Origin of the sequence: Escherichia sp. E2586 (assembly GCF_005781105.1) — a bacterium.
In the GTDB taxonomy this organism is placed as follows: Bacteria; Pseudomonadota; Gammaproteobacteria; order Enterobacterales; family Enterobacteriaceae; genus Escherichia.
On sequence record NZ_VATN01000004.1, the window covers coordinates 1 to 115,343 of the forward strand.

General features: G+C 50.8%; 110 protein-coding genes, 1 tRNA gene and 4 pseudogenes (1 of these 115 running past the window's edge). 67 read left to right on the top strand and 48 right to left on the bottom strand.

All coding sequences use genetic code 11. The features are described 5' to 3' along the window. The first annotated feature begins 252 nt into the window (after positions 1-252). The gene (locus FEK50_RS03135) at positions 253-306 is read left to right on the top strand and encodes a hypothetical protein (protein ID WP_100699686.1); all 54 of its coding nucleotides are present in this window, start codon (positions 253-255) and stop codon (positions 304-306) included. On the opposite strand, the gene queG is transcribed toward FEK50_RS03135, so the two are convergent. Further along, complete coding sequence (gene queG / locus FEK50_RS03140) at positions 289-1,428, bottom strand: tRNA epoxyqueuosine(34) reductase QueG (protein ID WP_130205981.1); 1,140 nt, start codon at positions 1,426-1,428, stop codon at positions 289-291. The two genes, FEK50_RS03135 and queG, sit on opposite strands and share 18 nt — an antisense overlap. Between queG and nnr the strand changes: the two genes are divergently transcribed. The 21 genes from nnr (at position 1,427) to FEK50_RS03245 (ending at position 23,282) form a co-directional block, all read left to right on the top strand. Then, positions 1,427-2,974: a bifunctional ADP-dependent NAD(P)H-hydrate dehydratase/NAD(P)H-hydrate epimerase gene (gene nnr / locus FEK50_RS03145; protein WP_130205983.1), complete on the top strand. Its 1,548-nt coding sequence runs from the start codon at positions 1,427-1,429 to the stop codon at positions 2,972-2,974. The two genes, queG and nnr, sit on opposite strands and share 2 nt — an antisense overlap. Next, positions 2,946-3,407, top strand: a complete 462-nt coding sequence (gene tsaE / locus FEK50_RS03150) for a tRNA (adenosine(37)-N6)-threonylcarbamoyltransferase complex ATPase subunit type 1 TsaE (protein ID WP_000981977.1) — start codon at positions 2,946-2,948, stop codon at positions 3,405-3,407. The genes nnr and tsaE overlap by 29 nt, the downstream gene beginning before the upstream one ends. An 18-nt stretch (positions 3,408-3,425) precedes the next feature. Then, entirely contained in the window at positions 3,426-4,763 is a 1,338-nt protein-coding gene (amiB, locus tag FEK50_RS03155) for an N-acetylmuramoyl-L-alanine amidase AmiB (RefSeq protein ID WP_130205985.1), read from the top strand. Positions 4,764-4,772: 9 nt separating this feature from the next. Continuing rightward, on the top strand, positions 4,773-6,638 hold the full coding sequence (gene mutL / locus FEK50_RS03160) for a DNA mismatch repair endonuclease MutL (RefSeq protein ID WP_130205987.1): 1,866 nt from the start codon (positions 4,773-4,775) through the stop codon (positions 6,636-6,638). Further along, positions 6,631-7,581 carry a tRNA (adenosine(37)-N6)-dimethylallyltransferase MiaA gene (gene miaA / locus FEK50_RS03165; RefSeq protein ID WP_001280339.1) on the top strand — a complete coding sequence of 317 codons (951 nt, stop codon included), beginning with the start codon at positions 6,631-6,633 and terminating at the stop codon, positions 7,579-7,581. The genes mutL and miaA overlap by 8 nt, the downstream gene beginning before the upstream one ends. Before the next feature lie 85 nt (positions 7,582-7,666). Then, the gene (gene hfq, locus FEK50_RS03170; RefSeq protein ID WP_001051883.1) at positions 7,667-7,975 is read left to right on the top strand and encodes an RNA chaperone Hfq; all 309 of its coding nucleotides are present in this window, start codon (positions 7,667-7,669) and stop codon (positions 7,973-7,975) included. A 76-nt stretch (positions 7,976-8,051) separates the two neighbouring features. After that, positions 8,052-9,332: a ribosome rescue GTPase HflX gene (hflX, locus tag FEK50_RS03175; RefSeq protein WP_000460360.1), complete on the top strand. Its 1,281-nt coding sequence runs from the start codon at positions 8,052-8,054 to the stop codon at positions 9,330-9,332. Positions 9,333-9,417: 85 nt separating this feature from the next. Then, positions 9,418-10,677, top strand: coding sequence for an FtsH protease activity modulator HflK (gene hflK, locus FEK50_RS03180; RefSeq protein ID WP_130205989.1), 1,260 nt, complete (start codon positions 9,418-9,420; stop codon positions 10,675-10,677). Positions 10,678-10,679: 2 nt separating this feature from the next. After that, a complete protein-coding gene (gene hflC / locus FEK50_RS03185; RefSeq protein ID WP_064525789.1) occupies positions 10,680-11,684 on the top strand; it encodes a protease modulator HflC in 1,005 nt (334 codons plus the stop codon). An 81-nt stretch (positions 11,685-11,765) separates the two neighbouring features. Next, positions 11,766-11,963: a DUF2065 domain-containing protein gene (locus FEK50_RS03190; RefSeq protein ID WP_001089295.1), complete on the top strand. Its 198-nt coding sequence runs from the start codon at positions 11,766-11,768 to the stop codon at positions 11,961-11,963. A 103-nt stretch (positions 11,964-12,066) separates the two neighbouring features. After that, a complete protein-coding gene (gene purA, locus FEK50_RS03195) occupies positions 12,067-13,365 on the top strand; it encodes an adenylosuccinate synthase (protein ID WP_000527955.1) in 1,299 nt (432 codons plus the stop codon). Positions 13,366-13,571: 206 nt separating this feature from the next. Beyond that, on the top strand, positions 13,572-13,997 hold the full coding sequence (gene nsrR, locus FEK50_RS03200; RefSeq protein WP_001177639.1) for a nitric oxide-sensing transcriptional repressor NsrR: 426 nt from the start codon (positions 13,572-13,574) through the stop codon (positions 13,995-13,997). Positions 13,998-14,035: 38 nt separating this feature from the next. Further along, positions 14,036-16,477, top strand: coding sequence for a ribonuclease R (gene rnr, locus FEK50_RS03205; RefSeq protein WP_131161342.1), 2,442 nt, complete (start codon positions 14,036-14,038; stop codon positions 16,475-16,477). 180 nt (positions 16,478-16,657) lie between these two features. Then, entirely contained in the window at positions 16,658-17,389 is a 732-nt protein-coding gene (gene rlmB, locus FEK50_RS03210) for a 23S rRNA (guanosine(2251)-2'-O)-methyltransferase RlmB (protein ID WP_001293284.1), read from the top strand. 126 nt (positions 17,390-17,515) lie between these two features. Next, complete coding sequence (locus tag FEK50_RS03215) at positions 17,516-17,917, top strand: DUF2170 family protein (protein WP_130205993.1); 402 nt, start codon at positions 17,516-17,518, stop codon at positions 17,915-17,917. 18 nt (positions 17,918-17,935) lie between these two features. Then, positions 17,936-18,634, top strand: a complete 699-nt coding sequence (locus tag FEK50_RS03220) for a PspA/IM30 family protein (RefSeq protein ID WP_130259517.1) — start codon at positions 17,936-17,938, stop codon at positions 18,632-18,634. 49 nt (positions 18,635-18,683) lie between these two features. Next, entirely contained in the window at positions 18,684-19,343 is a 660-nt protein-coding gene (locus tag FEK50_RS03225) for a YjfK family protein (RefSeq protein WP_130205997.1), read from the top strand. Positions 19,344-19,360: 17 nt separating this feature from the next. Continuing rightward, entirely contained in the window at positions 19,361-19,759 is a 399-nt protein-coding gene (locus tag FEK50_RS03230) for a DUF350 domain-containing protein (RefSeq protein ID WP_000547760.1), read from the top strand. A 9-nt stretch (positions 19,760-19,768) separates the two neighbouring features. Then, entirely contained in the window at positions 19,769-20,407 is a 639-nt protein-coding gene (locus FEK50_RS03235) for a DUF1190 domain-containing protein (protein WP_131161341.1), read from the top strand. 2 nt (positions 20,408-20,409) lie between these two features. Next, the gene (locus FEK50_RS03240) at positions 20,410-21,573 is read left to right on the top strand and encodes a glutathionylspermidine synthase family protein (protein WP_130206001.1); all 1,164 of its coding nucleotides are present in this window, start codon (positions 20,410-20,412) and stop codon (positions 21,571-21,573) included. Positions 21,574-21,656: 83 nt separating this feature from the next. Then, positions 21,657-23,282, top strand: coding sequence for an isovaleryl-CoA dehydrogenase (locus FEK50_RS03245; RefSeq protein ID WP_131161340.1), 1,626 nt, complete (start codon positions 21,657-21,659; stop codon positions 23,280-23,282). A 116-nt stretch (positions 23,283-23,398) separates the two neighbouring features. On the opposite strand, the gene yjfN is transcribed toward FEK50_RS03245, so the two are convergent. Together yjfN and bsmA are read right to left on the bottom strand one after the other, a co-directional pair. After that, entirely contained in the window at positions 23,399-23,674 is a 276-nt protein-coding gene (gene yjfN / locus FEK50_RS03250; RefSeq protein ID WP_001517630.1) for a DUF1471 family protease activator YjfN, read from the bottom strand. Between the two features lie 148 nt (positions 23,675-23,822). Then, positions 23,823-24,152 carry a biofilm peroxide resistance protein BsmA gene (gene bsmA, locus FEK50_RS03255; RefSeq protein ID WP_000254636.1) on the bottom strand — a complete coding sequence of 110 codons (330 nt, stop codon included), beginning with the start codon at positions 24,150-24,152 and terminating at the stop codon, positions 23,823-23,825. Between the two features lie 181 nt (positions 24,153-24,333). Here bsmA and yjfP point away from each other — a divergent pair, with 181 nt between their 5' ends. Continuing rightward, positions 24,334-25,083 carry an esterase gene (gene yjfP, locus FEK50_RS03260; protein WP_131161339.1) on the top strand — a complete coding sequence of 250 codons (750 nt, stop codon included), beginning with the start codon at positions 24,334-24,336 and terminating at the stop codon, positions 25,081-25,083. Here the strand turns inward: yjfP and ulaR are convergent. Further along, the gene (gene ulaR, locus FEK50_RS03265) at positions 25,080-25,835 is read right to left on the bottom strand and encodes an HTH-type transcriptional regulator UlaR (RefSeq protein ID WP_000133631.1); all 756 of its coding nucleotides are present in this window, start codon (positions 25,833-25,835) and stop codon (positions 25,080-25,082) included. The two genes, yjfP and ulaR, sit on opposite strands and share 4 nt — an antisense overlap. Before the next feature lie 107 nt (positions 25,836-25,942). Further along, a complete protein-coding gene (gene ulaG / locus FEK50_RS03270) occupies positions 25,943-27,007 on the bottom strand; it encodes an L-ascorbate 6-phosphate lactonase (RefSeq protein WP_001295191.1) in 1,065 nt (354 codons plus the stop codon). 353 nt (positions 27,008-27,360) lie between these two features. Between ulaG and ulaA the strand changes: the two genes are divergently transcribed. Genes ulaA through ulaF form a run of 6 tightly spaced genes read left to right on the top strand, consistent with a single transcriptional unit; the run spans position 27,361 to position 31,767 of the window. After that, complete coding sequence (ulaA, locus tag FEK50_RS03275; RefSeq protein ID WP_131161338.1) at positions 27,361-28,758, top strand: PTS ascorbate transporter subunit IIC; 1,398 nt, start codon at positions 27,361-27,363, stop codon at positions 28,756-28,758. A 15-nt stretch (positions 28,759-28,773) separates the two neighbouring features. Then, positions 28,774-29,079, top strand: a complete 306-nt coding sequence (gene ulaB, locus FEK50_RS03280; RefSeq protein WP_000218362.1) for a PTS ascorbate transporter subunit IIB — start codon at positions 28,774-28,776, stop codon at positions 29,077-29,079. 9 nt (positions 29,080-29,088) lie between these two features. After that, positions 29,089-29,553 carry a PTS ascorbate transporter subunit IIA gene (gene ulaC, locus FEK50_RS03285; RefSeq protein WP_000776505.1) on the top strand — a complete coding sequence of 155 codons (465 nt, stop codon included), beginning with the start codon at positions 29,089-29,091 and terminating at the stop codon, positions 29,551-29,553. Between the two features lie 13 nt (positions 29,554-29,566). Further along, the gene (gene ulaD, locus FEK50_RS03290) at positions 29,567-30,217 is read left to right on the top strand and encodes a 3-keto-L-gulonate-6-phosphate decarboxylase UlaD (protein WP_023216462.1); all 651 of its coding nucleotides are present in this window, start codon (positions 29,567-29,569) and stop codon (positions 30,215-30,217) included. A gap of 9 nt (positions 30,218-30,226) precedes the next feature. Further along, positions 30,227-31,081 (top strand): L-ribulose-5-phosphate 3-epimerase UlaE, encoded by an 855-nt coding sequence (gene ulaE / locus FEK50_RS03295; protein ID WP_044697638.1) that lies wholly within the window; start codon positions 30,227-30,229, stop codon positions 31,079-31,081. Continuing rightward, positions 31,081-31,767, top strand: coding sequence for an L-ribulose-5-phosphate 4-epimerase UlaF (gene ulaF, locus FEK50_RS03300; RefSeq protein WP_131161337.1), 687 nt, complete (start codon positions 31,081-31,083; stop codon positions 31,765-31,767). The genes ulaE and ulaF overlap by 1 nt, the downstream gene beginning before the upstream one ends. A 129-nt stretch (positions 31,768-31,896) precedes the next feature. Here the strand turns inward: ulaF and yjfY are convergent, their stop codons facing one another. Further along, positions 31,897-32,172 (bottom strand): DUF1471 family protein YjfY, encoded by a 276-nt coding sequence (gene yjfY / locus FEK50_RS03305; protein WP_000492914.1) that lies wholly within the window; start codon positions 32,170-32,172, stop codon positions 31,897-31,899. A 326-nt stretch (positions 32,173-32,498) separates the two neighbouring features. Here yjfY and rpsF point away from each other — a divergent pair, with 326 nt between their 5' ends. From rpsF to FEK50_RS24295, 6 genes are all read left to right on the top strand, one after another. Beyond that, complete coding sequence (gene rpsF, locus FEK50_RS03310) at positions 32,499-32,894, top strand: 30S ribosomal protein S6 (protein ID WP_001216676.1); 396 nt, start codon at positions 32,499-32,501, stop codon at positions 32,892-32,894. Positions 32,895-32,900: 6 nt separating this feature from the next. Beyond that, positions 32,901-33,215: a primosomal replication protein N gene (gene priB, locus FEK50_RS03315; protein WP_001296681.1), complete on the top strand. Its 315-nt coding sequence runs from the start codon at positions 32,901-32,903 to the stop codon at positions 33,213-33,215. Between the two features lie 4 nt (positions 33,216-33,219). Further along, positions 33,220-33,447, top strand: coding sequence for a 30S ribosomal protein S18 (gene rpsR, locus FEK50_RS03320; RefSeq protein ID WP_000135199.1), 228 nt, complete (start codon positions 33,220-33,222; stop codon positions 33,445-33,447). Positions 33,448-33,488: 41 nt separating this feature from the next. Beyond that, positions 33,489-33,938 carry a 50S ribosomal protein L9 gene (rplI, locus tag FEK50_RS03325; RefSeq protein ID WP_001196062.1) on the top strand — a complete coding sequence of 150 codons (450 nt, stop codon included), beginning with the start codon at positions 33,489-33,491 and terminating at the stop codon, positions 33,936-33,938. Between the two features lie 410 nt (positions 33,939-34,348). Continuing rightward, complete coding sequence (locus tag FEK50_RS03335) at positions 34,349-34,840, top strand: helix-turn-helix transcriptional regulator (RefSeq protein WP_130206011.1); 492 nt, start codon at positions 34,349-34,351, stop codon at positions 34,838-34,840. Between the two features lie 21 nt (positions 34,841-34,861). Beyond that, positions 34,862-35,608 (top strand): HipA domain-containing protein, encoded by a 747-nt coding sequence (locus FEK50_RS24295; RefSeq protein ID WP_240780249.1) that lies wholly within the window; start codon positions 34,862-34,864, stop codon positions 35,606-35,608. A 56-nt stretch (positions 35,609-35,664) separates the two neighbouring features. Here the strand turns inward: FEK50_RS24295 and FEK50_RS03350 are convergent, their stop codons facing one another. From FEK50_RS03350 to FEK50_RS03385, 8 genes are read right to left on the bottom strand one after another with little or no spacing between them, the layout of a single operon-like run. Continuing rightward, positions 35,665-36,636 (bottom strand): TRAP transporter substrate-binding protein, encoded by a 972-nt coding sequence (locus FEK50_RS03350; RefSeq protein ID WP_130206015.1) that lies wholly within the window; start codon positions 36,634-36,636, stop codon positions 35,665-35,667. A gap of 52 nt (positions 36,637-36,688) precedes the next feature. After that, the gene (locus tag FEK50_RS03355) at positions 36,689-37,990 is read right to left on the bottom strand and encodes a TRAP transporter large permease (RefSeq protein ID WP_130206017.1); all 1,302 of its coding nucleotides are present in this window, start codon (positions 37,988-37,990) and stop codon (positions 36,689-36,691) included. Positions 37,991-38,032: 42 nt separating this feature from the next. Then, positions 38,033-38,509, bottom strand: a complete 477-nt coding sequence (locus FEK50_RS03360; RefSeq protein ID WP_130259525.1) for a TRAP transporter small permease — start codon at positions 38,507-38,509, stop codon at positions 38,033-38,035. A gap of 20 nt (positions 38,510-38,529) precedes the next feature. Further along, positions 38,530-40,611: an FAD-binding protein gene (locus FEK50_RS03365; RefSeq protein WP_131161335.1), complete on the bottom strand. Its 2,082-nt coding sequence runs from the start codon at positions 40,609-40,611 to the stop codon at positions 38,530-38,532. After that, entirely contained in the window at positions 40,608-42,149 is a 1,542-nt protein-coding gene (locus FEK50_RS03370) for a CoA-transferase (protein WP_131161334.1), read from the bottom strand. The genes FEK50_RS03365 and FEK50_RS03370 overlap by 4 nt, the downstream gene beginning before the upstream one ends. A gap of 9 nt (positions 42,150-42,158) precedes the next feature. Next, the gene (locus FEK50_RS03375) at positions 42,159-42,935 is read right to left on the bottom strand and encodes an enoyl-CoA hydratase/isomerase family protein (RefSeq protein WP_131161333.1); all 777 of its coding nucleotides are present in this window, start codon (positions 42,933-42,935) and stop codon (positions 42,159-42,161) included. A gap of 9 nt (positions 42,936-42,944) precedes the next feature. Then, a complete protein-coding gene (locus FEK50_RS03380) occupies positions 42,945-43,787 on the bottom strand; it encodes a sugar phosphate isomerase/epimerase family protein (RefSeq protein ID WP_130206027.1) in 843 nt (280 codons plus the stop codon). Positions 43,788-43,796: 9 nt separating this feature from the next. After that, positions 43,797-44,588, bottom strand: a complete 792-nt coding sequence (locus tag FEK50_RS03385; RefSeq protein WP_130216695.1) for a 3-ketoacyl-ACP reductase — start codon at positions 44,586-44,588, stop codon at positions 43,797-43,799. Positions 44,589-44,799: 211 nt separating this feature from the next. Between FEK50_RS03385 and FEK50_RS03390 the strand changes: the two genes are divergently transcribed. Next, positions 44,800-45,447 carry a TetR/AcrR family transcriptional regulator gene (locus tag FEK50_RS03390; protein ID WP_130206029.1) on the top strand — a complete coding sequence of 216 codons (648 nt, stop codon included), beginning with the start codon at positions 44,800-44,802 and terminating at the stop codon, positions 45,445-45,447. Here FEK50_RS03390 and ytfB read toward each other — a convergent pair. Beyond that, the gene (ytfB, locus tag FEK50_RS03395) at positions 45,431-46,066 is read right to left on the bottom strand and encodes a cell division protein YtfB (protein WP_130259529.1); all 636 of its coding nucleotides are present in this window, start codon (positions 46,064-46,066) and stop codon (positions 45,431-45,433) included. The two genes, FEK50_RS03390 and ytfB, sit on opposite strands and share 17 nt — an antisense overlap. Positions 46,067-46,283: 217 nt before the next feature. Here ytfB and fklB point away from each other — a divergent pair, with 217 nt between their 5' ends. Together fklB and cycA are read left to right on the top strand one after the other, a co-directional pair. Further along, positions 46,284-46,904 carry an FKBP-type peptidyl-prolyl cis-trans isomerase gene (fklB, locus tag FEK50_RS03400; RefSeq protein WP_064525832.1) on the top strand — a complete coding sequence of 207 codons (621 nt, stop codon included), beginning with the start codon at positions 46,284-46,286 and terminating at the stop codon, positions 46,902-46,904. A 301-nt stretch (positions 46,905-47,205) separates the two neighbouring features. Continuing rightward, complete coding sequence (gene cycA, locus FEK50_RS03405; RefSeq protein ID WP_130206033.1) at positions 47,206-48,609, top strand: D-serine/D-alanine/glycine transporter; 1,404 nt, start codon at positions 47,206-47,208, stop codon at positions 48,607-48,609. 41 nt (positions 48,610-48,650) lie between these two features. On the opposite strand, the pseudogene FEK50_RS24690 reads toward cycA, so the two are convergent. Continuing rightward, positions 48,651-48,749 (bottom strand): annotated as a pseudogene (locus FEK50_RS24690) (hypothetical protein); the annotation flags it as partial. 126 nt (positions 48,750-48,875) lie between these two features. Here FEK50_RS24690 and FEK50_RS03410 point away from each other — a divergent pair. Next, positions 48,876-50,033, top strand: a complete 1,158-nt coding sequence (locus tag FEK50_RS03410) for a hypothetical protein (RefSeq protein ID WP_130206102.1) — start codon at positions 48,876-48,878, stop codon at positions 50,031-50,033. A 32-nt stretch (positions 50,034-50,065) separates the two neighbouring features. Next, positions 50,066-51,559: a hypothetical protein gene (locus FEK50_RS03415; protein WP_131161332.1), complete on the top strand. Its 1,494-nt coding sequence runs from the start codon at positions 50,066-50,068 to the stop codon at positions 51,557-51,559. Between the two features lie 52 nt (positions 51,560-51,611). On the opposite strand, the gene ytfE is transcribed toward FEK50_RS03415, so the two are convergent. The 3 genes from ytfE to qorB form a co-directional block, all read right to left on the bottom strand. Next, complete coding sequence (ytfE, locus tag FEK50_RS03420; RefSeq protein WP_130206037.1) at positions 51,612-52,274, bottom strand: iron-sulfur cluster repair protein YtfE; 663 nt, start codon at positions 52,272-52,274, stop codon at positions 51,612-51,614. A gap of 107 nt (positions 52,275-52,381) precedes the next feature. Continuing rightward, positions 52,382-53,347 (bottom strand): DMT family transporter, encoded by a 966-nt coding sequence (locus FEK50_RS03425; RefSeq protein ID WP_131161393.1) that lies wholly within the window; start codon positions 53,345-53,347, stop codon positions 52,382-52,384. A 108-nt stretch (positions 53,348-53,455) separates the two neighbouring features. Further along, positions 53,456-54,316: an NAD(P)H:quinone oxidoreductase gene (qorB, locus tag FEK50_RS03430; protein WP_131161331.1), complete on the bottom strand. Its 861-nt coding sequence runs from the start codon at positions 54,314-54,316 to the stop codon at positions 53,456-53,458. An 88-nt stretch (positions 54,317-54,404) separates the two neighbouring features. Between qorB and FEK50_RS03435 the strand changes: the two genes are divergently transcribed. Next, on the top strand, positions 54,405-54,785 hold the full coding sequence (locus FEK50_RS03435) for a helix-turn-helix domain-containing protein (protein WP_000084622.1): 381 nt from the start codon (positions 54,405-54,407) through the stop codon (positions 54,783-54,785). 212 nt (positions 54,786-54,997) lie between these two features. On the opposite strand, the gene cpdB is transcribed toward FEK50_RS03435, so the two are convergent. Next, positions 54,998-56,941: a 2',3'-cyclic-nucleotide 2'-phosphodiesterase gene (gene cpdB / locus FEK50_RS03440; RefSeq protein ID WP_131161330.1), complete on the bottom strand. Its 1,944-nt coding sequence runs from the start codon at positions 56,939-56,941 to the stop codon at positions 54,998-55,000. 171 nt (positions 56,942-57,112) lie between these two features. On the opposite strand from cpdB, the gene cysQ reads away from it, so the two are divergent. Beyond that, the gene (cysQ, locus tag FEK50_RS03445; protein ID WP_130206045.1) at positions 57,113-57,853 is read left to right on the top strand and encodes a 3'(2'),5'-bisphosphate nucleotidase CysQ; all 741 of its coding nucleotides are present in this window, start codon (positions 57,113-57,115) and stop codon (positions 57,851-57,853) included. On the opposite strand, the gene FEK50_RS03450 is transcribed toward cysQ, so the two are convergent. Beyond that, positions 57,843-58,400: a YtfJ family protein gene (locus FEK50_RS03450; protein ID WP_064525852.1), complete on the bottom strand. Its 558-nt coding sequence runs from the start codon at positions 58,398-58,400 to the stop codon at positions 57,843-57,845. The two genes, cysQ and FEK50_RS03450, sit on opposite strands and share 11 nt — an antisense overlap. Positions 58,401-58,724: 324 nt before the next feature. Between FEK50_RS03450 and FEK50_RS03455 the strand changes: the two genes are divergently transcribed. Next, positions 58,725-58,931, top strand: a complete 207-nt coding sequence (locus FEK50_RS03455; protein WP_000689228.1) for a DUF1107 domain-containing protein — start codon at positions 58,725-58,727, stop codon at positions 58,929-58,931. A gap of 60 nt (positions 58,932-58,991) precedes the next feature. Here the strand turns inward: FEK50_RS03455 and FEK50_RS03460 are convergent, their stop codons facing one another. Beyond that, a complete protein-coding gene (locus FEK50_RS03460; RefSeq protein WP_130206047.1) occupies positions 58,992-60,347 on the bottom strand; it encodes a hemolysin family protein in 1,356 nt (451 codons plus the stop codon). Between the two features lie 187 nt (positions 60,348-60,534). Next, positions 60,535-61,173, bottom strand: a complete 639-nt coding sequence (gene msrA / locus FEK50_RS03465) for a peptide-methionine (S)-S-oxide reductase MsrA (protein WP_131161328.1) — start codon at positions 61,171-61,173, stop codon at positions 60,535-60,537. Between the two features lie 205 nt (positions 61,174-61,378). Here msrA and tamA point away from each other — a divergent pair, with 205 nt between their 5' ends. Genes tamA through FEK50_RS03480 form a run of 3 tightly spaced genes read left to right on the top strand, consistent with a single transcriptional unit; the run spans position 61,379 to position 67,235 of the window. Further along, entirely contained in the window at positions 61,379-63,112 is a 1,734-nt protein-coding gene (tamA, locus tag FEK50_RS03470) for an autotransporter assembly complex protein TamA (RefSeq protein ID WP_131161327.1), read from the top strand. Next, entirely contained in the window at positions 63,109-66,888 is a 3,780-nt protein-coding gene (gene tamB / locus FEK50_RS03475; protein ID WP_131161326.1) for an autotransporter assembly complex protein TamB, read from the top strand. The genes tamA and tamB overlap by 4 nt, the downstream gene beginning before the upstream one ends. A 2-nt stretch (positions 66,889-66,890) precedes the next feature. Further along, positions 66,891-67,235, top strand: coding sequence for a gamma-glutamylcyclotransferase (locus FEK50_RS03480; RefSeq protein ID WP_130206055.1), 345 nt, complete (start codon positions 66,891-66,893; stop codon positions 67,233-67,235). A gap of 568 nt (positions 67,236-67,803) precedes the next feature. Here the strand turns inward: FEK50_RS03480 and ppa are convergent. Further along, positions 67,804-68,334: an inorganic diphosphatase gene (gene ppa / locus FEK50_RS03485; protein WP_000055075.1), complete on the bottom strand. Its 531-nt coding sequence runs from the start codon at positions 68,332-68,334 to the stop codon at positions 67,804-67,806. Between the two features lie 308 nt (positions 68,335-68,642). On the opposite strand from ppa, the gene ytfQ reads away from it, so the two are divergent. The 4 genes from ytfQ (at position 68,643) to yjfF (ending at position 73,266) form a co-directional block, all read left to right on the top strand. Continuing rightward, on the top strand, positions 68,643-69,599 hold the full coding sequence (ytfQ, locus tag FEK50_RS03490; protein WP_064525873.1) for a galactofuranose ABC transporter substrate-binding protein YtfQ: 957 nt from the start codon (positions 68,643-68,645) through the stop codon (positions 69,597-69,599). Positions 69,600-69,745: 146 nt separating this feature from the next. Then, positions 69,746-71,248: a galactofuranose ABC transporter, ATP-binding protein YtfR gene (ytfR, locus tag FEK50_RS03495; protein ID WP_131161325.1), complete on the top strand. Its 1,503-nt coding sequence runs from the start codon at positions 69,746-69,748 to the stop codon at positions 71,246-71,248. Between the two features lie 13 nt (positions 71,249-71,261). Continuing rightward, positions 71,262-72,284 (top strand): galactofuranose ABC transporter, ATP-binding protein YtfT, encoded by a 1,023-nt coding sequence (gene ytfT / locus FEK50_RS03500; protein WP_130206106.1) that lies wholly within the window; start codon positions 71,262-71,264, stop codon positions 72,282-72,284. After that, on the top strand, positions 72,271-73,266 hold the full coding sequence (gene yjfF, locus FEK50_RS03505) for a galactofuranose ABC transporter, permease protein YjfF (RefSeq protein WP_000596015.1): 996 nt from the start codon (positions 72,271-72,273) through the stop codon (positions 73,264-73,266). The genes ytfT and yjfF overlap by 14 nt, the downstream gene beginning before the upstream one ends. A 32-nt stretch (positions 73,267-73,298) precedes the next feature. Here yjfF and fbp read toward each other — a convergent pair whose 3' ends face one another. Then, a complete protein-coding gene (gene fbp, locus FEK50_RS03510; RefSeq protein WP_000853753.1) occupies positions 73,299-74,297 on the bottom strand; it encodes a class 1 fructose-bisphosphatase in 999 nt (332 codons plus the stop codon). Between the two features lie 175 nt (positions 74,298-74,472). On the opposite strand from fbp, the gene mpl reads away from it, so the two are divergent. Continuing rightward, a complete protein-coding gene (mpl, locus tag FEK50_RS03515) occupies positions 74,473-75,846 on the top strand; it encodes a UDP-N-acetylmuramate:L-alanyl-gamma-D-glutamyl-meso-diaminopimelate ligase (RefSeq protein ID WP_130259536.1) in 1,374 nt (457 codons plus the stop codon). Between the two features lie 179 nt (positions 75,847-76,025). Here the strand turns inward: mpl and yjgA are convergent, their stop codons facing one another. Beyond that, positions 76,026-76,577, bottom strand: a complete 552-nt coding sequence (gene yjgA, locus FEK50_RS03520) for a ribosome biogenesis factor YjgA (protein ID WP_131161324.1) — start codon at positions 76,575-76,577, stop codon at positions 76,026-76,028. A 94-nt stretch (positions 76,578-76,671) separates the two neighbouring features. Between yjgA and pmbA the strand changes: the two genes are divergently transcribed. The 4 genes from pmbA to FEK50_RS03545 all read left to right on the top strand — a co-directional run bounded on the left by pmbA (position 76,672) and on the right by FEK50_RS03545 (position 79,308). Next, positions 76,672-78,024, top strand: a complete 1,353-nt coding sequence (gene pmbA / locus FEK50_RS03525) for a metalloprotease PmbA (protein ID WP_032230414.1) — start codon at positions 76,672-76,674, stop codon at positions 78,022-78,024. A gap of 183 nt (positions 78,025-78,207) precedes the next feature. After that, positions 78,208-78,594 carry a cytochrome b562 gene (gene cybC, locus FEK50_RS03530; RefSeq protein ID WP_130206066.1) on the top strand — a complete coding sequence of 129 codons (387 nt, stop codon included), beginning with the start codon at positions 78,208-78,210 and terminating at the stop codon, positions 78,592-78,594. A gap of 191 nt (positions 78,595-78,785) precedes the next feature. After that, positions 78,786-79,028: a type II toxin-antitoxin system RelB/DinJ family antitoxin gene (locus FEK50_RS03540; protein WP_131161323.1), complete on the top strand. Its 243-nt coding sequence runs from the start codon at positions 78,786-78,788 to the stop codon at positions 79,026-79,028. Then, a complete protein-coding gene (locus tag FEK50_RS03545) occupies positions 79,018-79,308 on the top strand; it encodes a type II toxin-antitoxin system RelE/ParE family toxin (RefSeq protein WP_131161322.1) in 291 nt (96 codons plus the stop codon). The genes FEK50_RS03540 and FEK50_RS03545 overlap by 11 nt, the downstream gene beginning before the upstream one ends. On the opposite strand, the gene nrdG is transcribed toward FEK50_RS03545, so the two are convergent. The 4 genes and pseudogenes from nrdG to treR form a co-directional block, all read right to left on the bottom strand. After that, positions 79,309-79,773, bottom strand: a complete 465-nt coding sequence (gene nrdG / locus FEK50_RS03550; protein WP_064530204.1) for an anaerobic ribonucleoside-triphosphate reductase-activating protein — start codon at positions 79,771-79,773, stop codon at positions 79,309-79,311. It abuts the gene before it with no gap. Positions 79,774-79,895: 122 nt separating this feature from the next. Continuing rightward, positions 79,896-82,034, bottom strand: coding sequence for an anaerobic ribonucleoside-triphosphate reductase (nrdD, locus tag FEK50_RS03555; protein WP_130206068.1), 2,139 nt, complete (start codon positions 82,032-82,034; stop codon positions 79,896-79,898). Between the two features lie 393 nt (positions 82,035-82,427). Then, a pseudogene (locus FEK50_RS24400) lies at positions 82,428-82,523 on the bottom strand (hypothetical protein); the annotation flags it as partial. Between the two features lie 46 nt (positions 82,524-82,569). Continuing rightward, a complete protein-coding gene (gene treR, locus FEK50_RS03560; RefSeq protein ID WP_276320292.1) occupies positions 82,570-83,544 on the bottom strand; it encodes a trehalose operon repressor TreR in 975 nt (324 codons plus the stop codon). Between the two features lie 156 nt (positions 83,545-83,700). Between treR and mgtL the strand changes: the two genes are divergently transcribed. Together mgtL and mgtA are read left to right on the top strand one after the other, a co-directional pair. After that, complete coding sequence (mgtL, locus tag FEK50_RS03565) at positions 83,701-83,754, top strand: mgtA regulatory leader peptide MgtL (protein ID WP_001387276.1); 54 nt, start codon at positions 83,701-83,703, stop codon at positions 83,752-83,754. A 142-nt stretch (positions 83,755-83,896) separates the two neighbouring features. Continuing rightward, complete coding sequence (gene mgtA, locus FEK50_RS03570; RefSeq protein ID WP_131161321.1) at positions 83,897-86,593, top strand: magnesium-translocating P-type ATPase; 2,697 nt, start codon at positions 83,897-83,899, stop codon at positions 86,591-86,593. A gap of 205 nt (positions 86,594-86,798) precedes the next feature. On the opposite strand, the gene FEK50_RS03575 is transcribed toward mgtA, so the two are convergent. The 4 genes from FEK50_RS03575 to pyrL all read right to left on the bottom strand — a co-directional run bounded on the left by FEK50_RS03575 (position 86,799) and on the right by pyrL (position 88,805). Then, entirely contained in the window at positions 86,799-87,185 is a 387-nt protein-coding gene (locus tag FEK50_RS03575) for an enamine/imine deaminase (RefSeq protein WP_000047542.1), read from the bottom strand. A gap of 72 nt (positions 87,186-87,257) precedes the next feature. Next, positions 87,258-87,719, bottom strand: a complete 462-nt coding sequence (pyrI, locus tag FEK50_RS03580) for an aspartate carbamoyltransferase regulatory subunit (RefSeq protein WP_000148581.1) — start codon at positions 87,717-87,719, stop codon at positions 87,258-87,260. A 12-nt stretch (positions 87,720-87,731) separates the two neighbouring features. Continuing rightward, positions 87,732-88,667, bottom strand: a complete 936-nt coding sequence (gene pyrB, locus FEK50_RS03585; RefSeq protein WP_000013052.1) for an aspartate carbamoyltransferase — start codon at positions 88,665-88,667, stop codon at positions 87,732-87,734. Between the two features lie 3 nt (positions 88,668-88,670). Continuing rightward, positions 88,671-88,805 (bottom strand): pyr operon leader peptide, encoded by a 135-nt coding sequence (gene pyrL, locus FEK50_RS03590; RefSeq protein WP_032341226.1) that lies wholly within the window; start codon positions 88,803-88,805, stop codon positions 88,671-88,673. A 259-nt stretch (positions 88,806-89,064) separates the two neighbouring features. Between pyrL and tabA the strand changes: the two genes are divergently transcribed. Then, positions 89,065-89,517, top strand: a complete 453-nt coding sequence (gene tabA / locus FEK50_RS03595; protein WP_130216649.1) for a toxin-antitoxin biofilm protein TabA — start codon at positions 89,065-89,067, stop codon at positions 89,515-89,517. A 46-nt stretch (positions 89,518-89,563) separates the two neighbouring features. Here tabA and argF read toward each other — a convergent pair whose 3' ends face one another. Continuing rightward, positions 89,564-90,568, bottom strand: coding sequence for an ornithine carbamoyltransferase (gene argF, locus FEK50_RS03600; protein WP_130257925.1), 1,005 nt, complete (start codon positions 90,566-90,568; stop codon positions 89,564-89,566). Positions 90,569-90,729: 161 nt separating this feature from the next. On the opposite strand from argF, the gene rraB reads away from it, so the two are divergent. Beyond that, positions 90,730-91,146: a ribonuclease E inhibitor RraB gene (rraB, locus tag FEK50_RS03605; protein WP_130206080.1), complete on the top strand. Its 417-nt coding sequence runs from the start codon at positions 90,730-90,732 to the stop codon at positions 91,144-91,146. A gap of 46 nt (positions 91,147-91,192) precedes the next feature. Here rraB and FEK50_RS03610 read toward each other — a convergent pair whose 3' ends face one another. Beyond that, positions 91,193-91,696 (bottom strand): GNAT family N-acetyltransferase, encoded by a 504-nt coding sequence (locus FEK50_RS03610; protein ID WP_130206082.1) that lies wholly within the window; start codon positions 91,694-91,696, stop codon positions 91,193-91,195. Between the two features lie 192 nt (positions 91,697-91,888). On the opposite strand from FEK50_RS03610, the gene FEK50_RS03615 reads away from it, so the two are divergent. Further along, on the top strand, positions 91,889-93,076 hold the full coding sequence (locus FEK50_RS03615) for a DUF898 family protein (RefSeq protein ID WP_131161392.1): 1,188 nt from the start codon (positions 91,889-91,891) through the stop codon (positions 93,074-93,076). 49 nt (positions 93,077-93,125) lie between these two features. Here FEK50_RS03615 and valS read toward each other — a convergent pair whose 3' ends face one another. The 3 genes from valS to pepA all read right to left on the bottom strand — a co-directional run bounded on the left by valS (position 93,126) and on the right by pepA (position 98,196). Further along, entirely contained in the window at positions 93,126-95,981 is a 2,856-nt protein-coding gene (gene valS / locus FEK50_RS03620; RefSeq protein ID WP_130206086.1) for a valine--tRNA ligase, read from the bottom strand. Next, entirely contained in the window at positions 95,981-96,424 is a 444-nt protein-coding gene (holC, locus tag FEK50_RS03625) for a DNA polymerase III subunit chi (protein ID WP_000786399.1), read from the bottom strand. The genes valS and holC overlap by 1 nt, the downstream gene beginning before the upstream one ends. Before the next feature lie 260 nt (positions 96,425-96,684). After that, positions 96,685-98,196 (bottom strand): leucyl aminopeptidase, encoded by a 1,512-nt coding sequence (pepA, locus tag FEK50_RS03630; protein WP_000397144.1) that lies wholly within the window; start codon positions 98,194-98,196, stop codon positions 96,685-96,687. Positions 98,197-98,349: 153 nt separating this feature from the next. Between pepA and ytgA the strand changes: the two genes are divergently transcribed. From ytgA to lptG, 3 genes are all read left to right on the top strand, one after another. Then, positions 98,350-98,400, top strand: coding sequence for a protein YtgA (gene ytgA, locus FEK50_RS24405; protein WP_211180521.1), 51 nt, complete (start codon positions 98,350-98,352; stop codon positions 98,398-98,400). A 62-nt stretch (positions 98,401-98,462) separates the two neighbouring features. Continuing rightward, complete coding sequence (gene lptF / locus FEK50_RS03635) at positions 98,463-99,563, top strand: LPS export ABC transporter permease LptF (RefSeq protein ID WP_105290081.1); 1,101 nt, start codon at positions 98,463-98,465, stop codon at positions 99,561-99,563. Next, positions 99,563-100,645, top strand: a complete 1,083-nt coding sequence (gene lptG, locus FEK50_RS03640; protein WP_105290080.1) for an LPS export ABC transporter permease LptG — start codon at positions 99,563-99,565, stop codon at positions 100,643-100,645. Before lptF ends, lptG begins: the two co-directional genes overlap by 1 nt. 125 nt (positions 100,646-100,770) lie before the next feature. On the opposite strand, the gene FEK50_RS03645 is transcribed toward lptG, so the two are convergent. Together FEK50_RS03645 and FEK50_RS03650 are read right to left on the bottom strand one after the other, a co-directional pair. Continuing rightward, positions 100,771-102,273, bottom strand: coding sequence for a helicase HerA-like C-terminal domain-containing protein (locus FEK50_RS03645; RefSeq protein WP_130206088.1), 1,503 nt, complete (start codon positions 102,271-102,273; stop codon positions 100,771-100,773). A gap of 109 nt (positions 102,274-102,382) precedes the next feature. Continuing rightward, a pseudogene (locus FEK50_RS03650) lies at positions 102,383-102,569 on the bottom strand (alcohol dehydrogenase); the annotation flags it as partial. 193 nt (positions 102,570-102,762) lie between these two features. Here FEK50_RS03650 and FEK50_RS03655 point away from each other — a divergent pair. The 4 genes and pseudogenes from FEK50_RS03655 to FEK50_RS03670 all read left to right on the top strand — a co-directional run bounded on the left by FEK50_RS03655 (position 102,763) and on the right by FEK50_RS03670 (position 104,578). Further along, positions 102,763-102,847: transfer RNA gene (locus FEK50_RS03655), tRNA-Leu, on the top strand. A 189-nt stretch (positions 102,848-103,036) separates the two neighbouring features. Beyond that, positions 103,037-103,147: pseudogene (locus FEK50_RS03660) on the top strand (Arm DNA-binding domain-containing protein); the annotation flags it as partial. 103 nt (positions 103,148-103,250) lie between these two features. After that, complete coding sequence (locus tag FEK50_RS03665; RefSeq protein WP_131161319.1) at positions 103,251-104,030, top strand: HNH endonuclease; 780 nt, start codon at positions 103,251-103,253, stop codon at positions 104,028-104,030. Positions 104,031-104,098: 68 nt separating this feature from the next. Next, complete coding sequence (locus tag FEK50_RS03670; protein ID WP_240780247.1) at positions 104,099-104,578, top strand: hypothetical protein; 480 nt, start codon at positions 104,099-104,101, stop codon at positions 104,576-104,578. Here FEK50_RS03670 and FEK50_RS03675 read toward each other — a convergent pair. The 7 genes from FEK50_RS03675 to FEK50_RS03705 form a co-directional block, all read right to left on the bottom strand. After that, positions 104,541-105,749, bottom strand: coding sequence for an IS256 family transposase (locus tag FEK50_RS03675; RefSeq protein ID WP_131161318.1), 1,209 nt, complete (start codon positions 105,747-105,749; stop codon positions 104,541-104,543). The genes FEK50_RS03670 and FEK50_RS03675 overlap by 38 nt on opposite strands. Positions 105,750-105,855: 106 nt before the next feature. Continuing rightward, the gene (locus tag FEK50_RS03680; protein WP_131161317.1) at positions 105,856-107,325 is read right to left on the bottom strand and encodes a serine/threonine-protein kinase; all 1,470 of its coding nucleotides are present in this window, start codon (positions 107,323-107,325) and stop codon (positions 105,856-105,858) included. Further along, complete coding sequence (locus FEK50_RS03685; protein ID WP_240780246.1) at positions 107,322-107,864, bottom strand: hypothetical protein; 543 nt, start codon at positions 107,862-107,864, stop codon at positions 107,322-107,324. The genes FEK50_RS03680 and FEK50_RS03685 overlap by 4 nt, the downstream gene beginning before the upstream one ends. A gap of 7 nt (positions 107,865-107,871) precedes the next feature. Then, the gene (locus FEK50_RS03690) at positions 107,872-109,557 is read right to left on the bottom strand and encodes an ATP-binding protein (RefSeq protein WP_131161316.1); all 1,686 of its coding nucleotides are present in this window, start codon (positions 109,555-109,557) and stop codon (positions 107,872-107,874) included. Beyond that, the gene (locus FEK50_RS03695) at positions 109,547-110,704 is read right to left on the bottom strand and encodes a hypothetical protein (protein WP_024223197.1); all 1,158 of its coding nucleotides are present in this window, start codon (positions 110,702-110,704) and stop codon (positions 109,547-109,549) included. The genes FEK50_RS03690 and FEK50_RS03695 overlap by 11 nt, the downstream gene beginning before the upstream one ends. Positions 110,705-110,706: 2 nt before the next feature. Then, on the bottom strand, positions 110,707-111,555 hold the full coding sequence (locus tag FEK50_RS03700) for a hypothetical protein (protein ID WP_131161315.1): 849 nt from the start codon (positions 111,553-111,555) through the stop codon (positions 110,707-110,709). A 10-nt stretch (positions 111,556-111,565) separates the two neighbouring features. Next, positions 111,566-115,343, bottom strand: the 3' portion of a protein-coding gene (locus FEK50_RS03705) for a hypothetical protein (RefSeq protein ID WP_131161314.1). It continues 509 nt past the right edge of the window; only the last 3,778 of its 4,287 coding nucleotides appear in the window; its start codon lies off the right edge, out of view — the gene reads right to left on this strand; its stop codon occupies positions 111,566-111,568.

The window sequence follows — 115,343 nt, forward strand, 5'->3', positions numbered from 1 at the left end:
AGTCTCGTTTCCCGCTCCAAATTCTTCCCCCAATAAAATATCCACAGCGACGCGATGCGTTATTGCTGGTTTTTGTTGCCTCTGACAAACTCTTGTAAACAGAGTTATCCACAGGTCCGGGCTGTAATCTTAATTTCAGAAAAACTTCGCACGGTGAATAGTAATTTTTTAACTTGTTGATATATAAGTTGAAAATTAAGATTGCATTTTGTCGTATCGATCACTTGACGATGATATTCGTCTTGAATTGCAATGCGTTTTTATTTTTATTCACAAGCTGTGGATGAATCAGGCGTCACGTGGTAGTCCCTTTTCAATTACACGAACCAGACGCTGTTTTTTTGGTAATTGCACTTCGACCACGCACGCATTTCGTCTCTCAATTTGCTGCGCAATCGCCCACGCTATATGCTCATCAAGAAGTGGGTGCTCACCTTTACGACTTTCCAGCGCCGTCAGAATCGCTTCATCCCAGGGCGCATTGCCTAATGCTACGGCGATATTACGCAGCCAACGCAGGTGACCTATACGGCGAATCGCCGATCCTTCCGTGACTTTTAAGAATTTCTCTTCGCTCCATGCAAAAAGCTCAATGAGTTCCGGTGCGTGTAGTGGTTTGCGCGGGCTGAAATCGTCTTCAGTTGTCAGTTGTGAATAGCGATTCCACGGGCAGATAAGCTGACAGTCATCACAGCCGTAAATACGGTTTCCCATTAACGGTCGCAACTCTTCCGGGATAGCCCCTTCCAGCTCAATCGTCAGATAAGAAATACAACGGCGAGCATCGACGGTATATGGCTCGACGATGGCGCCGGTCGGGCAAATCGTCATACAGGCCACGCATTTACCGCATCCTTCCTCGACCGGTTGATCCACGGGCAGAGGAATATCGACCAGCAATTCACCTAAAAAGAAGAACGAACCGGCCTCGCGATTGAGGATAAGTGAGTGCTTACCTGTCCAGCCAAGTCCAGCTTTTTCAGCTAACGGGCGCTCGAGAATAGGCGCAGAATCGACAAACGGTCTAAAATTCAGCGAAACACAATGTTGCTGAATCATCTCGCCCAGCTTTTTGAGTCGGTTGCGCAGAAGCTTGTGATAGTCACGGCCCAGCGCATAACGGCTAACATAGCCGAGTTTGGGATTTTTCAGCGTGCTGGCAAATGCGGCGTTGGCAGGAAGATAATTCATCCGCACGCTGATCACGCGCAGCGTACCGGGCAATAACTCGTGGGGGCGGGCGCGCAGCATACCGTGACGCGCCATCCAGTCCATTTCGCCGTGGTACTGTTTGTCCAGCCATGCTTGCAGTTTGGGCTCGGACTCGCTGAGATCGGTATCGGTAATACCCACCTGCTGAAAGCCCAGTTCCAGCCCCCACTGTTTAATTTTTTGCGCTAACTGATTGAGATCGAGGGGCTCTGACATGACGGACCATACAATGAAGAAAAACCCCGTAAGTATACCACACACCGTCTGGCACGCCGACGATATCCGCCGCGGCGAACGTGAGGCGGCAGATGCGCTGGGGCTAACGCTCTATGAGCTGATGCTTCGCGCTGGCGAAGCCGCATTTCAGGTGTGTCGTGCTGCTTATCCTGACGCCCGCCACTGGCTGGTGCTGTGCGGTCACGGCAATAACGGCGGTGATGGTTACGTGGTCGCGCGGCTGGCAAAAGCGGTCGGCATTGATGTCACGCTGCTGGCCCAGGAAAGTGACAAACCGTTGCCGGAAGAGGCCGCGCTGGCACGCGAGGCATGGTTAAACGCGGGAGGCGAAATCCATGCGACGAATATTGTCTGGCCCGAGTCGGTGGATCTGATCGTCGATGCGCTGCTCGGCACTGGATTGCAGCAAGCGCCTCGTGAATCTATTAGCCAATTAATCGACCATGCTAATACCCATCCCGCGCCGATTGTGGCGGTTGATATCCCTTCCGGCCTGTTGGCGGAAACCGGCGCCACGCCAGGTGCGGTGATCAACGCCGATCACACCATCACCTTTATTGCGCTGAAACCTGGCTTGCTCACCGGGAAAGCGCGGGATGTTACCGGACAACTGCATTTTGACTCTCTGGGGCTGGATAGCTGGCTGGCAGGTCAGGAGACGAAAATTCAACGGTTTTCTGCTGAACAACTTTCTCACTGGCTGAAACCGCGTCGCCCGACTTCGCATAAAGGTGATCACGGGCGGCTGGTGATTATCGGTGGCGATCACGGCACGGCAGGAGCTATTCGTATGACAGGAGAAGCGGCGCTGCGTGCTGGCGCTGGTTTGGTCAGAGTGCTGACCCGCAGTGAAAACATTGCGCCGCTGCTGACCGCACGACCGGAATTGATGGTGCATGAACTGACTATGGACTCTCTTACAGACAGCCTGGAATGGGCCGATGTGGTGGTGATTGGCCCAGGTTTGGGCCAGCAAGAATGGGGAAAAAAAGCCCTGCAAAAAGTTGAGAATTTTCGTAAACCGATGTTGTGGGATGCCGATGCATTGAACCTGCTGGCAATCAATCCCGATAAGCGTCACAATCGCGTGATCACGCCGCATCCTGGCGAGGCTGCGCGGTTGTTAGGCTGTTCCGTCGCTGAAATTGAAAGTGACCGCTTACATTACGCACAACGTCTGGTACAACGTTATGGCGGCGTAGCGGTGCTGAAAGGTGCCGGAACCGTGGTCGCCGCACATCCTGACGCTTTAGGTATTATTGACGCCGGAAATGCAGGCATGGCGAGCGGCGGCATGGGCGATGTGCTCTCTGGTATTATTGGCGCATTGCTTGGGCAAAAATTATCGCCGTATGATGCAGCGTGCGCGGGCTGTGTCGCACACGGTGCGGCAGCTGACGTACTGGCAGCGCGTTTTGGTACGCGCGGGATGCTGGCAACCGATCTCTTTTCCACGCTACAGCGTATTGTTAACCCGGAAGTGACTGATAAAAACCATGATGAATCGAGTAATTCCGCTCCCTGATGAGCAGGCAACATTAGACCTGGGCGAGCGGGTAGCGAAAGCCTGCGATGGCGCAACCGTAATCTATCTGTATGGCGATTTAGGCGCAGGTAAAACCACCTTCAGCCGGGGCTTTTTACAAGCTCTGGGTCATCAGGGTAATGTCAAAAGCCCCACTTATACGCTGGTCGAACCCTATACGCTCGACAATTTAATGGTTTATCACTTTGATTTGTACCGCCTTGCCGATCCCGAGGAGTTGGAGTTTATGGGGATCCGCGACTATTTTGCCAACGATGCCATCTGCCTGGTGGAGTGGCCACAACAAGGTACAGGTGTTCTTCCTGACCCGGATGTCGAAATACACATTGATTATCAGGCACAAGGCCGTGAGGCGCGCGTGAGTGCGGTTTCCTCTGCGGGTGAATTGTTGCTGGCGCGTTTAGCCGGTTAACCTTTAAAAGGTGGCGGGATGATGTATCGCATCAGAAATTGGTTGGTGGCGGCGTTGGTGCTGCTGTGCGCGCAGGCTGGCGCCGCGACGCTCTCTGATATTCAGGTTTCTAACGGTAATCAACAGGCGCGGATAACGTTAAGTTTTAATGGCGATCCTGATTATGCGTTTAGCCATCAAAGCAAACGCACCGTGGCGCTCGATATCAAACAAACGGGCGTGATTCAGGGGCTGCCGTTGTTGTTCAGCGGTAATAATCTGGTGAAGGCGATTCGCTCTGGAACGCCTAAAGATGCACAAACGTTGCGGCTGGTGGTCGATCTTACCGAAAACGGTAAAACCGAAGCGGTGAAGCGGCAGAATGGCAGCAATTACACCGTTGTCTTTACGATTAATGCCGATGCGCCGCCACCGCCCCCTCCACCGCCTGTGGTTGCTAAACGCGTTGAGGCTCCGCCAGTGGTTGCCCCGCGTGTCAGCGAACCGGCGCGCAATCCGTTTAAAACAGAAAGCAACCGTACCACGGGTGTTATCAGCAGCAATACGGTAACGCGTCCGGCAGCGCGCGCGACGGCTAACACTGGCGATAAAATTGTCATCGCTATTGATGCTGGACACGGCGGTCAGGACCCTGGCGCTATCGGCCCTGGTGGTACGCGGGAGAAAAATGTCACCATCGCCATTGCGCGTAAATTACGTACCTTGCTCAATAACGATCCGATGTTTAAGGGCGTTTTAACCCGTGACGGGGATTACTTTATCTCGGTGATGGGGCGCAGTGATGTGGCACGTAAGCAAAACGCCAATTTCCTTGTGTCGATTCATGCCGATGCCGCACCAAACCGTAGTGCCACCGGTGCCTCCGTATGGGTGCTCTCAAACCGTCGCGCCAACAGCGAAATGGCAAGCTGGCTGGAACAGCATGAGAAGCAGTCGGAGCTGCTGGGCGGGGCGGGCGATGTGCTGGCGAACAGTCAGGCCGACCCGTACCTAAGCCAGGCGGTGCTGGATTTACAATTCGGTCATTCCCAGCGGGTAGGGTATGATGTGGCGACCAATATGATCAGTCAGTTGCAACGCATTGGCGAAATTCATAAACGCCGACCAGAACACGCCAGTCTCGGCGTTCTGCGTTCGCCGGATATCCCGTCAGTACTGGTCGAAACTGGTTTTATCAGCAATAACAGCGAAGAACGTTTGCTGGCGAGCGACGATTACCAACAACAACTGGCAGAAGCCATTTACAACGGCCTGCGCAATTACTTCCTTGCGCATCCAATGCAGTCTGCGCCGCAGGGTGCAACGGCACAAACTGCCAGTACGGTGACGACGCCAGATCGCACGCTGCCAAACTAAGGATTATTGATGCCAATTCAGGTCTTACCGCCACAACTGGCGAACCAGATTGCCGCAGGTGAGGTGGTCGAGCGACCTGCGTCGGTAGTCAAAGAACTGGTGGAAAACAGCCTCGATGCCGGCGCGACACGTATCGATATTGATATCGAACGCGGTGGGGCGAAACTTATCCGCATTCGTGATAACGGCTGCGGTATCAAAAAAGATGAGCTGGCGCTGGCGCTCGCGCGTCATGCCACCAGTAAAATCGCCTCTCTGGACGATCTCGAAGCCATTATCAGCCTGGGCTTTCGCGGTGAGGCGCTGGCGAGTATCAGTTCGGTTTCCCGTCTGACGCTCACTTCGCGTACCGCGGAGCAGCAGGAGGCCTGGCAGGCTTATGCCGAAGGCCGCGATATGGACGTGACGGTAAAACCGGCGGCCCATCCGGTGGGAACGACGCTGGAAGTGCTGGACCTGTTCTACAATACGCCGGCGCGGCGCAAATTCCTGCGCACCGAGAAAACCGAATTTAACCATATCGATGAAATCATCCGCCGCATTGCGCTGGCGCGTTTCGACGTCACTATCAACCTGTCGCATAACGGCAAAATCGTACGCCAGTACCGCGCAGTGCCGGAAGGCGGGCAAAAAGAACGCCGTTTAGGGGCGATTTGCGGCACCGCTTTTCTCGAACATGCGCTGGCGATTGAATGGCAACACGGCGATCTCACGCTGCGCGGCTGGGTGGCCGATCCGAATCACATCACGCCCGCACTGGCGGAAATTCAGTATTGCTACGTGAATGGTCGCATGATGCGCGATCGCCTGATCAATCACGCGATCCGCCAGGCCTGCGAAGACAAACTGGGGGCCGATCAGCAACCGGCATTTGTGCTATATCTGGAGATCGACCCGCATCAGGTGGACGTCAACGTACACCCCGCCAAACACGAAGTGCGTTTCCATCAGTCGCGTCTGGTGCATGACTTTATCTATCAGGGCGTGCTGAGCGTGCTGCAACAGCAGCTGGAAACGCCTTTGCCGTTGGAAGATAACGCCCAGTCAGCACCGCGCCATATACCCGAAAACCGCGTGGCAGCAGGGCGTAATCACTTTGCTGAACCGGCAGTTCGTGAGCCAGTGGCTCCGCGTTACTCTCCGTCTTCATCTCCTGCGCCTGCTGCAAGTAGCGGTAGCCGTCAGGCCGCCCCGTGGCCGAACGCGCAACCGGGCTACCAGAAACAGCAAGGCGATGTGTATCGCCAGCTTTTGCAAACGCCTGCAGCGATGCACAAACCAAAAGTGCAAGAATCGCAGGAACTTACGCTGGCTGCGAATGGTCAAAGCTTTGGTCGGGTGTTGACTATCGTCCATTCGGACTGTGCGCTACTAGAACGTGACGGCAATATTTCACTTTTAGCCCTGCCGGTGGCGGAGCGCTGGTTACGTCAGGCGCAGTTAACGCCGGGAGATGCGCCGGTCTGCGCTCAGCCGCTGCTTATTCCGCTGCGGCTAAAAGTCTCTGGTGAAGAAAGATCGGCCTTAGAAAAAGCGCAGTCTGCACTGGCGGAATTGGGTATTGAATTTCAGTCCGATGCGCAGCATGTGACCATCAGGGCCGTGCCTTTACCCTTACGCCAACAAAATTTACAAATCTTGATTCCTGAACTGATAGGCTACCTGGCGAAGCAGTCCGTATTCGAACCTGGCAATATTGCACAGTGGATTGCACGAAATCTGATGAGCGAACATGCGCAGTGGTCAATGGCACAGGCCATTACCCTGCTGACGGACGTAGAACGGTTATGTCCGCAGCTTGTGAAAACGCCGCCGGGTGGTCTGTTACAATCTGTTGATTTACATCCGGCGATAAAAGCCCTGAAAGATGAGTGATATCAGTAAGGCGAGCCTGCCTAAGGCGATTTTTTTGATGGGGCCGACGGCCTCCGGTAAAACGGCGTTAGCTATTGAGCTGCGTAAAATTTTACCAGTAGAGTTGATAAGCGTTGATTCTGCCCTTATTTACAAAGGGATGGATATCGGGACGGCGAAGCCGAACGCTGAAGAATTACTCGCCGCGCCGCACCGATTGCTGGATATTCGCGATCCGTCGCAGGCTTATTCGGCCGCTGATTTTCGCCGCGATGCGCTGGCGGAAATGGCCGATATCACGGCGGCGGGGCGGATCCCGCTGTTAGTGGGCGGTACGATGTTGTATTTCAAGGCGTTGCTGGAAGGGTTGTCGCCACTACCGTCGGCGGACCCGGAAGTACGGGCCAGAATTGAGCAACAGGCGGCAGAGCAAGGTTGGGAGTCATTGCATCGTCAACTTCAGGAGATCGATCCGGTTGCGGCAGCAAGGATTCATCCAAATGATCCACAAAGGCTTTCCCGAGCACTGGAAGTTTTTTTCATTTCGGGTAAAACTTTAACGGAACTGACGCAAACGTCAGGAGACGCTCTACCGTATCAGGTGCATCAGTTCGCCATCGCCCCGGCGAGCCGTGAACTGCTCCATCAACGAATTGAGCAGCGTTTTCATCAGATGTTGGCTTCAGGTTTTGAAGCAGAAGTCCGGGCGCTTTTTGCCCGAGGAGATTTGCATACGGATTTGCCTTCCATTCGTTGCGTGGGTTATCGCCAGATGTGGTCTTACCTTGAAGGCGAAATCTCATACGATGAAATGGTTTATCGAGGTGTTTGCGCCACGAGACAGTTGGCGAAGCGGCAGATAACCTGGCTGCGTGGTTGGGAAGGGGTTCACTGGCTTGACAGTGAAAAACCAGAACAGGCGCGTGACGAAGTATTACAGGTTGTTGGTGCTATCGCAGGCTGAATGTGTACAATTGAGACGTATCGTGCGCAATTTTTTCAGAATCGAAAGGTTCAAAGTACAAATAAGCATATAAGGAAAAGAGAGAATGGCTAAGGGGCAATCTTTACAAGATCCGTTCCTGAACGCACTGCGTCGGGAACGTGTTCCAGTTTCTATTTATTTGGTGAATGGTATTAAGCTGCAAGGACAAATCGAGTCTTTTGATCAGTTCGTGATCCTGTTGAAAAACACGGTCAGCCAGATGGTTTATAAGCACGCGATTTCTACTGTTGTCCCGTCTCGCCCGGTTTCTCATCACAGTAACAACGCCGGTGGCGGTACCAGCAGTAACTACCATCATGGTAGCAGCGCGCAGAATACTTCCGCGCAACAGGACAGCGAAGAAACCGAATAAGGTTTCGGGCTGTTTTTTTTACACGGGGAGCCAGCGATCCTGCGTTCCCCGCTGATCTATTTAGAGGGTTATACGCTTGTTTGACCGTTATGATGCTGGTGAGCAGGCGGTACTGGTACACATCTATTTTACGCAAGACAAAGATATGGAAGACCTCCAGGAGTTTGAATCTCTGGTTTCTTCCGCCGGTGTCGAAGCATTGCAGGTGATTACCGGTAGCCGTAAAGCGCCGCACCCAAAGTATTTTGTAGGTGAAGGTAAAGCAGTTGAAATTGCGGAAGCCGTAAAAGCGACGGGAGCTTCGGTCGTTCTTTTTGACCATGCCCTGAGCCCGGCGCAGGAGCGTAACCTGGAGCGTTTGTGCGAGTGTCGTGTTATCGACCGCACCGGCCTTATTTTAGATATTTTCGCCCAACGTGCGCGTACCCATGAGGGTAAGTTGCAGGTTGAGCTGGCGCAGCTGCGCCATCTGGCTACGCGCCTGGTGCGTGGCTGGACCCACCTTGAAAGACAGAAAGGCGGGATCGGTTTGCGGGGGCCGGGTGAAACCCAGCTCGAAACCGACCGTCGTTTGTTGCGTAATCGCATCGTACAGATACAGTCGCGCCTGGAAAGAGTTGAAAAGCAGCGTGAGCAGGGGCGGCAATCACGTATCAAAGCCGACGTCCCTACTGTTTCGCTGGTGGGATATACCAACGCCGGTAAATCTACCCTTTTCAATCGCATCACCGAAGCGCGGGTCTACGCGGCGGACCAGTTGTTTGCCACCCTCGACCCGACGTTGCGGCGTATTGACGTCGCAGATGTCGGTGAAACCGTGCTGGCAGATACCGTAGGGTTTATTCGCCACCTGCCGCACGATCTGGTGGCGGCATTTAAAGCCACGTTACAAGAGACGCGGCAAGCCACATTGCTGCTGCACGTCATTGATGCGGCGGATGTGCGTGTACAAGAAAACATCGAAGCGGTGAATACGGTTCTTGAAGAGATCGACGCTCACGAGATCCCAACCCTGCTGGTGATGAACAAGATCGATATGCTGGAAGATTTCGAACCGCGTATTGATCGGGACGAAGAGAACAAACCGATCCGTGTCTGGCTTTCCGCACAGACCGGAGCGGGGATACCACAGCTTTTTCAGGCTTTGACGGAGCGGCTTTCCGGCGAGGTGGCGCAGCATACATTGCGTCTGCCACCGCAGGAAGGGCGTCTGAGAAGTCGTTTTTATCAGCTTCAGGCAATAGAAAAAGAGTGGATGGAGGAGGACGGCAGCGTAAGTCTGCAAGTTCGTATGCCGATCGTTGACTGGCGTCGCCTCTGTAAACAAGAACCGGCGTTGATCGATTACCTGATCTAACGGCGTAGCGTCTGAAGCGTGGAGTCATATCCTCTGGCGTCGAAAGACAACAGGGATCACCGCATAACAAATATGGAGCACAAACATGGCGTGGAATCAGCCCGGTAATAACGGACAAGACCGCGACCCGTGGGGAAGCAGCAAACCTGGCGGCAACTCTGAGGGAAATGGAAACAAAGGCGGTCGCGATCAAGGGCCACCTGATTTAGATGATATCTTCCGCAAACTGAGCAAAAAGCTCGGTGGTCTGGGCGGCGGTAAAGGCACTGGTTCTGGCGGTGGCAGTTCATCGCAAGGCCCGCGCCCGCAGCTTGGCGGTCGTGTCGTTACCATCGCAGCGGCAGCGATTGTCATTATCTGGGCGGCCAGTGGTTTCTACACCATTAAAGAAGCCGAACGCGGCGTGGTAACACGCTTTGGCAAATTCAGCCATCTGGTTGAGCCGGGTCTGAACTGGAAACCGACGTTTATCGACGAAGTCAAACCGGTGAACGTGGAAGCCGTGCGTGAACTGGCCGCTTCCGGTGTGATGCTGACGTCCGATGAAAACGTAGTGCGCGTTGAGATGAACGTGCAGTACCGCGTCACCAATCCGGAAAAATATCTGTATAGCGTGACCAGCCCGGATGACAGCCTGCGTCAGGCTACCGACAGCGCCCTGCGTGGGGTTATCGGTAAATACACCATGGACCGCATTCTGACGGAAGGTCGTACCGTGATTCGTAGCGATACTCAGCGCGAACTGGAAGAGACTATCCGCCCGTATGACATGGGTATCACGCTGCTGGACGTCAACTTCCAGGCTGCTCGTCCGCCGGAAGAAGTAAAAGCGGCGTTTGATGATGCGATTGCCGCGCGTGAAAACGAACAGCAATACATTCGTGAAGCAGAAGCGTATACCAACGAAGTTCAGCCGCGTGCGAACGGTCAGGCGCAACGTATCCTCGAAGAGGCGCGTGCGTACAAGGCCCAGACCATCCTGGAAGCTCAGGGTGAAGTGGCGCGCTTTGCTAAACTTCTGCCGGAATATAAAGCCGCGCCGGAAATTACTCGCGAGCGTCTGTATATCGAGACGATGGAAAAAGTGTTGGGCAACACCCGCAAAGTGCTGGTTAACGATAAAGGTGGCAACCTGATGGTTCTGCCGTTAGACCAGATGCTGAAAGGTGGTAACGCCCCTGCGGCGAAGAGCGATAACGGTGCCAGCAATCTGCTGCGTCTGCCGCCAGCCTCTTCCTCCACAACCAGTGGAGTAAGCAACACGTCGTCCACCAGTCAGGGCGATATTATGGACCAACGCCGCGCCAACGCGCAGCGTAACGACTACCAGCGTCAGGGGGAATAACGATGCGTAAGTCAGTTATCGCGATTATCATCATCGTGCTGGTAGTGCTTTACATGTCTGTCTTTGTCGTCAAAGAAGGTGAGCGCGGTATTACGCTGCGTTTTGGTAAGGTACTGCGTGACGATGACAACAAACCTCTGGTTTATGAGCCGGGTCTGCATTTCAAGATACCGTTCATTGAAACGGTGAAAATGCTCGACGCGCGTATTCAGACCATGGACAACCAGGCAGACCGCTTTGTGACCAAAGAGAAGAAAGACCTGATCGTCGACTCTTACATCAAATGGCGCATCAGCGATTTCAGCCGTTACTACCTGGCAACGGGTGGTGGCGACATTTCGCAAGCGGAAGTGCTGTTGAAACGTAAGTTCTCTGACCGTCTGCGTTCTGAAATTGGTCGTCTGGACGTGAAAGACATCGTCACCGATTCCCGTGGTCGTCTGACCCTGGAAGTGCGTGACGCGCTGAACTCTGGTTCTGCGGGTACAGAAGATGAAGTTACTACCCCGGCAGCAGATAACGCCATTGCCGAAGCGGCAGAGCGCGTAACGGCTGAGACGAAGGGCAAAGTTCCGGTCATCAACCCGAACAGTATGGCGGCGCTGGGTATTGAAGTTGTCGATGTGCGTATCAAGCAGATCAACCTGCCGACCGAAGTGTCTGAAGCGATCTACAACCGTATGCGCGCCGAGCGTGAAGCGGTAGCGCGTCGTCATCGTTCACAAGGTCAGGAAGAAGCAGAAAAACTGCGTGCGACTGCCGACTATGAAGTGACCAGAACGCTGGCAGAAGCTGAGCGTCAGGGCCGTATCATGCGCGGTGAAGGTGATGCCGAAGCTGCCAAGCTGTTTGCAGACGCATTCAGCAAGGATCCGGACTTCTACGCATTCATCCGTAGCCTGCGTGCTTATGAGAACAGCTTCTCTGGCAATCAGGACGTGATGGTCATGAGCCCGGACAGCGATTTCTTCCGCTACATGAAGACGCCGAGCTCCACGACGCGTTAATATAACGACCGCGGTACAGGTCAATAAAGCCACCGCATCCTCAGGGATGTCGGTGGTTTTCTTTTTCTATAAGGATAATGAATGAATTCGACAATCTGGCTGGCGCTTGCCCTGGTTTTAGTGTTGGAAGGTTTAGGGCCGATGCTTTACCCGAAGGCATGGAAGAAGATGATCTCCGCAATGACTAATTTACCCGATAATATTTTACGTCGTTTTGGCGGTGGACTTGTGGTTGCGGGCGTTGTGGTCTACTACATGTTGAGGAAAACGATTGGCTGAACAAAAAATAGGCTGACTAAGGTCATTTTTGGATGCAAAAAGTGCTGTAACTCTGAAAAAGCGATGGTAGAATCCATTTTTAAGCAAACGGTGATTTTGAAAAATGGGTAACAACGTCGTCGTACTGGGCACCCAATGGGGTGACGAAGGTAAAGGTAAGATCGTCGATCTTCTGACTGAACGGGCTAAATATGTTGTACGCTACCAGGGCGGTCACAACGCAGGCCATACTCTCGTAATCAACGGTGAAAAAACCGTTCTCCATCTTATTCCATCAGGTATTCTCCGCGAGAATGTAACCAGCATCATCGGTAACGGTGTTGTGCTGTCTCCGGCCGCGCTGATGAAAGAGATGAAAGAACTGGAAGACCGTGGCATCCCCGTTCGTGAGCGTCTACTGCTGTCTGAAGCATGTCCGCTGATCCTTGATTATCACGTTGCGCTGGATAACGCGCGTGAGAAAGCGCGTGGCGCGAAAGCGATCGGCACCACCGGTCGTGGTATCGGGCCTGCTTATGAAGATAAAGTGGCTCGTCGTGGTCTGCGTGTTGGCGACCTTTTCGACAAAGAAACCTTCGCTGAAAAACTGAAAGAAGTGATGGAATATCACAACTTCCAGTTGGTTAACTACTACAAAGCTGAAGCGGTTGATTACCAGAAGGTTCTGGATGATACGATGGCAGTTGCCGACATCCTGACTTCTATGGTGGTTGACGTTTCTGACCTGCTCGACCAGGCGCGTCAGCGTGGCGATTTCGTCATGTTCGAAGGTGCGCAGGGTACGCTGCTGGATATCGACCACGGTACTTATCCGTACGTAACTTCTTCCAACACCACTGCTGGTGGCGTGGCGACCGGTTCCGGCCTGGGCCCGCGTTATGTTGATTACGTTCTGGGTATCCTCAAAGCTTACTCCACTCGTGTAGGTGCAGGTCCGTTCCCGACCGAACTGTTTGATGAAACTGGCGAGTTCCTCTGCAAGCAGGGTAACGAATTCGGCGCAACTACAGGTCGTCGTCGTCGTACCGGCTGGCTGGATACCGTTGCCGTTCGTCGTGCGGTGCAACTGAACTCCCTGTCTGGCTTCTGCCTGACCAAACTGGACGTTCTGGATGGCCTGAAAGAGGTGAAACTCTGCGTGGCTTACCGTATGCCGGATGGTCGCGAAGTGACGACCACTCCGCTGGCAGCTGACGACTGGAAAGGTGTTGAGCCGATTTACGAAACCATGCCGGGCTGGTCTGAATCCACCTTCGGCGTGAAAGATCGTAGCGGCCTGCCGCAGGCGGCTCTGAACTACATCAAGCGCATTGAAGAGCTGACCGGTGTACCGATCGATATCATCTCTACCGGCCCGGATCGTACTGAAACCATGATTCTGCGCGACCCGTTCGACGCGTAATTCTGGGACGCCCGGCAGATATTTTGCCTGCTGGGCTAACAGTGTGATACATTGCTGTGTCGGGTAAGCCATTACGCTATCCGACACAGTGTTAAATCCTCGCTTTTTTCCTTCCCCAAACTGAAATAAATTAGCGACACAGCTTGTGGCTGGTTTATCATCAATATAAATGTATTTTTTCCCGATTTCCCTTTTTTGAGGTTGATGTGCAGTTAACGAGTTTCACTGATTACGGATTACGTGCGCTGATCTATATGGCATCATTGCCAGAAGGGCGGATGACCAGTATTTCTGAAGTGACTGACGTCTACGGCGTCTCCCGTAATCATATGGTCAAAATAATCAATCAACTTAGTCGTGCCGGCTACGTGACTGCTGTTCGTGGAAAAAATGGCGGCATTCGCCTGGGTAAACCGGCGAGTGCGATACGTATTGGTGATGTGGTGCGCGAGCTGGAACCTTTATCGCTGGTGAATTGCAGTAGTGAGTTTTGCCACATTACACCTGCCTGTCGGTTGAAACAGGCACTTTCTAAGGCCGTGCAAAGTTTTCTTACGGAACTGGATAACTACACGCTTGCCGATTTGGTTGAAGAGAATCAACCGCTTTATAAATTATTGCTGGTGGAGTGACGAAAATCTTCATCAGAGATGACAACGGAGGAACCGAGATGTCACAAGATCCTTTCCAGGAACGCGAAGCTGAAAAATACGCGAATCCCATCCCTAGTCGGGAATTTATCCTCGAACATTTAACCAAACGTGAAAAACCGGCCAGCCGTGATGAGCTGGCGGTAGAATTGCACATTGAAGGCGAAGAGCAGCTTGAAGGCCTGCGTCGCCGCCTGCGCGCGATGGAGCGCGATGGTCAACTGGTCTTCACTCGCCGTCAGTGCTATGCGCTGCCGGAACGCCTCGACCTGGTGAAAGGTACCGTTATTGGCCACCGTGATGGCTACGGCTTTCTGCGGGTTGAAGGACGTAAAGATGATTTGTATCTCTCTAGCGAGCAGATGAAAACCTGCATTCATGGCGATCAGGTGCTGGCGCAGCCGCTGGGCGCTGACCGTAAAGGTCGTCGTGAAGCGCGTATTGTTCGCGTACTGGTGCCAAAAACCAGCCAGATTGTTGGTCGCTACTTTACCGAAGCGGGCGTCGGCTTTGTGGTTCCTGACGACAGCCGTCTGAGCTTCGATATTTTAATCCCGCCCGATCAGATCATGGGCGCGCGGATGGGCTTTGTGGTGGTTGTTGAACTGACCCAACGCCCGACTCGCCGTACCAAAGCGGTGGGTAAAATCGTCGAAGTGCTGGGCGACAATATGGGCACCGGCATGGCGGTTGATATCGCTCTGCGTACCCATGAAATTCCGTACATCTGGCCGCAGGCTGTTGAGCAACAGGTTGCCGGGCTGAAAGAAGAAGTGCCGGAAGAAGCAAAAGCGGGCCGTGTCGATCTGCGCGATTTACCGCTGGTCACCATTGATGGCGAAGACGCCCGTGACTTTGACGATGCAGTTTACTGCGAGAAAAAACGCGGCGGCGGTTGGCGTTTATGGGTCGCGATTGCCGACGTCAGCTACTATGTGCGTCCGCCAACACCGCTGGACAGCGAAGCGCGTAACCGTGGTACGTCGGTGTATTTCCCTTCGCAGGTTATCCCGATGCTGCCGGAAGTGCTCTCTAACGGCCTGTGCTCGCTCAACCCGCAGGTAGACCGCCTGTGTATGGTGTGCGAGATGACAATTTCGTCGAAAGGCCGCCTGACTGGCTACAAATTCTATGAAGCGGTGATGAGCTCTCACGCGCGTCTGACCTACACCAAAGTCTGGCATATTCTGCAGGGCGATCAGGATCTGCGCGAGCAGTACGCCCCGCTGGTTAAGCATCTCGAAGAGTTGCATAACCTCTATAAAGTGCTGGATAAAGCCCGTGAAGAACGCGGTGGGATCTCGTTTGAGAGCGAAGAAGCGAAGTTCATTTTCAACGCTGAACGCCGTATTGAGCGTATCGAACAGACCCAGCGTAACGACGCACACAAGTTAATTGAAGAGTGTATGATTCTGGCGAATATCTCGGCGGCGCGTTTCGTTGAGAAAGCCAAAGAACCGGCACTGTTCCGTATTCACGACAAGCCGAGCACCGAGGCTATTACCTCTTTCCGTTCAGTGCTGGCGGAGCTGGGGCTGGAACTGCCGGGCGGCAACAAGCCGGAACCGCGTGACTACGCGGAGCTGCTGGAGTCGGTTGCCGATCGTCCTGATGCAGAAATGCTGCAAACCATGCTGCTGCGCTCGATGAAACAGGCGATTTACGATCCGGAAAACCGTGGTCACTTTGGTCTGGCATTGCAGTCCTATGCGCACTTTACTTCGCCGATTCGTCGTTATCCTGACCTGACGCTGCACCGCGCCATTAAGTATCTGCTGGCGAAAGAGCAGGGGCATCAGGGCAACACCACTGAAACCGGCGGCTACCATTATTCGATGGAAGAGATGTTGCAACTGGGTCAGCACTGTTCCATGGCGGAACGTCGTGCCGACGAAGCAACGCGCGATGTGGCTGACTGGCTGAAGTGTGACTTCATGCTCGACCAGGTGGGCAACGTCTTTAAAGGCGTTATTGCCAGCGTCACTGGTTTTGGCTTCTTTGTTCGTCTCGACGACCTGTTCATTGATGGTCTGGTCCACGTCTCTTCGCTGGACAATGACTACTATCGCTTTGACCAGGTAGGGCAACGCCTGATGGGCGAATCCAGCGGCCAGACTTATCGCCTGGGCGATCGCGTGGAAGTTCGCGTCGAAGCGGTTAATATGGACGAGCGCAAAATCGACTTTAGCCTGATCTCCAGCGAACGCGCACCGCGCAACGTCGGTAAAACGGCGAGCGAGAAAGCGAAAAAAGGCGATGCAGGCAAAAAAGGCGGCAAGCGTCGTCAGGTCGGTAAAAAGGTAAACTTTGAGCCAGACAGTGCCTTCCGTGGCGAGAAAAAACCGAAGCTGAAAGCGGCGAAGAAAGACGCGAGAAAAGCGAAAAAGCCATCGGCGAAAACGCAGAAAATAGCCGCAGCGACCAAAGCGAAGCGTGCGGCGAAGAAAAAAGTGGCAGAGTGATCATTACCCTCTTCAAACAGAAGAGGGTTAGATTGCTGACAAAATGCGCTTTGTTCATGCCGGATGCGGTGTGAACGCCTTATCCGGCCTACATAATCACGCAAATTCAATATATTGCAGGGATCATGTAGGCCGGATAAACGTAGTGCATCAGGCAAAACGTAAACAACGAGTACATTAATGAGCGAAATGATTTACGGCATCCACGCAGTGCAGGCCCTGCTGGAGCGCGCCCCTGAACGTTTTCAGGAAGTCTTTATTTTAAAAGGCCGTGAAGATAAACGTCTGTTACCGCTGATTCACGCCCTTGAATCCCAGGGCGTGGTTATCCAGCTGGCAAACCGCCAATATCTCGATGAGAAAAGCGACGGTGCCGTGCATCAGGGCATTATCGCCCGTGTGAAACCAGGACGGCAGTATCAGGAAAACGATCTGCCGGATCTGATCGCTTCGCTCGAACAACCGTTCCTGCTGATCCTCGACGGTGTAACCGATCCGCACAACCTCGGTGCGTGCCTGCGTAGCGCGGACGCCGCTGGCGTTCATGCGGTGATTGTGCCGAAAGATCGCTCCGCACAGCTCAACGCCACGGCGAAAAAAGTAGCCTGCGGCGCGGCAGAAAGCGTTCCGCTGATTCGGGTGACTAACCTTGCGCGCACCATGCGTATGTTGCAGGAAGAGAATATCTGGATCGTCGGTACGGCAGGCGAGGCGGATCATACGCTCTATCAGAGCAAAATGACCGGACGACTGGCGCTGGTGATGGGCGCGGAAGGTGAAGGTATGCGTCGTCTGACCCGTGAACATTGCGATGAGTTGATCAGCATCCCAATGGCAGGAAGTGTTTCTTCGCTGAACGTTTCGGTTGCGACCGGAATTTGCTTATTTGAAGCGGTTCGCCAGCGCAGCTAATCCCTCTGATTTAAGAAAAACCATCCAGATTTGGATGGTTTTTTTTTATCTATAGCTGGTAAGATAATTACGCTCTATAAATATTCATCTTATTAATAATTAAATTTAATATATATGGAATAATATATGATATGGAATCCGTTGGCGCTGGCGACAGCGTTACAAGCTGTACCTAAACAAAATATTGATGTAACAAATAGTGAAAATGCATTAATTATTAAAATGAATGATTACGGCGATTTGCAAATCAATGTTCTTTTTACTTCTCGCCAGATGATTATCGAAACATTTATTTGTCCGGTAAGCTATATCAATAATCCAAATGAATTTAATACATTCCTTTTAAGAAATCAGAAAATTATGCCGCTGTCATCGGTGGGGATCTCCAGCGTGCAACAGGAAGAGTATTACATTGTTTTCGGGGCATTATCGCTTAAATCTTCTCTTGAAGATATCCTGCTTGAAATAACCTCGCTGGTAGATAATGCATTGGATCTGGCTGAAATTACAGAAGAATATTCACACTAATTACAAGGACGGGTATTTATGGGAATTTTAAAAAGTTTATTTACGCTGGGGAAATCGTTTATCTCCCAGGCGGAAGAATCCATTGAAGAAACCCAGGGCGTGCGCATGCTGGAACAACATATTCGGGACGCCAAAGCTGAACTGGATAAAGCCGGAAAATCTCGCGTCGATCTGCTGGCGCGGGTGAAATTAAGTAACGATAAGCTGAAAGATTTACGCGAGCGTAAAACCAGTCTGGAAGCCCGTGCGCTGGAAGCATTAAGCAAGAACGTTAACCCATCGTTAATTAACGAAGTCGCCGAAGAAATTGCGCGCCTTGAGAATCTTATTACCGCTGAAGAACAGGTGTTGTCGAATCTGGAAGTCTCCCGCGATGGTGTGGAAAAAGCCGTTACGGCAACGGCACAGCGTATTTCCCAGTTTGAGCAACAAATGGAAGTCGTTAAAGCTACTGAAGCCATGCAGCGTGCGCAGCAGGCCGTAACGACCTCGACCGTTGGCGCCTCTTCCAGCGTTTCGACAGCTGCAGAGTCATTAAAACGCCTGCAAACGCGTCAGGCTGAGCGCCAGGCCCGGCTGGATGCCGCCGCGCAGCTGGAAAAAGTGGCAGACGGTCGCGATCTCGACGAAAAACTGGCGGAAGTGGGGATTGGTGGTGTTAATAAAAGCAATGCCCAGGATGTGCTGGCAAGGCTGCAACGCCAACAGGGCGAGTAATTTTTTGCCAGCCTCACTAAAAGGCTGGCTGCTAATTTAAGGATAAAATATGTCTGGTTTTTTCCAGCGCCTGTTTGGTCAGGATGATAAGCCTGTTATCGTTCGCGGTCCGCTGGGACTTCATCTCAATAGTGGCTTTACGCTCGACTCGTTAACGTTTCGTTTGCTGGAAGATGAATTGCTGATTGCGCTGCCGGGTGAAGAATACACGGTAGCAGCTGTCAGCCACATCGATCTGGGCGGCGGTAGCCAGATTTTCCGCTACTACACTTCGGGCGATGAATTTCTGCAAATCAATACCACCGGCGGCGAAGATATTGATGACATTGATGATATCAAGCTCTTTGTCTATGAAGAGAGCTACGGTATCAGTAAAGAGAGTCACTGGCGCGAGGCGATCAACGCCAAAGCGATGGGGGCAATGACCTTAAACTGGCAGGAAAAACGCTGGCAGCGATTTTTTAACAGCGAAGAACCGGGAAATATCGAACCCGTCTACATGCTGGAAAAAGTAGAAAATCAAAACCATGCCAAATGGGAGGTCCATAATTTTACCATGGGCTACCAACGGCAAGTGACCGAAGATACTTACGAATATTTGCTGTTAAATGGTGAGGAATCTTTTAACGATCTCGGCGAGCCGGAGTGGTTATTTTCGCGCGCGCTGGGCGTCGATATCCCGCTGACATCACTTCATATTATTGGTTAATTACAGGGACGTTTACGATGCATATACTGGATTCACTTCTTGCTTTTAGCGCCTATTTTTTTATTGGCGTGGCGATGGTAATTATTTTTCTTTTTATCTATTCTAAAATTACACCACACAACGAATGGCAGTTAATCAAAAACAATAATACCGCGGCGTCACTGGCGTTCAGCGGTACATTGTTGGGTTACGTGATCCCGTTATCCAGTGCGGCAATCAATGCGGTGAGCATTCCGGATTATTTCGCCTGGGGCGGGATTGCACTGGTGATTCAGTTACTCGTTTTTGCTGGTGTCAGACTTTATATGCCCGCATTAAGCGAAAAAATTATTAATCACAATACCGCCGCAGGAATGTTTATGGGAACCGCCGCGCTGGCTGGCGGTATTTTTAACGCAGCTTGTATGACATGGTAATGGACGATCATGGCCAGAAAACGCAAATCAAGAAATAACAGTAAAATTGGTCACGGAGCGATCAGTCGCATTGGTAGATCGAATAATCCTTTTGAGCCACGCCGCAATCGCTACGCACAAAAATACTTAACGTTGGTGTTAATGGGCGGCGCCGCTTTTTTAATAGTCAAAGGATGGAGTGAAAGTAGCGATGTCGATAACGACGGCGACGGAACGTTTTACGCGACAGTGCAGGATTGCATTGATGACGGTAATAATTCAGACATCTGTGCTCATGGCTGGAACAATGCCAAAGCGGCATTTTATGCCGATGTTCCGAAGAATATGACTCAGCAAAATTGCCATTTTAAGTATGAAAATTGCTATTACGACAATGTTGAACAGAGTTGGATCCCGGTCATTTCTGGATTTTTGTTAAGCCGGGTTATTCGTAAAGATCGCGATGAGCCGTTTGTTTATAACAGCGGCGGATCCTCATTTGCTTCCCGTCCCGTCTGGCGCAACACTTCCGGTTATTACTCCTGGCGCTCCGGTTCTGGCAAAAAAGAGTCTTACTCCACGGGCGGCTTTACCACCAAAAAAGCGTCTACCGTTTCTCGCGGCGGCTATGGTCGCTCGTCCAGCGCCCGCGGGCATTGGGGAGGCTAATCATGCTGAGACACAATGTTCCTGTGCGGCGGGATCTGGACCGGATTGCCGCCGATAACGGATTTGACTTTCATATCATCGACAATGAAATCTATTGGGATGAGAGTCGGGCTTACCGCTTTACTCTGCGCCAGATTGAAGAGCAGATCGAAAAACCGACTGCGGAACTGCATCAGATGTGCCTGGAGGTGGTGGATCGTGCGGTTAAAGATGAAGAGATCCTGACGCAACTGGCGATCCCGCCGTTGTACTGGGATGTGATCGCCGAAAGCTGGCGCGCACGCGATCCTTCGCTGTATGGCCGTATGGATTTTGCCTGGTGTGGTAATGCGCCGGTTAAGTTGCTGGAGTACAACGCCGATACGCCAACTTCATTGTACGAGTCGGCTTATTTCCAGTGGTTGTGGCTGGAAGATGCTCGGCGCAGCGGCGTTATTCCGCGCGATGCCGATCAGTACAATGCCATTCAGGAGCGCCTGATTTCACGCTTTAGCGAGCTTTATAGCCGGGAGCCATTTTATTTTTGCTGCTGTCAGGACACCGACGAAGACAGGAGTACCGTGCTGTACTTGCAGGACTGCGCTCAGCAGGCAGGACAGGAGTCGCGGTTTATCTACATTGAAGATCTCGGTTTGGGCGTCGGCGGTGTACTGACCGATCTTGATGATAATGTCGTCCAGCGTGCATTTAAGCTGTATCCGCTGGAGTGGATGATGCGTGACGATAACGGTCCGCTGCTGCGCAAGCGTCGTGAGCAGTGGGTGGAGCCGTTATGGAAAAGTATCTTGAGTAACAAAGGGCTAATGCCGCTGCTTTGGCGCTTTTTTCCTGGTCATCCTAATCTTCTGGCGTCCTGGTTTGAGGGCGAAAAACCGCAGATCGCCGCTGGCGAAAGCTATGTGCGTAAACCGATCTACTCACGCGAGGGCGGTAACGTCACCATTTTCGACGGCCAGAATAACGTCGTTGACCACGCTGATGGTGATTACGCCGATGAACCGATGATCTATCAGGCGTTTCAACCGCTACCGCGATTTGGCGATAGTTACACGCTGATTGGTAGCTGGATTGTCGATGATGAAGCGTGCGGTATGGGTATCCGCGAAGATAACACGCTGATCACTAAAGACACTTCGCGTTTTGTTCCGCACTACATTGCGGGTTAAGAATGTTTTAGCAATCTCTTTCTGTCAGGAATCCGTGGCAGTGACCATACTAATGGTGACTGCCATTGATGGAGGGAGACACCGTGCACTGGCAAACTCACACTGTTTTTAATCAACCTATACCCTTAAATAACAGCAATTTATACCTGTCTGATGGCGCGCTCTGCGAAGCGGTAACGCGCGAAGGCGCTGGCTGGGATAGCGATTTTCTCGCCAGTATTGGTCAGCAACTCGGAACGGCAGAATCCCTTGAACTGGGGCGGCTGGCGAATGTAAACCCACCTGAACTGTTGCGCTACGATGCCCAGGGGCGACGTCTGGACGATGTCCGTTTCCATCCCGCATGGCACCTGCTGATGCAGGCGTTATGTACCAATCGGGTACACAACCTGGCCTGGGAAGAAGATGCTCGTTCTGGCGCATTTGTGGCGCGGGCGGCGCGTTTTATGTTGCACGCGCAGGTTGAGGCCGGGTCGTTATGCCCGATAACGATGACCTTTGCCGCTACGCCATTGCTGTTACAGATGCTACCCGCGCCGTTTCAGGACTGGACCACGCCGCTGTTGAGCGATCGCTACGATTCCCACTTATTGCCAGGCGGGCAAAAACGCGGTTTGTTGATTGGCATGGGAATGACGGAAAAGCAGGGCGGTTCCGATGTCATGAGCAACACCACCCGTGCAGAGCGTCTGGAAGATGGCTCTTATCGGCTGGTGGGGCATAAATGGTTTTTCTCGGTGCCACAAAGCGACGCGCATCTGGTGCTGGCGCAGACCGCGGGCGGTTTGTCCTGCTTTTTTGTGCCGCGATTTTTGCCTGACGGGCAACGCAACGCGATTCGGCTGGAGCGTCTGAAAGATAAGTTGGGTAATTGTTCCAATGCCAGTTGCGAAGTGGAGTTTCAGGATGCCATTGGCTGGTTGTTGGGTCAGGAAGGGGAAGGGATTCGCCTGATCCTGAAAATGGGCGGGATAACGCGTTTTGATTGTGCACTGGGCAGCCACGCCATGATGCGCCGTGCGTTCTCGCTGGCGATTTATCACGCACATCAGCGCCATGTATTTGGTAATCCGTTAATAGAACAGTCTCTGATGCGCCATGTCTTAAGTCGCATGGCGCTTCAGCTTGAAGGGCAAACAGCATTGTTGTTTCGTCTGGCGCGGGCCTGGGAGCGACGTGCCGATGCTAAAGAAGCCCTATGGGCGCGCTTATTTACGCCTGCGGCGAAATTTGTGATCTGCAAACGTGGCATTCCGTTTGTGGCTGAAGCGATGGAGGTACTGGGCGGTATTGGCTATTGCGAAGAGAGCGAACTACCGCGACTTTATCGAGAGATGCCAGTGAACAGTATCTGGGAAGGCTCTGGCAATATTATGTGCCTCGATGTGCTGCGCGTTCTTAATAAGCAAGCGGGTGTATACGACTTGCTGTCGGAAGCGTTTATGGAAGTGAAAGGGCAAGATCGTTATTTTGATCGCGCGGTTCGTCGCTTACAACAGCAACTGCGCAAACCGGCTGAGGAATTGGGACGGGAGATAACACATCAATTATTTTTGCTGGGCTGCGGCGCGCAAATGTTGAAATATGCTTCTCCGCCAATGGCGCAGGCGTGGTGTCAGGTGATGTTAAATACGCGCGGTGGCGTGCGGTTGGCAGAGCAGATCCAGAATGATTTATTGCTGCGGGCGACGGGGGGAGTGTGTTTGTAAGCGTATACGACGGATGCGACGCTGGTTTCGATTAACTAAATGAAATATGTGAAAATTGTAGGCCGGACAAGGCGCTCGCGCCGCATCCGGCATTGTTCATTTGCTGTAGATGACACTCACGCATACAGTATCGCCTGTACACGCCAGTTATCGGGCTGCTGGTCTTCATACATGGTAATAATGCGATACCATGATGCCCCTTGTTCATCGGCCTTTAACGCCACGATACGTTCCACGTCCTGCGGATCCCCTGAAATATTGCTAACCGAGATCTGACCTATTTCATTCAGGCCCGTCACGCAGTCAGCACTGGCGAATTCTGCAGACTGTGCCGTGGCGCTCGCAGGGCAAGTCACTAATTGCAGCGAGGGTGAGGCAAGTAATTGTTTCATCGTCAGCTCCATTTTTCGTTTCCCCACATGTTGCAGGGCATTCCATCGCGGTAATAAACGCCCGAGCTTCCAGCCGGTAATTTATTGTGCACAGGTAAACGCATAGGGACGCAAAGCAATGTAAAGCTGACTATGTAAGTTGTCTGATTTATTTACGGTACAAAATGGCTTGTGAATACCACTGTCCTGTCACGATGGTTTCATCCACCATTACGACAACGTAATAATCAGCTTTTGCAGCGACAGCTTTCGCTCTGATTTCTGCTAATGCGTCATCCGGAGAGCCCCGTACCATCGTGCTTACGCTACCTATTCGCTGTAACCCTTGTGTCTGGTCGCGGCGAATCTCTTGCGGATGGTCCGTTACTGGCGGTGCTGGCTGTGGCGTACCTTGCAGTGCGCTACAGGCGCTTAGCATCAACACCAATAATAAACTGGCAAACCGATAAATAACGCTATTACGTTTCCTGCTAACCATAGTGTAGTGCCTTATTTATTTAACTTGAGGGGAATGTTCCCGAATTGTTACCTGGTACGCGATTTTCGAATGAAAACGTTGTGAAAGCGTAATCCACATCTCAACATTATGAACTAATACGGTCAGCAGAAACTTGTGCTAAGGATTTCTTCATGTCATACCAGACTCAAAGGAGAAAAAGATGATTGAATTAGAATCACGCGTGCTGGCTGATATTCCCGTTCTTCACGCTTATCCCATAGGGCAAAAAGAACCCCCATTACCGTGTGTGATTTTTTATCACGGATTTACTTCATCCAGCCTGGTTTATAGCTATTTTGCCGTCGCGCTGGCGCAGGTTGGTTTCCGGGTGATCATGCCGGATGCGCCCAATCACGGTAGCCGTTTTAGTGGCGACGCAGCGAGGCGTTTAAATCAATTCTGGCAAATCTTGCTACAAAGTATGCAGGAATTCACTACTTTACGTGCGGCAATAGCCGAAGAAAACTGGCTGCGTGATGAACGCCTGGCGGTTGGTGGCGCGTCGATGGGCGCAATGACCGCGTTGGGGATTACCGCTCGCCACCCCACGGTGAAATGTACCGCCAGCATGATGGGGTCTGGCTATTTCACATCGCTTGCCCGTTCACTGTTTCCACCGTTGAAGCCTGAAACGCCAGCACAGCAAAACGAATTTAATAACATTATTGCTCCACTGGCAGAGTGGGAAGCGACAAACCACCTGGACGAACTGGGAAGCAGGCCACTGCTGTTGTGGCATGGCCTTGACGATGATGTTGTGCCTGCCGAGGAATCACTACGTTTGCAGCAGGCATTAAGAGATACGGGACGAGATAAACAGTTAACCTGTTCATGGCAGCCTGGCGTGCGCCACCGTATTACACCCGAGGCGTTAGATGCTGCGGTGACATTTTTCCACCAGCATCTTTAAACACGCAGAATGCTGACCCCTTGCGCTTCCAGCTGTTGCAGGATCTCTGGGTTAGCATTTTTGCCGGTGATCAGCATATCGATTTGATCGGCGCGGCTAAAGAGCATCCCCGCGCGTTCACCAATCTTACTGCTATCGACCAGCACTACCAGTTTCCCTACCACGCTCAGCATCTTCTGCTCTGCCATCGCTGTCAGCATATCGGTTTTATATAACCCTTCTGCGGTCAGCCCTTTGCCGCTGGTAAACATCCAGTGCCCGGCATAGAGACTGTTTTCGCTGCCCTGTGGGCTTAAGGTGATGGACTGACTTTTGTTGTACTGCCCGCCCATGATGATCACGCTGTCATGTTCCTGATCGATCAGATAGTTTGCCAGCGGGAGATAATTAGTGATGATTTGCACCGGTTTGCCACACATTTCCCGGCCGAGCAGAAACGCGGTAGAGCCGCAGTTGATGACCACGCTTTCGCCCGGGTTGACCAACTGCGAGGCCGCTTTAGCGATACGTACTTTTTCATCGTGATTCTGCGCCTGGTGCAGATTCATCGGCGTCCATCGCGGGCGCTGCTGGGTAATCGCTTCGGCGCCGTTGCGCACTTTCTTCAGTTTGCCGCTTTCGTCGAGTTTATTGATATCGCGTCGCGCAGTGGCAGGCGAAATTCCCAGACGCTCAACGACTTTCTCCACGGTCACAAAGCCCAATTGTGCGAGCATTTCCAGGAGGATTTGATGTCTTTGTGCTTCAGTCATGAGCTATTCCGATAAAATTTGATTTTTTTAGATGATATTTGAAATAGCCAGGAAATACTACGCCGGATAGCGCGAACAGATCCACGCTACCCGGTATCAACGACAGATTACAGGAACGATTTGAACGGCAGATCCGGTTCAATGGTGAAGCAATCGTCAAAACCACGCGGATAGTGATACTCGAAGTTATCTTTATCCAACGGCCAGGTAAACTTGCCACCGACCTGCCAGATAAATGGCTTAAAGCCATACTTCAGACGATCTTTTTTCATCTCCCACAGTACGCGGATTTCCTGCGGATCGGCCTGGAAGTTTGACCAGATATCATGGTGGAACGGGATAACAACTTTCGCATTCAACGCTTCGCCCATACGCAGCATATCGGCGCTGGTCATTTTGTCGGTAATACCGCGTGGGTTCTCACCGTACGATCCTAACGCCACGTCGATCTGATGCTCGTTGCCATGTTTTGCATAGTAGTTAGAGTAGTGGGAATCGCCGCTGTGATACAGGGAACCGCCCGGTGTTTTGAACAGATAGTTTACTGCGCGATCGTCCATGCCGTCTGGCAGCACGCCAGCCGCTTTTTGATCCGCTGGTAGGGTGATCAGTGCAGTACGGTCGAACGCGTCAAGGGCATGAATTTCAATGTCTTTCACTTTTACCACATCGCCTGGTTTGACCACGATGCAGCGCTCTTTTGGTACTCCCCAGCCAATCCATAAATCCACGCAGGTTTTCGGTCCGATAAACGGTACGTCATCAGCACAGTTCTGCATCACGGCAGCAGCGACGTTGACGTCGATATGATCGTTGTGATCGTGAGTTGCCAGTACCGCGTCGATCTGGCGAATCGCAAACGGATCAAGAACAAACGGGGTAGTACGCAGGTTTGGCTGCAGTTTTTTCACGCCAGCCATGCGCTGCATCTGGTGACCCTGTTTCATCAGCGGGTTACCGTGACTTTGTTTGCCAGTACCGCACCAGAAATCAACACAAACGTTGGTGCCACCTTCCGATTTCAGCCAGATCCCAGTACAACCGAGCCACCACATCGCGAATGTACCAGGAGCTACCTGCTCTTGTTCAATTTCTTCATTCAGCCAGCTACCCCACTCCGGGAAAGTGCTCAGGATCCAGGATTCACGGGTGATACTTTTCACTTTACTCATCGCCATTTACCTTCATGATGTTCAGTTTTAATCAATATGTGATTGGTTTTGATTAATCCTGACACTATTTTTTCAGGAAGGCAATGACCATTTTTTGACTTTTTGCCAGGGGAGTTGTTGTGGATTTTGAGTGTGGAAAGATTTAACGGAATGTGTAATTCATTTAACTAAATGAATTTAAATGAGTAATTGTTTCGTTGCATGAATCCCACTCTATCCATGTGGAATTATTTGCGTGCCGCGTCACATTTAATCATAAATAATCTTGTTGTGATTACTTTTGAAAATTAGAGTGAATGCACAACATTCCGGGTGTGCGGAATACCCGGTTACCTCTTCTTCAGGAGATCGTTATGGAGATCCTCTACAACATCTTTACCGTGTTTTTTAACCAGGTCATGACCAATGCCCCGTTGTTGCTGGGTATTGTGACCTGTCTGGGCTACATCCTACTGCGCAAAAGTGTCAGCGTTATTATTAAAGGGACGATTAAAACCATTATTGGTTTCATGTTGTTGCAGGCAGGGTCCGGCATCCTGACCAGCACCTTCAAACCGGTGGTGGCGAAAATGTCGGAAGTCTACGGTATCAACGGTGCGATTTCAGATACTTACGCTTCGATGATGGCCACTATCGAGCGCATGGGCGATGCCTATAGCTGGGTGGGGTACGCGGTGCTGCTGGCACTGGCGTTGAACATCTGTTACGTGCTGCTGCGTCGTATTACCGGTATTCGCACCATCATGCTGACTGGGCACATCATGTTCCAGCAGGCGGGGCTGATTGCCGTTACGTTGTTTATTTTCGGCTATTCCATGTGGACGACCATTATCTGCACCGCGATTCTGGTTTCGCTCTACTGGGGTATCACCTCCAACATGATGTACAAGCCGACTCAGGAAGTGACGGACGGCTGCGGTTTCTCCATCGGTCACCAGCAGCAGTTCGCATCATGGGTTGCCTATAAAATCGCGCCGTTCCTCGGCAAAAAAGAGGAAAGCGTTGAAGATCTTAAACTGCCGGGCTGGCTGAATATTTTCCACGACAACATCGTCTCCACGGCGATTGTCATGACCATCTTCTTTGGTGCCATTCTGCTCTCCTTCGGTATCGACACCGTGCAGGCGATGGCAGGCAAAGTGCACTGGACGGTCTACATCCTGCAAACCGGTTTCTCCTTCGCGGTGGCGATCTTCATCATCACTCAGGGCGTGCGCATGTTTGTGGCGGAACTCTCTGAAGCATTTAACGGTATCTCCCAGCGTCTGATCCCAGGTGCGGTTCTGGCGATTGACTGTGCGGCTATCTATAGCTTCGCGCCGAACGCCGTGGTCTGGGGCTTTATGTGGGGCACCATCGGTCAGCTGATTGCGGTTGGCATCCTGGTCGCCTGCGGTTCCTCCATTCTGATTATTCCTGGCTTTATCCCGATGTTCTTCTCCAACGCCACCATCGGCGTGTTCGCTAACCACTTCGGCGGCTGGCGTGCGGCGCTGAAAATTTGTCTGGTGATGGGGATGATTGAAATCTTTGGTTGCGTCTGGGCGGTGAAACTCACCGGTATGAGTGCCTGGATGGGTATGGCGGACTGGTCGATTCTGGCACCGCCGATGATGCAGGGCTTCTTCTCCATCGGTATCGCCTTTATGGCCGTCATCATTGTAATTGCACTGGCTTATATGTTCTTCGCTGGCCGCGCACTGCGCGCAGAAGAAGATGCAGAAAAACAACTGGCAGAACAGTCTGCTTAATAAGGAGTTTTGATTATGACCGTACGTATTCTGGCTGTGTGTGGCAACGGACAAGGCAGTTCCATGATCATGAAGATGAAAGTGGACCAGTTTTTAACCCAATCAAACATTGACCACACGGTAAATAGCTGCGCGGTTGGCGAATACAAAAGCGAGTTGAGCGGCGCGGATATCATCATCGCTTCTACGCACATTGCGGGCGAAATCACCGTGACCGGCAACAAATACGTGGTTGGCGTACGCAACATGCTCTCTCCTGCTGATTTTGGCCCGAAACTGCTGGAAGTGATCAAAGAGCATTTCCCGCAGGATGTGAAGTAAGGACGCGCCATGAAATTACGTGATTCGCTGGCGGAGAATAAATCTATCCGTCTGCAGGCTGAAGCTGAGACATGGCAGGACGCAGTGAAAATCGGCGTTGACCTGCTGGTGGCGGCGGATGTTGTCGAGCCGCGTTACTACCAGGCGATTCTGGATGCGGTTGAACAGCACGGCCCGTACTTTGTGCTCGCACCAGGCCTGGCAATGCCGCACGGTCGCCCGGAAGAGGGCGTTAAGAAAACCGGTTTTGCGCTGGTGACGCTGAAAAAGCCGCTGGAGTTCAACCACGAGGATAACGATCCGGTGGATATCCTCATCACTATGGCGGCGGTTGATGCCAACACTCACCAGGAAGTGGGCATCATGCAGATCGTCAACCTGTTTGAAGATGAAGAGAATTTCGACCGTTTACGTGCCTGCCGTACCGAGCAGGAAGTACTGGATCTCATTGACCGCACCAACGCGGCAGCTTAAGAAGGAATTGAACATGTCATTACCGATGTTGCAAGTCGCGCTGGACAACCAGACTATGGATAGCGCCTACGAAACCACTCGCTTGATTGCCGAAGAAGTCGACATTATCGAAGTGGGCACCATTCTATGCGTGGGCGAAGGCGTGCGTGCGGTTCGTGACCTGAAAGCGCTCTACCCGCACAAAATCGTGCTGGCAGATGCCAAAATTGCCGATGCGGGCAAAATCCTTTCTCGTATGTGCTTCGAAGCCAACGCTGACTGGGTGACCGTAATTTGCTGTGCGGATATCAACACCGCCAAAGGTGCGCTGGACGTAGCAAAAGAGTTTAACGGCGACGTGCAGATCGAACTGACCGGTTATTGGACCTGGGAACAGGCGCAGCAGTGGCGTGACGCAGGCATTCAGCAGGTGGTTTATCACCGCAGCCGTGACGCGCAGGCCGCAGGCGTGGCATGGGGCGAAGCGGACATTACCGCGATCAAACGTCTTTCCGATATGGGCTTCAAAGTAACCGTCACCGGTGGTCTGGCGCTGGAAGACCTGCCGCTGTTCAAAGGTATTCCGATTCATGTGTTTATCGCAGGTCGCAGCATCCGTGATGCCGCTTCTCCGGTTGAAGCTGCGCGTCAGTTCAAACGTTCCATCGCCCAGCTGTGGGGCTAAGGAGCGGATATGTTGTCCAAACAAATCCCGCTTGGCATCTATGAAAAAGCGCTCCCCGCCGGGGAGTGCTGGCTGGAACGGCTGCAACTGGCAAAAACGCTGGGCTTCGATTTTGTCGAGATGTCGGTAGATGAAACTGACGAGCGCTTGTCGCGCCTCGACTGGAGCCGCGAGCAGCGTCTGGCGCTGGTGAACGCGATTGTTGAAACCGGCGTGCGTGTGCCGTCCATGTGCCTTTCTGCTCATCGTCGTTTCCCGCTGGGCAGCGAAGATGATGCGGTGCGGGCGCAGGGGCTGGAGATTATGCGTAAAGCTATCCAGTTCGCCCAGGACGTCGGCATTCGCGTGATCCAGTTGGCGGGCTATGACGTTTACTATCAGGAGGCCAATAACGAAACGCGTCGTCGTTTCCGTGACGGCCTGAAAGAGAGCGTCGAGATGGCGAGCCGTGCGCAGGTCACGCTGGCAATGGAGATCATGGATTACCCATTGATGAACTCTATCAGCAAGGCGCTGGGCTACGCGCACTATCTCAACAATCCGTGGTTCCAGCTCTACCCGGATATCGGCAACCTGTCGGCGTGGGACAATGACGTGCAGATGGAATTGCAGGCCGGAATCGGGCATATCGTCGCGGTGCATGTGAAAGACACTAAACCGGGTGTCTTCAAAAACGTGCCTTTTGGCGAAGGCGTAGTGGATTTCGAACGTTGCTTTGAAACGCTCAAACAGAGTGGCTATTGCGGGCCGTACCTGATTGAGATGTGGAGCGAAACGGCGGAAGACCCGGCGGCAGAAGTGGCGAAAGCGCGTGACTGGGTAAAAGCGCGCATGGTCAAAGCGGGCATGGTGGAGGCGGCATAATGCAAAAGCTGAAACAGCAGGTGTTTGAAGCCAACATGGATCTGCCGCGTTACGGGCTGGTGACCTTTATCTGGGGCAACGTCAGCGCCATTGACCGCGAACGCGGGCTGGTGGTGATCAAGCCCAGCGGTGTCGCCTACGAAACCATGAAAGCGGACGATATGGTGGTGGTCGATATGAGCGGCCAGGTGGTGGACGGGATGTATCGCCCGTCTTCCGACACCGCGACGCATCTCGAACTCTACCGCCGTTATCCGTCGCTCGGCGGCATTGTCCATACCCACTCCACTCATGCCACCGCATGGGCGCAGGCAGGGCTGGCGATCCCGGCGTTAGGCACCACGCACGCTGACTACTTTTTGGGCGATATCCCGTGTACGCGCGGGTTAAGCGAAGAAGAGGTGCAGGGCGAGTACGAACAGAACACTGGCAAAGTGATTATCGAAACGCTGGGTGACGCCGAGCCGCTGCATACGCCGGGAATTGTGGTGTATCAGCACGGACCGTTTGCCTGGGGGAAAGATGCTCACGATGCGGTGCATAACGCGGTGGTGATGGAGGAAGTGGCAAAAATGGCGTGGATTGCGCGCAGTATTAACCCACAACTCAATCACATCGACAGCTTCCTGATGAATAAACACTTCATGCGTAAGCACGGTCCCAACGCCTATTACGGGCAGAAGTAAAACACGCGCTGCGGAAATTGCCTTCTTCGGGAGATAACTGGTCTGATTCCGCAGCCGTTTTTCAAAAAAAAGCCCCCGGAGAAGGGGGCAAAGCAAACTATGGCAATGTTTCGTTGGTTATACCTGGTGCTAGCGATAAATATCCGCGCTGGCGTGCATATTGCCGTTACTCCCCGGTTCCCGCATCAGAATCACGTGGTAGTACGTTGCGCCTTGCGCATCTGTCTCTTCATTCAGTGCCTGGCGAGCTTCACTTTCAGTGGCGAAGTTATGGTTGATATAAATCACGCCTAAGCTCTGCACGTCGTCCATATTTCTGGCCTGGTGGTTATTAATTTCAATGGCTGCCCATGTATTTGCACTTAGCAAAAGCACAGCCAGAAGGGCTAAAACACGGCTGAACATAGATACCTCCTCAACGGCTGACTTTGTGTGCGCTCCTCTGTAATGATCTTCTGATTTAATTTTAATCAATGATAAAGAAGTTGATGGTGACCATTTCTGATGCAGTTGTTCAAAAAAACGCCCTGATGGGATGTGATGAACTTCAAATCAGCGGGTTAGTACGATTTGGCGAAAGATGAGATTTATTTGTTGGCTGGCCTTGAGTTTAGCGGGGCATACAAGTACTATAACGCGTCATTTTTCAGCCGACCTTTAACACGTTCCTTGCCTCCCCGGGATTCGGCTGACCCAGACAGGAGGCTGAATAATCCGTAAGGAGCAATTCGATGCGTCATTACGAAATCGTTTTTATGGTCCATCCTGACCAGAGCGAACAGGTTCCGGGCATGATCGAGCGCTACACTGCTGCCATCACTGGTGCAGAAGGCAAGATCCACCGTCTGGAAGACTGGGGCCGCCGTCAGCTGGCTTACCCGATCAACAAACTGCACAAAGCACACTACGTTCTGATGAACGTTGAAGCTCCGCAGGAAGTGATCGATGAGCTGGAAACTACCTTCCGCTTCAACGATGCCGTTATCCGCAGCATGGTTATGCGTACCAAGCACGCTGTTACCGAAGCATCTCCGATGGTTAAAGCGAAAGACGAGCGCCGTGAGCGTCGCGATGATTTCGCAAACGAAACCGCAGATGATGCTGAAGCTGGGGATTCTGAAGAGTAATTTCTGATGACCAACCGTCTGGTGTTGTCCGGCACCGTGTGCAGGACTCCCCTTCGCAAGGTCAGTCCATCAGGAATTCCTCACTGCCAGTTCGTGCTTGAGCATCGTTCTGTGCAGGAGGAAGCCGGTTTTCACCGGCAGGCGTGGTGCCAAATGCCCGTTATTGTTAGCGGACACGAAAACCAGGCCATTACTCACAGTATAACGGTCGGCAGTCGCATAACCGTTCAGGGGTTCATTTCATGCCACAAGGCAAAGAACGGTCTGAGCAAAATGGTTTTGCATGCCGAGCAGATTGAATTGATAGATTCTGGAGACTAGCCATATGGCACGTTATTTCCGTCGTCGCAAGTTCTGCCGTTTCACCGCGGAAGGCGTTCAAGAGATCGACTATAAAGATATCGCTACGCTGAAAAACTACATCACCGAAAGCGGTAAGATTGTCCCAAGCCGTATCACCGGTACCCGTGCAAAATACCAGCGTCAGCTGGCTCGCGCTATCAAACGCGCTCGCTACCTGTCCCTGCTGCCGTACACTGATCGCCATCAGTAATCGGTCACGGTCCATTAATACGACTTTGAGAGGATAAGGTAATGCAAGTTATTCTGCTTGATAAAGTAGCAAACCTGGGTAGCCTGGGTGATCAGGTAAACGTTAAAGCGGGCTATGCTCGTAACTTCCTGGTACCGCAGGGTAAAGCTGTTCCAGCTACCAAGAAAAACATTGAATTCTTCGAAGCACGTCGCGCTGAACTGGAAGCTAAACTGGCTGAAGTTCTGGCAGCAGCTAATGCTCGCGCTGAGAAAATCAATGCACTGGAAACTGTTACCATCGCGTCTAAAGCTGGCGACGAAGGTAAACTGTTCGGTTCCATCGGTACTCGCGACATCGCTGACGCTGTAACTGCAGCTGGCGTTGAAGTGGCTAAGAGCGAAGTTCGTCTGCCGAACGGCGTTCTGCGTACCACTGGCGAACACGAAGTGAGCTTCCAGGTTCACAGCGAAGTATTCGCGAAAGTGATCGTAAACGTAGTAGCTGAATAATTCGTTATTCAACGAGACGTAAAAACGCCGACCTTGTGTCGGCGTTTTGCTTTTAGTGATAAAAACCTCAGAAACAGCTGTTCCCTTCATAAAGTTCTCTTACTATTCCTTTTATAAAAAATTCTCAGGACCCATACCTGGCCCCCAGCCTCGCCGCTGGTAGCTCGTGTCATGTTTTTTTACGCGGAAAACATGACAAAAGCATCAATACAGCGTCTCCCTTGTAAGATAATAAAAACAATAATTTAGGTGCAAATGCGCTGTTATTTTATTGTTTTTTTAGATAAAAAGATAAAATATTATCGCTTCTATGGGGCTGATTGCTTGATGTGCAAAGTAAAAGATCGTTTAACCAAAAAAATGCTAATATTATGGTTATTATTGTCGTAAAAAGATAAAATATTATCACTATGGGTAAAAAAACAGCACCGTTACTCCCTTATACGAATCAGATGCTTAGTGAATTTGGTGAGCGGCTGAAACTTGCTCGTTTACGACGCAGGCTTACCGCAAAGCAAGTTGCTGAACGTGCCGGGATGTCGCCAATAACATTGCGTTCTCTGGAGTCAGGAAGTGCAGGGGTCACGATAGGGGCATATTTGTCTGTGATGCAGGTTTTGGGTCTGGAAACGGATTTAAATAAGCTTGCAGCTGAAGACGACTTAGGGCGTCAGCTCCAGGATTCCCGTTTGATTAAAAAAAGAGGGCTTGCTCGTTCATCCGGTAAGAATGACGAAGGGATTCAGACAGCCTCATTTCAGACGAAACGCGAGAAAGAAGGTCATCTCACCACGGATTTAACAGCGCTGGCAAAAGACTCAACGCCAACTAATCCAGGGGAAACGTCCACCTCTCTTGCTGCACTATTACAACCGATAAAAAAACCGATAAAAGGAAATTAATTATGGCATTAATCGGAGTGTATGCGGATTGGGAAGGCGCTTGCAGATCCTGCACTTAATTTTATTCAGTTAGATCCTGAAATAATGTTGTATGAGGGAGCACAGTACCCAATTCCTCCTAAGGATAAATTTGGTGCATTTAGTGATTCCTGCCCGGATCGTTGGGGACGCATGCTAATGAAGCGGCGTTTTGAGAGGGATATCCGAGACGGATTATTTGATAAAGACTCCCAACTTTATGAGTCTGATTATTTATTAGGTGTACATGATCTTTACCGGGTTGGGGCTCTTCGATATAAACTTGAAGACACTGGAGATTTTCTTGATAACCGCATTGATGTTGCAGCCCCACCATTTACCGAAATAGCGAGTCTGGAAAGAGCTAGCCAGGCAATTGAAGAAGATCCTGATAATAGAGAACTCATGGGGCAAAAATGGTTAAGAATGCTAATCGCTCCGGGGGGATCATTAGGAGGGGCACGTCCGAAAGCCAGTGTTGTTGATGAAGCAGGACATCTCTACATCGCTAAATTTCCCAGTGTAAAAGATGAGTATGATGTTGGTGGATGGGAAATGGTCGTTAATGCACTTGATTTGGAATTAGCTCGAGAAGTTGCGGAGTATTTTCGACTTGGTTTGACAGAAGCAGATGACATTATTGCTAATTTTAGAGGAATTGTCAGTCAGTGGCGAACCATTGCCGAGCGTCTTAGATTACCTGGTCGTGAACAAGAGTTAATGGCAGAGGCGTTCAGGGCGTCAATTTAGAATAGTTATTTCGATATATTCGATGAGGGCCGCAATAAGCAGCCCTATTAAGATAATTACTTCGTCGCCTGAATGTCGGCCAGCATTGGGGCAAGGGCAGGGTTATCCTTAGCGAAGTTTGCGTACATTGGCTGTACTTTCTCGATAAACGGAGCTTTATCAACCTGGTAGACTTTCACGCCCATTTTATCCAGTTTCGCAAATTCTTGTTTCTCTTCTTCGCTCCACAAGTCTTTCATGTAGCTCATTGATTCTTTAGATGCTTTTAATATAGCAGCCTGATTTTCCGGGCTAAGTTTATCAAACGCAGCATTGCTCATCAGAACCACATCGGGAACCATAGTGTGTTCGTCAAGGCTGAAGGATTTTGCCACTTCACCGTGACGCATGGTGGTCAGCGCCATCACACTGTTTTCCGCCATATCGACCACGCCCTGCTGTAAGGCTGTATACAGCTCGCCGTAATCCAGTGGCGTCGGGTTACCGCCCATGACTTTGATCATTTCAACTGCGCCAGGACTTGGCTGGACACGGACTTTCATGCCTTTCAGATCGTCTGGTTTCAGTACCGGTTTATTGCCGTAGAAGCTGCGGGCGCCTCCATCATAAAAAGTCAGCCCGAAATAACCTTTGCTTTTCGTTGAGTCGAGGATTTTTCTCCCGATATCGCCCTGCATCACCTGATAATAATGATCACGATCGCGGAACAAATAAGGCAGGCTAAATAATTTATAAGAATTTTCAAATGCTTCCATTTCTGCCGCATTGGTTTTTACCAGCGGAATAGCGCCAGAACGAATCAGCTCCATTGTTTCTCGTTGAGTACCCAATGTTCCATTTGGATAAATACGAATAGTAATATCACCGTTAGAGTACTCTTTGCTCTTTTTCGCAAAGAACTCCATCGCTTTATGAACAGGATGAGACTTATCCTGATTATGACTCAGTTTTAATGTCACTGCCCAGGACTGGCTTGCGGATAACATAAGAACAGCACCAATAATGCCAGCGGATACTTTTATTTTCATAGATGTTCCTTTTCTAATAAATATGGCGGCAGGTGCCGCCAGTGAATGCATATCAGTAGCCCAGTGCTCTTGGCAATGCCATACTGATTTGCGGAATATAGGTCACCATTGCCAGCACCAATACCATCACGGCATAGAATGGCAGCATAGGTTTGATAATTTTATTAATCGGTAATTTAGATACACTACAACCGACAAATAACACACTGCCTACAGGCGGAGTACAAATACCGATACACATGTTCAGTACCATGACAATACCAAAGTGAATCGGGTCCATGCCCAGTTCGGTGACAACCGGTAAAAATATCGGCGTAAAAATCAGTACCGCTGGCGTCATATCCATAAATGTGCCAATGATCAACAAGATAATATTGATAATAAGCAGGATTACTATTGGATTATCAGAAATGGTATTGAGCAAATCGAGGATCAGGAAGGGTACGTCAGCGTTGGACATAGCCCATGACATGCCCATTGAAGAACCGATCAATAACAAAACAATTGCGGTGGTAATGACGGATTCCAGAAATATTTTAGGCAAATCTTTAACTGAGATTTCACGATAAAGAACCAGCGCAAGGAAAAGGGTATAAATTACCGCAATTGCCGAAGCCTCTGTCGGGGTAAAAACACCGCTTAGTACACCGCCCATAATTAACACAATCAGGAAAATACTGGGGATCGCCATCCATATAGCCACTCCAGCCTGGCGTAAAGTTGGGCGTTCTGGTTTGGGGTATCCGCGACGTACCGCGATAATACCGGCGACGACCATCAGCGCCAGGCCCAGTAAAATTCCCGGAACATACCCTGCCAGGAACAGTGCAGCAATAGACGTACCGCCGCTGACCAGTGAATAGACGATCAACGTATTGCTTGGTGGAATAAGTAAACCAGTAGGAGCAGAAGCAACGTTAACCGCAGTGCTGAATGCCGGGTCGTAGCCTTCTTTAACCTGTTGCGGATGCATGACACCGCCCATCGCCGCCGCCGAAGCAACGGCTGAACCAGAAATTGCCCCGAACAGCATATTGGCAAGAATATTACAGTGAGCAAGTGAGCCTGGCAGACGACCGCCAAGAATTCGCGCAAAGTTAATTAGCCTTCGTGCTATTCCTCCATGATTCATAATGTTGCCAGACAAGATAAAAAATGGGATTGCCAACAACGTAAAACTATCTAACCCGGAGGCTAACTTTTGGGAAACCACACTCAATGCTGAGTTGAAATCGAGTTGTGTGGAAATTGATGCCAGTGTCGATAAACCAATGGCATAAACAATAGGTACACCTAATGCCAACATAAAAAAGAAGGCACCAAATAACACAATAATCGGTAACCAGTAATCCATAATTTCTCCATTCCTACTATGGTTGGTTGTTGTTTATTATCTTTAGCGTGGTTGTTTAAGTTCTGTTAAAACCATATCTATGGTGTATATAATAATAAGTACACCACTAATCGGGATGCTCATATAGATATATCCCATCTGCCAACCTAAAGCGGGTGAGGTTTGACCTGAATCGAATGTGTCCATAGTTAATAGCCCACCACCATATACCATAATGATGGTGGCGAAGATAATAACGATAGTCTGAATACACAAAAATAAATGACGCCGTGCTTTTCCTTTCAGCATCATAGGAAGCAGGTCAATCGCCAGGTGCCGGTTCTGCCCCGCGGTATAGGCACCACCAAAAAGGCCAAGACAAATAAAAAGCAAACGACTGAGCTCATCCGTAAATATACTGGGGCTTTTAAATATAAATCGTGCTACCACCTGCCATGTCACACATGCCACAATGATCGCCAAAATGGTAATATTCAATGTTGCAAGCAGAGCATTAATAGATCTAATTATATTTCGCATAGTGATTAACCTTTGCAATATCATTCATCCTGTGGCTGGTAAATTGTCCCATTAAGAAAACCAGGCCAGTTTTTTTCAAACCAAATGCCGCGGATAATGGGAAACTCACGAACAGGTGCTTTTCTGACGTGAAAGATACCATTGCAATAATGAATAAGTAGCTTATCTTTTTTATCCTCAGTACGCTCTGAACGAAAGTGCCAAGCATCACAAAAACCATTTCGTGTTTGCGGAATCGAATTTCCATCTCCGTCGAGAATAATACGAGCCCCACGGCTACCACCATCGGCATCAATATAATGCGTCAACTGTGTCAATACGGCAGCAGAGGTCAGCGCCATATGCCGCCACATAAACAGCTCGGCAACTTCGCCCACATGTTTGATAGCCAATCCATGCTGTTGGACAAATTCGTTCAATAGCAGGGCATCACGAGTGGCACGTCGGACTTTATCGGCATGGCAAATAAACCCCGCATGATCAGACATTCGTGCCTGAATTTTTTCCTTAACCAATGACAATGGCATCCCGGTCCCGTTATCGTGCGCCTGAGTAATGATCTCTCTTATGGACGCCAGGGCCGGAGCGGTCAGTTGTGCAATATCTCCATCAACAGACTGCTTCTGCGTGCAACCAATAAAGCGTGCCAGGCGCACAGCAAAAACCTGCCCGGCATTCAGCGCCGCGCCGCCGGGGCGAGTGACGCCGTGCGTACCAGCAACTTCCCCCACGGCAAAACAGCCGGGGAGGGTGGTTTGCCCCCAGATATCTACCGCAATACCGCCATTCATGTGCTGATTATTCATGGCAAACTGCAATGGCTGCGTGGTGAGATCGTAGCCGTGCATCTTGTACAGCGAGATAGACAGCGGATTCATTCGTTGCAGGCGTTCGATGGGCGATTGCGCCAGGGCGCCGTTGTTTTCAAGATATGCGCGAACGTCGTCGTCCAATCGATCCAATGAGAACGGCAAATCACCAGGCACCGCTTCAGGATTGCGATTGAAATCCATAAATACCTGGCGACCTGATTGCTGCTCTTGCGCCACCGCCATATCTAACAAGCTGGAGCCAAAATCCATTACCCGCGTGGCGTGAAACGGCCACTGATAACCTTTACGGAAGATGTTTGAAGCCAGTTCCTGGGTGGTGCGATAGTAATCTGCAAGGAAGTTATACTCGTTGCCCTCAGCATCCACAGAATAGATATACGGGATCACCTGCACATAGGTGCCGGATAAATTCCACGGAAACGTGCTGCGTGGCGTGCCTATACCAAACTGGCTTTCTGTCAGATTGGTTAGCGTCAGACCTTCTTCCAGGGCCAGTCCCAGCGAGCCGAAGCATTTATGTGGATAAACACTGTCGCGATAAAGCTCGCCCGGTCCGCCCGTTGCCAGTACCACATTGGGCGTAGTCACAATGGCCAGCCCCCAGGGGTTATGGGCGCGGGAACCGGTTGCGAGAATAGCCCCCGCAACGCGATCTTCGCCATTCTCTCCGCACTGATGCAGGAGCTTAATCACCGTTGCACTGGTCAACATTGGGATGGCGAGGCGCTGCACTTCCTCCAGCAATACTTTTACCATCAGGCGAGATGTCCGCGGTCCACAGGAGGTTGCGCGTCCGGCTTCGTCATGGTCGGTTTGATAACGGAGAATTGCGCCATAGCGATCTTCCGGTAATTCCAGACCAAGATATTGCAGACCGCCGAGGGTATGCAGGGAACCGACCGCCTCGACATAAGCGGTGTCGTGATCCATTGCGCCACCGCTCGCTAGTGCTTCCGCCAGTTTGGCGAAGTTGTCACCATTGCCCGCAGTAGCGGCGGTAAACAGTGTTTGTTTATCAGAACCGGAACACGCTGACGTCCCCATATATAACCCGGCGGTCGCGATCAGTACATTTTGCTGGCGACGTTTCAGCTCAACTGCCGCACGTAATCCTGCTGCGCCGCTACCAACGACCAGCGCATCAACTTGCCAGATCGGGTAATCAACATCCTCAACGGTGACAATTGACGTTGGTTCTGCTGACACAAACCCCTTCGGGAAAGTGACGTGCGTCAGCGAATCGAGGATGGCGTCATCAAGCTGGCTCATGCATCCTCCATTGGCGTAAACAGGCTGCTTTCCATCAGACGTGGTTGCCTGATAATCGGGCGGAAGGCCATGAACGGCAGAATGTCGCGCTCAATCTCCACACCCGGCGCGATCTCAATTAATTCAACGCCTTCTGCCGTTAACTGGAATACCACGCGTTCGGTGATATACAGCACCTCCTGACCGCTTTGCTGTGCGTAGGCGGCGCTAAAGGTAATTTTTTCCACCTGAGTAACCAGTTTGGGGATCTGACCTGACTGGGTGATATGCAGGCCATCTGGCGTTACATCGATTTTGCTGCCTTTGGCGTCAAACGTGCCGCAGAACACCACTTTTCGGGCGTTTTGTGCAATTTCGAGGAAGCCGCCGGGGCCGATCAGATTGCCGTTGAGATGCGAAACGTTGACGTTGCCGTGCTGATCCATCTCACCCATGCCGAGGAAAGTGATATCGATACCGCCGCCGCTGTAGAATTCGAATTGATCCAGCGAAGGGATAATGGCGTCGGCGTTACGGGCGCAGCCAAAAAACGCGTCATCCAGCATCATGCCGTTATGTACGCCTTGCTCAACACTTAGCCACAAACTTTGATAAGGCACGCCTTCACGCAGCGCAACGCCAGGAATACCGCCCGGAATACCAAAGCCAAAGTTGGTTGAAGCACCAGCTACCAGTTCACGTGCTGCCCGACGGGCAATCAGACGACGTACCGGATGACTAACCAGTTCAATAGCGTCGTTAGAACTCAGACGGCGATGTTGACCGCTAATTGTCAGGTCGTAACCACCAAGATAGGTTTGCGGTTGTTCGCGGTGTTCAACGATGCCATCGACCAGAATCCCCGGAAGCTTGACTCTACGTGGTTCAAGCGCGCCTGCTTCCAGTACATCGCGCACCTGTACGAACACTTTGCCGCCGCTGTTGTGTGCTGCCAGCGCCATCGAATAGCTATCCATATCAATCGCTTCTTCTTCGAGGCTGACGTTGCCACGCGGATCGGCATAAGTGCCGCGCAAAATGGCATAGTCCACTTTGAAAGGGCGATAGCGGAGTTTGGTTTCACCATCAATTTCGATCAGTTCTACCAGATCATCGGTGGTGCAAGCGTTTGACTTCCCGCCGCCATTACGCGGATCAACAAACGATCCCAACCCTACGTGGGTAAAAAGTCCCGGACGTCCGGCGCCGATCTCCCGCAGCAGAGCCTGAATTACGCCGCCCGGGAAGCAGTAGGCTTCAATGGCATTGTTTTTCACCAGTTCCTGCATTTTGGGCGACCAGGTAAAGTGTCCGGCAATTATGCGTTTGAGCATTTCGGCATGAGCGAAGCGATTGGTACCTTTGCTGTCGCGATCGCCAATACCCAGCGAGTGGATTAATGTCAGATCGCGCGGGTGTCCGGTTTGCAGGAAACGAGCTTCAATGGCTGCCAGAATATGGTCAGCTTCCACCATGCCGCCGCCGTTACCGCTAATGGCAATGGTTGCGCCGTCCTGAATTTGCGCCGCCAGTGCCTCGGCGGTTGTTATCTTACGCATACAATTTCCTTATTGATTGTGGAAGCTCACGCTACTTTTTTCGGCAAACGCGCGCGTCGCCTGCTGGCAATCCTGAGTGGCGGACATTAACCCTGCCAGTAACTGGTGCGAGTAATCGGCGTGTTTATTTTCCAGCGCCAGAATCAGTTGCTTAATATGCGCCAGTGCCACCGGACCACATTTTTCCAGCTGCGCTAACTGATTCGCCATCCAGCTTTCTACCTGTTCTTTTTCCACCACTTCATCAATTAAATTCGCCGCCTGGGCTTCATGTGCCGTCAGACGTTTCCCCAGCATCAGCATCTGGCGACCAACCACCGGGCCAACCTGATTAAGCACGCGCTCAATGCCCATCCAGCCTGGCACCATGCCGAGGAGCACTTCAGGATTAGAGAATTTCGCGTGGGGGCGAGCGATACGAATATCACAGCACAAGGCGAGTTCAATCCCACCGCCAATGGTATGACCGTTGAGATTCGCGACGGTTAATTGGGGTAAATTGCGCAGACGATTAAAAACGTCATTACCGCGTTTAATCCATTTTCTGCCCATATCTAATGGCGAATAGGCTGACCACGATTTAATATCGCCGCCTGCACAAAAGAATTTATCGCCGGTAGCAGTTAATTCGACTAATCGTAATGTGGTGTCGTTTTCAATTTCATTTAAATAATGATCGAGAGATTCGATCATTTCTTCATTAATAGCATGACATTTATCTTCACGGTTCAATGTCAGGCGGCAGGTAGCCGCCGCTCTGCTGAACAGAACGGGTTGGTCACTCATGTTCATTCCTTAACAATAATGCGCGATGCGATCGACGCTAATATCCAGCGTGCTGTTAATATCTTTCTGCCACCAGTACGGCGAGAATATTTCCAGTTCAATAGCGCCATTAAATCCGGCGTTTTCAACCAGCCGACGGATTGACGGAATATTGATGACGCCATCTCCCGGCATTCCCCGATCATTGACCAGATCGGTGGTTGGTACTAACCAGTCGGAAACATGAAACGCGAGAATGCGTTTTCCGGCACGCAGGATTTGGCTGGCGAGCTCCGGATCCCACCAAACGTGGTAGACATCTACCGCGACGCCGAGGCCAAATTCGCCATCGGGATCGAGTTCATCACACCAGTCCAGCGCCTGGCGTAACGTGCACAAACAGGAACGATCGGCTGCGGTCATCGGGTGCAGCGGTTCCAGCGCAATCGGCACGCCGACCTCTTTCGAATGCGGTAGTAACTGGCGAATCCCTTGTTTCACCTGTTCCCGCGCCTCATACAGATCTTTTGTACCCGTTGGCAGTCCACCAACCACCTGCATATAACAGGCGGCGTTAAGCACGGCGGCGTCGTCCAGCGCCCGGCGGTTATCATCAATCGCTAGTTTGCGTTCCGCCAGCGTCGGTGCGGTGTAGTAAGTGCTACGGCACAAACCGGAAACGCTCATGTTACTGGCGGCGAGTTGGCGGGCGATCTGCTGGAGATCTTCGCCCTGCAATTCTCTGCGCCAGGGGGCTATTGCGCCAATACCGCGCGCGGCGCAAGCGTCAATAATGGCGGGCAGCGGCGTTTTATAACCCAGCGTCGCGGTATTAATGCTGAATAAATCAGGGCGTTGTAACAGATCTCTCATGATTCAGCCTCAGAAGCGCGGCATACTTAAGCCGCCGTCGATGGCGACCGCCTGACCACAGGTGTAAATCAGTTTGCCTTCCGCCATCGCGCGGACGGTGGAAGCGATATCAGCCGGATAACCCCAACGTCCCCACGGCACCAGACCTTTGGCAATCAATTCGTCGTAATAGGCGGTTGCAGGAATGGTCATATCGGTTTTTATTAGGCCAGGGCGCACTTCATAGACGCCAATTTGTTCGTTGCAAAGGCGAGCGGCAAACAGACGAGCAGCGGCAGAAACGGCGGTTTTGGCAATGGTGTATTCGCCGCGATTCATCGCCAGCATGATGGCGTTTATGGAACTGACAAAAATAATCGAACGGTGCGGCAGCTCCGCTTCCGGCTTCGGCTGTGCGAGCAGACGTTTACTGAATGCCTGAGCGAGGAAGAACGGTGCGCGGGTATTGATGGCAATGTTTTGGTCGAAACTGTCTGGTTCGAGATCGAGGAGGTCACCGCGCTTTTTCACTGAAATCCCTGCGTTGTTGAGCAGACAGTCCAGACGCCCCCACTGGTTTTGCGCCGCGTCGAGCATCTCTTCATGTAGGGAGAGATCGCCGACATCGGCAGGGAAGCAAATGACTTCCACGCCTTCTGCCATACATTCTTGTTGTGTGATATGCAGTTTTTCTACGCTGTCGGCATCAGGGCGATCGTTAATCAGCAGGTTAAACCCGCCACGAGCAAGTTCCAGCGCACAACCCTTTCCAATACCACGTGCAGCGCCAGTGATGACAGCAACAGGACGAGTGGATTTCATAGGTTAATCCTCTTTTTTTGAATATTGTTTCCTTAAGTGATGGTTAGCTTGCAACTAGTTAGCAAAAAGATCAACCATCTGGTTGGTTGATCTGCGATAATGATCACAGGACATTTGATAACTCGATGAAAGACAATGTTTTGCCTTTTTGCTGTCGCTGAGATCAAATACGGTTATGATAGCCATCACGAAGAAGACGTGGGGAAGCGGAATGTATCTTGATACCAGTCACGCGCAAAACCTGAAGGAAAAATTGTTGTTATGCGCAGTCAATGAATTTGCCGAATATGGCTACGAAGGGGCCAGAGTCGATAATATTGTGAAGGCCGCAGGGTGCAGTAAACAGACGGTTTATCACCACTTCGGGAACAAAGAAAATTTATTTATTGAAGTTCTGGAATATACCTGGAATGATATTCGGCAAAAAGAAAGATCCCTTGATGTTTCTGGCCTTCCGCCACAAAAAGCCATAGAGGAAATTATCGATTTCACCTGGGATTATTATATATCTAATCCCTGGTTTCTAAAGATCGTGCATAGCGAAAACCAAAGTAAAGGTGTGCATTATGCGAAATCACAGCGCCTCCAGGATATTAACCACGCGCACTTGCAGTTAATGGAGTCATTATTGGCTGAAGGGAAGAAACGTAATATTTTTAAGCCAGATATCGACCCGCTGCAGGTGAATATTAATATTGCTGCACTCGGGGGATATTATTTGATAAACCAGCATACACTTGGCCTGGTTTATCACATCAGTATGGTTTCACCGCAGGCGCTGGAAGCCAGACGTAAGGTCATCAAAGAAACGGTCCTTAGCTGGCTTCTGATTGACCCTTCAGCTATCGAGCGCGAATAAAACTGCCATCCGGCTGGCGGGTAAACAAGACTTGTTGATTATTCCCCGTATCAATGGTTAAGCCCGTCACCACGCCGCTGGCGTTCTGGCGGATTTTCACTATCTGCCCGTTTTGCAAATTACTTAATGGTTTACCTGCGCCTTCTACCTGTGCCATTGCGTATACATCGGTAGGAGGCAGACCGTGGTCGCGGAACAGTTGTGCCATCGTTTTACCGGCTTCAACACGATAAGAGCGCCATTGATTGTCAATGCCGCTATCTGGCTGGAAAGGTTGCGCTTGCGTAGTTTGCTGCTCTTCCGGTTGACCTTCCTGTATTGGTTCTGGAGCGACCGGGGCAACTTGATCCGGATCGTTTTGCGGCGTAACTAGCTGCGCCCGAAGTTGTTCTTCTGTCGGCGGCTGAGATTGCGACTGAATATCCAGCTGCGCTTCACGCGTCACGACGGGGGAGTCGGGCGCATCCTCAGACGGAAGCAGAAAACCGACCACCAAAATAATGGCGGCAATAATAATCCCCCGACGATGCATCGGTGGTAGCGGATCCATGAAGCGAAAGTTGTCTGGCGCGTGCCAGACCTTCTCCAGGGTTGGTTTTAGTTCAAAGCGCCCGGGCATGGTTTCCTCCTGCTCCGCGTCTTGTTCCTCAATCATAGCCTATGAATAAGCTAACGCTATGATGTCCGTGGTAAACCCGCCTCTATTATATTCATACGGGATATTGCTATTGTTTCTTTTTCCCCGGGATTTGTCATCACTCTCGCGACAAAGTTTTACCCAAGGAAGTGTGGCTGATATGCTGCCCGTTACTTTATACCCTGAGGAAGGAAATACGATGACCACCCCAACTTTTGACACCATCGAAGCGCAAGCAAGCTACGGCATTGGTTTGCAGGTAGGGCAACAACTGAGTGAATCTGGTCTGGAAGGGCTGCTGCCAGAAGCGCTGGTTGCAGGTATTGCCGACGCGCTGGAAGGCAAACATCCGGCTGTTCCGGTTGATGTGGTGCACCGCGCGCTGCGTGAAATCCATGAACGTGCCGATGCTGTTCGTCGTCAGCGTTTCCAGTCGATGGCTGCTGAAGGTGTGAAATATCTTGAAGAAAACGCTAAAAAAGAAGGCGTGAACAGCACTGAATCCGGCCTGCAATTCCGCGTGATCAACCAGGGCGAAGGCGCAATTCCTGCCCGTACCGACCGCGTCCGCGTTCATTACACCGGTAAATTGATCGACGGCACTGTATTTGACAGCTCTGTTGCCCGTGGCGAACCGGCTGAATTCCCGGTGAACGGCGTGATCCCTGGCTGGATTGAAGCACTGACTCTGATGCCAGTAGGTTCTAAGTGGGAACTGACTATCCCGCAGGAACTGGCCTATGGCGAGCGCGGCGCTGGCGCGTCCATCCCTCCGTTCAGCACCCTGGTGTTTGAAGTCGAGCTGCTGGAAATCCTCTAAACAGCGTATTCTGTTCCCCTCGAGCCAGAGGGGAGCAGGCATTTAGCAATAAACCCTTCAGTTTGCCAATAGGCGATATTTTGTGTTGCAAACACTCCGTAAGCGTGTATTTTTGTGAGCTGTTTCGCGTTATCACCGTGATATGACACTCACTTTAAACATAAAATTAACATTAGATCTAAATCTTAGTATTCATCCCACGTATTGTTTCCTAATATCGATGAGTCCCGATACAGATTCGTCGTATCATAGACTGACTAAAGGCCGCAGAGCCTGAACAACACAGACAGGAAGAAAAAACATGGTAGATCAGGTAAAAGTCGTTGCCGATGATCAGGCTCCGGCTGAACAGTCGCTACGGCGCAATCTCACAAACCGGCATATTCAGCTTATTGCCATTGGCGGCGCCATTGGTACGGGGTTGTTTATGGGATCCGGTAAAACAATCAGTCTTGCCGGGCCGTCGATCATTTTCGTTTATATGATCATCGGTTTTATGCTCTTTTTCGTGATGCGGGCAATGGGGGAATTGTTGCTTTCGAATCTGGAATACAAATCTTTTAGTGACTTCGCTTCCGATTTATTAGGGCCGTGGGCAGGATATTTCACTGGCTGGACTTATTGGTTCTGCTGGGTGGTTACCGGTATGGCGGACGTGGTTGCCATAACGGCTTATGCGCAGTTCTGGTTTCCGGGGCTATCTGACTGGGTCGCCTCGCTGGCGGTTATTGTGCTGTTGCTGACCCTGAACCTCGCCACCGTGAAAATGTTCGGTGAGATGGAGTTCTGGTTTGCGATGATCAAAATCGTCGCCATCGTGTCGTTGATTATCGTCGGCCTGGTCATGGTGATGATGCACTTCCAGTCTCCGACCGGTGTGGAAGCGTCATTTGCGCATTTGTGGAATGACGGCGGCTGGTTCCCGAAAGGCTTAAGCGGCTTCTTTGCCGGATTCCAGATAGCGGTTTTCGCTTTCGTGGGGATTGAGCTGGTAGGTACTACTGCTGCGGAAACCAAAGATCCAGAGAAATCACTGCCGCGCGCAATTAACTCTATTCCGATCCGCATCATTATGTTCTACGTCTTCGCGCTGATTGTGATTATGTCCGTGACGCCGTGGAGTTCGGTAGTCCCGGATAAAAGCCCGTTTGTTGAACTGTTCGTGTTGGTGGGGCTGCCTGCTGCTGCCAGCGTGATCAACTTTGTGGTGCTGACGTCTGCGGCTTCTTCCGCTAACAGCGGCGTATTCTCTACTAGTCGCATGCTGTTTGGTCTGGCGCAGGAAGGTGTTGCGCCGAAAGCGTTCGCTAAACTCTCTAAACGCGCAGTACCAGCGAAAGGGCTGACCTTCTCTTGTATCTGTCTGCTCGGCGGCGTGGTGATGTTGTACGTGAATCCAAGCGTGATTGGCGCGTTCACGATGATCACGACTGTTTCCGCGATTCTGTTTATGTTTGTCTGGACGATTATCCTTTGCTCATACCTTGTGTATCGCAAACAGCGTCCGCACCTGCATGAGAAGTCAATCTACAAGATGCCGCTCGGCAAGCTGATGTGCTGGGTATGTATGGCGTTCTTTGTGTTCGTCATCGTGCTGCTGACGCTGGAAGATGACACCCGCCAGGCGCTACTGGTTACCCCACTGTGGTTTATCGCGCTGGGGCTGGGCTGGCTGTTTATTGGTAAAAAACGCATGGCGAAGTAATGCCGCTAAGGCACCTGCGGGTGTCTTTCAGGCTGCAAAATTGCCTGATGCGCTACGCTTATCAGGCCTACAGAACCTCTGCAATATATTGAATTTGCGTGATTTTGTAGGCCGGATAAGGCGTTTACGCCGCATCCGGCATGAACAAAGCACACTTTGTCAGCAATCTCCTTTGTCTTTATACATTCCTAAAAATACTTCCTGTCATCGACAGCTCTCAGGCGCGGGCTTACCGTGGATCTTTGCCACTCATTGCAGAGTTCACTATGGCTAAGCACAGTTGGTTATTAATCGCCGCATTACCTCTCTCCATTTCACCTTCCTGGGGCGCAGATTTTTATTACCGCCAGCAGGAGAAAAGCACGGTTTATGTTGCCGAACAGAAGGGGGAAAAAGATGAGATCCTCTCCAAATTGCCGGACGTTAATTTTTCCCGCCTCTGGCGCATTGCCAATTTAGCCAATAAACAAGAAACCCGTTTACTGTCCGATTTTAATCCCGATAAGTTCGATTGCGATGATGAGGGGGATTGCCAGCATACCTGGCTCACCGATGGACGTTCTGTCCTTTGGGCAGGCAAAGTCCTGAAAAATCCATCCGGTGAACCTAATGTCGATGCCGCCAGTTTCCAGGCATTCGGTGCTTTCGCTGCTGATAAACGCAGCGTCTATTTTGACGGTCAGCGTACCGATGATAATAGCGGTGATAAGCAGGTAGATATGTCAACTCTGGAAGAGACGGACATCTGGAATTTACTGCGTGATAAAAATAGTCTCTGGCATAAGGGGCGCTGGTTGGGAGGCACTGACGGGTTTCAAATCGTGCGGCATGATTCATCCCTGCAATTTGTTGTGCTGACAAATTCGCAGGTGATTGTTAATGGCAAGCCGCTGCCCGCCGATCGCAAAACCTTTCAGATTAAACGTTGGATGCCTGGCGAACGGTTGGTTTATCGCGATAAAAGCGGTGAGCATGACTATGAGCTGGAGGATACCAGCTATCGCTGTGCACCTTTTAATATTGGTCTGAATAACGTGTCCTGGCTCAAACATAAAGCCACTCCAGCGGGCAGTGAGTGTATTTATGAAACGCTGGCGGGAGTTGATCCGGAATATTTTTATCTATTTGTTCGGAATACCGGTTTATATAAGAACCAAATTTATAAAGTCACAACCAACGCCCTGGGCGAAGGGGAGTTGATTAATCTCAAGCCAGAGGATCTCTCCGACTCACTTGAAGCAGGTGGTAGTTGGGGATTAACTAACACGTTTATATCAACAGACGGGCAGCTTTACACTCAACAAGCGACTGGAATTGGGAAAGAGCACGCCCAACAAGGTGAATGGCTGCGTTATAACTTAGGTAAGGGAGGTTGGTCATCGGTGAAGCAACCCCCGAGCGGTCTTAAACCCTTATTTAAATAACCTCTTCACGCTAACAGCTTCAGGATGACGCTATGTTGCCAATTAAACCCTTTTGTCTCGCACTGGCTTTATTTTCAACCTCCTCACTAGCCTGCTCCGGTGTGCCTACTGCTGTGTTTTATTACCAGCCGTGGGGGCAAGGCACAAAATATATCGTTGAAGATAGCGACGGTTACGGACTCTATTTCCCGGATATTCATATACCACAGGTGAAGTTCAAACAACTGCGCCGTGTATCTGACGGCACTGATGATGAATATGATTCTCCTGATGATATCAATAATGATTTTGTGCGGGTGGATGGTGGCGCTTATATCAGAACCAACGGTGGTTGGCGTTTCGACTGGTTGACTGATGGCCGCCATATTTTATGGGCAGGGAAAATAGTTCAGAACCCGCCGGGAATACCGAAAGTCGATGCCGCAACATTCCGCGCATGGGGGCGTTTTGCTGCCGATAAAGACAGCCTCTATTTTGATGGCGAACGCACGGATGATAATCACGGCGAAAAGCAGGTCGATATGGATTCGCTGCAACAGGTGGGAGGGAGGATGAATTCAATTGATTCCGCGGATGTGCTGAAAGATCGTCGCAATCTTTACTTTCAGGGGCGCTGGTTAGGTAGTGCGCAAGGGTATTCTATTCTTGACATTAAACCCTGGACACGTCGTCCCATTATTTATTCACCTAATAGCTGCGAAAGCAAAAGTAATCCGGGACCCTGGGATACAATCTGGCGGACTAAATCGCAGGTCTTTGTGAATGGAGATGCCATCAACGCCGATCCGGATACCTTTCATATTGTGCGCTGGATAGCCGGTTCACTGCTGATTTATCGCGATAAAGACGGGGAGAAACGTTATGCGTTCGGTAAAAATTGCCGGAGTACGTTTGACCTGCAGCGGGATAAAGTAACATGGTTGACGCGTGATGCTTCCCGGCGTGCCAATGACTGCCGGGTTGCGACTATTCCTGATGTTGATCCGGAATATTTTCGCCCGCTGACGGAGAATGTGGCGCAATATAAAGATTCGCTCTATCTGGTGAAATATATATCTGCAGTCGAAAAAACGCTGTCGGTCATACATTTACCAGGCCCACAACAAGAATTACAGGAAGGTGCTAATGTTGTAGGGAACAAAGTTTATTTCATTGCGAGCGATGATGTGACTATTTTTGATATCAATGGGCAATGGCAGTGGTATAAAAGCTCCGATGGCACACCATTAAATTATTTAGCACATGACGATCGCTATACGTATTTTATTAATGGAGACACGGTTGAGCATTTTGAACTGAAAGGCCAATGGACCTGGTTTAAAGACGCTAATGGTCGATTATCAGATACCTTTGCTCATGATGACCATTATATTTATTACGTAGGCGATGGGCTGGTTCGTGATGCGAAGCGGCGTAATGAGACTCGACAACTCAATGCGGCGCATCTTGATAAAAATGGCAGTCTGCTTACCGTTGAAGGCAGATACACCAGTTACAACAATGAATTACTTCCATTGAATGACTGAATCACTTAATAATCAACGATCCTGCTCATGTCAGGATCGTTGATCGAACAAATCACTCACCCGCCAGCGCGCGCGGGAACAGTACATTGTTTTCCAGACTGATGTGCTCCATCAGGTCATCAATCAGTTCATTAATGCCGTTATACATCGCTTTCCAGGTGGTGCAGGCTTCCGGCGGCGGTGTGACGTTATTGGTGGTGTGTTTAATCACTTCCAGCAGTTCACCCGCTTCATCGTGCTCGCTTTCCATCACGCTGATTGGCCCCATTGCCTGGCTGCCCATGCCTTGTTTGATCATCGGGAAGAGGATCTGCTCTTCTTTCATCATGTGGCTGGAAAGCTCTTCATGCAGCATGGTCAGGTATTTTGTCAGCCCTTTTGGCACGCTCGGTTTGTCAGCGTGAACGCGCTCGACTTTGGTTGCTTGCAGGATCAGCTCCGGCAGCTGCTCGCGGTGGCGATCGTGGTAGCGCACGATGATATGGTCGATGATTTCCGCCAGCGGCGCGCTACGCCAGTCTTTCTCAATCGGTTGTTCAGCAAGCTTTGCCAGCTCGGCCTCAATGACGTCAACATCCAGCTCTTTACGTGCCGCAGCACGAGCCAGCGTCTGCTTACCGCCACAGCAGTAATCCATATCATATTGACGAAACAGAGCCGAAGCGCGAGGAATAGAGAGCGCCAGTTCACCTAAAGGTTGGTCGCGATAAGCCATAGCTGATACCTCATTCTTAATAATATAAGATGTATTTTAAATGCATCTTTAAGGCAAAAGCTATAACCCTTACGTAGCAGAGGCTTATTTAACTCACTGCCAGCATGTCAACTTTCTGAGACAGATTCAGTTAAAGGCTTTTCCGGTTTTGCTCTGACTGCAATGACCACGCCAACCACTAACAGCGCGATACCGCTCAGCGTCATCAGCGGTGGAATTTGTTGGCGTAGCAAAAAGGTGTACAGCAAACCTGCCAGCGTTTCGAAAACAATCAGCGGCCCGAGAATCACTGTCGGTAATCGCTGGCTGGCGACGTTCCAGCAGAGTGCACCGACCCATGAGCAAAGTACGGCAATGGCAATCATCAGACTAATAAACACCAGCGGACGGGGGCCAAAGGGTAGGGAGAAGTCCGGCGTTTGGGCATTCAGCCAGTAACAAGCGACGAGATAGCCGATGAGAGAAACCGGCAGTGTGACCAGTGCCTGGGCCGTCGCCCACATCATTGGATGTTTGTCTGGGTTTTCCCGCAGCCAGCGGGCGTTGCGCAGGGCATACCACGCCCAACAGACTACAGAGACTGACGCCAGCACGATGCCTGAGGTATAACGAGCCCAGTCAAAATCGGGGAGTCCGTGGTTTAACTCAGCAATATTCACACACGCCAGGCCGATGCCAATACAAACCAGTGCCGGGGCGAGTTTTCCCCACGCGAGTTTGCCGTCGCGCTGGCTATAAAGCAGATTGGCGAAGACAGGAATAACTACCGGCAGAGTTCCGATAATCATCGTGGAAACAGGCGCGCCGGTACGTTGAATGGCACTGGCGAGACAGAAGTAATAGATGAGGTTGCCCATCATGGTGAGCATTAGTGCGGTAAGCCAGTCGCGACGCGCCAACTGACGCAGACGCACGCGTCCCAGCCAGGCAATGGGCAGCGCAATTAACCCTAACGCCAGATAACGCCCCATCGACTGCAACATCGCCGGGTATTCTGGCACGATCAACGGCCCGACAAAAATAAGCCCCCACATCAACCCTGCTAACAGGGCGTACAGCACGCCGCTAATCATCACTGGCATCCATTGGTCTGTCAGAAGAAATATTCAGGGAACAGACGTGGTCGTTCCCCGCATCCCGTCATTATCAGAGAGGATGCGGGAGGATGCCACTTTAATTAACTAGTTATTAACATTAAAAAGATGGCTTACGCTTTCGGCTAGCGTTGTCGTTGGGCGGCCAATTAATTTGCTAAGCGTTTTGCTGTCATCAAACAGACCGCCTTTCGATGCGCCAACGTCAGAATCCGCCAGCATATCCGCCAGTCCGCCAGGCAGTCCGACGCTTTTCAGTGCCGCGGCGAAATCGGCTTCGCTCAGGTTTTGATAGGTAACCTGTTTGCCGCTCTGTTTGGTCAGCTCTGCCGCTAACTGTGTCAACGTCCAGGCACTATCGCCCGCCAGTTCATAAATTTTGCCTTCGTGGCCTGTTTCGCTCATTACGCGCGCCGCAGCCGCCGCATAATCTGCGCGCATGGCTGAGGCAATTTTGCCATCGCCCGCGGCACCGATAAATACGCCGTGCTCCAGTGCTGCCGGGGCGCTGGCGAGGTAGTTTTCGGTGTACCAGCCGTTGCGCAGCAAGGTATAAGCGATGCCTGAATCAGCCAGCATTTTCTCCGTCTCGATGTGCTCATCGGCGAGGCCGAGCGGTGAGGTATCTGCATGTAGCAGGCTGGTATAAGCGATAAATTTCACGCCAGCCGCTTTTGCGGCATTAATAACATTACGATGCTGCGGGGCACGTTGACCCACTTCGCTGGAAGAGATCAGCAGCAGTTTTTTCACTCCCTGAAGTGCAGATGTCAGTGCGGCTTCATCGCCGTAGTCAGCCTGGCGCACGGTAATGCCTTGTGCTGTCAGAGCCTGTGCTTTTGCCGGATTACGAACGATAGCCACTATTTGGCTGGCAGAAACCGTTTTCATCAAGGATTCAATAATATAGTGACCAAGTTGGCCAGTGGAACCAGTAATAGCGATCATGGGAAGTCTCCATCGTTTTGTCTTGTGTTTAAATACGCTAACACCTAAACTTACTTTTAGTAAGTACGTACAAAAAGGTAAGTATGAGATGAGTCAGGTTAGCCTGTCGCAACAACTGAAAGAGGGAAATCTCTTTGCTGAACAGTGCCCTTCGCGCGAGGTGTTGAAACACGTCACCAGCCGTTGGGGGGTATTGATTCTGGTGGCGCTACGCGAAGGTACTCATCGCTTTAGCGACCTGCGGCGCAAAATCGGCGGGGTGAGTGAAAAGATGCTTGCGCAGTCGTTACAGGCGTTAGAGCAGGATGGTTTTCTTAACCGTATCGCGTATCCGGTGGTGCCGCCGCATGTGGAATATAGCCTCACGCCGCTGGGCGAGCAGGTGAGCGAAAAGGTTGCTGCACTGGCGGACTGGATTGAGTTGAATTTGCCCGAGGTGTTGGCGGTGCGGGATGAACGTGCGGCATAACAGCCGGATGCGCTGCGCTTCTACGGCCTACGGTTCATAGCTTGTAAGGCGGATAAGGTGCGTCAGCATCGCATCCGCCAGGAAGAGCCGGATGCGCTGCGCTTATCCGGCCTACGGTTCATAGCTTGTAGGGCGGATAAGATGCGTCAGTATCGCATCCGACAATAAATGCCGGATGCGGTTGATGATTTGTAGGCCGAAAATGAAGTGTTTTACTTACTCAAATCCACCTGATAAATCGCAAAGCCGATATCATCGGTCGCGACTTTATTCATCGGATACTGCCCTTTCTCTTTAATAAATGCTGCGGCTTTATCTGACGGGGAAGTTTCGAAACGGATATCCAGTTTCTTATCGCCAGCAATCGGCGCTAGACGCCAGTTGTTATCTGCCGCCGGGTGGATTTCTCCCGCACGTTTAGACTCTTCAGCAATCCACGCTGCCAGTACCGAACGGTTCTCATCCGGTGAAGCAAAGGCAATATGGCTATCACCTGTTCCGGCAAATTTGCCGCCGTAAGCGCGATAGTTATTGGTGGCAACGAGGAACATGGCGTTCGGATCAATGGGTTTACCGTTAAAGGTCAGGTTCTTAATCCGCTCTGCATTGGCATTAACCACCTGACATTCGCCGTCATAGCGGGCGGGCTGGGTAACATCAATCTGATAATTCACGCCATCAATCACATCAAAGTTATAGGTACGGAAACCATCCCAGTTGATGAGTGACTGTGGTTGAGTGCTGTTGGGGTCTATCTGATTAAACTGCCCGGCGGAGCACTCCAGCCACTCTTTCACCTCTTTACCGCTGGCTTTCACCACGATAAGCGTATTGGGATAGAGATAGAGATCGGCGGCATTACGGAAGGTCAACTGGCCTTTTTCCACTTCGACATAGCTGGCAGGGTCGTTCTTACGCCCACCGACTTTAAACGGCGCGGCAGCAGAGAGCACCGGCAGTTTTGCCAGGTCCGGATCGCCCTGAATGTAATGTTCGACATACGCTTTTTGCGCGTTGTTCACCACCTGCACGGTCGGATCATCCTGCACCAGCGCCAGATAGCTATACATATTGTCGGCAGATTTACCGATCGGTTTGCTGACAAACTGGCGTGTGGCGTCGTGATCGACCTTTAGCGTTTCTACCAGTTGACTGTCTTCCGCCGCGAGAGATTTTTTATTGGTGATATCGTAAATAGGCCGTGCTTCGGCTTTGGCCTGCGTCACCTGCCATTTCCCGCTGTCATTATTGAGTTGCAGATCAACCACGCCCAGATGATCGCCCCACATGCCAGGCATTACCGCCGGAACGCCGTTCAGCGTACCTTTGGCAATATCCGCGCCTTTAATATCGGCAAAATCTTTACTCGGGAAGACGGCGTGAGCATGGCCAAACATAATGGCGTCAACGCCCGGAATTTCACTGAGATAATAAACTGAGTTTTCCGCCATCACTTTATACGGATCGGCAGACAAACCAGAATGCGCCAGGACGACAACAACATCGGCCCCTTTCTCGCGCATTTCTGGTACGAACTTGCGCACTGTTTCAGTAATATCGTTAACGGTGACTTTGCCGGATAAATTGGCTTTATCCCAGCTCATAATCTGCGGTGGCACGACGCCAATGTAGCCAATTTTCAGCGTCTGTTTTTTCCCGTCTTTATCGACCACTTCGGTGTCTTTAATTAAATACGGCGTAAACATCGGCTGTTTGGTCTTAGCGTCAATGACGTTGGCGTTTATATAAGGGAATTTCGCCCCTGCCAGCGCATTTTTCAGGTAATCCAGACCGTAGTTAAATTCATGATTGCCGAGTGTGCCGACCGTATAATCCAGCGTATTCAGCGCCTTATAAACCGGATGAACATCACCTGCTTTTAATCCTTTCGCCGACATGTAATCTGCCAGCGGACTCCCCTGAATCAAATCGCCGTTATCGACCAGCACGCTGTTTTTCACTTCATTACGCGCGCCATTAATCAGACTCGCAGTACGAACCAGTCCGAATTTTTCTGTGGCGGAGTCTTTGTAATAATCGAAATCCATCATATTGCTATGCAAATCAGAGGTTTCCATTATGCGGAGATCGACTGTTGCCGCATTCACACTGGCGGCAATCAGCGTAGCAAGGAGCGTTGCACTAAACTTAACCATCTGGGCATCCTTTTATGAATGAGTAGATGAAACGTCTTTCATACAGAGCGTTGAAGGATGCCATAAATAATAAATCAGGAAACGATGACGCCATCACAGTTGGCGGATTCTTTAACGATAGGGTATAAGTAAAACAACGAGTTAACACCACTGAAACAAAAGAGGTGGAGAATGTTAGAACAAGTATGTCAACTCGCACGGATTGCGGGCGATGCCATTATGCAGGTCTACGACGGGACGAAACCGATGGACGTCGTCAGCAAAGCGGATAACTCACCGGTGACAGCGGCGGACATTGCCGCGCATACCGTAATCATGGACGGTTTACGTACGCTGACGCCGGATATTCCGGTTCTGTCTGAAGAAGATCCTCCCGGCTGGGAAGTCCGTCAGCACTGGCAGCGTTACTGGCTGGTGGACCCGCTGGATGGCACTAAAGAGTTTATTAAACGTAACGGCGAATTCACCGTTAATATTGCGCTCATCGACCACGGAAAACCGATTTTAGGTGTGGTGTATGCGCCAGTAATGAACGTAATGTACAGTGCGGCAGAAGGCAAAGCCTGGAAAGAAGAGTGCGGCGTGCGCAAGCAGATTCAGGTACGCGATGCGCGGCCGCCGCTGGTGGTCATCAGCCGATCCCATGCGGATGCAGAGCTGAAAGAGTATCTGCAACAGCTTGGCGAACATCAGACGACGTCCATTGGCTCTTCGCTGAAATTCTGTCTGGTGGCGGAAGGGCAGGCGCAGCTCTACCCACGTTTCGGACCAACCAATATTTGGGACACTGCCGCCGGCCACGCTGTTGCTGCTGCAGCCGGAGCGCACGTACACGATTGGCAGGGTAAACCGCTGGATTATACCCCGCGTGAATCGTTCCTGAACCCAGGATTCAGAGTTTCTATTTATTGAGCAACTTATGCAGCAAGTCCATCACTTGCTGCACCTCTTCCTGGGTGAGCGCTCCGTCCTTCGCCCATTGCACTCGGCCGTCTTTATCGAGCACGGCAATGGCAGAACTCTCTTCATCCAACTGCCAGGCGCCGCGCGCGACGCCGTTGCTATCGACAATAAACTGCGACCACGGATAAAGCTTTTTATTACTTTCCAGACTGCTGCGCACAAACATGCCGGAACCCGGAATTGCGTCATCTGTGTTGACAATGGTGGTGGTCTGGTAGCGATCGTGCGGCAACTTCGCCGATTTAATCGCTTCTATCAGCGTCGCGTTTTTCTCTTTGGCTGACGTACGACCAGCTATATGTTGTAGCACTCGCACTTTTCCCGCTAACTGCGCGCTGTTCCAGGTTTTGTAGCTAAACTGATCTTTATCAAGCACCAACTCGCCACGATCGGTAATGCCAATCGGCGGTACTCGCTGGCCGGTTTCGAACTGATGTGCAGAGGCCATCATCGGCAGCAGCAGGCAGGTGAGGGCCAGAATCTTGCGTAGAGTCATGGTGTTTCCTTCTTATGATATGCAGGTGATCCGACCACTTGGGTCTGACTTTTAATCATATGTGCTATTTATCGAAAATCCCGCAAGTGTGATGCCAGTTTGCGGACAAGCGCACAAATCATATGAAAAATGAATGCTTATACTAAAGATTCTGATTAGGCGAAAAGATAATTCTGAATAATTGTAACGTTACGGTAAAAAAACTCATACAGGCTGGAAACATTACCGCAGTAGTCTATAGTCATTAGGCATTAAAATTTGCGCCTCATAATAGTTGGACCGATTGTGGTACCGCAAAGGCGTAATACTCAGCAGGAGACAACAATGAAAATTTTCCAACGGTACAACCCACTGCAAGTGGCGAAGTACGTGAAGATCCTGTTTCGTGGACGGTTATACATCAAGGATGTTGGCGCTTTTGAATTTGATAAGGGTAAAATTCTTATCCCAAAAGTGAAGGATAAACTGCATTTATCAGTGATGTCCGAGGTAAACCGTCAGGTTATGCGTCTGCAAACAGAGATGGCTTAACCAAAGTGCTATGCAGTAATAAGACGGCTCCTGATTCAGGAGCCGTTGATGTTTCTGAGGTTATGCGACGTTTTCTTCTTTATCTTTGTCTTTATCTTTTGCGTCAGTCAGTTTTGGCGAAAGGACGGTGGCTTTGCTGTCGATCCGCGTTACCAGCAGCTGGTCGATGCGGTAGTTATCGATATCCACCACTTCAAATTTGTAGCCGGCGAATTTCACCGAATCAGTGCGTTTGGGGATCTTACGCAGCATAAACATCATAAAGCCGCCAATGGTTTCGTAATTGCCTGACTGCGGGAACTCGTCAATATCCAGTACACGCATCACGTCATCAATCGGTGTTCCACCATCGATTAGCCATGAGTTCTCATCACGCGCCACAATCTGCTCTTCCAGACCCTGACCAACCAGATCGCCCATCAGTGTGGTCATCACGTCGTTGAGGGTGATTATCCCCACAACCAGCGCGTATTCATTCATGATTACTGCAAAGTCTTCGCCCGCAGTTTTAAAACTTTCCAGCGCCTCAGAAAGGGTCAGCGTGTCTGGCACGATCAGCGTGTTGCGAATTTGTACGCCACTGTTCAGCGCCAGGCTTTGATTGGCCAGCACGCGGTTAAGCAGATCTTTCGAATCCACATAGCCGATGATGTGGTCGATATCTTCAGTACAGACGAGGAATTTTGAGTGCGGATGTTCCGCCACTTTATTCTTCAGACTTTGCTCGTCTTCGTGGAGATCGAACCAGATGACGTTCTCACGCGGAGTCATAGACGACGGGACAGTACGGGATTCAAGCTCGAACACGTTTTCAATCAGTTCATGCTCTTGTTTACGTAATACCCCCGCCAGCGCCCCCGCTTCTACTACCGCGTAAATATCATCGGAAGTGATGTCATCCTTGCGCACCATCGGCAGTTTAAAGATACGGAAGATCATGTTCGCCAGGCCGTTGAAGAACCACACCAGCGGGGTGCAGACGTACAGGCAGAAGCGCATCGGGTTGATGATACGCAAAGCCACAGCTTCTGGCGCAATCATACCGATGCGTTTCGGGGTTAAATCCGCAAACAGGATAAACATGCCAGTCACTAACGAGAAAGAGAGAATAAAGCTCAGTTGCTCAGAGAGCTCTGCCGACATATAGCGGGAGAACAGGCTGTTAAAAGCCGGGGAGAACGCTGCATCACCGACGATACCGCCGAGAATCGCCACTGCGTTCAAACCGATTTGTACCACGGTAAAGAACATGCCGGGATTTTCCTGCATATTCATAACGCGTTGGGCATTTATATTGCCTTCATCAGCCAGCAGTTTAAGTTTGATTTTGCGTGAGGCGGCAAGCGAGATCTCGGACATCGAGAAGAACGCACTTACGGCGATCAAGCAGAGTATGACTAAAATACTGTTTAACATATCTTATCTAACCGTTCAGGTCAGATCCTCGGAAGGGGAAGTTGATTAATTTGTGTGAAATACACATTGAAAGCCGATTCGAAGAGAGTGAACCGGCATTTTCAGAGGCTAGTATAGCGTAAGGTACTGTAAAGTCGCCAGAGGGTTAAATTTTTGTCTCATTTCACTTTGGGGCCACCTTTTAATACTACACTTCAGGCGGCAGACAAACGCCTATTCCACCAATTCCGCAATAGCCATAAGGGTTTTTATGTAGATACTGTTGGTGGTCATCTTCGGCATAATAGAACGGTGTGGCGTTAGCAATCTCGGTGGTTATCTGGCGATTGTCATCGGCGGTGAGCATTGCGGCCTGAAAACGTTCCAGACTGGCGCGGGCGGCGGCATCCTGTTCTGGTGTCAGCGGGTAAATCGCGGAACGGTACTGCGTGCCGTGATCATTACCTTGACGCATCCCTTGTGCAGGATCGTGGTTTTCCCAGAAAACCTGCAACAGTTGTTCATAGCTGATTACCGACGGATCATAAACCACTCGCACCGCTTCGGCGTGGCCGGTCTCACCGGAACACACTTCCCGATAAGTCGGGTTTGGCGTGTAACCGCCAGTGTAGCCTGCGGCAGTGCTGTAAACACCGGGAAGTTGCCAGAAAAGGCGTTCAACGCCCCAGAAACAGCCCATCGCAAAAATGGCGATCTCCATTCCGTCAGGCACATTTGTCATTGAGTGACCGTTGACCGCATGCAGCGTAGCTACGGGCATCGGGGTATTCCGTCCAGGAAGGGCATCGGTGGGGGAAACCAGATGCTTTTTATCAAATAAACTCATGGTGTCGTTCTCCCGAAAGTCGGTCATAGGGGTTTAGGTTGTAACAAGGGACGTATTTGCACACAATAACCCCCGTGAATGGGTCTAAAGTAAAACATAAGTAATATTTTGGGTTTAGTCTGCTTTTTAATCCATATTGCTGGATTATTGTTAAGCCGTTTAACGGAGTTCCAGGGGCAGGAATAAAGGATATTCAGGAGAAAATGTGCGCTATATCCGACAGTTATGCTGTGTAAGCTTACTCTGCTTTAGTGGTTCTGCCATCGCCGCGAATGTCCGTCTACAGGTGGAAGGGTTATCGGGACAGCTGGAAAAAAACGTTCGTGCACAGCTTTCTACGATTCAAAGTGATGAAGTGACGCCAGACCGGCGCTTTCGCGCACGTGTTGATGATGCCATTCGGGAAGGTCTAAAAGCACTGGGCTATTACCAGCCAACAATTGAATTTGATCTCCAGCCACCGCCACAGAAAGGACGGCAGGTGCTGGTTGCTAAAGTTACACCGGGTGTACCCGTGTTGATTGGCGGCACCGATGTAGTCTTGCGCGGCGGTGCGCGAACCGATAAAGACTATTTGAAGTTGCTGGATACTCGCCCGGCTATAGGTACGGTGCTAAACCAGGGCGATTATGAAAATTTCAAAAAGTCCTTAACCAGTATTGCGCTGCGTAAAGGCTATTTCGATAGCGAATTTACCAAAGCTCAGTTAGGCATAGCGCTTGGCCTGCATAAAGCGTACTGGGATATTGATTACAACAGTGGCGAACGTTACCGCTTTGGGCATGTCACTTTTGAAGGTTCGCAAATTCGCGACGAGTACCTGCAAAACCTGGTACCGTTCAAAGAAGGCGATGAATACGAGTCAAAAGATCTGGCGGAACTGAACCGTCGCCTTTCCGCGACTGGCTGGTTTAATTCGGTGGTAGTGGCACCGCAATTTGATAAAGCGCGCGAAACGAAAGTATTACCATTGACAGGCGTGGTTTCGCCGCGAACAGAAAACACCATCGAAACCGGGGGCGGTTACTCTACGGACGTGGGACCGCGCGTGAAAGCGACGTGGAAAAAGCCGTGGATGAACTCATACGGTCACAGTCTGACTACCAGTACCAGTATTTCCGCGCCGGAACAGACCCTCGACTTCAGCTATAAAATGCCGTTGCTGAAGAATCCGTTGGAACAATATTATTTGGTGCAGGGCGGTTTTAAGCGTACTGACCTGAATGACACCGAATCCGATTCCACTACCCTGGTCGCTTCCCGCTACTGGGATCTTTCCAGCGGCTGGCAGCGCGCCATTAACCTACGCTGGAGTCTCGACCACTTTACTCAGGGTGAAATTACTAACACCACAATGCTGTTTTATCCAGGGGTGATGATTAGCCGGACGCGATCACGCGGCGGCCTGATGCCGACCTGGGGCGACTCGCAACGCTACTCTATCGACTATTCCAACACAGCCTGGGGATCGGATGTCGATTTCTCCGTTTTCCAGGCACAGAACGTCTGGATCCGCACACTGTACGATCGCCATCGCTTTGTTACGCGCGGCACGTTGGGCTGGATTGAAACCGGTGACTTCGACAAAGTACCGCCGGATCTGCGTTTCTTCGCCGGGGGCGACCGCAGTATTCGCGGCTATAAATACAAATCTATTGCGCCGAAATATGACAATGGTGACCTGAAAGGGGCATCAAAGCTAATTACCGGATCACTGGAGTACCAGTACAACGTGACCGGAAAATGGTGGGGCGCGGTGTTTGTCGATAGCGGTGAAGCGGTGAGTGATATCCGCCGCAGCGACTTCAAAACCGGCACCGGGGTCGGCGTGCGCTGGGAATCGCCGGTCGGGCCAATCAAGCTCGATTTCGCCGTACCGGTCGCGGATAAAGACGAGCACGGGTTACAGTTTTACATCGGTCTGGGGCCAGAATTATGAGTTTATGGAAAAAAATCAGCCTCGGCGCGGTTATCGTCATCTTACTACTGCTGGGCTCGGTGGCATTTCTGGTTGGCACCACCAGCGGCCTGCATCTGGTATTTAAAGCGGCGGACCGCTGGGTGCCTGGGCTGGACATCGGCAAGGTCACTGGCGGCTGGCGCGACCTTACCCTGTCTGACGTTCGTTATGAGCAGCCAGGCGTGGCGGTAAAAGCGGGCAATCTGCACCTGGCCGTTGGGCTGGATTGTCTGTGGAACAGCAGCGTTTGTGTTAACGATCTGGCGCTGAAAGATATTCAGGTCAACATCGACAGCAAAAAAATGCCTCCTTCTGAGCAGGTTGAAGAAGAGGAAGATAGTGGACCGCTGGATCTCTCCACGCCGTATCCCATCACACTGACACGCGTGGCGCTGGATAACGTCAACATCAAGATTGATGACACTACGGTGTCGGTGATGGACTTCACCTCCGGCCTGAACTGGCAGGAGAAAACCCTGACCCTGAAACCGACGTCGCTGAAAGGCCTGTTGATTGCTTTGCCGAAAGTGGCGGACGTGGCGCAGGAAGAAGTGGTCGAACCGAAAATTGAAAATCCGCAGCCGGAGGAAAAGCCGCTCGGCGAAACGCTGAAAGATCTCTTTTCTCGCCCGGTATTGCCGGAAATGACCGACGTGCATTTGCCGCTTAACCTGAACATTGAAGAGTTTAAAGGCGAGCAACTGCGCGTGACAGGCGACACGGATATCACCGTGAGCACCATGCTGCTGAAAGTGAGCAGCATCGACGGCAATACCAAACTGGATGCGCTGGATATTGACTCTAACCAGGGGATTGTCAATGCCAGCGGTACGGCACAATTGTCCAACAACTGGCCAGTAGATATCACCCTCAACAGCACTTTGAATGTGGAGCCGTTGAAAGGTGAAAAGGTGAAGCTAAAAGTGGGCGGCGCGCTGCGCGAACAGCTGGAGATAGGCGTTAACCTTTCCGGCCCGGTGGATATGGATTTGCGCGCCCAGACGCGGCTGGCGGAAGCTGGATTACCGCTCAACGTGGAAGTGAACAGCAAACAACTTTACTGGCCGTTCACTGGTGAGAAGCAATATCAGGCGGATGACCTGAAACTGAAACTCACCGGCAAAATGACCGATTACACGCTGTCTATGCGTACGGCGGTGAAAGGGCAGGAGATCCCGCCAGCGACCATTACCCTTGATGCGAAAGGGAATGAACAGCAGGTCAATCTCGATAAACTCACCGTTGCGGCGCTGGAAGGAAAAACCGAGCTGAAGGCGCTGCTCGACTGGCAGCAGGCCATTAGTTGGCGCGGCGAATTGACGTTCAACGGCATTAATACGGCGAAAGAGTTCCCGGACTGGCCATCGAAACTCAATGGTTTGATCAAAACGCGCGGTAGCCTGTACGGCGGCACCTGGCAGATGGACGTGCCGGAGTTGAAGCTGACCGGCAACGTCAAACATAACAAAGTGAACGTTGAGGGAACGCTGAAAGGCAACAGTTATATGCAGTGGATGATCCCAGGTCTGCATCTGGAACTGGGGCCAAACAGTGCCGAAGTGAAAGGCGAGCTGGGGGTAAAAGATCTCAATCTTGACGCCACCATCAATGCGCCGGGGCTGGATAACGCGCTGCCAGGTCTTGGCGGTACAGCGAAAGGGCTGGTGAAAGTTCGTGGTACGGTGGAAGCGCCGCAGTTGCTGGCGGATATCACCGCGCGCGGCTTGCGCTGGCAGGAACTTTCTGTGTCGCAGGTTCGCGTGGAAGGCGACATCAAATCCACCGATCAGATTGCGGGTAAACTCGACGTGCGCGTTGAGCAAATCTCGCAGCCAGATGTGAATATCAACCTTGTTACTCTGAATGCGAAAGGCAGCGAAAAGCAGCACGAGTTACAACTGAGGATTCAGGGCGAGCCGGTTTCCGGGCAGCTTAATCTGGCAGGTAGCTTTGATCGCAAAGAAGAACGCTGGAAGGGAACACTTAGCAATACGCGCTTCCAGACGCCGGTCGGACCGTGGTCGCTGACGCGTGATATCGCGCTGGACTATCGCAATCAGGAGCAAAAAATCAGCATTGGGCCACACTGCTGGCTTAACCCGAATGCGGAACTGTGCGTGCCGCAAACCATTGATGCCGGGGCTGAAGGGCGTGCGGTTGTGAATCTCAACCGCTTCGACCTGGCAATGCTGAAACCGTTTATGCCGGAAACTACTCAGGCAAGCGGTATCTTCACGGGTAAAGCGGACGTTGCCTGGGACACCACCAAAGAGGGGCTGCCACAGGGTAGTATCACTCTTTCGGGGCGTAACGTGCAGGTGACGCAAACCGTCAACGATGCGGAGCTACCGGTGGCGTTTCAGACGCTGAACCTATCGGCAGAGCTGCGGAATAATCGCGCTGAGCTGGGCTGGACCATCCGTCTGAGCAATAACGGCCAGTTTGATGGTCAGGTGCAGGTGACCGATCCGCAAGGCCGTCGGAATCTTGGCGGCAACGTCAACATCCGCAATTTTAACCTCGCAATGGTGAACCCCATCTTTACGCGTGGTGAAAAAGCCGCGGGGATGGTGAGCGCCAGCCTACGTCTGGGCGGTGATGTGCAAAGCCCGCAGCTGTTTGGTCAGCTACAGGTCACAGGCGTGGATATCGACGGCAACTTTATGCCATTTGATATGCAGCCGAGCCAGCTTGCGGTCAATTTTAACGGTATGCGCTCGACGCTTGCGGGGACCGTGAGGACTCAGCAGGGTGACATCTACCTGAACGGTGATGCTGACTGGAGCCAGATTGAAAACTGGCGGGCGCGGGTAACGGCGAAAGGCAGTAAGGTACGGATCACCGTACCACCGATGGTGCGGATGGATGTGTCGCCTGACATCGTATTCGAAGCGACACCAAGCCTGTTTACCCTTGATGGTCGCGTGGATGTACCGTGGGCGCGCATTGTGGTGCACGATCTGCCGGAAAGTGCGGTGGGTGTCTCAAGCGATGTGGTGATGCTCAACGATAACCTGCAACCGGAGGAGACGAAAACCGCGTCAATTCCGATCAACAGCAACCTGATTGTCCACGTCGGCAATAACGTGCGCATTGATGCCTTTGGCCTGAAGGCGCGGCTGACGGGCGATCTCAACGTCGTACAGGACAAACAAGGTCTGGGCCTGAACGGGCAAATTAACATCCCTGAAGGGCGCTTCCATGCATATGGCCAGGATCTGATTGTGCGCAAAGGCGAGCTGCTGTTCTCTGGCCCACCGGATCAACCGTATCTCAATATCGAAGCCATTCGTAACCCGGATGCTACAGAAGATGACGTAATCGCTGGTGTTCGTGTCACCGGGCTGGCGGATGAGCCGAAAGCGGAGATCTTCTCTGACCCGGCGATGTCACAACAGGCTGCATTGTCTTACTTATTGCGTGGACAAGGGCTGGAGAGCGATCAGAGCGACAGCGCGGCGATGACTTCGATGCTGATTGGCCTGGGGGTTGCGCAAAGTGGTCAGATTGTGGGTAAAATCGGCGAGACATTTGGTGTAAGTAATTTAGCGCTCGACACCGAGGGGGTAGGTGATTCTTCCCAGGTGGTGGTCAGCGGCTATGTATTACCAGGCTTACAAGTGAAATACGGCGTGGGGATATTTGACTCTATAGCAACACTCACGTTACGTTATCGCCTGATGCCGAAGCTATATCTGGAAGCCGTGTCTGGTGTAGATCAGGCACTGGATTTGCTCTATCAGTTCGAGTTTTAGCTATGCGAATATTTGTCTACGGCAGTTTACGTCACAAACAAGGCAACAGCCACTGGATGACAAATGCCCAGTTGCTGGGCGATTTCAGTATCGATAACTACCAGTTGTATAGCCTGGGCCACTATCCAGGCGCAGTTCCGGGAAACGGAACGGTACATGGTGAAGTTTATCGTATTGACAACGCCACGCTGGCCGAACTTGATGCCTTGCGCACCAGGGGCGGTGAATACGCGCGCCAGTTGATTCAGACGCCGTACGGGAGTGCATGGATGTACGTTTATCAACGACCCGTCGATGGATTAACGCTGATTGAAAGCGGCGACTGGTTAGACAGGGATCAGTCATAATATAAACACGCCACCTTCGGGTGGCGTTGTTTTTTGCGATGTATCTCGCGATTTTTTTGTAACTTTCACATCTTTTGCTTTTCTCTCCGAGCCGCTTTCCATATCTGCAATCGCATAAAAAACTCTGCTGGCGTTCACAAATGTGCAGGGGTAAAACGGGGGCACGCTTTGAACGGTGAGTATGAGTGAGGTCGGCTAACTTCCAGCAAGCGGCTATGAACAGCAAAATGGTGGTCGAGTTTAGCTTGTTCTTACCGTTCGAGCCTTTCAACTGCTGAAAATAATAATAGTGGAGTAGATAGTTTATAAATTGCGGGCATAAAAAAACCCTTACTAACCGAAGTCCGGCGTTCAGGGTTATTGCGCTATACTCGTCATACTTCAAGTTGCATGTGCTGCGACTGCGTTCATTCACCCCAGTCACTTACTTCTGTAAGCTCCAGGGGATTCACACACTTGTCGCGTTACTCGGCCTTAGGCCTCGCCCTTTCAGGGCCAACGCAAGCGTTGTTCAAAACGCCGCTGGCGTTTTGTCCTGCAAGTTGAATTATTTAGAGTATCTAAGAGCTTATTTATTCTTTGCGCGCTCGAAGGAAGCAACGATTTCAGCTTTAGCGGCTTCAGCGTTTTCCCAACCTTCAACTTTCACCCACTTGCCTTTTTCGAGGTCTTTGTAGTGCTCGAAGAAGTGAGCGATCTGAGCTTTCAGCAGCTCCGGCAGATCGTTAACGTCTTTGATGTGATCGTATTCTTTGCTCAGTTTGCTGTGCGGAACCGCAACCAGTTTCGCATCTTCACCAGCTTCGTCGGTCATTTTCAGAACGCCAACCGGACGGCAACGGATCACAGAACCCGGCTGCAGCGGGTACGGAGTCGGGACCAGAACGTCAACCGGGTCACCGTCCAGAGACAGAGTGTGGTTGATATAGCCGTAGTTGCACGGGTAGAACATCGCGGTGGACATGAAGCGGTCAACGAACAGTGCGCCGCTCTCTTTGTCGATTTCGTATTTGATCGGATCAGCGTTAGCCGGGATTTCGATAACAACGTAGATGTCTTCCGGCAGATCTTTACCCGCAGGGACGTTGAGTAAGCTCATGTCTGTTTCCTTTAGAATATGTGGCAAACAAGTGCCGAGTATTATAGCCAACTCGCGCCGAATGTCTTCGCTTGTTTTCGCCCTCATTTTCCTTTTTCGCCAGTTTTAAGACGGTTCGCAGAGCTGGAAAATCCATAACCGTAGCCGCATTTTTCATAGTGATATGAAAGCGATTACAAACTTGTGATTAACGATGTATTTACTTTTTTGAAGTGTGATGTAACGCAATCTGTTACAGAACTAATTGTCTATAGTTTTTTCGCGAACATCTTTTCACCAATAATAATCACCCCGACGAGGACAACCCTATGTGGAAACGCTTACTTGTAGTCTCTGCAGTCTCGGCAGCCATGTCGTCTATGGCGTTGGCCGCTCCGTTAACCGTAGGATTTTCGCAGGTTGGATCCGAATCCGGCTGGCGCGCAGCAGAAACTAATGTGGCGAAAAGTGAGGCCGAAAAACGCGGTATCACACTGAAAATTGCCGATGGTCAGCAAAAGCAGGAAAACCAGATTAAAGCAGTGCGTTCCTTTGTCGCGCAGGGGGTAGATGCCATCTTTATCGCCCCGGTGGTTGCAACGGGTTGGGAACCTGTTTTGAAAGAAGCAAAGGAAGCCGAAATTCCGGTCTTTTTGCTTGACCGTTCCATCGACGTGAAAGACAAATCTCTCTATATGACCACCGTCACCGCCGACAACATCCTCGAAGGCAAGCTGATTGGTGACTGGCTGGTTAAAGAGGTCAATGGCAAACCGTGTAACGTGGTTGAGTTACAGGGCACCGTTGGGGCCAGCGTCGCCATTGACCGTAAGAAAGGCTTTGCCGAAGCCATTAAGAATGCGCCAAATATCAAAATCATCCGCTCGCAGTCCGGTGACTTCACCCGTAGTAAAGGCAAAGAAGTCATGGAGAGCTTTATCAAAGCGGAAAACAACGGCAAAAACATCTGCATGGTTTACGCCCATAACGACGACATGGTGATTGGCGCAATTCAGGCAATTAAAGAAGCGGGCCTGAAACCGGGCAAAGATATCCTGACAGGCTCTATCGACGGCGTGCCGGACATCTACAAAGCGATGATTGATGGCGAAGCGAACGCCAGCGTTGAACTGACGCCAAACATGGCGGGACCCGCCTTTGACGCGCTGGAGAAATATAAAAAAGACGGCACCATGCCTGAAAAGCTGACGCTGACCAAGTCCACCCTTTACCTGCCTGATACCGCAAAAGAAGAGTTAGAGAAGAAGAAAAACATGGGGTATTGAGACGTATCAGGCATTAATGCCTGATACCGACTCGTAGGCCGGATAAGGCGTTTACGCCGCATCCGGCAGTTGTGCGCTGGTGCCTGATGCGACGCTGGCGCGTCTTATCATGCCTGGCGGGAGCACGCTTTACTTCGGGGGAAACCATGACGACCGACCAACACCAGGAAATCCTCCGCACCGAAGGATTAAGCAAATTTTTCCCTGGCGTCAAAGCGTTAGATAACGTTGATTTCAGCCTGCGCCGTGGTGAAATCATGGCGCTACTCGGTGAAAACGGAGCTGGTAAATCAACGTTAATCAAAGCACTTACCGGCGTTTACCATGCCGATCGCGGCACCATCTGGCTGGAAGGTCAGGTTATTTCACCGAAAAACACCGCCCACGCACAGCAGCTCGGCATCGGCACTGTCTATCAGGAAGTTAACTTGCTACCCAATATGTCGGTCGCTGATAATCTATTCATAGGCCGCGAACCTAAGCGTTTCGGCCTGCTACGACGTAAAGAGATGGAAAAGCGCGCCACCGAACTGATGGCATCTTACGGTTTCTCCCTCGACGTGCGGGAACCGCTCAACCGCTTTTCAGTTGCGATGCAGCAAATTGTCGCCATTTGTCGGGCCATTGATCTCTCCGCCAAAGTGCTAATCCTCGATGAACCCACCGCCAGCCTCGACACTCAGGAAGTGGAGTTATTATTTGGCCTGATGCGCCAGTTGCGCGATCGCGGCGTCAGCCTGATCTTTGTCACTCACTTTCTCGATCAGATCTATCAGGTCAGTGATCGGATCACCGTCTTACGCAACGGCAGCTTTGTTGGTTGTCGGGAAACCCGCGAGCTACCGCAGATCGAACTGGTGAAAATGATGCTGGGGCGTGAGCTGGATACTCATGCGCTACAGCGTGCCGGAAGAACATTGCTTAGTGACAATCCTGTTGCAGCGTTTAAAGATTACGGCAAGAAAGGAACGATCGCGCCGTTTGATCTGGAAGTACGCCCCGGCGAGATCGTCGGTCTGGCAGGCTTGCTGGGATCAGGACGTACCGAAACCGCTGAAGTGATCTTCGGCATCAAACCAGCCGATAGCGGCACGGCGCTGATCAAAGGCAAACAGCAAACCCTGCGATCGCCACATCAGGCTTCGGTACTGGGCATCGGCTTTTGCCCGGAAGACAGGAAAACCGATGGCATCATCGCCGCCGCCTCGGTGCGGGAAAATATCATCCTCGCTCTCCAGGCCCAGCGCGGCTGGCTACGGCCGATTTCCCGTAAAGAACAGCAAGAGATTGCCGAACGCTTTATCCGTCAGCTGGGCATTCGTACTCCTTCCAGCGAACAACCGATTGAATTTCTCTCCGGCGGCAATCAGCAAAAAGTGTTGCTCTCACGCTGGCTGCTGACTCGTCCGCAATTTCTGATCCTCGATGAGCCAACGCGTGGCATTGACGTTGGCGCCCATGCCGAGATCATTCGCCTGATTGAAACGTTGTGTGCTGACGGTCTGGCGCTGCTGGTGATCTCCTCCGAACTGGAAGAACTGGTGGGCTATGCCGATCGGGTGATTATCATGCGCGATCGCAAACAGGTGGCGGAGATCCCGCTGGCAGAGCTTTCCGTTCCGGCGATCATGAACGCCATTGCGGCGTAAGGAGAACAGTGTGATGCCTCAATCTCTCCCTGACACCGCGTCGTCGAAAAAGCGCTTTCGCTGGCCGACGGGGATGCCGCAATTGGTGGCGCTATTGTTGGTGCTGGTGGTCGATAGCCTGGTGGCCCCGCATTTCTGGCAGGTGGTGCTTCAGGATGGGCGTTTGTTCGGTAGTCCTATCGACATTCTTAATCGCGCCGCCCCGGTTGCGTTACTGGCGATTGGCATGACGCTGGTGATCGCTACGGGGGGGATTGATCTCTCCGTAGGGGCGGTGATGGCCATCGCCGGAGCCACAACGGCTGCGATGACGGTCGCGGGGTTCAGCCTGCCAATTGTTTTGTTAAGCGCCCTGGGTACCGGCATTCTGGCTGGATTGTGGAACGGCATACTGGTGGCGATCCTCAAAATTCAGCCGTTTGTTGCCACCCTGATCCTGATGGTTGCCGGGCGCGGTGTGGCTCAACTGATCACCTCCGGGCAGATCGTCACGTTCAACTCGCCGGATCTCTCATGGTTCGGCAGCGGATCGCTATTGTTCCTGCCAACGCCAGTCATTATCGCTGTGCTGACGCTCCTCTTCTTCTGGCTGTTGACCCGCAAAACGGCGCTGGGGATGTTTATTGAAGCCGTTGGCATCAACATTCGGGCGGCAAAAAATGCCGGAGTCAACACACGAATCATCGTCATGCTCACCTACGTATTGAGCGGGCTGTGTGCGGCAATCGCGGGCATTATCGTGGCGGCGGATATTCGCGGTGCCGATGCCAATAACGCTGGGTTATGGCTGGAGCTGGACGCCATTCTCGCGGTGGTAATTGGCGGCGGATCGCTGATGGGCGGGCGCTTTAACCTGCTGCTTTCGGTGGTGGGGGCGCTGATTATTCAGGGGATGAATACCGGAATTTTGCTTTCGGGCTTTCCGCCAGAGATGAACCAGGTGGTGAAAGCGGTGGTGGTGCTTTGCGTGCTGATTGTCCAGTCGCAACGCTTTATCAGTCTGATTAAAGGAGTGCGTAGCCGTGATAAAACGTAACCTGCCGCTTATGATCACCATCGGCGTCTTTGTGCTGGGCTATCTCTACTGCCTGACGCAGTTTCCCGGCTTTGCTTCCACGCGCGTGATTTGCAATATCCTGACCGATAATGCCTTTCTTGGCATCATCGCCGTCGGCATGACCTTTGTGATCCTCTCCGGCGGAATCGATCTCTCCGTCGGTTCGGTGATCGCCTTTACCGGCGTGTTTCTGGCAAAAGTGATTGGCGATTTCGGCCTCTCGCCGCTGCTGGCGTTTCCACTGGTGCTGGTGATGGGCTGTGCCTTCGGCGCATTTATGGGGCTTCTGATCGACGCCCTGAAGATCCCGGCGTTCATCATTACCCTTGCGGGAATGTTCTTTTTGCGCGGCGTCAGCTATCTCGTTTCGGAAGAGTCGATCCCGATAAACCATCCAATTTATGACACGCTTTCAAGCCTTGCGTGGAAAATCCCCGGCGGTGGTCGCTTAAGCGCGATGGGGCTGCTGATGCTGGCGGTGGTGGTTATCGGCATATTCCTCGCGCATCGTACGCGTTTTGGTAATCAGGTATACGCCATTGGCGGCAACGCAACGTCGGCGAACCTGATGGGGATTTCCACTCGCAGCACCACTATTCGCATTTATATGCTCTCTACCGGACTGGCGACACTGGCAGGAATTGTCTTCTCGATTTATACCCAGGCCGGATACGCCCTGGCGGGTGTAGGTGTGGAACTGGACGCTATCGCGTCGGTGGTGATTGGCGGTACACTTTTGAGCGGTGGCGTTGGAACGGTATTAGGGACGCTTTTTGGTGTGGCGATTCAGGGACTGATCCAGACTTACATAAACTTTGACGGCACGCTGAGCTCATGGTGGACGAAAATCGCCATCGGCATTTTGTTATTCATTTTTATTGCCTTACAGCGTGGGTTAACGGTGTTGTGGGAGAATCGTCAGAGTTCGCCAGTGACAAGAGTCAACATTGCGCAGCGATAAAAACGCCTCTCCGTGTGGAGAGGCGCAGGAGATTACGCGTCCGGGAACTCACGGATAAAGCGTTCGACATCTTCAACCATATGGTCGTTGCCGACGAAGAACGAACGACGCTGGTGCAGGGTTTCCGGGATGATATCCAGAATACGCTCTTTGCCATCGCTCGCTTTACCGCCCGCTTGTTCCGCCAGGAATGCCATCGGGTTGCACTCATACAGCAAACGCAGTTTGCCGTCCGGGTGGCTGGCAGTGCTTGGGTAGAGATAAATACCGCCTTTCAGCAGATTACGGTGGAAATCCGCGACCAGCGAGCCGATATAACGTGAGGTATACGGACGGTTGGTAGATTTATCTTCTTCCTGGCAGAATTTAATGTACTTCTTCACCCCGTTCGGAAACTTAATGTAGTTCCCTTCGTTGATAGAGTAGGTTTTTCCTTTCTCCGGGAAGCGCATCCGTTCCTGGCACAGGCAGAAAACGCCGAGCGAAGGATCGTAAGTAAAGGCGTGAACACCGCATCCGGTGGTGTAAACCAGCATGGTAGAGGAGCCGTATACCACGTAACCTGCAGCAACCTGTTTGTTACCAGGCTGGAGGAAATCTTCTTCCGTTACCGGCGTGCCGACCGGTGTAACGCGGCGGTAAATGGAGAAAATGGTACCGACAGAGACGTTAACATCGATGTTGGACGAGCCATCCAGCGGATCCATCAGCACAACGTATTTTGCGTGTTCACAACCTTCAAAGACGACAATCTCATCTTCTTCTTCGGATGCAATGCCCGCAACAATATCGCGTGCTTTCAGTGCGGCTTTCAGTTTTTCATTAGCGAACAAGTCGAGTTTTTGTTGAACCTCGCCCTGCACATTCTCAGCACCGCTGGCACCCAGGATATCAACCAGTCCAGCTTTGTTGATATCGCGATGAATAATCTTGGCGCCCAGTTTTATTGCCGATAGCAAAGCAGTGAGCTCACCGGTAGCATGAGAAAACTCGTGCTGCTTTTCGACAATAAATTCACCTAACGTTTTCATAAAACTTTCCCTGCAATGTTTATGGAGTAAAGCGACCGCAATAATCTTAACAAATAATCTCAATGTTGCGCTCAGGTGAATCGCGCCAGCAAATTACGGATTATCCTGAAATGCGTTTCTCTGTTGCCCGACATATGCGTAAAATGAACGGTAGATTAAAAAAGGATAGTGACGTATGCGCATTCATATATTAGGAATTTGTGGCACGTTTATGGGCGGTCTGGCGATTCTGGCGCGCCAGTTGGGCCATGAAGTAACGGGTTCGGACGCCAATGTGTATCCGCCGATGAGCACCTTACTTGAGAAGCAAGGCATTGAACTGATTCAGGGGTATGATGCCAGCCAGCTCGATCCTCAGCCGGATCTGGTGATTATTGGCAACGCCATGACCCGTGGAAATCCGTGTGTGGAAGCGGTACTGGAAAAAAACATTCCATATATGTCAGGTCCGCAGTGGTTGCACGATTTTGTGCTGCGTGACCGCTGGGTGCTGGCCGTTGCCGGTACACACGGTAAAACCACCACCGCGGGAATGGCGACCTGGATTCTGGAACAGTGCGGCTATAAACCAGGTTTTGTGATCGGTGGAGTACCGGGGAACTTTGACGTTTCTGCACGCCTGGGCGAAAGCGACTTCTTTGTTATCGAAGCAGACGAGTATGACTGCGCCTTCTTCGACAAACGCTCTAAGTTTGTTCATTACTGCCCGCGAACGCTGATCCTCAACAACCTTGAGTTCGACCACGCCGATATCTTCGACGACCTGAAAGCGATTCAGAAACAATTCCACCATCTGGTGCGTATTGTTCCTGGTCAGGGGCGTATTATCTGGCCGGAAAACGACATCAACCTGAAACAAACCCTGGCGATGGGCTGCTGGAGTGAACAGGAGCTGGTGGGCGAGCAAGGTCACTGGCAGGCGAAAAAGCTGACCACTGACGCTTCCGAATGGGAAGTCTTGCTGGATGGCGAAAAAGTGGGCGAAGTGAAATGGTCGCTGGTGGGCGAACATAATATGCACAATGGTTTGATGGCGATTGCTGCGGCCCGTCATGTTGGCATCGCACCGGCTGATGCTGCTAACGCGCTGGGATTGTTTATCAATGCCCGTCGCCGCCTGGAACTGCGTGGCGAAGCTAATGGCGTGACGGTGTATGACGATTTTGCCCATCACCCAACGGCAATTCTGGCAACGCTGGCGGCGCTGCGCGGCAAAGTTGGCGGTACGGCGCGTATTATTGCCGTGCTTGAGCCGCGTTCCAACACCATGAAGATGGGCGTCTGCAAAGATGATTTGGCTCCGTCATTAGGTCGTGCCGATGAAGTCTTCCTGCTGCAACCGTCACATATTCCGTGGCAGGTAGCTGAAGTGGCAGAAGCATGTATTCAGCCTGCGCACTGGAGTGGAGATGTTGATGCGCTGGCAGAAATGGTGGTGAAAACCGCTCAGCCTGGCGACCATATTCTGGTGATGAGCAACGGCGGTTTTGGTGGGATCCATCAGAAACTGCTGGATGGTCTGGCGAAGAAAGCGGAAGCTGTGCAGTAATCCTGAGACGTTTTATCAGGCCTACAGGGGCAACGTGCTTTTGTAGGCCGGATAAGGCGTTGACGCCGCACCCGGCATTTGAGCATAGCGCCTGATGCGACGCTTGACGCGTCTTATCAGGCCTACAGATCTGACGGTGCACTGCATCCGGCAAACCATACTCACATCAACAACGAAAATTACCCTTCGTTCTCTGCCAGCTCGCGCAGATACTGGAAAATCTGGCGTGCGGATTTCGGCGGCTTATTCCCTTCTTTCTCTTTCTTCGCGTTGCGGATCAGAGCACGCAGTTGCTGACGATCGGCATCTGGCCACAGATTCAATACTTCAGCGATAGCATCATCCCCTTGATCGATCAGACGATCGCGCAGGTTTTCCAGTTTATGGAACAACACCACCTGCTGGTTGTGGCGGTTTTTCAGCTTATCCAGCGCCTGACGGATAGGCTCTACATCGCGTTGGCGCAGCATCTTACCAATGAGCTGCAACTGGCGGCGGCGACCTTCCATCTTAATACGCTGGGCTAACTCAATAGCCGCACGCAGATCCGCATCTAACGGGATCTTATCCAGCGCGTTTTTCCCCAGATCAACAATTTCTGCGCCCAGGCGTTTTAGCTCCTCGGCGTCACGTTTAATTTCACTTTTACTGACCCAGATAATTTCATCGTCTTCGTCTTTGATGTCATCACCGGGAACGTCGTCGAGCCAGTCTTCGGGCTGCTTAGTCATGTCAGGCTCCTTAAAAAAAAGAGGCTAATGTTACCAGTTAAGATGCGCACTGAAAAACGGTTCTCTGTTAGACTTCAGAGAAACTCTCTACATTATGGCACTTGCAATGAAAGTAATCTCTCAAGTTGAAGCGCAGCGCAAGATTCTGGAAGAAGCAGTTTCGACTGCGCTGGAGTTGGCCTCAGGCAAATCGGACGGTGCGGAAGTTGCCGTCAGCAAGACCACCGGCATTAGCGTTAGTACGCGCTATGGTGAAGTGGAGAATGTCGAATTCAATAGCGATGGCGCGCTGGGGATAACCGTTTATCACCAGAACCGCAAAGGTAGCGCATCATCCACCGATTTAAGCCCGCAGGCCATTGCACGCACCGTACAGGCGGCGCTGGATATTGCGCGTTACACTTCGCCAGATCCGTATGCAGGCGTGGCAGATAAAGAACTGCTGGCTTTCGACGCGCCGGATCTTGACTTGTTCCACCCCGCAGAAGTCTCTCCAGACGAAGCCATTGAACTGGCGGCCCGTGCTGAACAGGCGGCATTACAGGCGGATAAACGCATTACCAACACCGAAGGCGGCAGTTTTAACAGCCATTACGGCGTCAAAGTTTTCGGTAATAGCCACGGTATGTTGCAAGGCTACTGCTCAACGCGTCATTCGCTCTCCAGTTGCGTGATTGCCGAAGAAAATGGCGATATGGAGCGTGATTATGCCTACACCATTGGCCGCGCGATGAGCGATCTACAAACGCCAGAGTGGGTCGGGGCCGACTGCGCTCGCCGTACCTTATCGCGTCTGTCACCGCGTAAACTCTCCACCATGAAAGCGCCGGTCATTTTTGCCAATGAAGTGGCAACCGGGCTTTTTGGGCATCTGGTTGGGGCGATAGCGGGTGGATCGGTTTACCGTAAATCCACCTTCCTGCTGGATTCGCTGGGTAAACAAATTCTGCCGGACTGGCTGACCATTGAAGAGCATCCGCATCTGCTGAAAGGGCTGGCATCTACGCCATTCGACAGCGAAGGTGTTCGTACCGAACGTCGCGACATTATTAAAGATGGCATCCTGACTCAGTGGCTGCTGACCAGCTACTCGGCGCGCAAATTGGGGCTGAAAAGCACCGGACACGCGGGCGGTATTCACAACTGGCGCATTGCCGGACAAGGTCTAAGCTTCGAGCAGATGCTCAAAGAGATGGGTACTGGGCTGGTGGTGACGGAATTGATGGGCCAGGGCGTGAGTGCAATTACCGGTGATTATTCCCGTGGTGCGGCGGGCTTCTGGGTAGAAAACGGCGAAATTCAGTATCCGGTTAGCGAAATCACCATCGCAGGTAATTTAAAAGATATGTGGCGCAATATTGTCACCGTCGGTAACGATATTGAAACACGCAGTAATATACAGTGTGGTTCTGTGCTGTTGCCGGAGATGAAAATCGCCGGACAGTAAAAAAACTGGCGCGACCTGCCGCGCTATAAACTAAAAAATTACACAAAATCATTCGCACTGCATCGAGACGGAAAGTGAATGAGGGCCGGGGAGCGTACTCGTAGTACGTGACTCGGGCGAATGAGCTTAGCCGTCGATGAGGCAGTGTGAAGGATGAAGTGTAAATAAAAAAGGAAGTGAGCAATGCGTAAAAGCCTGTTAGCTATTCTTGCAGTCTCCTCGTTGGTATTCAGTTCGGTGTCGTTTGCCGCTGAGCTGGAAGACAATATGGAAACCCTCAACGACAATTTAAAAGTGGTCGAAAAAGCGGATAACGCGGCGCAAGTCAAAGACGCGTTAACCAAAATGCGTGCCGCGGCGCTGGATGCGCAAAAAGCAACGCCGCCGAAGCTGGAAGGAAAATCGCCAGACAGCCCGGAAATGAAAGACTTCCGCCACGGTTTCGACATTCTGGTTGGCCAGATTGACGACGCGCTGAAGCTGGCTAATGAAGGTAAAGTAAAAGAAGCGCAGGCCGCCGCAGAGCAACTGAAAACGACCCGCAATTCATATCACAAGAAGTATCGTTAATTCCTCATTGGGCGGTGAAACGTCGCCGCCCAATGCTCTCCTCTCCCTTCGTAAAATCACCGCTAAATCTCTCTTCACTACGGCATATTTCTGCGTGTCGCCGCCATTTTTGCGAGGCGTTTTCCAGAAATGAATGTAATGCATATGTAATGCTATAATGCATTACACTTTTCATAATTACCGGAGGCATAATGGCCACACTTAACGTCCGCCTGGATGACAAATTGAAAAATGAGGCTTATGCGGTGCTGGAAAAATTAAATATCACGCCTACTGAAGCCGTACGGCTGCTGTTTCAGTATGTTGTGGAAAATGGGCGAATGCCGGTAAAAACGCTCACTGTCAGTGATAGTGAAGAAGCCTTGTTACGCACTGTCAGGGAACGACTGGCCAACCCACAAGAGGCCATTAAGGTCCGACTGGATGAACTATGAGCTGGCCTTTGATCCGCGAGCGCTGAAAGAGTGGCAAAAACTGGGCGTGACAGTCCGGGAACAATTTAAAAAAAAGCTTGAGGATGTGCTGAAAAGGCCGCGCAATCCCTCGGCTAAACTGCGGGATTTACCGGACTGCTACAAAATTAAGCTTCGCACTCTGGGATATCGTCTGGTTTATCAGGTTAACGATAAAGAGTTGCTCGTGTTGGTGATAGCTATTGGTAAGAGAGAGAACTCAGCCGTTTATGAAGATGCGGATAAACGGCTGGAAGAGTGATTAACGTAAATGGTGTACCACCTGGTTGCTGCTGCCGCGCCAGATCAGGGAAGGGTCTTTTAAATCCTGCATAAATTTGCCATCAACCAGCACGTTAATCAAATCAACAACCTGCATTTGTGCAGCGTTGAGTTCGTCGAGTTTATACCCTGTCCACACCCAGATGTCTTTACCCGGGCATTCGGCACGGATGCGTTGTACCAGTTTCAGAATATCCGGCACGTTTTGCGGATGCAGCGGATCGCCGCCGGAGAGGGAAATGCCCTGGCGTTTGATGCGAGTGTCGTTCAGATCGTTGATGATCTGGTCTTCCATTTCTTTGGTAAATGGCTGACCGGAATTTACCCGCCAGGTGCTTTTGTTATAGCAACCGGGGCATTCATGAACACACCCGGAGACAAACAGGGTGCAACGAGTGCCGGGGCCGTTGACGATGTCGACAGGATAGTATTGATGGAAGTTCATATTTCGCCTGGCTTATCAGTCCGCGTGTAGGTCGGATAAGGCGTTTACGCCGCATCCGGCAATCAACGCCGGATGCGACGCTTTCACATCACATCCGGCATTTGCTTAACGCAGCGTGGAGATCAACCGATCTGCCCATTTCCTAAATGTTTAACGCGGCGTTTAACTTCTTCCTGCTTGCCGGCGTTAAACGGACGCGCATCCGGACTACCTAAATATCCACACACGCGGCGAGTTACCGACACACGGGAGGTGTCATGGTTACCACATTTCGGACAAGTGAAGCCTTTGCTGGTGCACTCAAACTCGCCGGTAAAGCCACATTCGTAGCATTCATCGATCGGCGTGTTGGTGCCGTAATACGGCACATGCTGATAGCTGTAATCCCAGACATCTTCCAGCGCCTTCAGGTTGTGCTGAATGTTTGGATACTCGCCGTAGCAAATGAAACCACCGTTCGCCAGCGGCGGGTAAGGCGCTTCAAAGTCGATCTTGTCGTACGGGTTCACCTTCTTCTCCACATCGAGGTGGAAACTGTTGGTGTAGTAACCTTTATCGGTCACGCCCGGCACCACGCCAAACTCAGCGGTATCGAGACGGCAGAAGCGGTCGCACAGGTTCTCACTCGGCGTACTGTAGAGGCTGAAACCGTAGCCGGTTTCTTCTTTCCACTGATCCACCGCCTGACGCAGACGTTCAACAATCGCAATACCTTTCGCACGCAGCTGCTCGTTGTCGTAAACATGCTCGCCGCCGAACAGCGCGTTAATGGTTTCGTGGATACCGATGTAACCCAGCGAGATAGACGCTCGACCGTTTTTGAAGATTTCAGACACGTCGTCGTCTGCATTCAGACGCACGCCACAAGCACCTTCCATATAGAGGATCGGGGCTACGCGCGCTTTCACGCCTTCCAGACGAGCGATACGGGTCATCAGCGCCTTACGTGCCAGCACCAGACGTTCATCCAGCAGCTTCCAGAAGGTGGCTTCATCGCCTTTTGCTTCCAGAGCAATACGCGGCAGGTTCAGGCTGATCACGCCGAGGTTGTTACGACCATCGTGGATCTGCTCACCGTTTTCGTCTTCCCACACGCCGAGGAAGCTGCGGCAGCCCATCGGGGTTTTAAACGAACCGGTGACTTTCACTACCTGATCGTAGTTCAGGATATCCGGATACATGCGCTTGCTCGCGCACTCCAGCGCCAGTTGTTTGATGTCGTAGTTCGGATCGCCCACTTTATGGTTCAGACCATCGCGAATTGCGAACACCAGTTTCGGGAACACGGCGGTTTTACGGTTTTTACCCAGGCCCGCGATACGGTTACGCAGGATAGATTCCTGAATCAGGCGCGATTCCCAGCTGGTACCCAGACCAAAGCCAAAGGTCACAAACGGCGTCTGACCGTTGGCGGTGTGCAGGGTATTTACTTCATATTCCAGCGACTGGAATGCGTCGTAGCACTCTTTGATGGTACGAGAGTTAGCGTAACCTTCGACGTCAGGAATGCTCCACTCTTCCGCGGTTTTACGGTGTTTGTTGTAGCTGGCGGTGACAAACGGCGCCAGAACTTCGTCGATACGGTTAATGGTGGTGCCACCATAAATATGGCTGGCGACCTGAGCAATAATTTGCGCAGTTACTGCGGTAGCTGTAGAGATCGACTTCGGCGGTTCAATCTCGGCATTCCCCATCTTAAAGCCTTGCGTCAGCATGCCTTTCAGGTCGATCAACATGCAGTTGAACATTGGGAAGAACGGCGAGTAATCGAGATCGTGGTAGTGGATATCACCACGTTCATGCGCCTGTACCACGTCACGCGGCAGCAGGTGCTGACGTGCATAGTGTTTAGCAACAATCCCGGCCAGCAGGTCACGCTGGGTCGGAATGACTTTACTGTCTTTATTCGCGTTTTCATTGAGCAGCGAGGAATTAGTCTGCTCGACCAGACCACGGATCTCCTGGTTCAGACGACCGCGTTTTTCACGTTCAATGTCGCGATCGTGACGGTACTCAATATATGCACGGGCCAGTTGTTTGTACGGGCCAGACATCAGTTGGTTTTCAACAGCGGTCTGGATTTCGTTGATATCTACCTGGTTACGCCCCTGCATTTGCTCGCTGACGATAGCGGCAACAGTGGCACAATAATCTGCATCATCGACTTCCGCTGCTTTAGCTGCACGCAGAATAGCTTCTTTGATGCGCTCTGATTTAAACGGCACTTTGCAGCCGTCTCGTTTCATCACATGCGGTGTCATGATCGCTCCATATTTTTAAGAACAGGTTATCCACAGAAAGTTGGGAAGTGCGCCCCGGTTTATTCAGCTCTTGTTACGGGGATTTACTGCAATCCCAATTCGCTTTATCCACAATTGTGTCGGCTTCGTTGATGTGTATCTTGTTGCAAGTTTAGACGATGGATACAACATATTGGGTTTAGATGCATTTTAAAGTCTATATATAGTGCTTTGCATTAAGGATGTTTGCGTTTTTTTTGATTTAGCTCAAAGTAAAAAGCAGAGAGTACGGATGGCGGGCGCTAGAGCGATGTGTAAATTTTTTGATGATTTTCTGGTTATAAAATCAACAAAAACAATATACTACCCGGTAAGTCCCCGGAAATACTCGCTTTAGCATGGTCTGGAGAGGGATTATCTCTGAAACCACCAGACAGCCTCAAAAGACCGTAATGTCGTGGCACAGAGTTGTGGTGAGGTTTCTTCAAAGCTATACATCAGAAGCTGCCAGTAGTGTTCTGAACACTCTTTGGATAAATCTGGTAGAAGGTAACTCTCAGGAAAGGGCTGCTGGGATGACGATTTGTTGAGGTTCGCTGCGTCCGGTTACCTGTTCGATCAACTGGCTGGCAGCCTGACGTCCGGCTTCGGCGTAGCCTGGATCAACGGTGACGATCTCCGGATGGAGAAACTTCATTAACGGCGTATTACCGACGCTCGCCAGTTGCAGTGTGTCGATGTGTTGCTCTTGCAGGTACTTACATGCCCCGAGCGCCAGCGTGTCGGTTGCGCACAGCAACGCAGTGGTTTCTGGCGTAATCACTTTTGCCACGTTCTCGTAACCTTGCTTCATGGCCAGGCCGGGCAGGGCGGCGACGGGATGTAGTTTATGTGCTTTGCAAAATGCCAGATAAGCCTCATGACGCCGCTTACCAGTGGTAATGTCGCTGTGTGGTACGCCAAGATAACTGATATTGCGATGCCCCCGATCGTAGAGGCATTGCATCAGAATCTTAATCGCCCCTTCGTCGTCATAACAGACCGAAGCAAAACCTTTTGCGTCATGCGCCAGCAGTACCAGAGATGATTGCCAGTGAGCTAACATTTCTTCCGTTATGCCGGTAAAACCGAACAGCACCACTCCGTCAATATTGCGACGTTTCAGAACGCCTAAATGTTCAGTAACCAGCTGTGGCGAAAACTGGCTTTCCATCATGATCGGATCGTAACCCTGTTCATAGAATGCCGGCAGCATCGTCTGAACGGCGAGATTTTCTGATAACGAATCCAGACGGGTGACGATAATAGCAACCACTTTATCGCTTTGCCCACGCATAGCACGCGCGGATCGGGAAGGGGAAAATCTATGCTGATTCATCACTGCTTCCACGCGCTCGCGCGTGTGCTGACTCACGCCACTTTCGTTATTCAGCACTCGGGAAACCGTGGATTTCCCCACGCCGCTTAAACGAGCAATGTCTTTGATGGTCAGCCGATTTTGCATCCTGTTGTCCCGTAATTTGCGTTTAATTATTTGAGCCTAACTTTACCCACGCATTCAGCAATGGGTAAAGTCTGGTTTATCGTTGGTTTAGTTGCTTGCAGATATTATATCGGCATAAATGCTACGAATATTATTGGATTCTCCTTATTATTTGCGGCGCTTTTTTCACTTACCGGAGGTTATATGGAACCTGATCCCACGCCTCTCCCTCGACGGAGATTAAAACTTTTCCGGTAAGCCCGTCTTTTCACGGCATTACCGGATGTGTAAGGCCGTGACGTTTTAACGTCCCAGCTCATGTTTATTACCTTCAGGTAAGGCTTTGCGACGCCTGAAGATATTTTCTGCACCATGCTTACAGGGTGCGGAGGGACTTCCTATGTTTAAAGAAATTTTTACCCGGCTCATTCGCCATTTACCTTCTCGTCTGGTCCATCGCGATCCGTTGCCTGGTGCGCAACAGACAGCGAATATTCCGATCCCGCCTTCCTTAAGCGCGCATTGCCTGAAAATGGCGGTGATGCCAGAAAAGGAATTATGGAAAACCTTCGGCACGCATCCAGAAGGGTTAAATCAGGCGGAAGTGGAATTAGCCCGCGAACAACACGGTGAAAATAAACTACCCGCGCAACAACCGTCGCCGTGGTGGGTACATTTGTGGGTCTGTTATCGCAACCCCTTTAATATTTTGCTCACGATCCTCGGCGGCATTTCTTACGCCACGGAAGATTTATTTGCCGCGGGCGTTATTGCGTTAATGGTAGCTATTTCTACGTTGCTGAACTTTATTCAGGAAGCGCGCTCCACCAAAGCAGCAGATGCCCTGAAAGCGATGGTCAGTAATACTGCGACGGTGCTGCGCGTAATTAACGATAAAGGCGAAAATGGCTGGCTGGAGATCCCGATCGATCAGCTGGTGCCTGGCGATATTATTAAACTGGCGGCGGGAGATATGATCCCGGCAGATTTACGTATTTTGCAGGCGCGGGATCTGTTCGTCGCCCAGGCATCGTTAACCGGTGAGTCTCTGCCCGTGGAAAAAGCCGCAACCACTCGCCAGCCAGAGCACAGCAATCCGCTGGAGTGCGATACCCTGTGTTTTATGGGCACCACCGTGGTGAGCTGTACGGCACAAGCAATGGTGATTGCCACAGGTGCCAACACTTGGTTTGGTCAACTGGCGGGGCGTGTCAGCGAGCAGGAAAGCGAGCCGAATGCTTTTCAGCAAGGGATCAGCCGCGTCAGTATGCTGCTGATTCGCTTTATGCTGGTGATGGCGCCTGTGGTGCTGTTGATCAACGGGTACACCAAAGGCGACTGGTGGGAAGCGGCACTTTTCGCGCTTTCGGTAGCAGTAGGCTTAACGCCGGAAATGTTGCCGATGATTGTCACCTCGACACTGGCGCGTGGAGCAGTAAAACTGTCGAAACAGAAAGTGATTGTCAAACATCTGGACGCGATTCAGAACTTTGGTGCAATGGATATTCTGTGCACTGATAAAACAGGCACCCTGACGCAAGATAAAATTGTGCTGGAGAATCATACCGATATCTCCGGTAAAACCAGTGAGCGCGTGCTGCATAGCGCGTGGTTGAACAGTCATTACCAGACCGGACTTAAAAACCTACTTGATACGGCGGTGCTGGAAGGTATAGATGAAAAGTCAGCGCGCTCGCTGGCCAGTCGTTGGCAGAAAGTGGATGAAATTCCTTTTGATTTCGAGCGTCGCCGGATGTCGGTGGTAGTGGCAGAAAATGCCGAACACCATCAACTGGTGTGCAAAGGCGCATTGCAGGAAATCCTCAATGTGTGTTCGCAGGTGCGTCACAATGGCGCGATTGTTCCGCTCGATGACACCATGCTGCGTAAGATTAAGCGGGTTACAAATACGCTTAATCGTCAGGGGTTGCGTGTGGTGGCGGTGGCGACGAAATATCTGCCCGCGCGTGAAGGGGATTATCAGCGGGCGGATGAATCCGACCTGATCCTCGAAGGATATATTGCTTTCCTTGATCCGCCAAAAGAGACAACCGCTCCGGCACTGAAGGCATTAAAAGCGAGTGGAATTACCGTCAAAATCCTTACTGGCGACAGTGAGTTAGTGGCGGCGAAAGTGTGCCATGAAGTGGGGCTGGATGCGGGAGAGGTGGTAATTGGTAGTGATATTGAAACGCTAAATGACGATGAACTGTCAAGCCTGGCGCAACGTACCACACTGTTTGCCCGCCTGACGCCGATGCATAAAGAACGCATTGTGACTTTACTGAAGCGCGAAGGGCATGTGGTTGGCTTTATGGGCGATGGTATTAATGATGCGCCCGCCTTACGCGCTGCGGATATCGGCATTTCTGTGGACGGTGCGGTAGATATTGCCCGTGAAGCGGCTGATATCATTCTGCTGGAAAAAAGCCTGATGGTACTGGAAGAGGGGGTTATTGAAGGACGCCGAACTTTTGCCAACATGTTGAAATACATCAAAATGACGGCGAGTTCGAACTTCGGTAATGTGTTCAGCGTGCTGGTGGCGAGTGCTTTCCTGCCCTTCCTGCCGATGTTGCCGTTACACTTGCTTATTCAAAACCTGCTGTACGATGTGTCACAGGTGGCGATCCCGTTTGATAACGTTGATGACGAGCAAATTCAAAAGCCGCAGCGTTGGAATCCGGCGGATTTGGGGCGCTTTATGATCTTCTTCGGACCGATAAGTTCGATCTTCGATATTCTGACGTTTTGCCTGATGTGGTGGGTATTTCATGCCAATACGCCGGAAACGCAAACGCTGTTCCAGTCGGGCTGGTTTGTGGTGGGATTACTGTCGCAAACGCTGGTTGTGCATATGATCCGCACCCGCCGTGTGCCGTTTATTCAGAGTTGTGCGTCGTGGCCATTAATGGCGATGACCGCGATCGTGATAGTCGTGGGGATCGCGTTGCCGTTTTCACCGCTGGCTGGTTATCTGCAACTGCAGGCACTGCCGTTAAGTTACTTCCCGTGGCTGATTGCGATTCTGGCAGGGTATATGGTGTTAACGCAGTTGGTTAAAGGGATTTATAGTCGTCGTTACGGCTGGCAGTAAAGAATTAACTGGGCATGGTGGCCCGGATTCAGATTGCAGACAAAGTGGGCTTAGTTCATGCCGGATGCGGCGTAAACGCCTTATCCGGCCTACAAATTCAATAAATTGCAGGAATCACGTAGGCCTGATAAGCGTAGCGCATCAGGCGATTTTGCTTTTGTCATCAGACTTAATCCGGGCATGATAGCCCGGATTTCCATCAAGATTAGCGACGAACAGCGATCGCTTCGATCTCAATCTTCACGTCTTTCGGCAGACGTGCAACTTCAACGCAAGAACGTGCCGGGAAGGTGGCATTGTGCTCGGTGAAGAACGCTTCGTAAGTGGCGTTTACGGTTGCGAAATCGTTCAAATCTTTCACAAACACGGTGGTTTTAACGATATCGCCCACTTTCAGACCTGCCGCTTCCACGATCGCTTTTACGTTATCCAGCGACTGACGCGCCTGTGCAGCGACGTCTGCCGGTACTTCGCCAGTTTTCGGGTTTACCGGGATCTGACCGGAAGTGATGATCATACTGCCCAGATCAACGCCCTGAACATACGGACCGATAGCTGCGGGTGCATTTTCCGTCGCGATAGTTTTGCTCATGATTTCTCCTTTATTACAGCGGTAAAAAGTCTGGCTCATTATAGGGAGCCTGACATTTATTACCAACCGCAATTAATTGGCCAGCACCACATTATGCGAAAACTCTTTTTCACAATATTTGCATTTGAGCGCAATATCATTGGCGCGTTTTCTCACGGCAAAGCTGGAAGAAACCGGTTCTGCATGGCTGATACAGTTGCTGTTCGGGCAGACCAGCACATTATCAATACGTTCCGGCAGACTGGGGCGTGATTTGCCGACCACTTCATAGTTGTCGATACGGTTTACCGTGGCTTGCGGTGCATACAGTGCCAGTTGGTCTACTTGATCTTCACTTAAAAAGGTATTTTCGATTTTGATCAGATCCTTGCGGCCCATCTCGCCGGAAGGTAGGTTCAGACCGATGGTGATGCGCTGATCGGTTTCGGTTAACTTGAACAAGCTCAATAGCTTAAATCCGATCTGGGCGGGGATATGGTCAATTACCGTGCCGCGTTTAATAGCTTCAACCTGCAATTTATTATCGTGTGTCATCTCTATTTCCCCTTACAGTACCAGATCGCGATTCAGAACCAGTGCCAGTAACGCCTGGCGAGCGAAAATCCCATTGCCTGCTTGCTGGAAGTACCAGGCGTGCGGCGTTTTATCGACATCCGTCGCAATTTCATCAATACGCGGCAGCGGATGCAGCACTTTCATATTGGCTTTGGCGTTGTGGAGATCGCTGGCGCGCAGGACAAACTGTGCTTTTACGTTGGCGTATTCGGACGGGTCCAGACGCTCTTTTTGCACGCGAGTCATATACAGAATGTCCACTTCCGCCATCACTTCTTCAATGGAACTATGCAGACTCCAGGCGATCCCTTTTTCATCGAGCATATCCAGAATGTATTGCGGCATTGCCAGCGCGTCCGGCGCGATGAAGTAAAAACGGTTGCCGTCGAACTTTGCCAGCGCCTGAGTCAGGGAGTGAACGGTACGACCATATTTCAGGTCGCCGACCATTGCGACGCGAAGATTGTCGAGACGTCCCTGGGTTTCCTGAATGGTGAACAGATCCAGCAAGGTTTGCGTCGGATGTTGGTTGGAGCCATCACCGGCATTCAGTACCGGTACATTGCCGGAAAATTCGGTTGCCAGGCGTGCCGCACCTTCCTGTGGATGGCGCATCACAATCGCATCGACGTAAGTGCTGATAACCGAGATGGTATCAGCCAGCGTTTCCCCTTTTTTTCCCAGTGAGGTGTTTGCGCTGTCAGAGAATCCCACCACACTAGCGCCCAGGCGGTGCATCGAGGTTTCGAAAGAGAGGCGGGTGCGGGTTGATGCTTCGAAGAAGCAACTGGCAATCACTTTATGTTTCAACAGTTCTGGTTGCGGGTTCGCTTTCAGTTTCGCCGCTGTCGCCAGCACCAGATTAAGGTCATCGCGACTAAGGTCGTTTATGGAAATGATATGTTTTTGATATAGCGGATTAGCCATCTTTTATCTCCTGACGCCTGGGCAAAAAAAAGCCCCTCGATTGAGGGGCTGGGAATAGGTGAACAACGGGAAGAAAAACGGCAGGCCAGCGTCTTTTTTCAGACGCGGTAAGACAAAATGTCGAACACACTGAACCATACATCCTCCCGGCAAATTGTCCGGCATTATACTCAGCCAGAAAGTGGGATCAAGCAATCAATGCAAAAAATTACCAAGGTAAACGATTGTAGTGAATTTATATGCTTTAAAATTGAGTTTTTAACAATAATTTTTTTGTGAAAAGCGGGCGGAAAAACATGCTTTGGCGCAATCGGACAGCAAAAAATGCTGGTATGGCAGTAAGGAATTACGTATAACGAGAGAAATGAAACGTTGTTTTAATTGAGGAATGAAAAAGATGATCATCGGAAATATTCATAATCTCCAGCCGTGGTTGCCAGAAGAGTTACGCCAGGCCATTGAACATATCAAAATGCACGTTACGGCAGAAACGCCAAAAGGTAAGCATGATATCGAAGGCAACCGTCTGTTTTATCTTATCTCTGAAGATATGACTGAGCCGTATGAAGCGCGTCGCGCGGAGTATCATGCCCGCTATCTCGACATCCAGATTGTGTTAAAAGGGCAGGAAGGAATGACTTTTAGCACACAGCCTGCGGGTACGCCGGATACTGACTGGTTAGCTGATAAAGACATCGCCTTTTTGCCTGAAGGTATTGAAGAGAAAACAGTTATCCTTAATGAAGGCGATTTTGTTGTGTTTTATCCGGGTGAAGTGCACAAACCGCTGTGCGCAGTGGGTGAGCCTGCTCAGGTTCGCAAAGCGGTTGTTAAGATGCTGATGGCTTAAGCGAGTACCTGCCGGTGGCGACGTGAAGCCGCCTCCGGTACTGAAATTATTTGGCAAGCGTCGCAACCATTACCGCTTTGATAGTATGCATACGGTTTTCCGCCTGATCAAAAACAATGCTGGCGGGAGATTCGAAAACCTCGTCCGTTACTTCCATCCCACCATGTAGGCCAAATTCTTCAGCCATCTTTTTGCCAAGCGTTGTTTGGTCATCATGAAACGCGGGCAGGCAGTGGAGGAATTTGACCTCCGGGTTACCAGTTAACTGCATCATCTTGCTATTTACCTGATAATCACGCAGCAATGCAATCCGTTCAGCCCATTTCTCTTTTGCTTCACCCATTGATACCCACACATCGGTATAGATAAAGTCAGCACCTTTAACGCCAGTCGCGACATCTTCTGTCAGGGTAATATTCCCGCCATTTTGCTGTGCCAGGGCGCGGCATTCCGTAACCAGCGAAGATTCTGGCCAGCAAGCCTGTGGCGCCACCAGACGCAAATCCAGACCGGTCAGCGCGGCCGCTTCCAGCATCGAGTTCCCCATGTTATTGCGGGCATCTCCGGCGTAGACCAGCGTCATCTCATTAAACGCTTTACCCGGTAAATGTTCTTGCATGGTCAGCAGATCTGCCAGCAGTTGCGTGGGGTGGAACTCATTGGTCAGCCCATTCCATACCGGGACGCCAGCGTATTCCGCCAGTGTTTCGACAATCTCCTGACCATAGCCACGATACTGAATACCGTCATACATGCGGCCAAGCACGCGGGCGGTATCTTTAATTGACTCTTTATGGCCAATCTGGCTGCCGCTTGGGCCGAGATAAGTAACGCGAGCGCCCTGGTCATATGCGGCAACTTCGAAAGAGCATCGGGTACGGGTTGAGTCTTTTTCGAAGATGAGCGCGATGTTTTTACCGGTGAGTCTGGCTTCTTCTTTACCGCTTTTTTTATCTGCTTTTAGTTTAGCGGCTAGCTGGAGCAAGGTGTTGAGTTCAGCTGGCGTGAAATCAAGTAATTTCAGGAAATGCTTATGATAAAACCCGGACATAGATCCCTCCTGTGGCTTACGCCATAATGAATTAAAATTCAATTTATATGTATGAATATTCATTTGCAAGCCTAAAGCATAAAACTTTGTCACAAAGGTGGAGGCAATGTCAGTGGTGTGTGACAATAAGAGAATCAGCAGGACATTAAGAGGAATAAGTCATGGCAAACCCGGAACAACTCGAAGAACAGCGTGAAGAAACACGTTTGATTATTGAAGAATTACTGGAAGATGGCAGCGATCCGGACGCGCTGTACACCATCGAACATCACCTTTCCGCAGACGATCTGGAAACCCTGGAAAAAGCAGCGGTTGAAGCGTTTAAACTCGGTTACGAAGTGACCGATCCGGAAGAGCTGGAAGTGGAAGATGGCGATATCGTAATTTGCTGTGACATCGTCAGCGAATGCGCGTTGAATGCCGATCTGATCGATGCCCAGGTTGAGCAATTGATGAACCTGGCAGAGAAATTCGACGTTGAATACGACGGTTGGGGGACTTATTTTGAAGATCCTAACGGCGAAGATGGCGACGATGAAGATTATGTCGACGAAGACGATGACGGTGTTCGCCATTAATTAATTGATTAAAATGCCCGATAGCACACACTAGCGGGCATTTTTTTTAGAGTTCGCGCAACATCCGCACTTCACAATCAACATGGCCCGTGCAGCCAAGTGCATAGTCGATATGTTGAAAACCTAAATGTTCATACAAACCAATCGCTTCTTTCAAAAAAGCGGTCGTTTCCAGATAGCAGCGTTTGAAGCCCATTTCTCGTGCCTGCTCCATCGCCATTAAGGCCAGTTTTTTCGCCAGCCCTTTGCCGCGAATGGCGGGAAGAAAATACATTTTCTGCAGTTCGCAAATGTCCGATTCACTACCTGCTAATGGCGCAATCCCGCCGCCGCCCACCACTTCGCCATTGTGCTCAACTACCCAATAGGCATGACCGGGCTGACTATACACTTGATACAATTCGTCGAGATTGGGATCGGCGACGGTATAGCCTTTATCAGCGGTAAGACCGTACTCTGCGGACACCTGGCGGATGACGCTGGCGATGGCGGGATTATCGGCAGCGGTAAGTTTGCGCAAACGGAGCGCGGGCGAAACGACAACATTCATAGCATAGCTCAATTTCAAATGTATGATTTATAGCTCCCTTTAATACCACCCTCGCTTATGTGGTGCAAGAAGAAGATAAATCAGAAAATATTAAGCATATATCGCTTAGATAAAGCGTATTCTAGGTGGTCCAGTATCAATTGACTGGAATTATTATCTATATGAATGGAATTTATTTTAGGGATATACTTCATGAATGGTGTAAACGTCGGGAAAGATAATCCTCGTCACGCATTTGTTTTTACAGGCAAGGGTGGTGAGTATTTTCTTATTTGTCTTGTGAATTTTTTGCTGACAATTATTACTCTGGGAATATATGGGCCGTGGGCATTAGTGAAATGCCGTCGTTATATTTATCAACATGTGACACTCAAGGGGCAACCATTTAGTTATAAGGGAACAGGTGGTGCCATTTTTGTTAGCATGTTACTTATTATGATCGTTTATTTTTTCAGTATTTCTTGTTTTGCAGGCCAACACTTTGTTCTTGCTTTTCTCCTGTTTGCTCTCTTGATCTGCGGTATTCCTTGCATGGCAGTGAAGAGTCTGCAGTATCAGGCGAACATGACCTCACTGAATGGTATTCGCTTTGGCTTTAACTGCTCAATGCTTCGTGCATGGTGGGTTATGTTAGGTCTGCCTGTTCTGTTGGCATTAGCTTTTTGGCTCGCACTGTATCTTATTGCGCAAGTGACGACATCGATAGGTGGGTTATTCTTTAACTTAGTGGTCTTAAGTTTGCTTTCCGTCATCGGACTGGGTGTTATCAACGGTATTACCTATAGCAAGTGGATGCCATTACTGGGTAATAACGCGACTTTTGGTGTCCATCAATTTTCCATTAAGGTCAACGTAAAAGAATGCATTAAAGGCTGTATGCTCGCAATATTAACCATGGTTCCTTTCATCATTGTGATTGGTATTATGATTGCGCCAGTATTTCAGCAGTTAATGATGATGACCATGTTGGGTAGGTCTGATGCGGGCAGGGAGCTAGTATTGCAATATTACCCGCAGATTACGGCTTCTTATTTCCTGTATTTTGTCGCGATTCTTGTTTTTGCCAGTTATCTCTATGTCACGTTACGCAATCTGTTTTTGAATAATCTGACACTGGCAAATGGCACTATTCGTTTTCATTCATCTGTTACCGCGATCGGTATGCTTTTGCGCATGTTGGCGGTATTAATGGGGTCCTCAATTACCTGTGGTCTGGCTTATCCCTGGCTGAAAATGTGGATGGTTAGCTGGATTGCTAACAATACCCATGTCCAGGGCGACCTTGATTCGCTGGAGTTAACCAATGATGACAAACCGCAGGATAGCGGTCCGTTAATGTGGATATCTCGCGGTATTATGCCGTATGTTCCGTTTATCTAAATAAAAAGGCCGGAGCATGCTCCGGCCTTCGTTTTCTTCACAGTGTTGATTACAGCGCGGCGATAACTGCCTGCTGTTCAATCAGCTTCGCTTTCGCTTCCGCATAACCTTCCAGCTTTTCACGCTCTTTCGCGATGACCGCTTCCGGTGCGCGCGCTACAAAGCCTTCGTTCGCCAGCTTGTTCTCGATGCGGCTGATTTCACCTTCAATCTTCGCCACTTCTTTCGCCAGACGCGCCAGCTCATCTTCTTTGTTAATGAGGCCTGCCATCGGGATCAGCAGCTCTGCGCCGTCGACGATCTTAGTAACGGAAACCGGGCCTTTGTCATCCGCAGGCAGTACGGTGATGCTTTCCAGACGCGCCAGCGTTTGCAGGAAGCCACGGTTTTCGTTCACGCGACGTTCTGCATCTGCACTGCAACCACGCAGCAGCAGCTCCAGCGGTTTGCCCGGCGCGATGTTCATTTCCGCGCGGATATTACGTACAGCAACGATCGCCTGCTTCAGCCACTCGGTGTCGGCCAGCGCCGCTTCATCGACCTGAGACGCATCGTACTGCGGGAACGGCTGCAGCATGATGGTGTCGGCAGTGATGCCACAAAGCACTTTCACACGCTGCCAGATGGTTTCGGTAATGAACGGAATGATCGGATGCGCGAGGCGCAGCAGACCTTCCAGCACGGTCACCAGCGTATGGCGAGTACCGCGCAGTTCGGCTTCGGTGCCACCGTTCATTACCGGCTTGGTCAGCTCCAGATACCAGTCGCAGAACTGGTTCCAGGTGAATTCATACAGAATCCCTGCGGCGATATCGAAGCGGAAGCTGTCCAGCGCTTCGCGGTACGCTTTAATGGTCTGGTTGAACTCAGCCAGAATCCAGCGGTCCGCCAGCGACAGCGTCATTTCGCCGCCGTTGAAGCCGCAATCCTGACCTTCCGTGTTCATCAGCACAAAGCGGCTGGCGTTCCACAGCTTGTTACAGAAGTTACGGTAGCCTTCCAGACGCTTCATATCCCAGTTGATGTCACGACCGGTAGAAGCCAGCGCCGCCAGGGTGAAGCGCAGCGCGTCAGTACCGTGCGGCTCAATGCCGTTCGGGAACTGCTTCTCGGTGCGCTTACGGATTTTATCCGCCAGCTGTGGCTGCATCATATTGCCGGTACGTTTTTCCAGCAGTTCTGGCAGCGAAATACCGTCAACCATATCCAGCGGGTCGATAACGTTACCCTTGGATTTGGACATCTTCTGGCCTTCGTCATCACGAATCAGACCGGTCATGTAAACGGTGTGGAACGGCACCTGCGGTTTGCCATTTTCATCTTTGATGAAGTGCATGGTCATCATGATCATGCGGGCAATCCAGAAGAAGATGATGTCGAAACCAGACACCATTACGCTGGTTGGGTGGAACTGACGCAGGGCGTCGGTGTTTTCCGGCCAGCCAAGCGTGGAGAAGGTCCACAGTGCAGAAGAGAACCAGGTGTCGAGAACGTCTTCGTCCTGACGCAGGGCAACATCAGCACCAAGGTTATTTTCTTTACGCACTTCGTCTTCGTTGCGGCCAACATAAACGTTACCCGCTTCGTCGTACCATGCCGGGATACGATGACCCCACCACAGCTGACGAGAGATACACCAGTCCTGAATATCGCGCATCCAGGAGAAGTACATGTTTTCGTACTGCTTCGGTACGAACTGAATGTCGCCGTTCTCAACCGCTTCAACCGCCGGTTTCGCCAGTACATCGGCACGCACGTACCACTGATCGGTCAGCATCGGTTCGATAACTACGCCGCCACGGTCGCCGTAAGGAACGGTCAGGTCGTGCGGTTTAATTTCTTCCAGCAGGCCAAGCGCGTCAACCGCAGCAACGATGGCTTTACGCGCAGCAAAACGCTCCAGTTTCTGGAACTCTGCCGGGATCTCGCTGGAATAAACATCAGATTCGTTACCTTTGGTATCGAACACTTGAGCGCTTTCACGGATATCACCGTCAAAGGTCAGGATGTTGATCATCGGCAGGGCGTGACGTTTACCGACTTCATAGTCGTTAAAGTCGTGCGCCGGAGTGATCTTCACGCAGCCGGTGCCTTTTTCCATATCGGCGTGTTCGTCGCCCACGATCGGAATACGACGGTTAACCAGCGGCAGAATGACATATTTGCCAATCAGATCTTTGTAACGCGGGTCTTCCGGGTTAACGGCCACGCCGGTGTCGCCCAGCAAGGTTTCCGGACGGGTAGTCGCAACCACCAGATAATCTTTACCGTCTGCGGTTTTCGCGCCATCAGCCAGCAGATAGCGGATGTGCCACATCGAACCTTTCGATTCGCGGTTTTCTACTTCCAGGTCAGAGATAGCGGTACGCAGTTTCGGGTCCCAGTTTACCAGGCGTTTGCCACGGTAAATCAGGTCTTCTTTATACAGACGGACGAAAACTTCTTTCACCGCATTGGACAGGCCTTCGTCCATGGTGAAGCGTTCACGCTCCCAGTCGACGGAGTTGCCGAGACGGCGCATCTGACGGGTAATGGTGCCGCCGGATTCCGCTTTCCATTCCCAGATTTTGTCGATGAAAGCTTCGCGGCCGTAATCGTGACGGGTTTTACCTTCTTCTGCGGCAATCTTGCGCTCAACGACCATCTGGGTAGCGATCCCGGCGTGGTCAGTACCGACCTGCCACAGGGTGTTTTTGCCCTGCATGCGCTGATAGCGGATCATGGTATCCATGATGGTTTGCTGGAAGGCGTGACCCATATGCAAACTGCCGGTGACGTTCGGCGGCGGGATCATGATGCAGAAACTTTCCTGGCTTTCATCGCCATTAGGCTTAAAGTAGCCCTGCTTTTCCCAGTGCTCGTAAAGCGGCTGTTCGATATCTTGTGGGTTATATGTCTTTTCCATTATTTCCAGGTTGCCGTATTCAGGTTGAAACCAGCCACGCGGTAGGCTTTATAGCGTTCGCGCGCCAGTTGTTTCAGAGAATCTTCATAAGGAACGAAGTCTACCACTTCTGTGAAAGCGGTGGCAAAATCTGCAAAGCTTGTTCGCAGACTAATCAATATATCGCGCGGGCTGCTGCTGCGTTTTTGCGGCCAGGCGATCTCCACCGGCGCACCGCCGCGCGGTCCTTCTCCCGCTAAATTATGCGGAACAAAGCTTTCTGCCGGACGCGCCCACAGGGCTTCATCCAGCCGGTAAGCCTGCTTTTCATCTTCACAGGCGATGAGCACGCGCTTACCACTGCGCCAACGTTCTGCGGCAATTTCACACACCAGCTGCTCAACGGCGCTTAAGCCATCGACGGTGGTGTCATTGTCCAGAAGGTAGAACGTTGCGTTTTTCATATATGGGGCTTCTTGTGGTGGATTTAAATATGCATCTGGTAATACACAGCATTGCCTGATGCGACGCTGCCACGTCTTATCAGGCCTACAAGTTCAGTGCTGTGTGTCGGTCGGATAAGGCGTTCACGCCGCATCCGACAATAACAGCGTTGCCTGATGCGACGCTGCCGCGTCTTATCAGGCCTGCGAGTTCAGTGCTGTGTGTCGGTCGGATAAGGCGTTCACACCGCATCCGACAATAACAACTTTGCCTGATGCAATTACTCTTCGCCGTTAAACCCGGCGCGATTCAACAGGAACTGTGCCAGCAACGCCACCGGACGACCGGTTGCGCCTTTTGCTTTACCAGAACGCCAGGCTGTTCCTGCAATATCCAGGTGCGCCCAGTTGTACTTGCGGGTAAAGCGCGACAGGAAGCAACCTGCGGTAATCGCCCCGCCAGGACGACCGCCAATGTTCGCCATATCGGCAAAATTGGACTCCAGTTGTTCCTGGTACTCGTCACCCAGCGGTAAACGCCATGCGCGGTCACCGGATTGTTCAGATGCAGCAATCAGCTCATGGGCCAGCGGGTTATGGTTCGCCATCAGACCGGTAATGTGATGACCCAGCGCGATAACGCAAGCACCGGTCAGCGTCGCCACGTCAATCACCGCTTCCGGCTCAAAACGCTCAACGTAAGTTAACACGTCGCACAGTACCAGGCGGCCTTCGGCGTCGGTATTCAGCACTTCTACGGTTTGACCGGACATGGTGGTTAACACATCGCCCGGACGATAGGCACGCCCGCCAGGCATGTTTTCGCAGCCTGCCAGCACGCCGATAACGTTAATCGGCAGTTGCAGTTCCGCGACCATCCTCATCACGCCATAAACCGCCGCCGCACCGCACATATCGTACTTCATCTCATCCATGCCTTCTGAAGGCTTGATGGAGATGCCGCCGGAGTCGAAGGTTAAACCTTTACCGACCAGCACGATAGGGCGTGCATCTTCCGACGCGTTGCCTTTGTACTCAATCACCGACATCAGCGATTCGTTTTGCGAACCCTGACCGACTGCCAGATAGGAATGCATCCCCAGCTCTTTCATCTGCTGTTCGCCGATAACGCGGGTAATAACATTCTTGCTGTAGCTGTCAGCCAGCTGGCGCGCCTGAGAGGCGAGGTAAGCGGCGTTACAGATATTCGGCGGCATATTGCCGAGATCTTTTGCTGCTTTAATCCCGGCGGCAATCGCCAGACCGTGCTGGATCGCGCGCTCCCCGCTGGTCAGTTCACGGCGGGTCGGCACGTTGAACACCATTTTACGCAGCGGACGACGCGGTTCGCTCTTGTTCGTTTTCAGCTGATCGAAACTGTAGAGCGTCTCTTTTGCCGTCTCGACAGCCTGACGCACTTTCCAGTAGTTGTTACGGCCTTTAACGTGCAGTTCAGTCAGGAAGCAGACCGCTTCCATCGAGCCAGTATCATTCAGTGTATTAATGGTTTTCTGAATCACCTGCTTGTACTGGCGCTCATCCAGCTCACGTTCTTTGCCGCAACCAATAAGGAGAATGCGCTCAGAAAGCACGTTCGGCACATGGTGCAGCAACAGCGTCTGCCCCGGTTTTCCTTCCAGTTCGCCTCGGCGCAGCAGGGCGCTGATGTACCCATCGCTGATTTTATCGAGCTGTTCTGCAATCGGAGAAAGGCGACGTGGTTCGAAGACGCCCACGACGATGCAGGCACTCCGCTGTTTCTCCGGGCTACCGCTTTTTACACTAAACTCCATGCACTACGCTCCTGAATCTTAAAGACAACGGCGGTGGCTACAGATAGAATTGCAAGCTTTCGTAACTCATGTCCGCTGTTGCGATGACTTCGTGTTAATCTTAACGTTATTACGGCATTGGCACGTCAGAACAAAATCTGAGAGGTGAATCCGTTGAGTATAATTATCTTAGCGACGATTTCGACGACTCAAGAGAATAAATGACGTTTAAGCCATGAAACAAGCTAAAATCCTGCAAAAGACGAGTTTTTACGGGCGTATTTAAAGTGATAATCATAAGATATCTGGTGCGGGAGACGCTCAAAAGCCAGCTGGCGATACTCTTCATCTTGCTTTTGATCTTCTTCTGTCAAAAGTTAGTGAGGATCCTCGGCGCAGCGGTTGACGGCGATATTCCGGCGAATCTGGTGCTCTCCCTTCTCGGGCTGGGCGTGCCGGAAATGGCGCAGCTTATCCTGCCATTAAGCCTGTTCCTCGGGCTGCTGATGACGTTGGGCAAATTGTATACCGAAAGTGAAATTACGGTAATGCATGCCTGCGGCCTGAGCAAAGCGGTTCTGGTGAAAGCGGCGATGGTTCTCGCGGTGTTCACGGCGATTGTTGCGGCGGTTAACGTTATGTGGGCGGGGCCGTGGTCATCGCGCCATCAGGATGAAGTGCTGGCAGAAGCGAAAGCTAACCCAGGCATGGCGGCGCTGGCGCAAGGGCAATTCCAGCAAGCGACTAATGGCAGCTCAGTGCTGTTCATCGAAAGCGTTGACGGCAGCGATTTCAAAGATGTGTTCCTCGCGCAAATTCGACCAAAAGGTAACGCGCGTCCTTCCGTGGTGGTGGCCGATTCCGGACATTTAACGCAACTGCGCGACGGATCCCAGGTCGTCAGCCTCAACCAGGGAACGCGCTTCGAAGGCACCGCACTGTTACGTGATTTCCGCATTACGGACTTCCAGGATTATCAGGCGATCATTGGTCACCAGGCGGTGGCGCTCGACCCGAACGATACCGACCAGATGGACATGCGCACATTGTGGAACACCGACACCGATCGTGCCCGCGCAGAACTGAACTGGCGTATCACGCTGGTATTCACCGTGTTTATGATGGCGCTTATGGTTGTGCCTCTGAGTGTGGTTAACCCGCGTCAGGGACGTGTCCTGTCGATGCTGCCAGCCATGCTGCTATATCTGCTTTTCTTCCTGATCCAGACCTCCCTTAAATCTAACGGCGGTAAAGGTAAGCTGGACCCGACGCTGTGGATGTGGACCGTTAACCTGATTTATCTGGCTTTGGCGATTGTTCTCAACCTTTGGGACACAGTGCCGGTCCGCCGACTGCGCGCCAGTTTTTCGCGTAAAGGAGCGGTGTGATGCAACCTTTTGGTGTTCTTGACCGCTATATCGGTAAAACCATTTTCACCACCATCATGATGACGCTGTTCATGCTGGTGTCGCTCTCCGGCATTATCAAGTTTGTCGATCAGCTGAAAAAAGCCGGGCAGGGGAGTTACGACGCGGTAGGCGCGGGAATGTATACCCTGTTGAGCGTGCCGAAAGATGTACAAATCTTCTTCCCGATGGCGGCCCTGCTGGGCGCGTTGCTCGGGCTGGGGATGCTGGCGCAGCGCAGCGAACTGGTGGTGATGCAGGCTTCTGGTTTTACCCGCATGCAAGTCGCGTTGTCAGTAATGAAAACCGCCATTCCACTGGTTTTGCTTACGATGGCGATTGGCGAATGGGTCGCGCCGCAGGGCGAACAGATGGCGCGTAATTACCGCGCGCAGGCGATGTATGGTGGTTCGTTGCTCTCTACTCAACAAGGTTTATGGGCTAAAGATGGTGACAACTTTGTCTATATTGAGCGAGTAAAAGGTGACGAAGAGTTAGGTGGTATCAGTATTTATGCCTTTAACGAGAATCGTCGTCTGCAATCCGTTCGCTATGCCGCTTCCGCGAAGTTTGACCCTGAACATAAAGTCTGGCGTCTGTCGCAGGTTGATGAATCTGACCTGACCAATCCAAAACAGATAACCGGTTCGCAGACGGTGAGCGGCACCTGGAAAACCAACCTCACGCCGGACAAACTGGGCGTGGTGGCGCTGGATCCGGATGCGCTCTCCATCAGTGGTTTGCACAACTATGTGAAGTATCTGAAGTCGAGCGGTCAGGACGCCGGGCGCTACCAGCTTAATATGTGGAGCAAAATCTTCCAGCCGCTATCCGTGGCGGTGATGATGCTGATGGCGCTGTCGTTCATCTTTGGCCCACTGCGCAGCGTGCCGATGGGCGTGCGCGTGGTGACTGGTATTAGCTTCGGTTTTGTGTTCTATGTACTGGACCAGATCTTCGGCCCGCTGACGTTGGTTTACGGCATTCCGCCGATTATCGGCGCACTGTTGCCAAGCGCCAGCTTCTTCTTAATCAGCCTGTGGCTGTTAATGAGAAAATCGTAACCTGATGAATGAATAAAGGGAGCTAAAGCTCCCTTTATTATTGTTAGCAAAGTGGCGTAGGCCTGATAAGCGTAGTGCATCAGGCAAAGGCAAGCTGGTGTGAGAGAACACAAACAGCGCCTGACTTACCTTTTTCTCCCTCCAAGCAAACTCCCCAGCACACCGCGTACAATCTGATTCGTCACCTGGCGGGCGGCGCTTTTCGCCATTGTTTGCACCACACCATCTTTCTTCCCACCGCGTGGTCCGGTAGTGCCAAACAAAATATCCTTCAACCCACCCAGAATACCGTCATCTTCACTTATCTCTTTCCCTTTGGCCGGAGGGGTATTTTGCTGCTCGGTACTTGCCTGTACGCCTTTTTGCAACATCTCATAGGCGGATTCCCGGTCCACGTCATCTTCATACTTGCCATACACCGGGGAGTGATTAATCAAGCCATTACGCTCATCTTCTGTCACCGGCCCCATCCGTGAACAAGGCGCGATCACCATCGCACGCTCTACCACAGAAGGGCTTCCTTTCGCATCCAGAAAAGAGATCAACGCTTCGCCGGTTCCTAGTTCCTGAATCGCCTTTTCCGTATCAAATGCAGGATTAGGTCGCATGGTTTGCGCTGCCGTCTTCACCGCTTTCTGGTCTTTCGGTGTAAAGGCGCGCAGAGCGTGCTGAACACGATTTCCCAACTGCCCAAGCACGTTGTCCGGGATATCAGAAGGGTTTTGCGAAACAAACCAGACGCCTACGCCTTTTGAACGGATAAGCCTTATTACCTGTTCAATCTTATCCAGCAGCACCTGCGGCGCATCGTTAAACAACAGATGCGCTTCGTCAAAGAAAAACACCAGTTTCGGTTTATCCAGATCGCCTGCTTCCGGCAGTTGTTCATACAACTCTGAAAGCATCCACAACAGGCTGGCGGCGTACAGTTTTGGCATCTGGTAGAGTTTTTCGGCGCTAAGGATATTGATAACACCCTTACCGTTGGCATCGGTACGCATCCAGTCTTTGATATCCAGCATCGGCTCGCCAAAGAAATGCGTTGCCCCTTGCTGTTCCAGCGTCAGTAATCCGCGCTGGATGGCGCCAACCGAAGCGCTACTGATATTACCGTACTGATTCTGGAATGATTTGGCGTTATCACCGATGTATTGGGTAATCGCCCGCAAATCTTTAAAGTCGAGAAGCAACAATCCCTGATCGTCAGCAATACGGAAAATGATATTCAGGACGCCAGATTGCACATCGTTGAGATTCAACAAACGCGCCAGCAACAACGGCCCGAGATCCGATACTGTTGCCCGCACTGGATGACCTTTCTCACCAAAAATATCCCATACCACCACTGGATTAGCATGTGGTTGCCAGTCGTTGACGCCGATATTTTTCAACCGAGCGAGCAGTTTTTCCGAGGTAGTACCTTCTGCCGCAACCCCGGTCAAATCACCTTTTACATCGGCCATAAACACCGGAACGCCGATTTCTGACAGAGATTCCGCCAGTTTTTGCAGCGTGACAGTTTTACCTGTCCCCGTTGCGCCAGTAATCAGACCGTGACGGTTAGCCATAGCGGGTAGTAAAAACAGTTCTGTGTCCGGCGTGCGGGCAATTAAACGTGGTTCGCTCATGAGATTTCCTCCAGTTCCCTGTCTGGAGTATAGGCACGGTTAAAAAGTTTTCACCACTAAATTCAGCCGATTGCGAGATATCTTAAAGGCCTGGCAGAAGCGACCCAACAAAGCCTCCGCAATTCATAATTGTAGGCACCGCTCCTTGCCAGAAGTTGATCTGATTATCGCGAATACAGGCGCCGCAGTGACTACGGCTGCGCGGCGCTACCCTGGGCAACCACGCGGCGAATCACCTCATGTCTGGCAAGTAGCGAATATTGCGAGAATCCCTATTCGTTATCGACCATCGACATGCTTTTGTCGTTCTTTGGTGTTGCCCGAGAAGTGTAGAGAATGGCTGAGCGGGGCCCGGAGTGTGACAAAGGTTACATATCGCTGAGTGTGATGCTGAAAATTTCAGCACTTAGCAAAATGGGAGCAAGCTGGCGCTTGCATGGTGGCGTGCGACAGGTATAATCCACAGCGTTTTCCGCATACCTCTTCAGTGCCGAAGTGGCGAAATCGGTAGACGCAGTTGATTCAAAATCAACCGTAGAAATACGTGCCGGTTCGAGTCCGGCCTTCGGCACCACATCGTATGCAAATCGAGTCGCTCAAGGGCGGCTTTTTTTGTGTCTGAAATCCAGTAGTTATCTACCTTTTTCGCTATTTTAACTCTCTCAGGGGCAACCTATATCAACGAACATCTACAAACACATGTTGGTACAGATGATGGTATTTCCGGTTCGAAAATGCTTGTACCTACAGGCAGGGGATAAGCATGGCGTTAACAGATATCCAGGTCAGAACAGCCAAGCCAACGGATAAGCAATACAAACTGACCGATGGCAGCGGTATGCACCTGCTTGTTCCTCTTAATGGTTCTGAGTATTAGCGTTTGCAGTACCGTTCTGCAGGTAAGCAGATCAGTTTAGTAAACGTTCTTTTCAGATATAATCTGGTGATAATTTACTCTGCAAAAACAGGACGTAATATTGAATAGCTCTGAAGACGATTTGCTTGAAGTGGCGTGGTATTTGTCGAAGTACGGTAAATCTCAACCACCCGCAGGACTGGGTGTTCAGAAATGGAAAGAGGCTTTTGCCTTGTTTTATCCTCGATTTGGAGCGGGCAAAACTGCCAGCGAGTTTCACAATAGTCTGAAAAATAGTCGTGACCGTTTTGATTCATGGCTTACTGATGTGCGTGTTGGCTGGCGTGACGAGCAGGGCGCTCCTGTTGCGCTTTCTCATTCAGCGCAGCGTGTGCATAAGCGATTGAGTTTGCTTTCTGATAGTGCAATTGAGCAACGCGTTCTTTCGTTAATATCTTCTGATGGAGATGAACAGGCACAACGTGATTGTCTTGCTATTCAGCAGGATAAAAGTATTGAAGATACCGTACGCGAGCAGTTGATTGCGGCACGATTGGGGCAAGGTGCCTTTCGGAAAAAGTGTCTCATGTTGTATCCGGCTTGCCCTGTTACGGGAACAACTTTTGCGCCTTTACTGCGTGCCAGCCATATAAAGCCGTGGGCTGCCTGCGAGAATGGAAATGAACGTCTTGATCCTTTTAATGGAATTATATTGGCTGCGCATATTGATATTCTATTCGATCAGGGATGGATTTCGTTTGAGAACGATGGGCATTTATTAATTAGTAAGGAGCTGGATATTAGCGTTAAAGAGCAATATTTGTTTCCGGAAAAAATAAAGGCGTTTTCTGTTGAATCGTATTGTTATCTGGAGTGGCATCGGAAGAATTTACTGAGATAATTAAGTTTTGACGAGAATGCCTTTGATATAGGATGTCGCGATTCGTTTGGTAAGGGGCAAAGTACAAAATGAAGATGGTAAAAATATATTCAACAGGAAGCTGTGATGCTGCAACACGTGAAGGTTCGGCGGAAGTTGTGCTGGAATGCGAAGGAAAAATAAAATATCTGACTTTCTCCTACCGTGATACGACCGTAAATAGATGCATTCTCCAGGGCTTAATTGATGGTGTGAATTATTTGAAGAAACCCTGTACCATTGAATTAATCAGTTCATGTGATCTCGGTGTGAAGAAAGCGCAGAAAGGAAAGGGAGTTAATGTTTATTTGCACAAGGAATTATGTGGAATCTTGATAAAGAAAGAGTGTGAATATTCTTTTTCTGTCATGCATGGTGAAGGCAACATTTTGAATGCTTTTATTCGCAAGCATCGGACAAAACAATGGCTCGCGCGCCTGAGCCTGTCAGTAATTCTGAGCCTGTCAGTAATTCTGTGTAACCGCCAATGTATTAAAGGTGATCGCTCAGGCGGTCACCAAACTCGATAATAAAACGGCTCATTGCTAACCGCCAGTTCTGGATCGGCATACTCCATTTTTTCGACGCATCTTTGATCGCCAGATAAATAACCTTTCGTACCGAGTCATCCGTCGGGAACACTTTGCGTTTCTTAATCGCAACCCGGATCACACTGTTAAGCGATTCGATTGCGTTCGTGGTGTAGATGGCCTTGCGGATATCCGGCGGATAACTGAAGAGCGTATTGAGGTTTTCCCAGTGCGCACGCCAGCTTTTGCTGATTTGCGGATATTTATCGTCCCAGACTTCCGCGAACGCATCGAGCGCCATCAGTGCCGCCTCTTCGGTAGGGGCCTGATAGACAGTCTTCAAGCCGCTGGTGACGGCTTTATAGTCCTTCCAGGACACGTATTTCAGGCTGTTACGCACCATATGGATGATGCACAGCTGGATATGGGTCTGCGGGAAGACGCTGTTTATCGCATCCGGGAAGCCCTTAAGACCGTCCACGCAGGCTATCAGGATGTCCTGGAGGCCACGGTTTTTCAGCTCCGTCAGCACACTCAGCCAGAACTTTGCGCCTTCGTTTTCGGCCGGCCACATGCCCAGCAATTCTTTCTGGCCTTCGGTATTGATCCCCAGAGCCAGGAAGACGGCCTTGTTTATCACACTCCCGTTCTGACGGACTTTTACGACGATACAGTCCATGTAAACAATGGGATACAGCGCATCCAGCTGTCGGTTTTGCCACTCAGTAACCTGTTCTTTTACCGCGTCGGTGACCTTAGATATCAGCGTGGGTGACACATCGGCGTCGTACATTTCTTTGAAGGTGGCGACGATTTCGCGGGTAGTCATGCCTTTGGCGTAGAGGGATAAAATCTGGCTGTCCATCTGAGTAATGCGCGTCTGGTGCTTCTTAATCAGCTGCGGCTCGAAGGTGTTTTCACGGTCACGCGGCGTGTTCAGTTCGATCTCGCTATCATCGCATAACACCGTTTTTGACGAGTAGCCATTGCGGGTGTTTGAACCTGTTTTGGGTGCATTTTTCTCATGCCCGGGGTGGTCAGTCAGCTCCGCATTGAGCACTGTTTCGACGGTTAATTTCGTCAGCATACGGGAAAACTGATTGAGGTCGGCTTCGGTTTTAAGGCACTTAGCCAGTTCAGCCGCCAGTGCTTTAAGTTTCTTTTCGTCCATAATTTGCCTGTCTCCGTTGTTGGAGTGAACATATCAAAAACAGGCAATTACACAATTTTAATTACAGTCTCAATATATCTTGTTTGCACAATGGTCATCTTTTCAATCAAATAACCCCAAGCTTTGCATACGATTCTTTTTTCTCTTTCATGCTGTTATCCAATGGTGCTACTCGCAATGCCGCTTTCAAATAAGCCGCAGCACCAGAGTAATCACGCATTTGCTCGCAAACTAAAATGAGTTGGCTTAACACATGGAGCTTCATTGGAGTTGTCTGGTTTACTTTCTCCAATAGTACTCTTGCTTCAGAATATTTCGCTTCAAGGCCAAGAATAGATGATTCTAAATACATAGTAGTCGCGTTTTCTGCTTCAGCTTGCTTTCGTTGCAACAGCCAGAATTTTGCTTGACTGATATTGCGTAACTGTAGGTTTGCCTTAACTATCAATTCGAACAAAGCCGCTGGTTGAGTCAATTTACCCTCAAGCAATATCCCTTTATTATCTTCTACTACTTTTTCAAAGTCGAATAAGTGATTGGCACGGTACAAGGCAATAAGTTGCTGATGTAAAGCTTGTAGATCTTTACTGCGGCTATACTCCTGCGACGCTAACTGAGCTGCTTTTTGGTAAGATTGATTGGACATTGCTTCAAGTACCGCACTTGACCAGTCCTGATCAGATTTAGTCTGAAAAACGGGAGCAATAGCACCAACTTTTAATTGCTTAGTGGCAGCAGCATCAAATGCATGAATTAAGTCGGAAATAGTGGAAAAGCGATCCTCCGCTCGTTTTTGTAAGCAGGTAAGAACCACTTGCTCCAGGTCTGTGTGAATAGAGCTATTAATCTCTGTCGGAAGCTTGAAAGGTGCGTGGCGCTGAACTTGTGCTGGCGTATCATGGGGCAGCTTTCCTGTCAGCAGCTGGTATAGCAAAACACCTAAGCTATAGATGTCGCCCAATAGTAGCTCTTCCAGGCTGCCTCTACGGCTATCGACGTTGGAGAACTCTGGGGCCGAATACAACACAGTCCCGCCATTTTCTCGGGTACGAACGTAAATTTCTTCTGGTAAAGCTGAGCTGCCAAAGTCCGTCAACTTCACCAGGTCCCGCTCTCCAACCAAAATGTTATGTGGCTTAATATCTCCATGAGATATTGGCACTGGTAGTTCAGCCAAATAATGCACAGCACAGAGCACTTGACGATATATTCTGAACAACCGTTCATAGGTCTGACCAAAATTACGCTGCCTGTCATCGAGCTTTTGCGCCAGAGTTTGGCTGGGAAAATACTCCATTTCAATATAGAACCATTCATTATCTATACGGCCCATATCAAAAATTTGCACAATATTTTCGTGCGGCTCGACGTTTAAAAGCTCTTTACCTTCGGCAAGCTGACGGTCTTCCCGAGTAATATCCTTAGGGATTTTTACTGCGACAATTTTTCCATCTTTCAGGCGTTCCGCCCGCCATACCCAGCCATGGCTGCCATCACCAAGGCATTCAAGTAACAGGTATTTGTCACCAAGGCGTTTATTCGTCCCTGGCAAAAAATGTGCTGATTTTATATTCACATCAACACCTCATAGTGAATTCTGTCCAAAACAATCATGTTCAGATTTTTGATAAATAAAAAGCGACTAAACACCACCTCAACATCAGGAGCGGCGCTTACTTGGGCACCCGTGGACGAAGTAAACCCCATACGGCATATGTCTTTCAGTTTTTGAGTATCAGGTGCACCTACTAAGCCCTGGCTCCAGGCACTGAGGACCAGAGTTTTGGGGGAATTATTCCAGCGCTGTGCTGCTTCCAGTAAGTTTTTTAATTTTTCTTCCAGCTTTTGCTGCCCCTTCGCTGAACCATCAAAGCGTTCAAATTCGATTAAACACACAGGCGATGTAGAAGATTTATGAAACCAGCCCGAGTCAGAGCGAATATCAGCACCAAATGTCCCTGGAGCCGGGCATTCCACTACCGCCATAAATGACTGTTCATGCCCGAATGTATTCCAAACGCTACAGCCCAGGCTGTGGACGAATACATCCTGGTCCAATAGCTTACCGCTTGCTAAAAGTGGAAACGTCTCATTTACCCAGGCAACTTCAGGCATAGGCACCTTAGCCACTGAAAGAGCCCCAAACACGCAGTACCTCTGGTGATTCACCACCGTGAATTAATGCCTTACTACCAACTTTAACAAGCAGTGGTGCAGGGATTGAACGACCACACACCAAAGCTTCACCGGTTGATAAACTCGGGAGTTCCTCCAGATCAGCTTTGCTCACCATATCTGATGCTTTAGCTATAAATCGTTGATCGTCTGGATTCTTTAAGCGCATCGTAATTAGCGTATTGCACTGAGAGGTCACATCTGAATCTAATTTCGATGGACGCTGGCTCACAATGCCAAATCCAACACCAAATTTACGACCTTCACCGGCGATCTTTTTAATAATGCGGTGACTGACTGCGTTGCCGCCGGCCGGGGCAAAATTATGGCCCTCTTCGTAAATGATAAAGCATGGGCGCAGCGGGTCCGTTTTGCTCGAAGCTGCTTTTAATATTTCACTAGATAACAGTGCACAAATGACTTGCTTAGCGGTATCACTCAAACCTTGTAAGTCAACAACGACTAAACGCCCCTGTTGATTGCTCGGGCGTCCCACCATTTTGTAAATATCAGTTGGCTCAGCCATTGTTGCACTGTAAAAACTTTTGGCTTCATTAAGCACGCGTGAAAGCTTCATCGAGGCGACGGCGGCACTACGGCCTGATAACGCCTTAGACTCAGCTTCAGAAAGGTCGTCCCACTCTTTTAACTCTTCAATACCATCACCTAATAAGAAGCGTAGGCGGTTAATATCTCGTGGCTCAGTCTTATCTGCAGAGCGCCAATAACGAATTGCAACATCGAGTACTCGTTGCTGCGGTTCCGTTAAGCCAGGTAATATTTCAGCAATATCGTCCATTTCAAAATGGTCAAACTGAAGCGCTAATGGCGTATTCTTACTGGCGTATTTATGTTTAAAAGATTCGTGCTGCGGCGAGTAAACCTGAATACCTGCACCGGCGGCCTGCAGCTTTTCAAAGGTCTGTTTTATCAGTGGCAGTGCTTCTTGATCACGCTTATCGTCAGTGGCTTCTAAGAAGCTTGAGAATTGCAGATTACCGCCAGCGAGGGCTTTACCGTATTCACCATGTGGGTCAAATACTACTACCGTACCGTTATTAACTGCGACTAAACGCTCAATAATGCGGCCAACTGTATAAGACTTACCTGAACCCGTCATTGCCAGAACAGCCAAATGCTCAGTGACCAACTTGTTCACGTCAATAAAAACAGGAACTGTATTCTCGCCTTTGTCGTAGCCTACTAAGTTACCCAAGTGCAAACTGGAATGTTCATTAAATTCGTAAAAATCACTCAAAAACTGAAAATCGACGGTTTCAACAGCAGTACCCGGGTTAAGTGGGCGACGTGGAATTTTGATTTGACGAGTAACAGGATCGCGGTAACCAACCAGCTCGACCTGAGCAAACATATTCTCACCAGTTACATTCGCACCGGGCAAAAGCTCAAGCTCGGTTACACCATCGCCAAAGCCGGCGTTGTAGAGCATATTGGTACGACTGATCTTGGTCACTCGCCCCAGTACGGCGACTTGCCCTTCATCTTTGCGTTCCTGGTGCATAATGCGTACAAACTCACCACGGCGTACTGAAAACGAGTCTTGCACAACCATAGTTAACTGGCTGGCATCACCTGTGTTACCGACTAATTTACCTAAAACTTTATAAGCCATTATTCAATCCCTCATCGAGGCCTGCCAACCACCCGGCCTCAATATCATTATTCTTTAGTGCTTGGTGTAAACCCTGGCGATAAAACGTAGCAAATTTAGGTAAAATACCAAGCTGTTGATAGCCAAGTAATTGTGGCAACGGCATTGCATTACCTTTGTTTTGCATATCCAGTACCATCAGGCGAGAGGCAACTAAATCGAGATCAGCACTTTTCCATTCTGGTTCGTCACCCGCTAATTGCACCATTTTTATCTGTCCGCCTCGGGCACTACGGAAGTGAAAACCAATTAGACCTTGTTTAGCTTCAATGTTGGGTTCAATGCGCTTTTCTTGTTCAGACAAACGAAATGCGATGGTGCGCGAATAGTTGCCTAAAATGCCATTGATAAATCGCAAATCCCCCACGCCAACCAAACTTTCATCCAGTCCTTCCAGATTTTGCATCAACTCTTTAGAAAACCCATCAGATGCTAAAATTTGTTTGCGGCCTTGTTCGGTACGTAAATCTTGTTTAGCGATACTTACAATGGCACTAAAGCGCTCAGCCAAAATGCTCGCAAGTACTACACCATTTTGATTCCAGGGAAAAATTCTGGAGCGATGGTTTTGCCAAAAAGTTTCTATCACTTGTCTGGTTTTTTCGTACTCTTGTTTATGACGGACATTTCGCTCCAGCGGAGCCATATCCCGTGCTAAAAACAACGGCGTATCCAGCAAAATTAAATCGCCAGGCTCATAACTTAAAAGTTTTTTCTCAACTAACTGATAAGCCTGACGAATTTCAATTAAATCAAGCCGTTTACGCTGAGCTTCAAAATCAATATCATCCAGTTCTGATACCGAGTCGCTACCCACCGTGCTGACTTTATTATCATCTATTAGCAAATCTGTGCGCACTGCTGCACTAGCATAAATAAAACCACCCAATACCTTGTCTAAGCACGATTTAGTCGCAATACCGGCTACGCGTAAATTAACGATTGTGGGCTTGGGGACCGCTTTCACTAAGCCAGCATCACGGAACAGCGGCGCCACTTGCTCAATATCACGGACCTGTTTAAGCAAGCGTCCTGCACTTCCCGGTAAGCGAAGCTGGCTATCGATGGCGAGCGATTGCGCTAAATTCATCGTTTTGTTCTCATTCATGCTTATAGCGTTCCTGTGTGTAGCTGCTCGCTAAGTAATGGGGCATAAGCCCAATATTGCGAGGCTTGTAGGCATGTTTTACCGGTAGCTGTTATGCCCGCGTCGTCGATAAAATCGTGCTGCCGCAACATCTCACCCCGCTTGACAATATCAAGGCTATTAACATCAAACATCAGCTTAACCGCATTATGCTCAGACAACGCTTGTAAGCTCATGCCACCACCAGCGTAGAGTAATAGCAATACAACCAGATCGTGCTTATCTGGTGTGTAGTCAGTTGATGGCGCTTTAGGTTGGATTATTCGTTCAGCAATGCCTGCATGGTCCACAAACCAATTCAACCAGCTTACCAGGAGCTCACTATGATCGAGTAAAGTCAGCGACCACAAAGGTAACGTGGTAAAGGCTAATAGCCCACTGTTGCTGTGTTTTCGTATGTAGCGGGTATGCACTACATCACCGGCCTGGTGCTGGTGGCGATCTGCACTGCCAGTAAAGCCAGCAATAGCTTGGTCTGTTTCACTGGCTAGCAAAGCGGTTAGCTCCGGTTCCTGCACCCTCAAGATAGCTGGTACTAACTGCCAATCCAGTGGGGAGGGCCATTGCGCTAATAAGGTAAATTGTTCTGCTTTCAGGTTTATTACCAAAGCGGCACAACCTGCCTGCATAGCCCAGTGATACAGGTGCTGCATAGTATTAGCGTCAGTCAACTCTTCTGCTTGCACTATTAACAAACCGCTGGCTGGCGGCGAGCTAATCCAATCCTTCGTTAAGGGGGTAGCCCCCGCAACAGTTTGCAAAAAACGGCCTTTACGATTACTGGCCAGTGCCGCAGATAAATAAAGACTCATCGCGTCACCTCTATAAACCAGTGGCAAAGGTAAGGCGCATTTTTACAATGCCTTTGTCTACAAGTCCTTTCTGTTGCTCAGGTGTTAACACGGGTTCCTGATTTTGGCTCAAAGCCTGATAAATCGGTTGCCAATCCGCCAGTGTTAAGCCTGTATCATTTAATATTTGCTCACCTTGACTCTGCCATTTGGCCTGGGTGCTTTCACACACCTGTTGAAGTTCTCTGACACCCAAATTGCTCACATCCTCCAGAGTCAACGCTGCTGGTTCCGCTTGCTTTTGAGAAGCCAATAGCGGTTTTAATAACGGCAGCCAGCTGTTTACCTGCGCGATGGAGTTGCGTCTTACTTGGTTTAGACGCTCTTCAATTTTAAGTAGCTGGCCTTGAATCGGTGTAAGTTGACCGCGTGCCGGTTTTAAAAGCTCTTCTGGTAAATCCCGTAACGATGAAAACTGCCCATTGCGCAAACTGTTTTGCATACTTTGACGCTTGCTTTCGGCATCGTTGGGGAGATCGGCAATAGCGTCTTCAATGAGCTGTAATTTCATTACCAGTTTTGGTAGCTCTGCAATGTCATCAGCGTACTCATACTCAGCCGTGGCGCTACTGAGCCATTTTTGCAGCTGTTGGACGCGTTGGTTTTGCTCTGCTAGGTTATTAACCAGCTTACTAAATCGTTCTTTGCAGTTGCGGTAGCTGGACAAAATATGCCCCTGAATCTCCGCTATCGGCAACTGTTGATCATTGTGCAGGTTTAAACCCACTTCTTGCGCTAAGGCTGAAAGCTTGTCATGCGCTCTACCTAAATCGAGTTTACGCAGGTAATGCAGTAAGGTATCGCTATCTGCTTGCTGCTCTTTTCGGCCAGTGGCACTGCTGGTATCGTCTTTTAACGCTCCGTCTAAAATATGACCTATGGTGCGCAGCGTGTTGGTGTACAGTCGTTTCGGGAAATTCGTCAGCGGGGCACACTCTGTTTCAACATCTATGATTAAATCAACGAGTCGGTTGTTGATACGCTCAGCGCTGCGCTCAACAAACTCGGCAAATAAACAGGCCTGTTCAATCCGTTGATAAAGCGAGGTCGTTTTGTCTTCTAAGCTGAGAATATGGGCATCTTTTAGCATAGGCCTGGAACTATTAAGCGGTTTAACCTTTGCTACCAGCTCCAGCACTTCAGCACGTTTGTGGATAAGCCCTGCCAATACTTTCGTGTCGTTGGCTTCGACCATATCAGCCAGTTGTTCTTCTTGCTGTTTGAGCACGTTAAATAGCGATTGTGCTTTTTCCAGCTGCTCTTTAGCTTCCACGGTGACGAAACCCAGCTTATTTTTACCCAGTGGCGCGAACATTTCATTAATGCGTGCATAACCATACACGCGGCTCATGACTTCCACATTGGCTGCGTAGCTGCCCATATCGTTACCGCGGAACCAGTTTTGCGCTTCTCTAATAGCATTTTCTAAGCGGGAGCGCGGGTAGTGCTCCCAAATTGCCTGTTTTTCTGTTGGATTGGTTAAAGTGAGTAAGTTCAGCTCTCCACACCACCACATCCAGTCATTAAACACGCCTTTAGCGGTAACACTCGTTTCAGCCACATAGGCGAAATAAAACTGTTGCTTAAAGCCTTCGAATTGCCACTTGTGCTTTTTATTAGGGTGAGCAATACGGGATAAAAATAATGGGATCTGCGCCTGGCTTCGCTGCACATTATTAAGTTCAGTAAATAGCCCGGCATGTTCATCGGCCGTGTAGCCTTTGGCAATATAGCTGCCCGGCACCTTAAGTTTATCCAACAAGCTGCTCAGCTCATTCACTGGCACGCCGTGTTGCTGCTGTAAATCGAGAATGCCATTTAACTCAGGGTGAGCAATGGCCAGCTGATACCAGCCTTTAAACAACAGGTCTCGGTCATTTGGTGATAATTTACCATCTACCTTTAATGGCCAGGCAATTAAACCGCGCTGCTGCAAACGCTGGCGCCACTTGTGAATGGCATCCGTGGCAAAGGTTGTTAGGGCATGTAGCTTGTTTTTGAATTTCGCGGTAAAGCTGTCGGCAGTTAAATTCACGCCGTGCAACTGGCATGCTGCCAAACTTAAGCCAATACGCTCTAACTGGTCTGCTTCGCTTGGGTTGACATAATGCAGCAGTATCGCATCACGCAACTCATTTCTTTCATCCAGTCGGCTGTATTGCTCCATGAGATGTGCAGATGCGGTTAACGCTAATACTGGCGTGCGACCATTTTGGTGGCTGTGGTTTGCCGCAAAGGTGTGAAGATTGTTCAGCTCAATTAGGTTGCTGACCCAGGCAAACAAGGCTTTACCTTCTGGGTGAAGCTTAAATCCATCCAGGGTAAGTAAACCACCCTGGCGGCCGCGGGGCTCGGTTAAAATGGCCAAAGGTGCATCATCGCTGCCCGCTTTATTACTCAGTAAGTTTTCATCATAGGTCCAGTTGTTATCCAGTAATCTCACAAAACCCGTTACACGAGCTAATAGCTTGATGAGCGGCTTCTGGCTACTTTGTTTGCTAAGTTCACTCATTGCCTGTTCATGAGCGTCGCCCATGGCGGGATCTTTAAAAATCAGTGAGTTTTGCTGGGCACTGCGATAGCGCAAATCCAGGCGCAGTAACATCGCCACACTGGGGCCAATATGCGTTGCTTCGCTGGCATCCAGTTCGGTAGTTTCACCCACTAACTTGTGCCATAAGGCATCGGCAGCGAATTCAATCGCTGGGTGGTCATACAGCAAGCTGAGTAAGTATTTAAACTCACCTTTTGACAGAGGTAGTAATACCGCGCCTTTATCGCCGCTTGCGGCTTGTTCTTTAATTGAAAAAGTACGCAGGTTATCCAGCAAAGTATCTAAGTTCAGCGCTTGATCTACTGCAGGATAGTACCATTCATCTTTATCGCGGCGGAATTTGGCTTGCTCCAGGGCTTGTCGGCACTGTAGGCGGTCAATGCTCAGTTTGCGGTAATGTGCGGCTATGGGTTCCAGATCTTCGTTTTTCAGCGCCAGCAATTCTGTGGCATAGCCCATTTCAGCTAAGCGCACGGGTAATTGGCCGTAGAGCAAACTACGACATTCGGTCAATAGTGCCTGGTCGCGAGTTTGAATGCCTTCTATCGCGCCTTTATCCAGCACATGCCTGGCTACGCGGCCAGAGCCTGCCAGCACAGCTTCAAATAAATCGCCCACATCCTTGATACTGCGGCCTGCTTGTTGGTATTGGCTCAGCACTGCATCCACATTAGCCATGACCACGTTAAACCAACCGAAGTTGGCACCACTCATGGCGTATGCAGCTTCCACTAAACCAGCAGGGTAATTAAAACCCAGCTTGCCGTCTTTTAAGAGGCTTGCCACATAGTCTGATACATCGGCAAAGGCATTATGCTCAAGTTCCACTAACTCAAAGCGGCGTGCGACCGATTGAATTTCACGCAATTGCTGGCCAAGCAGTGGTGAGCACAGTGCAACATAGCGCAACCATGGAAGTTTACGGCGAGGGTCTTCCTCTTTAATTGCTTTACCAATCAGGCGAATGGCCTGGCCATCGAGGCGTTTATCTTGTTCATCTTCCAGGCCAAAAGTGGCGGCTTCTGCAACGGTTTCCAGCTCATCCAGCACCACCAACATATACTGCACGCCAAAGCTCTTTAATACTTTATAGGCGGCTTGCACCAAACTGACTACCAGCGTTTGGTCAGTATAGAGGTCTTCTTCGCTGTGGTTGGCGTTCAGTTGTAAGGCATCTGCTAACAGTTCAGATTTA

Excerpts from the sequence above, each read along its gene's own strand:
- ulaG (WP_001295191.1), bottom strand. The coding sequence starts at position 27,007 with ATGAGTAAAGTGAAAAGTATCACCCGTGAATCCTGGATCCTGAGCACT.
- FEK50_RS03385 (WP_130216695.1), bottom strand. The coding sequence starts at position 44,588 with ATGAAATCCACTCGTCCTGTTGCTGTCATCACTGGCGCTGCACGTGGT.
- priB (WP_001296681.1), top strand. The coding sequence starts at position 32,901 with ATGACCAACCGTCTGGTGTTGTCCGGCACCGTGTGCAGGACTCCCCTT.
- purA (WP_000527955.1), top strand. The coding sequence starts at position 12,067 with ATGGGTAACAACGTCGTCGTACTGGGCACCCAATGGGGTGACGAAGGT.
- FEK50_RS03575 (WP_000047542.1), bottom strand. The coding sequence starts at position 87,185 with ATGAGCAAAACTATCGCGACGGAAAATGCACCCGCAGCTATCGGTCCG.
- amiB (WP_130205985.1), top strand. The coding sequence starts at position 3,426 with ATGATGTATCGCATCAGAAATTGGTTGGTGGCGGCGTTGGTGCTGCTG.
- FEK50_RS03615 (WP_131161392.1), top strand. The coding sequence starts at position 91,889 with ATGAATGGTGTAAACGTCGGGAAAGATAATCCTCGTCACGCATTTGTT.
- FEK50_RS03425 (WP_131161393.1), bottom strand. The coding sequence starts at position 53,347 with ATGATTAGCGGCGTGCTGTACGCCCTGTTAGCAGGGTTGATGTGGGGG.
- nnr (WP_130205983.1), top strand. The coding sequence starts at position 1,427 with ATGACGGACCATACAATGAAGAAAAACCCCGTAAGTATACCACACACC.
- FEK50_RS03670 (WP_240780247.1), top strand. The coding sequence starts at position 104,099 with ATGAAGATGGTAAAAATATATTCAACAGGAAGCTGTGATGCTGCAACA.
- FEK50_RS03235 (WP_131161341.1), top strand. The coding sequence starts at position 19,769 with ATGGCCAGAAAACGCAAATCAAGAAATAACAGTAAAATTGGTCACGGA.
- FEK50_RS03350 (WP_130206015.1), bottom strand. The coding sequence starts at position 36,636 with ATGAAAATAAAAGTATCCGCTGGCATTATTGGTGCTGTTCTTATGTTA.
- mutL (WP_130205987.1), top strand. The coding sequence starts at position 4,773 with ATGCCAATTCAGGTCTTACCGCCACAACTGGCGAACCAGATTGCCGCA.
- miaA (WP_001280339.1), top strand. The coding sequence starts at position 6,631 with ATGAGTGATATCAGTAAGGCGAGCCTGCCTAAGGCGATTTTTTTGATG.
- mgtA (WP_131161321.1), top strand. The coding sequence starts at position 83,897 with ATGTTTAAAGAAATTTTTACCCGGCTCATTCGCCATTTACCTTCTCGT.
- yjfP (WP_131161339.1), top strand. The coding sequence starts at position 24,334 with ATGATTGAATTAGAATCACGCGTGCTGGCTGATATTCCCGTTCTTCAC.
- bsmA (WP_000254636.1), bottom strand. The coding sequence starts at position 24,152 with ATGGTTAGCAGGAAACGTAATAGCGTTATTTATCGGTTTGCCAGTTTA.
- tamB (WP_131161326.1), top strand. The coding sequence starts at position 63,109 with ATGAGTTTATGGAAAAAAATCAGCCTCGGCGCGGTTATCGTCATCTTA.
- FEK50_RS03380 (WP_130206027.1), bottom strand. The coding sequence starts at position 43,787 with ATGAGAGATCTGTTACAACGCCCTGATTTATTCAGCATTAATACCGCG.
- hfq (WP_001051883.1), top strand. The coding sequence starts at position 7,667 with ATGGCTAAGGGGCAATCTTTACAAGATCCGTTCCTGAACGCACTGCGT.
- rpsF (WP_001216676.1), top strand. The coding sequence starts at position 32,499 with ATGCGTCATTACGAAATCGTTTTTATGGTCCATCCTGACCAGAGCGAA.
- rlmB (WP_001293284.1), top strand. The coding sequence starts at position 16,658 with ATGAGCGAAATGATTTACGGCATCCACGCAGTGCAGGCCCTGCTGGAG.
- rplI (WP_001196062.1), top strand. The coding sequence starts at position 33,489 with ATGCAAGTTATTCTGCTTGATAAAGTAGCAAACCTGGGTAGCCTGGGT.
- FEK50_RS03360 (WP_130259525.1), bottom strand. The coding sequence starts at position 38,509 with ATGCGAAATATAATTAGATCTATTAATGCTCTGCTTGCAACATTGAAT.
- FEK50_RS03685 (WP_240780246.1), bottom strand. The coding sequence starts at position 107,864 with ATGCCTGAAGTTGCCTGGGTAAATGAGACGTTTCCACTTTTAGCAAGC.
- FEK50_RS03545 (WP_131161322.1), top strand. The coding sequence starts at position 79,018 with ATGAACTATGAGCTGGCCTTTGATCCGCGAGCGCTGAAAGAGTGGCAA.
- FEK50_RS03610 (WP_130206082.1), bottom strand. The coding sequence starts at position 91,696 with ATGAATGTTGTCGTTTCGCCCGCGCTCCGTTTGCGCAAACTTACCGCT.
- FEK50_RS03190 (WP_001089295.1), top strand. The coding sequence starts at position 11,766 with ATGAATTCGACAATCTGGCTGGCGCTTGCCCTGGTTTTAGTGTTGGAA.
- FEK50_RS03415 (WP_131161332.1), top strand. The coding sequence starts at position 50,066 with ATGTTGCCAATTAAACCCTTTTGTCTCGCACTGGCTTTATTTTCAACC.
- ytfQ (WP_064525873.1), top strand. The coding sequence starts at position 68,643 with ATGTGGAAACGCTTACTTGTAGTCTCTGCAGTCTCGGCAGCCATGTCG.
- ytfR (WP_131161325.1), top strand. The coding sequence starts at position 69,746 with ATGACGACCGACCAACACCAGGAAATCCTCCGCACCGAAGGATTAAGC.
- FEK50_RS24295 (WP_240780249.1), top strand. The coding sequence starts at position 34,862 with ATGCGGATTGGGAAGGCGCTTGCAGATCCTGCACTTAATTTTATTCAG.
- FEK50_RS03215 (WP_130205993.1), top strand. The coding sequence starts at position 17,516 with ATGATATGGAATCCGTTGGCGCTGGCGACAGCGTTACAAGCTGTACCT.
- FEK50_RS03375 (WP_131161333.1), bottom strand. The coding sequence starts at position 42,935 with ATGAGTGACCAACCCGTTCTGTTCAGCAGAGCGGCGGCTACCTGCCGC.
- rpsR (WP_000135199.1), top strand. The coding sequence starts at position 33,220 with ATGGCACGTTATTTCCGTCGTCGCAAGTTCTGCCGTTTCACCGCGGAA.
- FEK50_RS03370 (WP_131161334.1), bottom strand. The coding sequence starts at position 42,149 with ATGCGTAAGATAACAACCGCCGAGGCACTGGCGGCGCAAATTCAGGAC.
- hflK (WP_130205989.1), top strand. The coding sequence starts at position 9,418 with ATGGCGTGGAATCAGCCCGGTAATAACGGACAAGACCGCGACCCGTGG.
- rnr (WP_131161342.1), top strand. The coding sequence starts at position 14,036 with ATGTCACAAGATCCTTTCCAGGAACGCGAAGCTGAAAAATACGCGAAT.
- FEK50_RS03450 (WP_064525852.1), bottom strand. The coding sequence starts at position 58,400 with ATGACTCTACGCAAGATTCTGGCCCTCACCTGCCTGCTGCTGCCGATG.
- FEK50_RS03460 (WP_130206047.1), bottom strand. The coding sequence starts at position 60,347 with ATGTTAAACAGTATTTTAGTCATACTCTGCTTGATCGCCGTAAGTGCG.
- fbp (WP_000853753.1), bottom strand. The coding sequence starts at position 74,297 with ATGAAAACGTTAGGTGAATTTATTGTCGAAAAGCAGCACGAGTTTTCT.
- cycA (WP_130206033.1), top strand. The coding sequence starts at position 47,206 with ATGGTAGATCAGGTAAAAGTCGTTGCCGATGATCAGGCTCCGGCTGAA.
- argF (WP_130257925.1), bottom strand. The coding sequence starts at position 90,568 with ATGTCCGGGTTTTATCATAAGCATTTCCTGAAATTACTTGATTTCACG.
- holC (WP_000786399.1), bottom strand. The coding sequence starts at position 96,424 with ATGAAAAACGCAACGTTCTACCTTCTGGACAATGACACCACCGTCGAT.
- FEK50_RS03240 (WP_130206001.1), top strand. The coding sequence starts at position 20,410 with ATGCTGAGACACAATGTTCCTGTGCGGCGGGATCTGGACCGGATTGCC.
- ulaA (WP_131161338.1), top strand. The coding sequence starts at position 27,361 with ATGGAGATCCTCTACAACATCTTTACCGTGTTTTTTAACCAGGTCATG.
- FEK50_RS03230 (WP_000547760.1), top strand. The coding sequence starts at position 19,361 with ATGCATATACTGGATTCACTTCTTGCTTTTAGCGCCTATTTTTTTATT.
- FEK50_RS03690 (WP_131161316.1), bottom strand. The coding sequence starts at position 109,557 with ATGGCTTATAAAGTTTTAGGTAAATTAGTCGGTAACACAGGTGATGCC.
- lptG (WP_105290080.1), top strand. The coding sequence starts at position 99,563 with ATGCAACCTTTTGGTGTTCTTGACCGCTATATCGGTAAAACCATTTTC.
- yjfN (WP_001517630.1), bottom strand. The coding sequence starts at position 23,674 with ATGAAACAATTACTTGCCTCACCCTCGCTGCAATTAGTGACTTGCCCT.
- pyrB (WP_000013052.1), bottom strand. The coding sequence starts at position 88,667 with ATGGCTAATCCGCTATATCAAAAACATATCATTTCCATAAACGACCTT.
- yjgA (WP_131161324.1), bottom strand. The coding sequence starts at position 76,577 with ATGACTAAGCAGCCCGAAGACTGGCTCGACGACGTTCCCGGTGATGAC.
- yjfY (WP_000492914.1), bottom strand. The coding sequence starts at position 32,172 with ATGTTCAGCCGTGTTTTAGCCCTTCTGGCTGTGCTTTTGCTAAGTGCA.
- ytfE (WP_130206037.1), bottom strand. The coding sequence starts at position 52,274 with ATGGCTTATCGCGACCAACCTTTAGGTGAACTGGCGCTCTCTATTCCT.
- cysQ (WP_130206045.1), top strand. The coding sequence starts at position 57,113 with ATGTTAGAACAAGTATGTCAACTCGCACGGATTGCGGGCGATGCCATT.
- tsaE (WP_000981977.1), top strand. The coding sequence starts at position 2,946 with ATGATGAATCGAGTAATTCCGCTCCCTGATGAGCAGGCAACATTAGAC.
- pepA (WP_000397144.1), bottom strand. The coding sequence starts at position 98,196 with ATGGAGTTTAGTGTAAAAAGCGGTAGCCCGGAGAAACAGCGGAGTGCC.
- pyrL (WP_032341226.1), bottom strand. The coding sequence starts at position 88,805 with ATGGTTCAGTGTGTTCGACATTTTGTCTTACCGCGTCTGAAAAAAGAC.
- FEK50_RS03390 (WP_130206029.1), top strand. The coding sequence starts at position 44,800 with ATGTATCTTGATACCAGTCACGCGCAAAACCTGAAGGAAAAATTGTTG.
- hflC (WP_064525789.1), top strand. The coding sequence starts at position 10,680 with ATGCGTAAGTCAGTTATCGCGATTATCATCATCGTGCTGGTAGTGCTT.
- FEK50_RS03355 (WP_130206017.1), bottom strand. The coding sequence starts at position 37,990 with ATGGATTACTGGTTACCGATTATTGTGTTATTTGGTGCCTTCTTTTTT.
- nrdG (WP_064530204.1), bottom strand. The coding sequence starts at position 79,773 with ATGAACTTCCATCAATACTATCCTGTCGACATCGTCAACGGCCCCGGC.
- FEK50_RS03700 (WP_131161315.1), bottom strand. The coding sequence starts at position 111,555 with ATGAGTCTTTATTTATCTGCGGCACTGGCCAGTAATCGTAAAGGCCGT.
- ulaE (WP_044697638.1), top strand. The coding sequence starts at position 30,227 with ATGTTGTCCAAACAAATCCCGCTTGGCATCTATGAAAAAGCGCTCCCC.
- FEK50_RS03220 (WP_130259517.1), top strand. The coding sequence starts at position 17,936 with ATGGGAATTTTAAAAAGTTTATTTACGCTGGGGAAATCGTTTATCTCC.
- msrA (WP_131161328.1), bottom strand. The coding sequence starts at position 61,173 with ATGAGTTTATTTGATAAAAAGCATCTGGTTTCCCCCACCGATGCCCTT.
- pmbA (WP_032230414.1), top strand. The coding sequence starts at position 76,672 with ATGGCACTTGCAATGAAAGTAATCTCTCAAGTTGAAGCGCAGCGCAAG.
- FEK50_RS03335 (WP_130206011.1), top strand. The coding sequence starts at position 34,349 with ATGGGTAAAAAAACAGCACCGTTACTCCCTTATACGAATCAGATGCTT.
- cybC (WP_130206066.1), top strand. The coding sequence starts at position 78,208 with ATGCGTAAAAGCCTGTTAGCTATTCTTGCAGTCTCCTCGTTGGTATTC.
- pyrI (WP_000148581.1), bottom strand. The coding sequence starts at position 87,719 with ATGACACACGATAATAAATTGCAGGTTGAAGCTATTAAACGCGGCACG.
- FEK50_RS03645 (WP_130206088.1), bottom strand. The coding sequence starts at position 102,273 with ATGAGCGAACCACGTTTAATTGCCCGCACGCCGGACACAGAACTGTTT.
- queG (WP_130205981.1), bottom strand. The coding sequence starts at position 1,428 with ATGTCAGAGCCCCTCGATCTCAATCAGTTAGCGCAAAAAATTAAACAG.
- mpl (WP_130259536.1), top strand. The coding sequence starts at position 74,473 with ATGCGCATTCATATATTAGGAATTTGTGGCACGTTTATGGGCGGTCTG.
- ulaB (WP_000218362.1), top strand. The coding sequence starts at position 28,774 with ATGACCGTACGTATTCTGGCTGTGTGTGGCAACGGACAAGGCAGTTCC.
- fklB (WP_064525832.1), top strand. The coding sequence starts at position 46,284 with ATGACCACCCCAACTTTTGACACCATCGAAGCGCAAGCAAGCTACGGC.
- ppa (WP_000055075.1), bottom strand. The coding sequence starts at position 68,334 with ATGAGCTTACTCAACGTCCCTGCGGGTAAAGATCTGCCGGAAGACATC.
- FEK50_RS03225 (WP_130205997.1), top strand. The coding sequence starts at position 18,684 with ATGTCTGGTTTTTTCCAGCGCCTGTTTGGTCAGGATGATAAGCCTGTT.
- valS (WP_130206086.1), bottom strand. The coding sequence starts at position 95,981 with ATGGAAAAGACATATAACCCACAAGATATCGAACAGCCGCTTTACGAG.
- ytfT (WP_130206106.1), top strand. The coding sequence starts at position 71,262 with ATGCCTCAATCTCTCCCTGACACCGCGTCGTCGAAAAAGCGCTTTCGC.
- FEK50_RS03675 (WP_131161318.1), bottom strand. The coding sequence starts at position 105,749 with ATGGACGAAAAGAAACTTAAAGCACTGGCGGCTGAACTGGCTAAGTGC.
- ulaF (WP_131161337.1), top strand. The coding sequence starts at position 31,081 with ATGCAAAAGCTGAAACAGCAGGTGTTTGAAGCCAACATGGATCTGCCG.
- ulaR (WP_000133631.1), bottom strand. The coding sequence starts at position 25,835 with ATGACTGAAGCACAAAGACATCAAATCCTCCTGGAAATGCTCGCACAA.
- FEK50_RS03480 (WP_130206055.1), top strand. The coding sequence starts at position 66,891 with ATGCGAATATTTGTCTACGGCAGTTTACGTCACAAACAAGGCAACAGC.
- FEK50_RS03455 (WP_000689228.1), top strand. The coding sequence starts at position 58,725 with ATGAAAATTTTCCAACGGTACAACCCACTGCAAGTGGCGAAGTACGTG.
- FEK50_RS03410 (WP_130206102.1), top strand. The coding sequence starts at position 48,876 with ATGGCTAAGCACAGTTGGTTATTAATCGCCGCATTACCTCTCTCCATT.
- qorB (WP_131161331.1), bottom strand. The coding sequence starts at position 54,316 with ATGATCGCTATTACTGGTTCCACTGGCCAACTTGGTCACTATATTATT.
- ytfB (WP_130259529.1), bottom strand. The coding sequence starts at position 46,066 with ATGCCCGGGCGCTTTGAACTAAAACCAACCCTGGAGAAGGTCTGGCAC.
- FEK50_RS03435 (WP_000084622.1), top strand. The coding sequence starts at position 54,405 with ATGAGTCAGGTTAGCCTGTCGCAACAACTGAAAGAGGGAAATCTCTTT.
- FEK50_RS03365 (WP_131161335.1), bottom strand. The coding sequence starts at position 40,611 with ATGAGCCAGCTTGATGACGCCATCCTCGATTCGCTGACGCACGTCACT.
- cpdB (WP_131161330.1), bottom strand. The coding sequence starts at position 56,941 with ATGGTTAAGTTTAGTGCAACGCTCCTTGCTACGCTGATTGCCGCCAGT.
- FEK50_RS03540 (WP_131161323.1), top strand. The coding sequence starts at position 78,786 with ATGGCCACACTTAACGTCCGCCTGGATGACAAATTGAAAAATGAGGCT.
- nrdD (WP_130206068.1), bottom strand. The coding sequence starts at position 82,034 with ATGACACCGCATGTGATGAAACGAGACGGCTGCAAAGTGCCGTTTAAA.
- FEK50_RS03695 (WP_024223197.1), bottom strand. The coding sequence starts at position 110,704 with ATGAATGAGAACAAAACGATGAATTTAGCGCAATCGCTCGCCATCGAT.
- ulaD (WP_023216462.1), top strand. The coding sequence starts at position 29,567 with ATGTCATTACCGATGTTGCAAGTCGCGCTGGACAACCAGACTATGGAT.
- ulaC (WP_000776505.1), top strand. The coding sequence starts at position 29,089 with ATGAAATTACGTGATTCGCTGGCGGAGAATAAATCTATCCGTCTGCAG.
- rraB (WP_130206080.1), top strand. The coding sequence starts at position 90,730 with ATGGCAAACCCGGAACAACTCGAAGAACAGCGTGAAGAAACACGTTTG.
- tabA (WP_130216649.1), top strand. The coding sequence starts at position 89,065 with ATGATCATCGGAAATATTCATAATCTCCAGCCGTGGTTGCCAGAAGAG.